Source organism: Solibacillus cecembensis (assembly GCF_050272495.1).
GTDB classification, from domain to species: Bacteria; Bacillota; Bacilli; order Bacillales_A; family Planococcaceae; genus Solibacillus; species Solibacillus cecembensis.
Genome location: NZ_JBNNMF010000021.1, coordinates 1 through 80,751, shown reverse-complemented (window position 1 = coordinate 80,751; position 80,751 = coordinate 1). Strand labels below are relative to the sequence as shown.

At 37.2% G+C, this 80,751-nt stretch carries 65 protein-coding genes, 1 tRNA gene, 1 rRNA gene, 1 pseudogene and 1 riboswitch; of the genes and pseudogenes, 57 read left to right on the top strand and 11 right to left on the bottom strand.

The features are described 5' to 3' along the window. The first annotated feature begins 143 nt into the window (after positions 1-143). The 8 genes from rrf (at position 144) to ACQKIH_RS17215 (ending at position 5,316) form a co-directional block, all read left to right on the top strand. Positions 144-259, top strand: a 5S ribosomal RNA gene (gene rrf, locus ACQKIH_RS17250). 601 nt (positions 260-860) lie between these two features. Next, a tRNA-Asp gene (locus ACQKIH_RS17245) sits at positions 861-936 on the top strand. A gap of 379 nt (positions 937-1,315) precedes the next feature. After that, positions 1,316-1,654: a hypothetical protein gene (locus ACQKIH_RS17240; protein ID WP_057990105.1), complete on the top strand. Its 339-nt coding sequence runs from the start codon at positions 1,316-1,318 to the stop codon at positions 1,652-1,654. Positions 1,655-1,785: 131 nt separating this feature from the next. After that, positions 1,786-2,238: a tRNA (adenosine(37)-N6)-threonylcarbamoyltransferase complex ATPase subunit type 1 TsaE gene (gene tsaE / locus ACQKIH_RS17235; protein WP_057990106.1), complete on the top strand. Its 453-nt coding sequence runs from the start codon at positions 1,786-1,788 to the stop codon at positions 2,236-2,238. Continuing rightward, positions 2,235-2,939 carry a tRNA (adenosine(37)-N6)-threonylcarbamoyltransferase complex dimerization subunit type 1 TsaB gene (gene tsaB, locus ACQKIH_RS17230; RefSeq protein WP_057990107.1) on the top strand — a complete coding sequence of 235 codons (705 nt, stop codon included), beginning with the start codon at positions 2,235-2,237 and terminating at the stop codon, positions 2,937-2,939. Before tsaE ends, tsaB begins: the two co-directional genes overlap by 4 nt. After that, positions 2,939-3,382, top strand: a complete 444-nt coding sequence (gene rimI, locus ACQKIH_RS17225; protein ID WP_427768036.1) for a ribosomal protein S18-alanine N-acetyltransferase — start codon at positions 2,939-2,941, stop codon at positions 3,380-3,382. The genes tsaB and rimI overlap by 1 nt, the downstream gene beginning before the upstream one ends. Next, a complete protein-coding gene (tsaD, locus tag ACQKIH_RS17220) occupies positions 3,382-4,398 on the top strand; it encodes a tRNA (adenosine(37)-N6)-threonylcarbamoyltransferase complex transferase subunit TsaD (protein WP_057990109.1) in 1,017 nt (338 codons plus the stop codon). Before rimI ends, tsaD begins: the two co-directional genes overlap by 1 nt. Before the next feature lie 531 nt (positions 4,399-4,929). Continuing rightward, positions 4,930-5,316 (top strand): hypothetical protein, encoded by a 387-nt coding sequence (locus ACQKIH_RS17215; RefSeq protein ID WP_427768030.1) that lies wholly within the window; start codon positions 4,930-4,932, stop codon positions 5,314-5,316. A 92-nt stretch (positions 5,317-5,408) separates the two neighbouring features. Here ACQKIH_RS17215 and ACQKIH_RS17210 read toward each other — a convergent pair whose 3' ends face one another. Next, a complete protein-coding gene (locus ACQKIH_RS17210) occupies positions 5,409-7,346 on the bottom strand; it encodes an ABC-F family ATP-binding cassette domain-containing protein (RefSeq protein WP_427768029.1) in 1,938 nt (645 codons plus the stop codon). Between the two features lie 129 nt (positions 7,347-7,475). Here ACQKIH_RS17210 and ACQKIH_RS17205 point away from each other — a divergent pair, with 129 nt between their 5' ends. The 3 genes from ACQKIH_RS17205 to tatC all read left to right on the top strand — a co-directional run bounded on the left by ACQKIH_RS17205 (position 7,476) and on the right by tatC (position 9,258). Continuing rightward, complete coding sequence (locus tag ACQKIH_RS17205; RefSeq protein WP_057990112.1) at positions 7,476-8,111, top strand: redox-sensing transcriptional repressor Rex; 636 nt, start codon at positions 7,476-7,478, stop codon at positions 8,109-8,111. 77 nt (positions 8,112-8,188) lie between these two features. Continuing rightward, positions 8,189-8,419, top strand: a complete 231-nt coding sequence (locus tag ACQKIH_RS17200; RefSeq protein WP_057990113.1) for a twin-arginine translocase TatA/TatE family subunit — start codon at positions 8,189-8,191, stop codon at positions 8,417-8,419. A gap of 17 nt (positions 8,420-8,436) precedes the next feature. Next, positions 8,437-9,258 carry a twin-arginine translocase subunit TatC gene (tatC, locus tag ACQKIH_RS17195; protein ID WP_427768028.1) on the top strand — a complete coding sequence of 274 codons (822 nt, stop codon included), beginning with the start codon at positions 8,437-8,439 and terminating at the stop codon, positions 9,256-9,258. Positions 9,259-9,337: 79 nt separating this feature from the next. On the opposite strand, the gene ACQKIH_RS17190 is transcribed toward tatC, so the two are convergent. Further along, positions 9,338-10,087, bottom strand: a complete 750-nt coding sequence (locus ACQKIH_RS17190; protein ID WP_427768027.1) for a CPBP family intramembrane glutamic endopeptidase — start codon at positions 10,085-10,087, stop codon at positions 9,338-9,340. Between the two features lie 243 nt (positions 10,088-10,330). Here ACQKIH_RS17190 and groES point away from each other — a divergent pair, with 243 nt between their 5' ends. The 5 genes from groES to ACQKIH_RS17165 all read left to right on the top strand — a co-directional run bounded on the left by groES (position 10,331) and on the right by ACQKIH_RS17165 (position 15,660). Further along, the gene (gene groES / locus ACQKIH_RS17185) at positions 10,331-10,615 is read left to right on the top strand and encodes a co-chaperone GroES (RefSeq protein ID WP_057990116.1); all 285 of its coding nucleotides are present in this window, start codon (positions 10,331-10,333) and stop codon (positions 10,613-10,615) included. Between the two features lie 112 nt (positions 10,616-10,727). Then, entirely contained in the window at positions 10,728-12,359 is a 1,632-nt protein-coding gene (gene groL, locus ACQKIH_RS17180) for a chaperonin GroEL (protein WP_427768026.1), read from the top strand. 173 nt (positions 12,360-12,532) lie between these two features. After that, a complete protein-coding gene (locus tag ACQKIH_RS17175) occupies positions 12,533-13,444 on the top strand; it encodes a tyrosine-type recombinase/integrase (protein ID WP_427768025.1) in 912 nt (303 codons plus the stop codon). A 413-nt stretch (positions 13,445-13,857) separates the two neighbouring features. Beyond that, complete coding sequence (locus ACQKIH_RS17170; protein WP_427768024.1) at positions 13,858-15,144, top strand: hypothetical protein; 1,287 nt, start codon at positions 13,858-13,860, stop codon at positions 15,142-15,144. 339 nt (positions 15,145-15,483) lie between these two features. Continuing rightward, positions 15,484-15,660 carry a hypothetical protein gene (locus ACQKIH_RS17165; protein ID WP_427768023.1) on the top strand — a complete coding sequence of 59 codons (177 nt, stop codon included), beginning with the start codon at positions 15,484-15,486 and terminating at the stop codon, positions 15,658-15,660. A gap of 135 nt (positions 15,661-15,795) precedes the next feature. On the opposite strand, the gene ACQKIH_RS17160 is transcribed toward ACQKIH_RS17165, so the two are convergent. The 3 genes from ACQKIH_RS17160 to ACQKIH_RS17150 form a co-directional block, all read right to left on the bottom strand. Next, positions 15,796-15,966, bottom strand: coding sequence for a DUF4083 family protein (locus tag ACQKIH_RS17160; protein WP_486387655.1), 171 nt, complete (start codon positions 15,964-15,966; stop codon positions 15,796-15,798). Positions 15,967-16,178: 212 nt separating this feature from the next. Then, positions 16,179-17,360, bottom strand: a complete 1,182-nt coding sequence (locus ACQKIH_RS17155) for an MFS transporter (protein WP_427768022.1) — start codon at positions 17,358-17,360, stop codon at positions 16,179-16,181. A gap of 1,020 nt (positions 17,361-18,380) precedes the next feature. Further along, complete coding sequence (locus tag ACQKIH_RS17150) at positions 18,381-18,806, bottom strand: DUF4181 domain-containing protein (RefSeq protein WP_427768021.1); 426 nt, start codon at positions 18,804-18,806, stop codon at positions 18,381-18,383. 953 nt (positions 18,807-19,759) lie between these two features. On the opposite strand from ACQKIH_RS17150, the gene ACQKIH_RS17145 reads away from it, so the two are divergent. The 7 genes and pseudogenes from ACQKIH_RS17145 to ACQKIH_RS17115 all read left to right on the top strand — a co-directional run bounded on the left by ACQKIH_RS17145 (position 19,760) and on the right by ACQKIH_RS17115 (position 28,154). After that, positions 19,760-20,344, top strand: coding sequence for a tyrosine-type recombinase/integrase (locus tag ACQKIH_RS17145; RefSeq protein ID WP_427768020.1), 585 nt, complete (start codon positions 19,760-19,762; stop codon positions 20,342-20,344). Between the two features lie 446 nt (positions 20,345-20,790). Then, entirely contained in the window at positions 20,791-21,810 is a 1,020-nt protein-coding gene (locus tag ACQKIH_RS17140) for an ATP-binding protein (protein ID WP_427768019.1), read from the top strand. Positions 21,811-22,132: 322 nt separating this feature from the next. Then, positions 22,133-22,627, top strand: coding sequence for a hypothetical protein (locus ACQKIH_RS17135; protein ID WP_427768018.1), 495 nt, complete (start codon positions 22,133-22,135; stop codon positions 22,625-22,627). A gap of 340 nt (positions 22,628-22,967) precedes the next feature. Beyond that, positions 22,968-23,084, top strand: a pseudogene (locus tag ACQKIH_RS17130) (hypothetical protein); the annotation flags it as partial. Positions 23,085-23,778: 694 nt separating this feature from the next. Further along, positions 23,779-24,909 (top strand): type II asparaginase, encoded by a 1,131-nt coding sequence (locus ACQKIH_RS17125; RefSeq protein ID WP_427768017.1) that lies wholly within the window; start codon positions 23,779-23,781, stop codon positions 24,907-24,909. A gap of 410 nt (positions 24,910-25,319) precedes the next feature. Then, a complete protein-coding gene (locus ACQKIH_RS17120; RefSeq protein WP_427768016.1) occupies positions 25,320-27,314 on the top strand; it encodes a methyl-accepting chemotaxis protein in 1,995 nt (664 codons plus the stop codon). A gap of 399 nt (positions 27,315-27,713) precedes the next feature. Continuing rightward, entirely contained in the window at positions 27,714-28,154 is a 441-nt protein-coding gene (locus ACQKIH_RS17115) for a cell wall hydrolase (RefSeq protein WP_427768015.1), read from the top strand. Between the two features lie 434 nt (positions 28,155-28,588). Here the strand turns inward: ACQKIH_RS17115 and ACQKIH_RS17110 are convergent, their stop codons facing one another. After that, positions 28,589-29,272, bottom strand: coding sequence for a response regulator transcription factor (locus tag ACQKIH_RS17110; RefSeq protein WP_427768014.1), 684 nt, complete (start codon positions 29,270-29,272; stop codon positions 28,589-28,591). Between the two features lie 287 nt (positions 29,273-29,559). Here ACQKIH_RS17110 and ACQKIH_RS17105 point away from each other — a divergent pair, with 287 nt between their 5' ends. From ACQKIH_RS17105 to ACQKIH_RS17045, 13 genes are all read left to right on the top strand, one after another. Next, entirely contained in the window at positions 29,560-30,762 is a 1,203-nt protein-coding gene (locus tag ACQKIH_RS17105; RefSeq protein ID WP_427768013.1) for an iron-containing alcohol dehydrogenase, read from the top strand. 36 nt (positions 30,763-30,798) lie between these two features. Then, positions 30,799-31,725: an alpha/beta hydrolase gene (locus tag ACQKIH_RS17100; RefSeq protein ID WP_427768012.1), complete on the top strand. Its 927-nt coding sequence runs from the start codon at positions 30,799-30,801 to the stop codon at positions 31,723-31,725. A gap of 48 nt (positions 31,726-31,773) precedes the next feature. Further along, positions 31,774-33,414 carry a flavin-containing monooxygenase gene (locus ACQKIH_RS17095; RefSeq protein WP_427768011.1) on the top strand — a complete coding sequence of 547 codons (1,641 nt, stop codon included), beginning with the start codon at positions 31,774-31,776 and terminating at the stop codon, positions 33,412-33,414. 103 nt (positions 33,415-33,517) lie between these two features. Then, positions 33,518-34,936 (top strand): NAD-dependent succinate-semialdehyde dehydrogenase, encoded by a 1,419-nt coding sequence (locus ACQKIH_RS17090; protein WP_427768010.1) that lies wholly within the window; start codon positions 33,518-33,520, stop codon positions 34,934-34,936. Between the two features lie 165 nt (positions 34,937-35,101). Then, positions 35,102-36,379 (top strand): MFS transporter, encoded by a 1,278-nt coding sequence (locus ACQKIH_RS17085; RefSeq protein ID WP_427768009.1) that lies wholly within the window; start codon positions 35,102-35,104, stop codon positions 36,377-36,379. A gap of 46 nt (positions 36,380-36,425) precedes the next feature. Then, entirely contained in the window at positions 36,426-37,187 is a 762-nt protein-coding gene (locus ACQKIH_RS17080; protein ID WP_427768008.1) for an SDR family NAD(P)-dependent oxidoreductase, read from the top strand. Positions 37,188-37,649: 462 nt separating this feature from the next. Further along, positions 37,650-38,021, top strand: a complete 372-nt coding sequence (locus tag ACQKIH_RS17075) for a hypothetical protein (RefSeq protein ID WP_057988871.1) — start codon at positions 37,650-37,652, stop codon at positions 38,019-38,021. Between the two features lie 192 nt (positions 38,022-38,213). Then, entirely contained in the window at positions 38,214-38,900 is a 687-nt protein-coding gene (locus ACQKIH_RS17070) for a response regulator transcription factor (RefSeq protein ID WP_427768007.1), read from the top strand. Beyond that, positions 38,897-39,985: a HAMP domain-containing sensor histidine kinase gene (locus tag ACQKIH_RS17065; RefSeq protein WP_486387654.1), complete on the top strand. Its 1,089-nt coding sequence runs from the start codon at positions 38,897-38,899 to the stop codon at positions 39,983-39,985. The genes ACQKIH_RS17070 and ACQKIH_RS17065 overlap by 4 nt, the downstream gene beginning before the upstream one ends. A gap of 71 nt (positions 39,986-40,056) precedes the next feature. After that, complete coding sequence (locus ACQKIH_RS17060; protein ID WP_427768006.1) at positions 40,057-40,713, top strand: TVP38/TMEM64 family protein; 657 nt, start codon at positions 40,057-40,059, stop codon at positions 40,711-40,713. Positions 40,714-41,283: 570 nt separating this feature from the next. Further along, complete coding sequence (locus tag ACQKIH_RS17055) at positions 41,284-43,515, top strand: ABC transporter ATP-binding protein (RefSeq protein ID WP_427768005.1); 2,232 nt, start codon at positions 41,284-41,286, stop codon at positions 43,513-43,515. Further along, positions 43,506-45,407 (top strand): ABC transporter ATP-binding protein, encoded by a 1,902-nt coding sequence (locus ACQKIH_RS17050; protein ID WP_427768033.1) that lies wholly within the window; start codon positions 43,506-43,508, stop codon positions 45,405-45,407. The genes ACQKIH_RS17055 and ACQKIH_RS17050 overlap by 10 nt, the downstream gene beginning before the upstream one ends. A 482-nt stretch (positions 45,408-45,889) precedes the next feature. Next, the gene (locus ACQKIH_RS17045; RefSeq protein ID WP_427768004.1) at positions 45,890-47,287 is read left to right on the top strand and encodes an S-layer homology domain-containing protein; all 1,398 of its coding nucleotides are present in this window, start codon (positions 45,890-45,892) and stop codon (positions 47,285-47,287) included. Between the two features lie 265 nt (positions 47,288-47,552). Here the strand turns inward: ACQKIH_RS17045 and ACQKIH_RS17040 are convergent, their stop codons facing one another. After that, positions 47,553-48,299 carry an alpha/beta hydrolase gene (locus ACQKIH_RS17040; protein ID WP_057988884.1) on the bottom strand — a complete coding sequence of 249 codons (747 nt, stop codon included), beginning with the start codon at positions 48,297-48,299 and terminating at the stop codon, positions 47,553-47,555. 194 nt (positions 48,300-48,493) lie between these two features. On the opposite strand from ACQKIH_RS17040, the gene ACQKIH_RS17035 reads away from it, so the two are divergent. The 11 genes from ACQKIH_RS17035 to ACQKIH_RS16985 all read left to right on the top strand — a co-directional run bounded on the left by ACQKIH_RS17035 (position 48,494) and on the right by ACQKIH_RS16985 (position 63,764). Next, positions 48,494-49,375, top strand: a complete 882-nt coding sequence (locus tag ACQKIH_RS17035; RefSeq protein WP_057988886.1) for a LysR family transcriptional regulator — start codon at positions 48,494-48,496, stop codon at positions 49,373-49,375. 18 nt (positions 49,376-49,393) lie between these two features. After that, positions 49,394-50,227, top strand: a complete 834-nt coding sequence (locus ACQKIH_RS17030) for a tetratricopeptide repeat protein (RefSeq protein WP_427768003.1) — start codon at positions 49,394-49,396, stop codon at positions 50,225-50,227. A gap of 300 nt (positions 50,228-50,527) precedes the next feature. Beyond that, positions 50,528-51,019 carry a chemotaxis protein gene (locus tag ACQKIH_RS17025; RefSeq protein WP_427768002.1) on the top strand — a complete coding sequence of 164 codons (492 nt, stop codon included), beginning with the start codon at positions 50,528-50,530 and terminating at the stop codon, positions 51,017-51,019. Between the two features lie 591 nt (positions 51,020-51,610). Then, positions 51,611-52,903, top strand: coding sequence for a protoglobin domain-containing protein (locus ACQKIH_RS17020; RefSeq protein WP_427768001.1), 1,293 nt, complete (start codon positions 51,611-51,613; stop codon positions 52,901-52,903). A gap of 145 nt (positions 52,904-53,048) precedes the next feature. Further along, complete coding sequence (gene hemG, locus ACQKIH_RS17015) at positions 53,049-54,434, top strand: protoporphyrinogen oxidase (RefSeq protein ID WP_427768000.1); 1,386 nt, start codon at positions 53,049-53,051, stop codon at positions 54,432-54,434. Between the two features lie 95 nt (positions 54,435-54,529). Beyond that, a riboswitch (SAM riboswitch) is annotated at positions 54,530-54,627 on the top strand. A 102-nt stretch (positions 54,628-54,729) separates the two neighbouring features. After that, on the top strand, positions 54,730-56,574 hold the full coding sequence (locus tag ACQKIH_RS17010) for a bifunctional homocysteine S-methyltransferase/methylenetetrahydrofolate reductase (RefSeq protein WP_057988896.1): 1,845 nt from the start codon (positions 54,730-54,732) through the stop codon (positions 56,572-56,574). Next, positions 56,567-59,995 carry a methionine synthase gene (metH, locus tag ACQKIH_RS17005; RefSeq protein ID WP_427767999.1) on the top strand — a complete coding sequence of 1,143 codons (3,429 nt, stop codon included), beginning with the start codon at positions 56,567-56,569 and terminating at the stop codon, positions 59,993-59,995. Before ACQKIH_RS17010 ends, metH begins: the two co-directional genes overlap by 8 nt. An 86-nt stretch (positions 59,996-60,081) precedes the next feature. Next, on the top strand, positions 60,082-60,594 hold the full coding sequence (locus tag ACQKIH_RS17000) for a GNAT family N-acetyltransferase (protein WP_427767998.1): 513 nt from the start codon (positions 60,082-60,084) through the stop codon (positions 60,592-60,594). Positions 60,595-60,902: 308 nt separating this feature from the next. Continuing rightward, the gene (desA, locus tag ACQKIH_RS16995) at positions 60,903-61,937 is read left to right on the top strand and encodes a Delta(5) desaturase DesA (RefSeq protein WP_427767997.1); all 1,035 of its coding nucleotides are present in this window, start codon (positions 60,903-60,905) and stop codon (positions 61,935-61,937) included. 88 nt (positions 61,938-62,025) lie between these two features. Then, positions 62,026-63,162, top strand: coding sequence for a sensor histidine kinase (locus tag ACQKIH_RS16990; protein WP_201785020.1), 1,137 nt, complete (start codon positions 62,026-62,028; stop codon positions 63,160-63,162). Continuing rightward, entirely contained in the window at positions 63,159-63,764 is a 606-nt protein-coding gene (locus ACQKIH_RS16985; RefSeq protein ID WP_057988904.1) for a response regulator, read from the top strand. Before ACQKIH_RS16990 ends, ACQKIH_RS16985 begins: the two co-directional genes overlap by 4 nt. Before the next feature lie 89 nt (positions 63,765-63,853). Here the strand turns inward: ACQKIH_RS16985 and ACQKIH_RS16980 are convergent, their stop codons facing one another. From ACQKIH_RS16980 to ACQKIH_RS16970, 3 genes are all read right to left on the bottom strand, one after another. Next, entirely contained in the window at positions 63,854-64,825 is a 972-nt protein-coding gene (locus ACQKIH_RS16980; protein ID WP_427767996.1) for a proline dehydrogenase family protein, read from the bottom strand. Positions 64,826-64,893: 68 nt separating this feature from the next. Continuing rightward, entirely contained in the window at positions 64,894-65,643 is a 750-nt protein-coding gene (locus ACQKIH_RS16975; RefSeq protein WP_427767995.1) for an ABC transporter permease, read from the bottom strand. Then, positions 65,640-66,365 carry an ABC transporter ATP-binding protein gene (locus tag ACQKIH_RS16970; RefSeq protein ID WP_427767994.1) on the bottom strand — a complete coding sequence of 242 codons (726 nt, stop codon included), beginning with the start codon at positions 66,363-66,365 and terminating at the stop codon, positions 65,640-65,642. Before ACQKIH_RS16970 ends, ACQKIH_RS16975 begins: the two co-directional genes overlap by 4 nt. Before the next feature lie 224 nt (positions 66,366-66,589). Here ACQKIH_RS16970 and ACQKIH_RS16965 point away from each other — a divergent pair, with 224 nt between their 5' ends. The 9 genes from ACQKIH_RS16965 to ACQKIH_RS16925 all read left to right on the top strand — a co-directional run bounded on the left by ACQKIH_RS16965 (position 66,590) and on the right by ACQKIH_RS16925 (position 77,576). After that, positions 66,590-68,050 carry a nicotinate phosphoribosyltransferase gene (locus ACQKIH_RS16965; RefSeq protein WP_427767993.1) on the top strand — a complete coding sequence of 487 codons (1,461 nt, stop codon included), beginning with the start codon at positions 66,590-66,592 and terminating at the stop codon, positions 68,048-68,050. A 22-nt stretch (positions 68,051-68,072) separates the two neighbouring features. Further along, positions 68,073-68,900, top strand: a complete 828-nt coding sequence (nadE, locus tag ACQKIH_RS16960; RefSeq protein ID WP_427767992.1) for an ammonia-dependent NAD(+) synthetase — start codon at positions 68,073-68,075, stop codon at positions 68,898-68,900. Between the two features lie 158 nt (positions 68,901-69,058). Continuing rightward, on the top strand, positions 69,059-69,397 hold the full coding sequence (locus ACQKIH_RS16955) for a hypothetical protein (protein ID WP_427767991.1): 339 nt from the start codon (positions 69,059-69,061) through the stop codon (positions 69,395-69,397). Between the two features lie 156 nt (positions 69,398-69,553). Further along, positions 69,554-70,498, top strand: coding sequence for an AAA family ATPase (locus ACQKIH_RS16950; protein WP_057988917.1), 945 nt, complete (start codon positions 69,554-69,556; stop codon positions 70,496-70,498). Beyond that, the gene (locus tag ACQKIH_RS16945) at positions 70,495-71,679 is read left to right on the top strand and encodes a DUF58 domain-containing protein (protein ID WP_057988919.1); all 1,185 of its coding nucleotides are present in this window, start codon (positions 70,495-70,497) and stop codon (positions 71,677-71,679) included. Before ACQKIH_RS16950 ends, ACQKIH_RS16945 begins: the two co-directional genes overlap by 4 nt. Then, on the top strand, positions 71,676-73,817 hold the full coding sequence (locus ACQKIH_RS16940; RefSeq protein WP_427767990.1) for a transglutaminase TgpA family protein: 2,142 nt from the start codon (positions 71,676-71,678) through the stop codon (positions 73,815-73,817). Before ACQKIH_RS16945 ends, ACQKIH_RS16940 begins: the two co-directional genes overlap by 4 nt. Before the next feature lie 118 nt (positions 73,818-73,935). After that, positions 73,936-75,246: a glutamine-hydrolyzing GMP synthase gene (gene guaA, locus ACQKIH_RS16935; protein ID WP_427768032.1), complete on the top strand. Its 1,311-nt coding sequence runs from the start codon at positions 73,936-73,938 to the stop codon at positions 75,244-75,246. Positions 75,247-75,642: 396 nt separating this feature from the next. Next, on the top strand, positions 75,643-77,193 hold the full coding sequence (guaA, locus tag ACQKIH_RS16930; protein WP_427767989.1) for a glutamine-hydrolyzing GMP synthase: 1,551 nt from the start codon (positions 75,643-75,645) through the stop codon (positions 77,191-77,193). Positions 77,194-77,426: 233 nt separating this feature from the next. After that, entirely contained in the window at positions 77,427-77,576 is a 150-nt protein-coding gene (locus tag ACQKIH_RS16925; RefSeq protein WP_057988955.1) for a hypothetical protein, read from the top strand. A 112-nt stretch (positions 77,577-77,688) separates the two neighbouring features. Here ACQKIH_RS16925 and ACQKIH_RS16920 read toward each other — a convergent pair whose 3' ends face one another. Further along, on the bottom strand, positions 77,689-78,615 hold the full coding sequence (locus ACQKIH_RS16920) for a hypothetical protein (RefSeq protein ID WP_236706885.1): 927 nt from the start codon (positions 78,613-78,615) through the stop codon (positions 77,689-77,691). Between the two features lie 320 nt (positions 78,616-78,935). On the opposite strand from ACQKIH_RS16920, the gene ACQKIH_RS16915 reads away from it, so the two are divergent. Then, the gene (locus tag ACQKIH_RS16915) at positions 78,936-80,636 is read left to right on the top strand and encodes a methyl-accepting chemotaxis protein (RefSeq protein ID WP_427768031.1); all 1,701 of its coding nucleotides are present in this window, start codon (positions 78,936-78,938) and stop codon (positions 80,634-80,636) included. Positions 80,637-80,751: the final 115 nt, after the last annotated feature.

Below are 80,751 nucleotides of genomic sequence, written 5' to 3'. Positions count from 1 at the left end.
AGACGATCAGGTAGATAGGTTCGAGGTGGAAGTGTGGCGACATATGGAGCTGACGAATACTAATCGGTCGAGGACTTAACCACAATTTATTGCACAAATTCAATGAAACGTTTATCCAGTTTTGAGAGAGCAATCTTTCATAGTGAAGTGATGATGGCAAAGAGGTCACACCCGTTCCCATACCGAACACGGAAGTTAAGCTCTTTAGCGCCGATGGTAGTTGGGGGCTTCCCCCTGTGAGAGTAGGACATCGCTTCGCACATTTAATTCCACTGATTTCTCAGTGGAATTTTTTTTGTCTATAAAACAAAAAATCAAAATTACTCTTTTATTTTAATAGCCGCTAGTATGCAGATAGTGGTAACTACATAATTATTAAAAAGCCATCGCAGCTACGGAGTTAATAAAGTAGATTTTAGAACAGTAAACATGGTACTTAGGCTAAGAACGCCATGTTGTGTGGCAACACCAAAATGACCAATAGGATTGTGTTAACTTTTCTGTGTGCCTCATGTGCATAATAACCAGCCAAAACTAGCATATCAATCTCTATTAGAAAACTTACATCAAAGGGATAAAAGATTTTGTTTAACTTGATTCAGCATTCTTCCCTACTTCTATAAGTGGGGGGAAGAATGCCGAAATATGCTAACTTATTCAGTATTGGTTCAAATCTAGGCTAGGGACGCCGCATCGTGCGGCAACGCCTGATTAAACAACATCGCGTTGGCCCAAGCCTCGGCGGATTCTATATAGTACTTTAAGGAGCAATTGATATTATTTTTTAATTTTAGTGAAAAGTATTGCACATTATTAAAGTGTATGGTATATTAATAAATGTCCAAAAGATATATAAAAATGGTCCCGTGGTGTAGCGGTTAACATGCCTGCCTGTCACGCAGGAGATCGCCGGTTCGATCCCGGTCGGGACCGCCATTTTATTTAGTTTTTATGAGAATGATCTCATAAAGGCTTTTTTTTTGCTTTAAATTAATTGTCTTTAGTAGAAAAAGATGAACTTAGGCTAGATGATACAAATTTTAAAAGAGACCTTTTCGAGCTTGTGTAGAAGAAAGCTGTATTAAAATTAGCAACGATGTAATTGATTGTGCCAACGGAATTTCAAATAGCTTCTCGATACCTCATAATTTATAAAACAATTCACGGATGAAGAGCGAACCGAATATGCTAAGAATACACCTTCATGTCTGACCGAATCTTACCAAATTAATTGTGTGAAATCAGGAAAAACAATCATGGTTTTGATTATTCTCTTAAGGGGAAAAGTTTAGTGGCGCACTTAGGAGGGATGGAGATGAATCGTATATGGATAGCTATAATTTTAGGGATTTGTCTCTTTGGATTAATCATAGTGAAAGTTGTAGTATGTGTAGATGAAATTACAGAAATTGAGGAACATAACACGTATAGATGGCAAAGATATATGAATGAGAATGAATACAGTAAGTTAGTAAAAGGTATGAACTATATCGATGTAGTTAAAATCGTAGGGGGACCCGGTGTTAAAATGAACGAAAGTATTTATGAATGGAACGATGAAATCCTTTTAACAAAAGGGTATCAAATTCATTTTGAAAATGGCGAATTAATTAGAACAGAGATTGTTAAAAGAAAAGGAAACTCAAATCGATAAGGTGTTATCTCTTTTAGGAGAGATAGCACCTTTACTTGTGGACAAAAATGGTTTGAAGTGATTCATTTTGAACATTTAGCTCAGTTCAAGTAAACTAGAGGTAATCGAGTTTATGGGAAGGAAGCAATAACATGATATACGAGAAACAAATTAATGTGTTAGAAGAAACGCAGCAGCTTGCGATGAAGTTAGCACAGTTAGTGGAAGCACAATATACAATTACGCTTGAAGGGGATCTAGGGGCGGGTAAAACGACATTTACGCAAAGCTTTGCAAAGGGCTTAGGGATAACGCGCACAGTCAATAGCCCGACGTTTACGATTATGAAACAGTATGAGGGACGCCTCCCATTAAATCATTTAGATGTGTATCGTTTGGAAAATAGCGATGAAGATTTAGGCTGGGATGAAATCTTTTATGGGGATGCTGTGACGGTTGTGGAATGGGCACATCTAATTGAAGAGGATTTACCAAAAGAGCGCTTAGCGATAGAAATTACAAGAATTGATGAAGATGCTCGGAAGTTTACTTTTAAACCGGTGGGCACAAAATATATCCAACTTTGTGAGGAGTTATTGAAATGATTTGGTTAGGAATTGAAACAGCAAATGCGCCATTATCTATCGCTGTAGTGAAGGATGGCAAAGTACTAGCTGAAGTTGTGCAAAATATAAAATTAACGCATTCTGTTGGTGCCATGCCTGCAATTGAAGAAGTGTTAAGTAAGGCAGGTATTACACCAGCTGAAATTGATGCGGTAACGGTATCAGAGGGCCCAGGTTCTTATACAGGTGTGCGTATAGGTGTGACATTAGCAAAAACATTTGCTTGGGCTATACAAAAGCCGTTAGTAGGTGTTTCAAGCTTGAAGGCATTAGCAGCGAATGTAAAAATGTCGGATGCGGTTATTTGTGCGCTATTTGATGCACGTCGCCAAAATGTATATGCAGGTGTATATAACGGGGCACAATTAAATACAGTGATTGAAGACTACCATGATCATATTGATGGGCTGCTAGAAAAATTAAAAGCATTACAAAAACCGGTGCTATTTGTAGGGACTGATGTAGAAGTTTATTTTGATAAAATGCAGGAGGTGCTTGGTGAAAATGCGTTACATGTCCCAAGTACACTTGATTTGCCACGAGCTTCTGAGTTGATTGCAATAGCACAACAGCAAAAATTACCTTCTATTGAAGCAACGCATGCATTTGTTCCACAATATCGCCGAATTGCAGAAGCTGAAGCGAATTGGTTAAAGGAACAGAAGAAGGGACAACTCTAATGGTCAATTATCGAAAAATGACCATTGCAGATGTAGAAGCGGTTCATGCGATTAAACAAGCTACGTTTCCATCACCATGGACATTGGATTCCTTTTACTATGAAATATCGGAAAATCAATTCTCACATTATTTAGTGGCGGAAGATGAGCAACATACGATTGTTGGTTTTTGTGGGATGTGGCTAGTAATTGATGCCGCACAAATTACAAATGTGGCGGTTGTGGATGCTGTACGAGGACAAGGAATGGGTGAAGGTCTCATGCGAGAGGCTATACATATTGCCAAAGCGGCCAATATGGAAGTGATGAGCTTAGAAGTACGTGTTACAAATGTGGTTGCACAAAATTTATATCGCAAGCTTGGTTTTCAAGATGGTGGTATTCGCAAAAACTACTATACGGATAACCAAGAAGATGCTTTAGTAATGTGGGTGAACTTATAATGGATAACTATATATTAGCAATAGAAACAAGCTGTGACGAAACAGCCGCAGCAATTATAAAAAACGGTACGGAAATTATTTCAAATGTTGTATCATCACAAATCGAGAGTCATAAACGATTTGGAGGAGTAGTACCTGAAATTGCATCACGACATCATGTAGAGCAAGTAACACTTGTACTTGAGGAAGCTTTAAAACAAGCTGAAATGACGCCACAGCAATTATCAGCGGTAGCTGTAACGGAAGGTCCTGGCTTAGTAGGGGCATTGCTAATTGGAATTAATGCAGCGAAAGTATTTGCCTTTGTGCATGGCTTGCCGCTTATTGGAACGCATCATATTGCAGGGCATATTTATGCAAATGCTTTAGTGCAACCAATGGAATTTCCTTTATTAGCGCTCGTCGTGTCTGGAGGACATACTGAGCTTGTTTTAATGAAGGAGCATGGGTCATTTGAGGTTATTGGTGAAACGCGTGATGATGCAGCAGGAGAGGCGTATGATAAAGTAGCGCGTGTGTTAAATATGCCATATCCAGGTGGACCGCATATTGACCGTTTAGCCCATGAAGCGACAGAAGCGGTATCATTTCCACGTGCTTGGTTGGAAGAGGGTTCATATGATTTCAGCTTTAGTGGATTAAAATCAGCGGTGATTAACTATAAGCATAATATGGATCAACGTGGGGAAGAAATTATTCCAACACAAGTTGCAAAAGGCTTCCAAGATAGTGTTGTGGAAGTGTTAACAGCGAAGACATTGCGCGCAGCTCGTCAATATGAGGTAAAACAAGTAATTGCTGCGGGAGGCGTTTCTGCGAATAAGGGATTACGTACATCTTTAGAACAAACATTTACTGAAGAAGGTATTCCGTTTTACGTGCCACCATTAAAATTATGTACGGATAATGCGGCTATGATTGGTGCAGCTGCTTATCAAATGTACGGGGCAGGCATTCGTGGGAACTTAGCGATGAACGGTCGACCAGGTATGGAATTAACGAATTGGGTAAAATAGTATAGAAATGGTTAGCATAAGTAATACTGTGAATTTAAATCACAGTTACTTATGCTTTTGTTTTTTTGAAATAGCATAAGAACGCGAAATACGTATTTTTAGTAAAAAAATTGTTGTTTACGTAGCCATTTGTATTAAAGAAGAATTTTTCTGAAAAATTATCCACAAAACAATTCACATACCCACAAAATCAATTGCGAACATGCGTACTTATGCACAATTTGTGGATAACTTGTGCATAACATGTGATTTATCTATATATAGTATTGGTTTTTACACAGGTAACTACATAGAATAAAATCTAAAACTGTGGACAGTGTGGAAAAGTCTGTTGATATGTTGATACGACTGCATTTGTTTTGTGTATAAAATTGTGGAGATTTTTGTTGGAAAATTGTATATTGACCAAGATATATGACGAAACTTAGCGATAGTAGGTTTGAATCTGTTAATGGCATGGAATAGTAAATCAAATGGAATAATAGTTTATAAGAGAAGATCAGCTCACACACAATAAAAGGAGGTTCTTGTATGAATTATTTAAAAGAACGTAATAAGATGCGAATGCTTTTGATTGGTGGTGTGCTATTGGCAATCGTTGTTCTGTTTCTGTTAAACTTGGTGCAATTAGGACTATATGTAGCATCCTTTAATGGGTTATTTTTGTTAGCGGCGATTAGTTGTTATCCACTTGCGATTGTATACGGGCGACGTCAAATCGTCGATATTTTTAATAGTATTCGCAAAGGGGACCGTCAGCCATTTCGTTTACGGAAATTCCGTTCACCGATGAAGCCAATTTATACATTACTAAACTTAATTATTGCTACATTAACAACTGTATTCTTTGGCTGGGCTTACGGAGCGTATACGGCTTATCAAAAGTTACAAATGTTAAAGGGCTTTCATGTAAAATAACCAATTACAGCTTGGTGTAATTGCGTCCAATGAGTGAAGATTAAAAGGAGAACGTTGGCATAATGTATGCAACGTTCTCCTTTTTTAGTAGTTTATAAATTTTCGAGTTCTTCGCTTAGTTCGAGCCATTCCATTTCAAGTGTATCATGCTGTTCTTTTGTGTCATTCAACTCTGTTTGAATGGCCAGTGTTTTTTCATGGTCAGAAAAAATTTCTGGGTCGCATAATTGTTCCTCAAATAGCACAATGGATTCATCGAGGGTCATCATATTTTTTTCGATTTCCTCAATAGAACGACGGATTTGACGTTCGCGTTTTTTCGCGTCCTTATCAATCATAGAAGTCGTTTTCGTAGCTGGAGCAGTGACATTTTTTGCTTCTAGCGCGGCAGCTTTCATTGCAGCTAATTCTTCAAGCTCTTGTTTTTTCTCCAAATAATAATCGTAGTCCCCTAAATATTCGAAGGAACCTGTGCCAGATAGCTCTACTACTTTTGTAGCGATACGATTAATGAAATAACGGTCATGCGAAACGAAAAGTAATGTTCCAGGATAATCAATTAACGCATTTTCTAGAACTTCCTTGCTATCTAAGTCCAAATGGTTGGTAGGCTCGTCCAGTACAAGGAAATTAGCTTTTTGCATCATTAATTTAGCTAAAGCGAGTCGTGCTTTTTCGCCACCTGATAATGAATTGACGTGCTTGGCCACATCATCCCCACTAAATAAAAAGCGCCCTAAAATGTTGCGAATATCCTTTTCATTCATTAAAGGCCACTCATCCCATAGTTCGTTTAGTACAGGCTTATTCGAATGAAGCTTTGCTTGCTCTTGATCATAATAGCTAATTTGCACATTTGTGCCGTAGCGAATGTCACCAGCGAGCGCGGCTAAATCTTTTACAATCGTTTTAAGTAATGTCGACTTTCCAACACCGTTTGGACCGACAAGTGCGATGCGGTCTTCGCGGAATACGCGTAGCTGAATATTTTTAGAAATCTCCTTATCGGTATAACCGACTGCCAACTCGTCAATCGATAATACATCGTTCCCACTTTGGCGCTCAATCGAAAAGCCGAAATTTGCACTTTTCTCATCGCCATCAGGAGAGTCCATCCAGTCTGTTTTTTCAAGCACTTTGCGACGAGATTGCGCCATTTTGGTTGTTGAGGCACGTGCGAGATTTTTTTGAATAAATGTTTCGAGTTTCGCCTTTTCATCAACTTGACGTTCGAACATTTTTAAATCACGTTCATAATTTTTCGCTTTTTCATCTAAATAAGCGCTATAGTTCCCTGTAAATTTTGACGCTTTTGTTCGGGATATTTCGTAAACAATAGATACGACTTGATCTAAGAAGTAACGGTCATGCGAAACGATTAAAATCGCGCCTTCATAGCCTTTTAAAAAGCCTTCTAGCCAAGAAAGTGTCTCGATATCTAAATGGTTCGTAGGCTCGTCCAAAATGAGTAAATCTGGCTTTGAAAGTAATAATTTGGCTAATGCTAAGCGGGTACGCTGACCACCAGAAAGTGACTGAATGGGTTTCGGATAATCTTCAGGGAAAAACTGCATCCCATGTAAAATCGAGCGTGTATCCGCCTCGTATTGATAGCCACCTGCTTCTTTGAAATCGTGCTGTAGCTGATCATAATCGGCCATTACACGTGCATAAAGCTCGGTATTTTCATAAATACTTGGGTCGGCCATTTGCTGTTCTAATTGGCGCAACTTTTGCTCTTGTCCACGTAATACGCTGAAAATGGTCATCATTTCGTCCCAAATTGTCAGCTCGGAATCAATTTTCGCATGCTGCTCTAAATAGCCAACCTGCACGCCTTTTGGAATAATGATTTCACCCGAATCATAGCTCATCTGCCCAGCAATAATTTTTAATAAAGTTGATTTCCCGGCACCGTTACGTCCTACGAGTGCAACGCGGTCACGATGCTGAACTTCTAACTTTACACCGCTTAAAATTTCGTCGGTAATAAAAGATTTATATAATTGATTTACTTGTAATGTAATCATATTTACACCTCTATTTCTTCCCTCTAGTTTATCGGATGAAGAGGGGACACGCAACGGTGGATACTTTACTTGTGGCGATAGGTTTAGTAAGATTATAACGATTTCCAAAAGTATGTAGGAGGAGAATGTGTGAAACCAGAAACAAAAATTCCACAAGCAACTACGAAAAGACTTCCTCTGTATTATCGATTTTTGCAAAATTTTGCAAATGAAGGCAAGAAACGAATTTCATCACAGGAATTAAGTGATGCAATGAAAATAGATTCTGCAACCATTCGACGTGATTTTTCTTATTTTGGTGCTCTTGGAAAAAAGGGTTACGGCTATGAAGTACAGCACTTACTCGAATTTTTCCGTAAAACACTAGACCAAGATGAGGCAATGAATGTTGCACTAATTGGTGTCGGAAACTTAGGACATGGTTTACTTAAATACAACTTCCAAAAGAATCATAATACGCGAATTGTTGTTGCATTTGATACAAAAGCGCCATATGAAGGAACGACGATTAGTGATATTCCTGTATTTCATCCAGATCGTTTAGAGGAAATGTATGAAGAATTTAGTGCAGAACTGGCTATTTTAACGGTATCGTCACGCTCTGCTCAAAATATGGCGGACCGCCTCGTTAAAATGAATGCAAAGGGAATTTTAAATTTCACCCCGGTTCGTTTAGCTGTTCCGGATACAATTAAGTTAATGAATATTGATTTATCCGTGGAATTACAAGCGCTCATTTATTTAGTACGTAATTCAAATCAGTAACAAATTGTTCATGAATACTATTAGCCAAAAAGATATAGATACGGTAAAATGTACATATAATAGAGGAGGTGGCTGTCGTGGTTGTGCATTTAAATGCGATTGGACCAGTAAGCCTAGTTATTATAGGAGTCGTTGCAATTTTAATTTTCGGACCAAAAAAGTTACCAGAGTTAGGTAAAGCAATGGGTTCGACGCTTCGTGAATTCAAAAATGCGACAAAAGGCTTGGGCGAAGACGATGATGATGTTAAGAAGAATAATGCTACCGTTATCGAACATAAAGATAACGAAAATAATCAAGCTAAGTAAATTAAGGATGTCTTAAAATGAATCCAGAAGAAAGAACTGTAATAGAACATTTGAATGAATTAAGAAGTCGCTTGTTTGTTACAGCGATTTTCTTTATTCTTGCTTTGATTGGTGGTTTTTTTGTAACGGAGCCCATTATTCACTTTATTCAGCATAGTGATGAAGCTTCACAATTTGAGTTGCATGGTTTTAACCCGACAGATCCTTTAGCGGTATTTTTAAAAGTAATGTTTGTTGTGTCTTTTGTCTTTACGTCGCCTGTATTACTGTATCAGCTTTGGTCATTTATTACACCAGGCCTACATGAAACCGAGCGTAAAGCGACACTCAAATATATCCCGTATTCATTCCTATTATTTATTGCAGGGATTAGTTTTTCATACTTTGTGTTATTCCCTTATGTGATGAATTTTATGATGAAACTATCGAACGACTTAAGCATTACGCAAACTATTGGGATTAATGAATATTTTAATTTCCTGTTTTCATTAGTTGTGCCGTTTGGAATCGTGTTTCAACTACCTGTCGTCACGTTATTTTTAGCGCGTATTGGCATATTGAATCCAGAACTAATGGTCAAGTTCCGTAAGTACTCGTACTTTGTCTTATTTGTACTAGCTGCATTTTTAGCACCGCCCGATTTTATATCAAACTTAATCGTAGCTGTGCCATTATTTATTCTTTATGAAGTGAGTATTGTGATTTCTCGCGTCGGCTATCGCAAGTTTGTCGAGGCAGAGGAGCGACGAATTCGTGAGGAACAAGAGGCTGCACAAACGATGCAAGTAGAGCAATTACTAGAGGAACAACGTAGGCAAATGGAACAAATGAATAACTAAATATTTCTTAAACCATATAAAAACGCTATTTCCCAATATAAGGAGATAGCGTTTTTTAGTGATGAAAACGGATTGAAAGTCACTTTGGTGCATTATCAATGATTTGTTGGAATGTATCTGCATACATTTGAACGACTGTAACGAAGCCATTTAATAAAACATGTGCGATGATGGATGTTAGTAAGCGTTTCGTTTTGTAGTAAAGGAAGGCGAAAACCATTCCGCTAATCGCATATATAATAATATGCGTGAAATCCATATGAATGGCAGCAAATACGAAAGAACTAATAATGCTTGCTATCCAAAAATTATAATTTTGAACAATTGAACCAAAAATAACACGACGGAAAATAAGCTCTTCTAAAATAGGACCGAGTAATACTGTGGCAATGATCATCACTGGTGCAACTTTTGTGATGGTCATAATGTCTGCCGTATTTTCAGAACCCATTTCAATACCTAATGCAAGCTCGATGTAAGCACCGATGGATTGACCGAAAAATACAAGGAAAAACCCGATAATTCCCCACCCAATGGAAGCACCAATAGAAGCCTTTTCTCCTTTGAAAATATTCCAAAAGTGCTTGTCACGCTGAATTAAGAGAAAGCTAATTAGAGTAGCAACTGCGAAGGAAGCAGTAGACCACCATGCAGAAAGTTTAATTAATTGTTCTTGTTTCGTAGGAGCTGAAATAAACTCTAATAGATACTCTAGAAGTTCTGGGGAAATTCTGAGTACGATTACAGAGAGTAGACAAACGAAATACGTGATCAACACATAAAGCGCGGTCTTTCGTGCTTTGAACTTCGATGATGAACTGGATGTCACGATGAGTAACCTTCTTTCTTTTTTTATAAGTAAGTTATATGACGCAGACAAATAAGAAAGGACACAATGTTTCTTATTTATGAGAAAAACAACGATTAACTATATTGTAGAGGAATTTGGAAATAAAACAAAATTTTTTATAGTTCTGACTTGCAAAAAAAAAGGGAATTCATTAAACTAATAATTGTGTTAGCACTCTTTAATAGAGAGTGCTAAATTTAAAAACGTAGGAGGTTGTTTCACTTGTTAAGACCATTAGGAGATCGCATCATTATTGAACTTGTTGAGGTAGAAGAAAAAACTGCATTCGGTATTGTATTACCTGACTCAGCAAAGGAAAAACCACAAACTGGTAAAGTAGTAGCAGTAGGTACAGGTCGTGTTCTTGACAACGGCACTCTTGCTCCACTTGAAGTAAAAGTAGACGATGAAATTATCTTCTCGAAATTCTCAGGTACAGAAGTGAAATACGACGGCGTAGAATATTTAATTTTACGTGAAAGCGACGTATTAGCAATTATCGGATAATCTCAAATCAAAAATAAACTGCAGCTAGATATATAGTAAAGCATACTAGCTGCATATATGATGTTAATAAATAAACGACAATAGATTATTAAAATCAGGGGGTATATGGATTATGGCAAAAGACATTAAATTTTCAGAAGAAGCACGCTCATTAATGGCGGCTGGTGTTGATAAATTAGCAAACGCTGTAAAAGTAACGCTTGGACCAAAAGGGCGTAACGTTGTATTAGAAAAAAAATTCGGTTCACCACTTATTACAAATGACGGTGTATCTATCGCAAAAGAAATCGAATTAGAAAATGCATTCGAAAACATGGGTGCAAAATTAGTAGCTGAAGTAGCTTCTAAAACAAATGAAATTGCGGGTGATGGTACGACTACAGCAACGGTTCTTGCCCAAGCGATGATCCGCGAAGGGTTAAAAAACGTAACAGCTGGTGCAAACCCTGTAGGTATCCGTAAAGGGATGGATAAAGCGGTTGCTGCTGCATTAACAGAGCTTCAAGCGATTTCACGCCCAGTGGAAAACAAAGAGTCGATTGCACAAGTAGCATCTATCTCTTCAGGTGATGACGAAATTGGTGGATACATTGCTGATGCGATGGAGCGCGTAGGTAATGACGGTGTAATTACGATTGAAGAATCTAAAGGCTTCACAACAGAGCTTGATGTTGTAGAAGGTATGCAATTTGACCGTGGTTACGCTTCACACTACATGGTGACAGATACAGATAAAATGGAAGCGGTACTAGATAACCCATTCATTTTAATTACAGATAAAAAGGTTGCAAGCATTCAAGAAATTTTACCAGTGCTTGAGCAAGTCGTACAACAAGGTCGTCCAATTTTAATTATTGCGGAAGACGTAGAAGGGGAAGCATTAGCAACTCTTGTAGTGAATAAACTACGTGGTACATTCAACGCTGTAGCAGTAAAAGCACCAGGCTTTGGTGACCGTCGTAAAGCAATGTTAGAAGATATTGCGATTCTTACAGGTGGACAAGTTATTACACAAGATCTTGGCTTAGACTTGAAAACAGCAGACTTAACTTCATTAGGTCGCGCGGTAAAAGTAATCGTTTCAAAAGATAATACAACAATCGTTGAAGGCGCTGGTAATACAGATGCAGTAGCAGCACGCGTAAATCAAATTCGTATGCAACTTGCTGAAACGACTTCAGAGTTTGATAAAGAAAAATTACAAGAGCGCTTAGCTAAATTAGCAGGCGGAGTTGCGGTTATTAAAGTAGGCGCAGCAACAGAAACAGAATTAAAAGAGCGTAAATTACGCATCGAGGACGCACTGAACTCTACACGTGCAGCAGTAGAAGAAGGTATCGTATCAGGTGGTGGTACAGCCCTTCTAAACGTATATGGTGCAGTAGTAAATGTACTTGAAGATGTTGAAGGTGACGTAGCAACAGGTGTGAAAATCATTTTACGTGCATTAGAAGAACCAGTACGTCAAATTGCTGAAAACGCAGGTCTTGAAGGTTCAATCATCGTAGACCGTCTAAAACGTGAAGAAATCGGAATTGGTTTCAACGCAGCGACAGGCGAATGGGTAAACATGATTGAAGCGGGCGTAGTAGATCCAGCAAAAGTAACGCGCTCAGCTTTACAAAACGCTGCATCTGTTGCTTCACTATTCCTTACAACGGAAGCAGTAGTAGCAGACATCCCAGAAGCAGGTGGCGGTATGCCAGATATGGGCGGTATGGGTGGCATGGGCGGCATGATGTAATACCTTTATTATCAAGGGTATACAGGATTGCATAGGTTGAATTTATCGCCATTAGAAAGCCATTTAATTTACGTTTCAACACTTCTTTTTGTGAAGTAGTGTTAATCACAATTAATTAGTTAAATAACTACCACTTCTCATGATTTTAAAAATTATGAGAGGTGGTTTTTTGTATGCTTTTAAAATTTGCATATGAGGACTTTATCGCAGACAGAAGATTTAAGAATACTACAGAGGTGAATATTCAAAACTACAAACAGCTTCTTTTGCCATTTATTGAGTTTTGCCACAGCAAAGGCGCTATCAATATTGAGGATGTAAGGCAGTCACATCTAAAGGAATACCTTATAGATTGTCAGGGGAAGGGAAATAAGCCAAATACTATTAACACTAAAATTATGCGTATAAGAGCTTTTTATAACTACCTATTAGAAGAAAATATTGTTACTGAAAGCATAGCTAAGAGAGTCAAACTACAAAAGGCTGATGTGAAGATTGATGTTTTTACAGATGAGCATATTCGTCAAATGCTTGCTTACTACCGAGGGATGCGTAGAAAGGAAAAAAACTATTTCTCTTATAGAGGGTACTTGTTGATATTAACTCTACTTTCAACAGGCATTAGAAGAAAAGAAACAATCATGCTTAAATGGAACGATGTTGATTTAAAGAACCAAACGATGAGTGTGTATGGCAAGAGCAGACAGTATGAAACAGTCTTTCTAACTGAAAAGCTTGGTAAGGAGCTGATGGTGTACCGCTCGTTTTGTCTACAACACTTTGGACATGATAATGAATATGTCTTTCTTAATCGTGATAATGCCCCGATGACAGATTACTCAATTTCTCAGCTTTTTGATAACCTTAGATTGAAGATGAATTTTCAGGATGTGAGAGTAAGCCCCCATACGTTTAGGCATACATTCTGTCATCGTCTAGCAATGAGTGGCATGTCAGCCTTTGCGATACAAAAGCTAATGCGACATACAGATGTTTCTACCACGATGCGCTACGTTGCTATGTGGGGCAATGAACTAAGAGAAGAGAATGAGAAGCATAATCCTTTGAATAATTTTGAGATTTAATCAGTATAGGTGTCTATGTTATTGATTCTATTAATTTGGTTTCTGAGGTAGGCAGTCATTTTTGCACCAAGTCGTTGTCCTCAACTCTGGTTTCTGATGGGGGGGCAAAATCAATTATCAACTCGAAATTGATGCTATTAAAAGTAGTTGTCAAGAAGTTTTTATTCTTGTATAATGTTAAAGATAGGCACTTGAAGCCATATTATGAAACCTTAAATTTTAAATGAAACCTATAAATTAACAGAGCCATTGAAGCTCATACTATATGAAACCTATAACATTCTACTAACATGCAGCGGTAGACAATACTAAATTGGACTTTTCTTAGAAATAAGAAGGTTTGATTAGTGTTGTCTACCTTTTTTGTTGGCTCCGAGTACCTAAAGAATACTTAGGAAAAGGAAGAAATAATAATGTATCACTTTACTCACAATTTTTTTGACACAAACCCACACGTAATATCCGCTATTGATTTGCTTCAAGCTGTACATGGAGATAATGAGCGTTTTGCTCAATTAATTCAACTCAGAGGAGAAGAAAAGCCTAATATCGTAAGTAAAATAGGCAAAGCTATTTGTTATGAAATTCCCCAAAGTGATTGGTTAGGGAAGGACGTATATTTTTCTCTCAATACATTTAAAAGCCACCGCAGAATCTCAGATGACTGTGTTAGGCTTAATGCGCTTTATACAGATTTAGATTTCTATAAAAATGGAATTGATTTGATAGAGGCACGTTACCTAATTGATGAAATGATAGCCAATGAAGAAATATTGTCACCAAATATTATCATTCACAGTGGGCGTGGTCTACAACTTATTTGGTTGATGGAGTTCATGTATTACAAAAACTACTTAAAGCTTTGGAATCGGATGCAAGAAGAAATCTATAAAAGATTTCGCCATCTTAATTCTGACAGACAAGCAAAATCAGTTACACAGATATTTCGTTTAGCAGGTAGTGTTTCTTCAAGGTCAAAAAGCATTGTCCTAGCTGAGCATTTAAGAGATGCACGTTATTCAATTGGAGAAATGAAAGAGTTCCTATTGCCTGAGCTACCTTCTGTGAAGAAGGATGAAAAGGTAGTTGTGTTGCCGTCAGCAGAGGATGACAAGAAGCCAAAGGAGAAGGGTGTCAACCATATACTTACAGAGCGTAGTTTGAATCATGCTCGTTTGAAAGATTTTGAGAAGCTTCTTGAAATTCAACCTGTTGTGAACCGTAAGACTATGTTGTTCAACTATGCAATTTGTGCCAAAGCATTAGGTATGGAAGAAAAGTTAATTGAGCGCAACCTTCAAATATTTAATTCCAAATTCTACAAGCCTTTGCCTGAATCACGTGTTAGGGGGGCAATTTACTCGGTGAACCAAGTCGCATATAAAAAGACTAATGCTACGCTGATAGCTGAGTTGAATATCACGTTAGAGGAGCAAAGACAGCTTACAACGATTATTAGTAAGCAAGTCAAAAAGGAACGGGAGCAAAAGCGTAAGGAAGCTCAAAGGCGAGAAAAGGGTGTGCGTCCTAAAGGGGAGTATCAAGCTGATAGAAAACAACTTGCTAATGACCGTCTAAATGCTTTGTCTAGGTTAATGTTGGAACAACCACAATTGAAGAACAATGAGCTTGCAGAACTGTTAAGTGTGCATCCAAGAACGATTAGTAGAATGAAGTCTCAACTCAAGAATGAGACATGATGATTCCACTTAGATGTATTATTACTACTAGCCTTTAGCGGAGGTAAGGATGGCAGTAGCTGTATGTACTGCTATATTAATTAATATATACAATCTCAAATCGTTGAATCATAGACATGATGATTCCACTTATGTGTATTATTACTTCTAGCTCTTAACAGCAATACAGTGAGAGAGTGGGATAGTATATATGGAGTAGTAATGGTATATGTGTGAACCTATTAATATGAAGTTAAATTGAAATTGATTCGAAGAATTTGTGTAGCACATCATTAAATTGGTGTGCTTTCTTTTTCAAGTTCCGTAGCACAGCCCACAGACAAATCGAAAATCATTCAGATGTATATTTGGTTGCGTGGATTGCGTACAGGTTATTTTATTCACTTCATTTATGACCATTTATTGCCATATGAGAGCGTTGAAAGTCGATATGCTGAACTAGAGTCATCAAACGGGATTGTAGCACCTGTGAATGTAGATATGGAAACAGGAGAAATATTGACACATTCTATTTAATCGTTGATACAAATTCCTCAATAAAGCTACTTTAGAGATTGAGGACATAACAAAAGGACTTGCATAAATGAAATTAAATCATACACGCAAGTCCTGTGTTTATTAAACTAAAGCCCCCGTTAGTTGAAGAAGAGACTATTTTCTCTCTTTTAATAATGAAAGTATCTTTTCATTTTGTTCTATTAGCATATCGAGTTTTTGTTCCAACTTATTAGACTTATTACTTCTCGCTGAAGAATTGATAAGCAACATTCTTATAAAGAGAGTAAAAGAAAAAACAAATAATAAAATTAGCCCAAATACAATAATTATTGGAATAAACTGTAGAATTGCGTCTATGATAATCCCTCCTCATTACACATGCTAACCTGCTGCGTTAGTTCAAGAAGGAAAAGCTACCCTAAAGGTAGCCTTGTTACACTAAAGCACCCCGTTAGTTGAACAAGAAATGCTCCCTAAACGAGGTTTTGTTACCAACCTTGCATTTGGGAACGTTTATTTTATATTTAATGTATGATTTATACAAATCTTTTTTGTACATAACCAAAATAAATAGCGGACAGTAGTAAAATTAGCCCCGAACCAATGAAAAGCCACTGAACAGAAAAGATATTTGCTAATGCCCCTGCAAGCAATGTTGATAAACCAAATAATAAAGATGTTAATACACCTTGGGCACTATAAACTTTCATGAGTTGTTCATCCGTTGCTTTTAATTGTAGCCATGTACCAAATAACATGCCTTTGAACTGGTCAAAAACTCCGAAAAATAGACTTAATATTAGTGCAATCATCGCAACTTGGTTTAATCCAAACGATAATATCACAATAGCAACAGCAATTGATGAAAACAAAACAATATTTTTTAAATTTCTCTCGAAAAATTGGTCAAATTTAGTGAAAATAAAACCACCAATAATCAATCCAATGAAGAAGGTTGTATTAATATAACCCCACCATGCCTCAGATACATGTAGTACATCAGCCACAAAAAGATACATAATGGCTGCAACCCAAACGACATTTGCAATGGATTCGAAGATAATCATTACATGAATCGTGCGGAAGGAATGATTATCCCAAATAAGTTTAAAGCCCTCTGTTAGTTCTTGTTTTTTAGCAACATTTAATTTTCTTTCGAATGGCGTATTGTCTGTAACGAACAAAATAAAAAGTGTAGAGAGAATAAACAGGATTAATGTCATCCAAATCACTATTCCCCCACTAGTTGTTGCCACAAGTATCCCGCCAAGTGCCCAACCACCAAGCCGTGTCGATTCATCAATCATTGATAAAATTCCATTTGCACGTAGAAGCTGTGATTTTTCCACGATTCGAGGAATAAGAGCAGTACTAGCTGGTTGTGCAAACCCATCTAAAAAAGCGACTGCAAAAATGATTATGAACATAAAGGATAATGACAGTGTATAAAGCGAACCTACTGCCAAAATCAATAATAAAATTGTTTTTAATGCTTGCGAAATAACAAGTAATTGTTTTAAACGGTAACGATTAAACAGTAGAGGCGCAAAACTGCTACTAATCATGCGACCAGCCATATTTAAAAATGGTAATAATGCCATATTGAATGGCGACTCACTTGCTTGATATAAAATAGAAATTAACCCAACGATATAAAAAACGTCACCTAAGTTGGCAAATAATTGACTAATCCATAAATAATGAAACGATTTTTTCATCTTCACTACCCTTTCTTGTGTTAAAAATTCAAAAGGTAGTTAAAGTTACACTCGTATCTCCTCCAATTCACTCCGATACACCATTAGCTAACATTGAAATATAAGATTAAAAACAAACTATAATTATACATTTTTAGTAGGAAGATGAAATATTAATTTTAATTATAAAGTAAAAATTATGTATTTAAAACAAGTTACCAAAGCGTCGTTTGGTAAGATTTCCTCTTATAATCACCAAAGAATGATTTGGGTGCTTTTTTGACCTTAACGTTGTAAATCTGATGAGTCCTCTTATAGAAGTAAAGCCCCCGTTAGTTGAATAAGCATATGTTGGCTCATCCGAAATAAGATATTGAGGATGAATTTAATATAGGCACTATTATTATTGCTAAACCTAAACTTATAAAGAATGTCATAAGCCAATCTCTTTTTTGAGTCGTCTTAAGCAGTATATTCAGTCCCGAACCAAAACACATACAAATTAAAAATGCAAACAAAGCAAAAATGAACGATTCCATAAAATACCTCCCAACTTCTGCTATGTAATATTTTACCATAAGTTTTTCTTCAACTAAACTGCTGCGTTAGTTGAATAACCGAATAATCAGTAGTCTAGTATAGTGTAGCATATTTACAAATATAGGTGATGAATGGATGTGTAACAAAAGTAATTGACCGTTACAGCAGACGAAACGAAAAGGTCTAGAAGGTAACTAGGTCAATCTATGTCAAAACCCTAGTGAATCATGGAGTAATTTAGTGTTAGTTGTATCTTTGGACTAACAAAAGAAAAATCAGCGGTACATATAAGAATTTGAGTTATTACTTGAAATGTGTGAATTATGTGTAGATATTTGGTAGGGGGACTAGGGATATAGCGATTGCAGTTGCGATTACATTAAATGACCGTTCTTGTGAAAGCAAAACAAAAGGACTTGCTTGTAATTTTACGAACAAGTCCTATCTTGAAAAGTTATGAGATATTGTTTCGATTCATTGATAGGCGATAGTAGCTCCCGATTAAATATTAAATAAGCCGAAAAAATCAGTCACAATCGTCAAAAATACTATGCTAATCATAAATAGCATTTCTGCGAGAGTAGCAATAAAGTCCTTTTTATTTTCTGCGTATTTCCATTCCATAAATACACGTAATAATTCAGATGTTATTATAAAGCAAATTAAGATAAACCATGTATCCGAATACCAATAAGCCCCAAAAATATCATTGTAATTCGTATAAAAATTACTAATAAATAATAGAATTATGAAAAATATCCGTACTAACCAATCTAGCTTTTTATGTCTTTCGTTAAGGTGATTATAAGAAAACCATTTCTTTCTCTCGACACCTAACAACTTTCTAATTACAAATCCAAAAATATTAATTACTAAAACTACCACAATTAGTAAAATTAATAATGTTCCTAGTTCACTTTTATTCACTTTCATGCACCTCTCAAATCTGCACTCTTCTTAACTTACAGAAATACCCATTCGTACATAGGCAGTATAGCATAATGAAATGTGAGTTGGTAGTAAAATGGTAAATGTGTAACAAGAATGAATGGACGTTACCACAACGACACGATAAGACCTAATCAGTTCCATACTAATTTAATCATTCACTTATCCTAGATGAATCACATCATAAACCTACAATCATTGTATCAATGGATAAGTAACTGAAAGAGCAGTGATACGCAGGTCAAAATGTTCCATTGCTTAAAGTGTGTGGTTATATGCAGGTGATTTCATGTGATAACTAGGGTGCTAACGATAGCGACTATAAAATTTGAACGATAGCGCTACTTGATATTTTTAACTACTTCACGCTATATAGTAAATAAAGAAAAGCATGTCAGTTGTAATCGTCGGGAAACGAAACTGACACGCTTTGCAATCGGAGATAACTTGCTTAGGCGCAGGTTATCTCTTTTTTATTGGTGATTGGAATTGATACTTCTTGAAGAACGTACTGAAGATTGCACCGACTGCTAAAACTATTAATCCGCTTATAACGTTTTCTACGAGTGATTCCATGTGGCTACCTCCTACGAGATTATTCGAGAAAAAACTCTCTCTATTAATTATAGCCGAAAAATTAAGGGATATAAAAATAGGCTTCGGAACAACGTTTGTAGGGATTTTTTATTAAACAAATTGTGCCATTACGTAGTAGTGGATGAATCTATATAGATATTTAATTAAAATGACCACACATTCCAACGATAGGTCTTGATGATATCCGACTACAAGATTAATTCGAATGTATGCTTTTGATTAAAAGGATACATAAGTAATGTCGATGTAGAGCCGTTCTTATATTGAACTCTATTTGAATGTATGGTATTATTTAAATATAGACATAAGGATACATAGCAAAAGGGGTTTTAAACATGGCAAACATGAAATCAAAAGAAGGTACATTAATTGATGTACAACCATTGAAAGAAAAGAAAGATATTAATAACTTGATTGAAGCGCTAGGAATGACAAAAGAATTTGGTTTGCGCAATCAACTTTTATTCAAGTTAGGAATTTCAACAGGTTTACGTTGCGGTGACCTAGTAGCGCTAACAGTGGAACAGGTTAAAGGAAAATCTAATTTTAAGATTAGAGAAGGTAAAACTAAGAAGGAACGCACAGTGTACCTAAATAACTTGATGGCTGACCTAGCAGAATATATTGAAACACTACCACAAGACACAGTGTACCTATTCCCTAGTCGCAAAGGCGAAGGTCATATTTCAACAACGCAGGTATACCGCATTATCACAAATGCAGGAGATATGATTGGTAATGATTCAATTGGTACTCACACTATGCGCAAAACATTCGGCTACACGTACTACCAAGCAACAAAAGATGTAGCGACACTGATGGAAATTTTTAATCACTCATCACAAAAGACAACTTTGCGCTACATCGGAATTACCGAGGAATCAATAGAGAATAGCATTAAGAGCATTTCATTCTTCTAATGCTCTATTGCTCCAAAAGCATTGATACATAAGGGTTTATAATCTATTTAATAACTGTAAATTGACCTGTAAAATCTCTCTTTTACTTAGATATGATATTGCAAGATAAGTGAGTGAATGAGAGTCGCACATGTAGCCACAGCGACGTCACAGAGAGCCGTCACAGAGTGAGTTGATACATTTTATCACAAGAGTGTCAGAACGTCACAGAGAGTCATTTAACAAGTTATTGAAAGTATGGTTATAAAAGTTAGGTATCCCCCTACTTTCCGATATTTCAATCACTAGAAAGTGAAATTGAGTAATACCTGCTACATCCACACCACGAGAGAGAAAGGTATCGAGACGATATGATAAGAAAAGTTATTATTAAATGAAAAGAAGTTTGTATGGTAAAAAATACCATTTTGATATAATATAGTATAAATGTTTTTTTGGGGGTACTTATGGATAATACTATAAATTTGTTTGATTTGAAGGCAAATAATGCTTTAGCGTTTTGCTGTAATGAATATGATTTTAGTAATTTTACCGAAGTCTATGTTAATGCTCATAATATGAATGATGTTCCTCCCTTTGGGATGTTATTAGTAGCTTCTAAGTTAAGAAGTATTCGTCAAGCAAACCAACATGCTAAGTTTTATATCAATGGTATTGAAAATAAAAGCTATGCAGCACATATGGGTTTTTTTAAGAGTTTTAATGTTGGCTTTGGTAAAAGTCCAGGGGAAGCTTGTGGGAATACTAACTACATACCTATAACGAAATTAAATGTCAAAGAACTGCGGATAGAGTCGTATAATTCTGATAATGGAGTAGTTCAAAGTGTTATTGAAAGGAAGTCTAGAGAATTAGCTAAAGTATTAACAAGGGGAAATTTATACGTAGAAGAAATAGTTACATATTCTATTAGGGAAATAATGAGAAATATAGTGGAGCATAGTACCGCAGAGGAAATATGGTTTGCTGCACAATATTGGTCTAGTAAAGACACTGTTGAAATTAGCTTGTTAGATGAAGGTGTAGGTATTAAACAAGCTATATCTATAAATCCAAATTTAGTAATTAAGAAACCTGAGGATGCGTTACTTTTATCTATTGAGCCAGGGATTTCAGGGAAAGCCTTTAAATATAAAGGAAGAGAAAGAATACAAGAAGATAGTGTTTGGCGTAATTCAGGTTATGGTTTATATGTGACGAGTAAGCTCTGTCAGTTAGGTGGAGATTTTTTAATCTGCAGCGGAGAAAAAGCCTTGCATATTAAAGGCGATAAACATCAAGTCGTGGATACTAATTTCAATGGTACTGCAATAAGAATGAGGATGAAAGTTTCCGAAATAGCTAACTTTAAAGGGAATTTGGTTGATGAAATTGTAAGTAAGGGTGAAGCTATTGCGAAGGAAAATGGGGATAGGGCAAATATAACAGCTTCAAAGGTTTCGAGGATATTAACACAAACATTCTAGTGAAATCATTCTTTTACGGACATATAAGAATAGGTTGTGAGAGAGTTGAGGAGCATGTGCTTCTTTCGGAAAGTTCGAAACAGCTTGATAATTGATTCAAGAGAGCAAGAAGTAGGCTCTCTTTTTCTTTTGTTTGGCAAGTAAAATCTCTTTTGCGCATATTATTATGTTACTTTTGCGCTGTTCCTGTTAATATTTTACCATATAACTAGATTTTTTAACATTCTGTTTTTCTTCCTATTATTACTATATTCTGAAGTAGAAGGCTAGCTTAACAAGCTAATATTGTAGCTACTTTATGTGGCATAGGAGGAGAAGAGGAATGGTAAGATTTAAAGATTTGAATTTTGGATTGGGATTATTTTTACACACGATTGAAAGTGAAGAAGAGTTTGCAGATTATAAGTATTTAATAAATTCACTTAAGCCTGATGTTGTAATTGAGCATATCAAAGAGGGCTATTTTAGTAAAGTTCCTGATAAATTGAAGAATGACGGCTTAGTTAAAAAAGCTTATTATGAGAAATTAGAAAAGCTAAATATGATTCACATAAAGAAAAGGGATATTGCTAGTAATAGTATGTTTGATTATCAAGGCAAGAACGTCGATATTGAGTTGAATCGCCTAGAAGTGTGGGGGACTTCTCACTGTATAGGCAAAGTGGAGTCAGTTGAATTTGATGAGCAGAAAAGGGAGTTTAAACTGATATTAGAATTTAAAAAAGGAGTAAGTTGGGAAAGGAGAGGAGGGGGCGGGCTATATAGTAGATATGGTATTTATGAATCATCTATTGATTCGATTGTAGTTGAGGGCTAACTATCGTGATAAAGATGTGATGTAGAAATTTCTTATATTCTGAGAGGTCTCATAAACGGCTGTGAGTCTTCCTTTTAGTATCTATCAGTGGTACATTTTTTGTGGTAGCTGTGAACGCTTCCTAAGCCTTTTTTAAACGAATGGTAGAGGTCTAGTTTCTGATATTGAGGGAAGGTATCTTCCTATTTGTAATGTGACCTGTTGCACCCACACAAGGTTCTTACTTCACAACGAGCAACTACTACTTTATAATAGAAGGTATAGTAAATCATTGGGAATTGGTAGTTGCCTAATGATTGTGAATAGAAACGTAGATATAATAATGGTTGAACACAGTTGTGCTGCATCAGTCGCTTCACTATTCCTTACAACGGAAGCAGTAGTAGCAGACATTCCAGAACCAGCAGGCGCAGGTATGGGTATGCCTGATATGGGTGGAATGGGCGGCATGATGTAATAAGCCACTTAAGCCCTTGATACGACTGGGTTTTATGTAAGAGAAAAGTGTGATGTTAACATTTTGCTTGCATAAAGGATTTTAACGGAGGCTTCTCATTAGTTCACTGAACTTTTGAGAGGCTTCTTTTTTCATTTCTTGCGTTCCGTGGAGATAGACATTTTTGGTTATTGGATCATCGGAATGGCCTAACCGGTCCATGATCTATGAAGGAATTAATGAAAAAAACAAAGTATATGTATAAAAGTCAATGTAGATATTTTTACGAACTATGGTGTTTTATTTGCTTAGAAAGATTGATTTTGATGGTTGTTTTTTGCTCACTCCGTTCTTTACATGAAATTTATTTACTAGCCATGAACCCATTGATACTCGCCAGATTTCAAGCGTTACTAGTCAAAATACATCCTTTATTAGCCAAAATAATGCAGTTTCTAGCCAAATTCCCCGCTTCTAAAAAAAATCCACAGAGAATAAAACTTTACTCATAACTGTTTTTTGTTGATTATTAGGCTTTAAGTCGCGGTACACTTAAATATTTGATAAGTCTGTCGATATAATAAATGATTTATATGGGTGGGTGTAATTATAGGGATGCTTATGCATAAACTTAACATGGAAACGCCCCCAATTAATCTATTTTTGGCTCATTGATTAGATTACTATGAAATTAAATATTTGGAGGGGTAAGTTTATGAAAAAAAAATTCAACTATTTAATTGCCTTGATTGTAGCAGCAACCGTTGCTCTTTCCGGATTTACACTGAACGTTTCAGCACAAAATAATGATGGTACAGAAACAGTCAACACTGCTCAAGCTGAACAAAGTACGAAAGGTCAACTATCAGAGGAACGTCTTCCGAATATCGCTATTCTAGCAACTGGTGGAACTATAGCCGGAACGGGATCTTCATCAACCCAGACGACTGGATATAAATCCGGAGATTTGGCAATTGATACTTTGATTGAAGCAGTTCCTGAAATGAAAGAGATAGCTAATATTTCAGGTGAGCAAATTGTTAGTGTCGATAGTACAGACATTACGGACGAAGTACTTTTAAAATTGGGTAAGAGAATTAATGAATTATTGGCTTCTGATGATGTAGATGGAATTGTAATTACTCATGGCACTGATACTATAGAAGAAACTGCCTATTTTTTGAACTTAGTTGTAAAAAGCGACAAGCCAGTAGTTTTAACTGCAGCTATGCGCCCTGCAACAGCGATGAGTGCGGATGGTCCTTTTAATTTATACAATGCCGTATTATTAGCTAGTCATAAAAATTCTAAAGGAAAAGGTGTCCTTGTTACACTTAACGACAGAATTTTGGCAGCTAGAAATGTAACGAAAACAAATACGACTGTAACAGATGCTTTTAAATCAATCGAAAATGGTTATTTAGGTACAATTGTTGCTGGAAAACCGTATTACTATAATAATGTTACTCATTTACATACAACTGATACTCCTTTCGATATTTCTACCATCGAAAAGTTGCCTCAGGTTGAGATCATTTATGGGTATCAGAACAGCCCTACTTATATGTACAAGGCTGCTGTAAATAACGGAGCGAAAGGAATTGTTGTTGCAGCACCTGGTGATGGTACATTGTCAGCGAATTCTCTCCAAGGCGTCGAATATGCTATGGAAAAAGGAGTGACAGTAGTCCGTTCTTCACGTGTAGGATCAGGAACTGTTTCTCCAAAAGAAGGGTTTATTACTTCAGACTCTCTAAATCCACAAAAAGCTCGTATTCTATTGATGCTTGCAATGACTGTAGCAGACAATCCTGAAGAGATCCAATCATTCTACAATCAATATTGATTTTCAAAAAGCACAGATGAAATAACAATACATGAATATGTTAATTTCAAAAAATCCAAATGAGCCTAAAATGATGTAGGACAAGGGTTAATTCCCTTGTCCTACTTTAATATTCCTTGCTACAATTACAACAAGTCGATCTTTCTTCATTAATAAATAATCATTTATATATTCCTTTTAATCTTGAGGACAGCAAGGATCTTTATCATCCTGAATGTTATATTTTGTTCTAATTAAATAAATAAAACGACAGACATCTCTGCTTAGCAAATTTTCAATTCTCTTTCATTAATTGAAGTTAGCAAGTAGAATTATTACTATAGATTAAGCAAGAGTTCTACTACGGATTAAATTTTAGTAAATGCATTTATTTTTCTTTCAATTATCAGTTAAAGAGAAGGGGTAGTTTAGTGAAAATTGACTCAAAAAAAGTAAACAAGTTTAGCTTGCGTAATTTACATGTAAAATTAGTTTTTTCCTTTATTCTAATCTTAATCATTCCTGCCTTAGCAATTGGATTATTATCCTATAACACGGCTAAAAATGAGATGGAAAAAAGTATATTGAGTAGTGTTAATGATAATGTGGCAATGCTGAATAGGGCAATAGACGACACAATTAATCCTAAATTAAGAGATATTGAAGTTTTAGCGAATAGAATCACTTCAAATCAATTCCAAGAATTAAATAGTCCTGAAATTCAAGCACCTTTGAAATTTTATCAACAAACGCATCCAGAAATCGACATGGTATATACAGGTAACGAAGATGGCGTATATATAATGGAGCCTGCAGAGCTAGGCCTACCGGATGGTTATGATGCGAGAGAGAGAGATTGGTATAAGCAGGCGATGGAACGTAAAGGAGAAATGGTAATTTCAGAACCTTATGTTGCCGCAAGCACGGGTGAAATGGTTATCACTATTTCCAAAGTAAATGTCGACGGTTCAGGAGTAGTAGGTATTGATATTAATCTTAATAAGTTACAGGAAGTAGCGCAAACCACTCAAATTGGTGAAGAGGGCTATGGATTTATTTTAGATCAAAACAAAAAGTATCTTGCTCACCCTACTGCTGAATTAGGAAGTGAAGCAGTAGATACAATCTATGACAATTTATATAAACAAGCAACGGGCCAGTTAAACGATAAGGTGGGTGGAGATTCTGTAACCTTTGACTACATTACAAATGAATTGACTGGATGGAAAATAGTCGGGAACTTCTATACGAAAGAAATTGAACAGGCCTCTGCCCCTATTTTACTTACATCATTGTTGGTGGCAGTAATCTCTGTCGTTTTGGGAATCATTGCTGTCATTTTCATCATTAAATCCGTTACAAAACCGATTATAAAATTGGTGGAATCGGCCGTAAAAGTAAGTCAAGGAGACCTAACTCAATACGTGGAAATACATACGAATGATATTATTGGTAAATTAGGTCAGGCTTTTAATGAGATGATAGATGGTCTGCGTATTCTTACAAAAAAAGTGGACCAGACAGCAGGAAAAGTGGCGGTTGCTTCAGAACAATTATCTACGAGTGCAGAAGAAATAAATATTGCAACTGAACAAGTAGCCTCTTCAATCCAAGAAGTAGCGATAAATGCGGAAACACAAACAAATACCGTTAATAAAGTATCCCAAACTTATAACGAAGTAGCGATTGGTGTTAGTAACATTGCCGAACGTTCATCAAAAGTTACAGACATTTCGCGTCAAGCTGTTCTCGAAGCAGATGAGGGGGGCAAAGCTGTATCTAAAACAGTTACTCAAATGCAGTCTATTCATACTTCTGTTAGCGAATCACATGAAACCATTCAATCTTTGCATGAGAGTTCTAAAGAGGTTAACGAAATTTTGAGCGTTATTTCAAGTATTGCGGATCAAACAAATTTGCTTGCCTTAAATGCAGCTATTGAAGCGGCCCGTGCAGGCGAACATGGAAAGGGCTTTGCGGTTGTAGCAGAAGAAGTAAGGCACCTTGCTGAACAAACGCAAACATCGGCTAAAGAAATTCACGCGATTATCACGAAGATTCAAGATGATACGGAAAATACAGTGGGTATTATGGAACGGATTACGGAGGATGTTAAAGAAGGAGTGGAGATTACAAGAGAAGCTATTGAGAAATTTAATGGGATTCTTCAAACTACCAATGAGATTTCTCCACAGATGGAAGAAGTTTCAGCAGCGGTAGAGCAAATGTCTGCAGCTATTCAGGAAGTAACTGCACAATCAGATAAGATTGTGCAAGTGGCACAAAGTAACGCCGCGACTTCTGAAGAGGTGGCTGCATCAGCAGAAGAACAGTTGGCATCGATGGAGGAAATTTCAGTTTCAGCTCAGTCGCTTTCGTCTCTGGCGGAAGATTTAAAATCTGCTATAGCTACCTTTAAATATTAAAAATATTTGTAGCAACCATTACTTATATACGAGACTAAGATTTTACAACTTAGGGCATCCATCTTCCATCTTAACGTGAAGCGTAGGTGGGAGATGAATGCTTGCCCTTATATCCCTATTATAAATTAGAACGTACGTTTCAATATGCGGGATTCTTGGTATAATAAAATATATTACCGCCTGATTGGAAGGAGCAAAATGATTCGTTCCATGAAGACACTGTTCCGAGCAAGGAAACCCTTGACCGATTTTCAGTGGAAGTTTGGAACCGGTATTTGGATTTGGCAATAGATAGGATCAGCTAATTAGTTTCGGCTGAATGTAGGGTAAATTAGTAAGTATCCGGAATACAGGCATCAATTTCAGCACTTTTTCATACTCTATGTATGAGGTGAAAAGATGGCAAGAGTTAAATATCGACAGGCAGACGTTGATTTAATGGCAAGGATGATGCGAGCAGAAGCCGTGGGTGAAGGAAACCAAGGAATGTTATATGTTGGAAATGTAATTGTGAATCGTGCTGCGGCCGATTGTTCGGACTTTAAAGATGTTCGAACAATTGAAGATGTCATATATCAAGTACAGGGTAATAACTATTCTTTTGAAGCGGTTCAAAAGGGGAATATGTTTTATCAAAAAGCGAGACCAAATGAACAAAGGTTAGCAGAGCAAACGTTGAAATATTGGCGTGAACATCCAGCAAAATACGCACTTTGGTACTTTAATCCATACGGTCCTTGTCCGCCAACATGGTACGGTCAACCGCATACAGGTCAATTTAAAAATCATTGTTTTTATGAGCCAGCTGCTGGAACATGTGAAAGTGTTTATATGGGGTAGGTTGTCTGGGGGGATAGTAATTTGGGGAATGTAACAGTTATCCGTTAAAGTAGAAATGTGAAAAATAACTAAGGTGCTAAGAAATTAGTGTGTTGATCCACATAGGATGAATGCACTTTTTTTATTGGAATTAAGTATATATTACAATTATGGGGCTTTAACTTATTAAGATTATTATGAAACGGTTCCTTTATCATGCAAATGCTTATCTAAATATTAAAACGTTCATCAATCTATGAAATTGATGAACGTTTTTTCTATTAAGGAGTGCTTGATTTTCATTAAAAACACTATGCAAATAGTGTTTATTGTTTTCAAGCTTCCCTTTAAAAAAGAAAAATAATATTCAACCATTATGCTTAGACTAATAATCTAGAATAACAATAATCAGTTGCATGTTACATAATGTTAGTGGACTGTGATGGTAAGTGTTATTAATGGATGATGCCTCTTCGCAAAGCTTCGGCTACACCTTGTACTCGGTTGAATACTTCGAGTTTCCGAATGGCGGATTTTACATAATCCTGTACGGTAAATTCGCTAATGCCAAGGGATACAGCCATTATTTTCGTACTTTCACCCCAGGACATTCTCTGCAATACGTCTATTTCCCGCCTACTAATTTTTTTGTCATTTCCAGGATAGTCATCTTCTCCAAATATTTGTCCTAAATGTTGCCCGTACATACCTAAAGAGTGAAGAAGATTATCATCAACCGTAAAGGAATCTGTACTCCCCATGCAAGCGTAGCCAACTACGTGAGAGCTATAACTAATGGGAACTACTATAAGTTCAGTAGTGACACCATTAGTAAATTTTAATGGTAGTTGGTGAATGGATTGTGAATCTATATGCTTAGGCTGTCTTTCCTTGATAGCTGAATAAATGGGCGGCATGTTCCGAACATCTTCCCTCCAATCCTGCAAAGAAGATATGCCTTTATCATCGATACATAATATGCCTTCACCAATTTTACTTAGTGTTGAATAGAAGTAGAGACTTACACGGGAAAAATTAAAAAGATCCATAAATCCACGGACGGCAAGGGTTTGCTTGTCGTAATGAGAAGGAACTGATGAAATAGATTTGATTTGTTTCATTATAGCTGCTTCAATCATGAAAATCCCCCTTTATGTATGTGTAGAATATTCACATTATAACAAAAAAAGATGTTATTACAAAATATTATAGATAATTTATTGTAACCTTTACAATAACGATTTTATTAGTTATCCGAGAATAAATATGACCTTTCATAGAAAATACCCCTTAATTTTAGGGGATATATTAAAAGGCGGATAAAAATTATTATTATATTTGTAAACGGTTACAGTTGAAAAATAAAAGTAATGGCAAAAGTCATTTTATAAAATGACTCTTAATAATTAGAGAGCAGGTGACGGAATTGAGTAATTATCTTTCTGAATTTCATTTAAGAACAGCTATATCAAGCGGTGCTGGAGCGAGAAGTTTGCTACCAGAAATGATTATGGGGTTAGGTGGAAAGCGAGCCCTCTTAATTACTGATAAAGGGATTGTTCAGGCGGGCGTTGCTGCGAGGATTACTGAATTATTTGAAAGTTTACAAGGGAATGTAGAACTTGTAGGCGTCTTTGATGAAATTGAGCAGGATGCTAAAGCAGAAAATATTACTAAAGCCGTTCAAGTTGCTAAAGAACTTAAAGCGGATGCATTGATTGCTCTAGGAGGAGGCAGTGTGCTAGACGCTGTAAAAGGTATCAAGTGGATGCTGCATAAAGGATATGAAAATACGGAGGAAGTACTTCATACGAGTATTCGAGAATTCCCTCCAGAAGCCCAACCGATGGACATTCCACATGTGGCAATTCCTACGACTGCCGGAACAGGTGCGGAAGTGTCGCCAATGGCTGTTATTTATAATGAAAAACTAGGTGTAAAAGTAGTGGTAAGGACACCTTATCTCAATGCTGACATGGCGATTTTGGATCCTGAATTGACAGTAGGGCTGCCTCCGAAGATTACAGCATTTACAGGAATGGATGCCTTGACGCATGCAATAGAAGGGTATTTTTCAACAACAGCTACGCCATTTACGGATTCGTATGCGTTGTATTCGGCCAAGTTAATTGCAGAGAATTTACCAATTGTAGTTAAGGATGGGTCGAACGTAGAAGCTAGAGGGAATATGTTAATGGCAAGTGCAATGGCAATAACGGCTTTTGGATTTGGAAACAATGGAGTGCCTGTGCATAATATGGCGCATGTATTTGGTGCTAAGTTTAGAATTCCACATGGTCTGGCCAATGCGGTACTTCTACCAAATGTAATGACTGCTTTGCCAGATTTATATTTACTGAAAATTAAGCAGTTTGCTGAGACGTTGGGAATCGAGACATCGTCATCGGATCCTCAAGATTGCTTGACAAAAGTTATTGAATTCATCCGAAATTTGCGTCAGCAAGTCGGTTTACCAGATACATTTGCTGAATTTAATCTAGATTCTAAAATTCTTGATTACATTGTGGAGGAAGTACAAAGTGATTCAGCATCGGGCAAGTTCCTAATTCCAGCAGATATTATTACGAAAGTAACAGAAGAAGTTGCTGGATTTATCCAAGTAAAGTGAACCGATAGCCTATTCAAAGGAGGTATAAATTCAATCATGTTAGATACTCAAGCAAAGAATTTCTTAGAGATGTTGGAGGGAAAAAAACCAACATCAGCTATGACACCTGAAGAAAATCGTGCTAATGGGGCAGCACTTCAAAAATTAGCAGGACCAGTAGAGCCAGTAGCTAAAGTAGAAGAATACTCGGTGGCTGTAAAAGATGGGGAAATTAAGGTGAGGATTTATACCCCTGAAGGAGAAGGGAATTTCCCGATATTTATTTATCTTCATGGAGGCGGATGGGTTTTAGGGGATCTTGATACAGTCGATGCACCATGTCGTAGCATTGCAAATCAAGCAGAGTGCATTGTCGTATCGGTTGATTATCGCAGAGCTCCTGAATATAAGTTCCCTGTTCCTCTTGAAGATTGTTATGAAGCTGCATTATGGGTAGCGAATCATGCAAGTGAATGGAAGGGAGATGCAACAAGAATTTCTATAGGTGGAGACAGTGCAGGTGGAAATTTAGCTACATGTGTTGCATTGAAAGCAAGAGATGAGCAAGGACCAACTTTCGTGTCCCAAATTTTAATCTACCCGGTAACAGATGTCTCTTTTAGTACAAATTCGTACAAGGAAAATGGAGAGGGATATTTCCTTACGCAGGATAGCATGGAATGGTTTGCGCAACATTATATCAACACTGAAGAAGACAAGTTGAACCCTTATGTGGCACCGCTACTAACGGGAAATCTTAGTAATCTCCCACCAGCATTAGTCATTACAGCTGGGTATGACCCACTTTGTGATGAAGGATTGGCTTATGCGAATCGGTTACAGGAAGCGGGAATTCAAGTGGATTACACTTGCTACGAAGGAATGATTCACGGATTTTTCTGGATGGCAGGAATTATGGATAAAGGTAAGCAAGCGATTGAGCAAGTATCTTTCCATTTGAGTGCATCCTTTACAAATAAATAAAATTACGAATAACGATAAATGAGCGTTTAAATATAGGGAGGAATTAAAATGACAAAAAAAGATCAAATCATTAATTTAGATGCAGTTATTATCGGAGCAGGTTTCTCAGGAATGTATATGTTATATCGCTTACGTGAAGCTGGATTTTCTGTTCGTACTTTCGAAGCAGCAGCAGGTGTTGGGGGCGTATGGTATGCAAACCGTTACCCGGGAGCACGTTGCGACTCAGAAAGTATCATTTATAACTATACGTTTTCTGATGAGCTACTTCAAGAATGGACATGGACTACTCGATTCCCAGCTCAAGAAGAAATATTAAAATATCTTAATTTCGCTGCAGATAAGCTAGATTTACGTCGTGATATTCAGTTCAATACACGTGTTACATCTGCTCATTATAACGAAATTAGTAAAAAGTGGGACATTCAACTTGATGATGGTACGAAAATAAATGCCACATATTTCATCACTGGGGTAGGCTGCCTATCTGCATCGAATATTCCAAACTTTAAAGGATTGGATAGTTTTGAAGGAGAGGCATATCACACGGGTCGTTGGCCGCATGAAAAGGTAGATTTCAGTAATAAACGTGTCGGTTTAATTGGTACTGGTTCAAGTGGTATTCAATCAATTCCGGTTATTGCGGAACAAGCAGGTCATCTGAATGTATTCCAAAGAACACCGGCATATAGTACACCTGCGAGAAACTATGTATATGACGAAGAGTTTATTCGTAAAACAAAAGAAAATTATGAAGAGATTAAACAACAAATTCGTTGGTCTTCAATGGGGTATCTTCATACGACAGTTAATAATCGATCAGCACTGGATGATACACCAGAAGAACGTGAGCAGCAATACCAAAAGATTTGGGACAGAGGCGGTTTAGGGTTTAGTCAAACATATAAAGATTTAATGGTAAATGAGGAATCTAATAAAACGGCGAGCGAATTTATTCATGCGAAGATCGACAAAGTTGTCGAAAACCCTGAGGTAGCGAAAAAATTAAAACCAAGCTACTTCTACTCTGCAAAACGACCTGTTATTGACACGAATTATTATGAAACGTTTAACCGTGATAACGTTACTTTAGTAGATGTAAAGGCGACGCCAATTGTTGAAATTACGCCTAAAGGAATTAAAACTTCAGAAGGTGAATTTGAATTGGATATTATTGTTTTTGCAACAGGGTATGACGCAATGACAGGACCATTATTTAAAATTGATATTCGCGGTAAAGAAGGCGTGTCACTGAAAGATAAATGGGCTGATGGAACACAAACGAGAACTTACCTAGGTATTGCCAATGCTGGTTTCCCGAACATGTTTATGATTACGGGTCCTGAAAGTCCTTCCGTGTTATCAAACGTACCTGTATCAATTGAGCAGCATGTTGAATGGATCGGTGATTGTATCGAATATTTACGCGAAAATGAACTAGAAACGATTGAGGCGAATGTAGAAGCGGAAAATGCATGGAGCAAAAATTGTTTAGAAATCGCTCAATCTACACTTCTTACAAAGGTCGAGTCTTGGTATACGGGTGCAAATATTGAAGATAAACCACGTGGATTCCCTATTTATACTGGTGGCGTTGGGAATTACCGCAAAATTTGCGATGAAGTAACAGCTAAAGGTTATGAAGGATTTACGTTAACACCTGCACGTTCTAAAGAGCCAATTTCTTAAAAGGCTGTACGGGGGCTTAATAATTTTTAGTATTTCGGAAAATCCAACGATGTTTCGTTTGGATTTTCTGCTAGATATCAAATCGCAAAAGGAGTGTTGAATAATGTTTATCAATGGAGAATGGTTAGAAACAGATAAAGTATTTGAAGTAAATAATCCGGCTACAGGCGAAACAGTGGATACGGTTTATTTTGTCGGCGAAGAAGAAACGAATGAAGCGATTCAAGCAGCGAAGAATGCATTTCCGGGGTGGTCAGCGCTACCAGCAGAACAGCGCGGTTCATATTTATCGAAAATTGCAGTGAAATTAGGCGAGAAGAAGGAAGAAATAGCCCAAATTATTACAATGGAAATGGGGAAAACAATACATCATGCTCGACAAGAAGTAGGTTCAACGATTGCCTTCTTCCAATGGTTTGCCGAAGAAGCACGCAGAGTTTATGGAGATGTTATTCCGCCATCACTTCCTAACAAGCGTATTCAAGCGATTCGCCAGCCTATTGGTGTTGTAGCAGCTATTACCCCTTGGAATTTCCCGTTATCTATGGCGGCTAGAAAGTTAGGACCAGCTTTAGCGACAGGATGTACAGTAATTTTAAGACCTTCAAGGGAAGCTCCATTATCTTCTGTTGCGTTATTTAAAATTATTGATGAGGTCGGTTTGCCTAAAGGCGTAGCAAATCTCGTTATTGGACAATCAGGTCCTATTGTTAACACGATTATGAACAGTAGCATTGTAAAAAAGGTTTCCTTTACGGGTTCAACAGAAGTTGGAAAAATCCTTATTGAACAATCTGCAAAAACTGTCAAACGCGTGTCAATGGAATTAGGTGGACATGCACCATTTATCGTTTTCGATGATGCTGATCTCGATTTGGCTGTGGACGGTTTACTAGTAAGTAAATTTGGTTCTAACGGACAACAATGTATATGTCCAAACCGAATTTATGTGCAAGAAAATGTATATGAAGAATTTGCCGAGAAGCTGAAAGAAAAAGTTCAAAAGATTAAAGTAGGGAATGGGCTGGATGAACAAAATGGAATGGGTCCATTAATCTATGCAGAAGCAATCAACAAAGTACAAGAGCAAGTGGATGATGCTATTCTTTTAGGGGCTTGTGTGCTTAATGGTGGGAAGAAATTGACAGGGGATGAGTACGCAAATGGCCATTTCTATCCACCAACGGTTTTAGCAGATGTTACGGATGACATGCTAATTACGAGGGAAGAAACATTTGGACCTGTTATTCCACTAATCAAGTTCAAGAGTGAAGAAGAAGTAATTGAAAGAGCAAATGCTATTGAATATGGACTTGCTTCTTACTTCTTTACAAAAGATCTTTCTCGTAAGTACCGTGTTTCTGAACAATTGGAATACGGTATGGTCGGAGTGAATGATGCCGTTCCTTTTGCAGTTCAAATCCCATTTGGTGGCGTAAAAGAGAGCGGTATGGGCCGTGAAGGTGGAAAGTATGGAATGGATGACTATTTAGACATAAAAATGATTTCGGTACAGATTTAATAGATGATTGAAACAAGTTAAATGGAGCTATTTGCCTTCATCTCACCTCAATAAATAGGTGAGATGAAGGCAATGTACTTTACTGTTTTGTGGGTATCACGTCTAGTTGGGTATTAATATTTAATAAAAGAAATTTCAATAACCATAATTAAGGGGGGAATATTTATGCGTTGGATAGTTTTAGCTATTCTATTTTTGGGTTTTTTAATTAACTTTGCAGATAAAAGTGTTGTAGGGCTTGCTGTAGGTCCATTAATGGAAGAATTGAATTTGAGTTATGCACAATGGGGACTTATTGGTAGTAGCTTTTTCTGGATATTTCCTGTAGCGGCAGTTCTCATAGGATTTATTACTGACAAAGTTTCTCCTAAAATAATTATAGGCTTTATGCTTTTAGCGTGGTCACTTTTACAGTTTGGGGGCTATTTAATCGGTGGTTTTGCAACGCTCCTTTTGTACCGTATTTTCCTTGGATTTGCTGAAGGGGGTTATGCCCCAGCGTCACTTAGACAATTATTTGCGTATTTCCCCCTATCAATGCGGGCCCGAGTAACGACTATATTTACACTAGGTTCAACGGTTGGAGCGTATGCAGTTGCGCCACTAGTTGTACTTTTACTTCAATTAGTAGGTTGGAGACATTCGTTTGCGATTATGGGGTTATTCAGTTTGGTTCTGTTAGTTGTATGGGTTGTCGTAATACCTAAAAAAACGCCAGAGCTTGAAGAACTGAAAGTGGAGGATAGCTCTACTCCGAAAAGGAAAGTACCTTGGTCGGAATTATACCTAGTTTTATTATCACCTACGAGCATATTTACATTATTTATGACGTTTGGGTTCTTTTGTTTATCAAGTTGGATGCAAATTTGGATGCCTTTATATTTTTTAGAGGTAACTCAAATTTCGCAAATGCAAATGGCATATGCCACATTAACAGTCGGTTTAACGTCGATGATTGTGTCGTTATCAATGGCGACTATATCTGACCGCGTATTCAAAAAGACAAAAAGCTTACGTGAGGGACGTGTAAAGGTAACTGGAGTAGGTATGCTTATTGCTGGTTTAGTTTTTGGCTCCCTTTACTTTACGAACTCAGTTGTGTGGGCTATTTTAGGAATTACATTGGCATATGGATTTAGTTTCCTAATACTTTCAACATCTCATATTATTATTGGTAGCCAACTTCCTGAACGTACATCAACGCTTTCTGGAATAATTGTCGCTTTTTCTAATGTTGCAGCAGCTTTGTGCGCAATGGCCGTTGGATTCATTATACAAAGTGTCGGTATCGAAAATTCAAGTATAGGGTTTAAATATTCGTTTCTAATGATTTCTGCCATTATGGTAATCGTTGCAGTTCTGTTTATGGTCTTTGTTCATCCAGAAGGAAAGAAGAAAAAGGCCGAAGCAGTTGATGTAGAAAAGGTAGTCTCAAGTTCTTAAGGATTATGGATTTGATGAATGCAAAAATCAGTAAGGGGGAAGAACAATGGATTTTGAAGAAAAAGTTGTATTAATCACTGGGGCAGCTGGAGGGATTGGTAAAGAAACAGCTCGTTTATTTGCCAAACAAGGTGCGAAACTGTCGTTAGTTGATATGGATGCCCAAGCATTAGAGTTGCTTGTAATGGAACTGGAGTTAGAGGATTATTTGTTACAAACCGCAGATGTGACAAATGAAGAGCAAGTAAAGGATTTTGTTCAACAAACAAAGGTGAAGTATGGAAAAATTGACGTCTTCTTTAATAATGCAGGAATAGAAGGAAAAGTTGCTTCTATTATAGAAACAACTGCGGAAGATTTAGATAAAGTTTTGAATGTCAATATTAAGGGTGTCTTCTATGGTTTAAAACATGTGATGGCTACTATGATGGAGCAAAAGTTTGGAAGCATCATTAACACCTCATCGATTACAGGATTGAAAGGTTCTCCTGGTTTAGCTCCTTACTCAGCTTCTAAACATGCTGTGCTTGGTTTGACTAAAACAGCAGCGATAGAATCAGCAGGAATGGGGATCCGTGTAAATGCGATTTGCCCTGGATATGTTGAAACTAGAATGATGCAGGCCATTGAACAAGGTAGAGGACCAGAACATGTGAATGCAATGAGAGAAAGGGCATTATCGAAAGTACCAATGAATCGATATGCGCAATCGCATGAAATTGCGGAACTTGTTTTGTTTTTAGCCTCAGATAAAGCTTCTTATATTACAGGAAGTCATTATGTTATTGATGGAGGAAATCTATCGTAATATTGAGTGGACAAAGCTGATATAACAGTTAAAGGGTTTTCTTCAAAAGAAGAGAACCCTTTTTATTTATGTAAAGAAACCCGGGAAATCTCCCGGGTTCGATTAGCACTTACAGTTATTCCTCCATGACACACTGCCTCGCTTCCGCTTGGATCTTAAGATTTACCTAAGACAACCGTACTTTAGCTTTATTCAGTATTGATGGTCCTTCCGAGCAAATCAATCAGCCTTACTCATCGGGTTAACCCTCCTAGTCACATTGGATTGGAAGTGAAATCTTTAATAGTATAGGCAGATTCTTTATTTTTATACACATTAATTTTAAAAATTTAACTAATTGATTTTCACTACTATAAATGGAATCAACTGAATTTCATAATTGTTTAAAAATGTAAATTATTATGACGATACAAAAATAGATGGGATTTAAATGTTTTCGAGAAATGGATGAGGTGGGATGTAATGTATATTCAATTAGGAAGTAATAAGTATGTTAGTTCATTAAAAAAGGATGGGTTTAATCGCTTGTCTGATGATTTGTTTTTGGGCATAAATAAAAAGAAAGCCACATATGAAATAAAAAAAGAAAATGGTTATGTACGCCACATAGTCACAAAAGAAGATGGGAAAAAGGTAATTATTAGAGAAGTGAAATTACCAAAAAGTGAAGGGAATAAAGAATCTTCAGGTGATGTAAAAGAGATGATTACACAAAAATTAGCCACTCAACTATTCCAGTCATTAGATGACAGACAGAATCAGCGGAAGTTTTCCAAAACTGGATTAGCAGGTCAAAAAGAAAATCAAATTTCAAAATATACAATGAGTATGTAGTATCAATCAAAAATTTAGCTAATTATTAAAAGGAAGGGCTCAAATAAGAGTGTCTTCCTTTTTCAATCTTTAAGGAAAATAAAAATTCTTAAGAATTCTTAAGGATTTTGACAATGCCATCTTAAGGTTTGAACTATAAATTAGGAGTAACAATTCAAACCAATGCGGAAAATATACATACGGAGGAATTGAATGATGTCGAAAATATTAATTGTTGATGATGATAAAGAAATTAGAAATTTGATTGCGGTATATTTGGAAAATGAAGGTATGGAAACCGAAAAGGCTGAAGATGCGATGGAAGCTTTAAAAATGTTAGAAAAAAGTGCATTTGACCTCATTATTTTAGATATTATGATGCCGAAAATGGATGGAATCCAAGCTTGTATGAAAATTAGAGAAGAACGTAGCATGCCAATCATTATGCTTTCTGCAAAATCAGAGGATATGGACAAAATTCAAGGCCTCGCTGCGGGTGCGGATGATTATTTATCGAAACCATTTAACCCATTAGAATTAATCGCTAGGGTGAAGTCTCAATTAAGAAGATATAAAAAATACAATTCCGAGCCAGTTGTCGACAAAAGTATTTTGGAAATAGGGGATTTAACGGTAAATACAAATACGCGGCAAATCTGGTTGCAAAAGAGAGAAGTTAGATTAACGCCGAAAGAATTTGATATTTTGGAACTGCTTGCTCGAAATAAAGGCATTGTCTTAAGTGTTGCGAAAATTTATGAAGCGGTTTGGAAGGAAGACTTCTTTAAATCGGATAATACAGTGATGGTACACATTACTAAGATTCGAGACAAAATAGAGGAAGAGCCAAAACGTCCCATTTACATTAAAACAATTTGGGGAGTGGGCTATAAAATATGAAGACAATTAAGTTTCGAAATACATTAACCGTAAATCTTCTTTTAATGATTGTCATTAGTTTTTTGGGAACGTATGCTATGATGATCGTTATTTCTAAAATGGATACGTTCATTAACCCAAGTGGCAGTATGTTGAAATTAAGTTTGTTACTAACGTTTTGGTTTTTTATTATAACTTTAACATTCGTTTTAATATTTACATTGCTTGTAAGGAAAAAAATATTGTATTTGAAATACATTTCTGAAACTGTTGAACATATTGCGAATGGAAAACTCGGTCTAACAATTGATATTAAAGGGAAGGACGAACTATCACAGCTAGCTGGAAACATTAATTACATGTCAAAGGAATTAGAAAATAAGTTTATCCATGAAAGACAGCTAGAAAAGGTCAAAAATGAACTGATTACCAATATATCGCATGACTTACGGACGCCATTAACATCCATTATTGGCTATTTGAATTTAATAAAAAGTGGACAATATAATAATGAAAATCAGTTGCAGGAATATTTTGAAACGATTTATTCAAAATCACAAAGACTAAATTACCTAATGGATGAGCTGTTTGAATTTACCCGTCTTTCAAGTCCAGATGCTGTGTTAAATCTCAATAAGGTGGATTTGGCGAGTATAGTACAGCAAATTGTAGGGGAGTATATTCCAATCTTTGAGAAAGAACAATTATCTGTTCAACGATCCATTACAGAGGAAGATATACCTGTTTTAATTGATGTGGAAAAAATGGTGCGTGTGTATGAAAACCTTTTTATGAATGCTATTAAATACAGCTTGAAGCCTTCTGAAATACAAATTACTTTTGACTCAATAGAAAATACCACCCTTTTACAAGTATCAAACAGAGTAGAAAATCCTCCAGAAGCAGATGTGAATAAAATGTTTGAACGTTTTTTTAGGGGAGATGAGGCAAGGGTGGATGCACAAGGGACAGGTCTTGGATTGTCGATTTCTAAAAGAATCATGGAACTCCATAATGGGGATATACGCGCTGAGTATAAGGATGGTTGGATCAGCTTTATTGTAGAGTTACCAATGGATAATGAACAACTTCAGAATTCTTCATGATTTTTAGGTGTAATTCTTAATGTTCTTTTCTTACTATTAATAGGGTGAAAGTATGGAGGAGAATGAAGAAATTGAAAAAGAAAATTATTATAATTGCGATTTGGCTTTTAATTATTTATGTATTAAAAGAGTTGAATTTATTTTCATTTGATATGGATACTTTGAAGGATTTTATCGATGAAAATGAACATTTTGCGTACTACTTGTTTATCGGTTTATGGTTATTGAGACTATTATTTTTTATCCCCGGTACAATGCTTATGATTTTGGGGGGAATTAGCTTCAGTCCAATGGAAGCTTTTATATTATCGACAATAGGCATGGCGTTGAGTACTACCTTAATTTATATTATTTCGATAAGTTTTGCTAGTCAAAGGATGAACAATTATTTGGAGAAGCGACACCCGGAAATGAAAGATTTGTTGGAAACGTACAACTACAAATTTTTAGCACTAGGCATCATTTTTCCGATAGCTCCAGCAGATGTCATTAGTTTTTTATCCGCTTCCGTGGGCATTAAATATGTAACGTATATTTTTACAATATCAATTGCGAGTACACCATTAAGATTGTTATATAGTTTTATTGGGACAAGCTTGGGTGAATCGAAAGTTGGTTTAGTTTTTGGTATCGTATCACTAGTACTTGTATTTATTGCATCCATAAAAATTTGGAACACAGTTAAGAAAAAGCAAAATAAAGGCTACCGAAAATCAGAGGATTCCTGACTTTCGGGCAGCCTTTTCGAATTTTATAGATTATATTCAAAATCAAACATCATTTGAGGGGGTTACAATGATTCTCGCTTCTTCACTGTCTTTTCCAATGCCTAATTTTTAAATCAAGGAAACGACCGTATAATGAACTTCCGATAGCAGAAGCTAGGAATATCATTAATGTAAATAAGCCCAGCTCATTTTATGTTTATGACCGAGTAGTCAAATGAAATTTTAATATTAAATAACTGTAATGTAATAAGAAATTTTCGCTTGTTCATTTGTATAACTATGCATATTTTATGTAATTAATATCGGTGTACATTTATATTTGGATGACTGTAAAAAAATATTGATTTTGACTAATTGGTCATTTATAGTATGAAACATCAGTGCTAGCCAATCAAATAATCACGGTTATTATTGCGGTCCTAAATTAGGGATTAAAGGGTAGAAAAAAACCTTTGTTTAGGTAAAGTAAATAAAAGGAAGCTCATTGAATTCTTTACTCCTAGGTGAACGATTTTTGAGGAGTAAAAATTTTGAACTCTTAAGTGAGTTGTAGAAATGGAGAGGATGTACTTGATAAAGCTAGCAAAATATTTAAAGCCGTTTTTGTTTGGATTAGTAATGGCTATCGTATTATTGTTTGGGCAGGCTTTAAGTGATTTAAGCTTGCCGAACTATATGTCGGATATTGTAAATGTGGGGATACAGCAAAACGGTATTGAACAACCGGCTCCGGACGCTATTAGCGAAGACGGAATGAAATTAATGACGACCTTAATGACAGATAGCGAGAAACAATTTGTAGAAGAAAATTATGAATTGGTATCCAGTACAGACAAAAATGCAAATGGAAAACTAAATAATCGTCTTTATCCTAAGGCAGACACACAGCTTTTTGTGAAAAAGGATGTGGATAAAACGGTTAATGCGGATCTTGGTCGTGCTTTCGGAGCGGCTACGGGGACATTAATAAATATATTGCGGGATAAAGAGGAACAATCTGGTCAAACACATGAAGGGGCCATACCAACGAATGCGCTCAGTATAGACCTTGCACAATTTTATCAATTTCAACGGATGCTTGAGTCACTACCTGAATCGACTGTTGCCGCTGCACATGAAAAAGCGCTCAACAATGAGGCGATGTTGAGTCAAGGTGGCATTATGTTTACTAAGGCTTTTTATGAAGAACTAGGTATAGATATAGGCAGTATGCAAACGTCTTATATTATTAAAATTGGATTGCTAATGCTTGCAATAGCTTTACTCGGTGGGGTGGCCACTGTTTTAGTTAGTTTGTTATCTTCAAGAATTGCAGCCGGTGTTGCTCGTAATTTGCGGAAAGATGTGTTCGAAAAGATTGAGAGTTTTTCAAATAACGAATTCGATAAGTTCTCGACGGCATCTCTTATTACGCGAAGCACGAATGATATTAACCAAATACAACAGCTGCTTATGATGGGAATTCGAATGTTTTGTTATGCACCCATCATGGGAATTGGTGGAGTTATTATGGCGATCAATAAATCGGCTTCTATGAGTTGGATTATCGCGACAGCCTGCATAGCTCTAGTAGGTATGATTGCAGTAATTATGGCTATCGCTATGCCGAAATTTAAAATTATGCAAAAGCTTGTTGATAAACTAAATCTTGTTTCTAGAGAAAATTTAAGCGGTATGATGGTTATCCGCGCGTTTGGTACACAGGAGCATGAGAAAAATCGATTTGGAGAAGCGAATGAAGATTTAACACAAACGAATTTATTTGTAAACCGAATCATGGTGTTTATGATGCCTTCTATGATGCTCATTATGAATGGTGTAACGCTACTTATTGTTTGGGTAGGTGCTCATCAAATTGCAGCCTCAACTATGCAGGTCGGAGATATGATGGCCTTTATGCAATATGCGATGCAAATTATCATGTCCTTCCTGATGCTTTCTATGATGTTTATTCTTGTCCCGCGGGCAGCAGTTTCAGCTGGAAGAATCGTTGAGGTATTGGAAACGGAAGTGTCCATCATTGACCCGGAAAATCCGAAAGCCTTTCATTCGGATACAAAAGGGTTCGTTGAATTTAAACATGTTCATTTTCGCTATAATGGCGCGGAAGAAGATGCGCTAAGAGGTATTACGTTTACAGCGAAACCAGGGCAAACAACTGCAATTATCGGTTCCACTGGCTCAGGAAAAACGACAATTGCTAGCTTAGCACTGCGTTTTTACGATGTAAGTAAAGGGCAAATTTTGATTGATGGTGTAGATGTACGAGAGGTTAAAATTAAGAATTTACGTTCTAAATTTGGCTATGTACCTCAAAAAGGGGTGCTTTTCTCTGGGACGATTGCAACAAATCTTAAATATGGTAAGAAAGATGCATCAACGGCTGAAATTGAAACGGCAGCAAAAGTAGCGCAAGCATTGGAATTTATATCAGAAAAACCTGAAGGCCTTGATTCGGTTATCTCTCAAGGTGGCGCGAATGTTTCTGGTGGGCAAAAACAAAGATTAGCGATTGCAAGGGCATTAGCCAAAAAGCCAGAAATCTTTATTTTCGATGATAGTTTTTCAGCTTTAGACCTAAAAACAGATGCCGCACTGCGCAAAGCTTTAAAAGAACATACGGGTGACAGTACGGTTATCGTAGTAGCACAACGAGTAAGTACGATTAAAAATGCCGAACAAATTATCGTGCTCGATCACGGTGAAATCGTCGGCTGTGGAACGCATAAGGAACTTTTGAAAAATTGCACGCAATATTATGAGATTGCCTCATCGCAATTATCAGAGGAGGAATTAGCGTGAGTGAGGATAACAATAGAACAAATAACAGTCCTAAAAGAGGTCCTATGGGCGGTGGTATGGGACCAGGTGGCATGATGGAAGGGGCAAAGGCTAAAAACTTTAAAGGTTCGCTCGTTAAGCTAATTGGCTATTTGGGAAAGCACTCTCGTATGATTATTCTCGTATGTATACTGGCTATTTTTTCGACAGTGTTTACGATTCTAGGTCCGAAAATTTTAGGAGATGCCATTGATGTTCTTTTCACAGGTGTAATGGACCAAATTGCCGGTACGGGTGGCATAGACTTCAATAAAATAGGGAACATTCTCTTATTGCTTGTCGGGTTATATGGTGTAAGTTCGTTGTTCACTTACCTACAAGGTTATGTCATGTCAGGTGTAACAGCAAAGGTAACGTATAAGCTGCGAAAAGATATAAGCGATAAATTGCACAAATTACCTTTAGGCTATTATGATAAAACATCCCAAGGAGATGTGCTGAGCAGAATTACGAATGACGTGGATACGATTAGTCAAACGTTGAATCAAAGTTTGACGCAAATCATTACTTCAGTCGCTTCAATCATCGGGATATCGATCATGATGCTTTCGATTAGTTGGCAACTTACTTTAGTTGCAATATGCGTTCTTCCTATCTCTATGATTGCGATTATTTTAGTTATGAAAAAATCACAAATACACTTTAAGAACCAGCAGAAGTTTTTAGGAAGTGTCAACGGGCATGTCGAGGAAATGCTCGGTAGTCATATTGTAGTAAAGGCCTTTAGTGGGGAAGAGGATTCTTTAAAAGATTTTGGAGAACATAATGACGCTCTTTACAAATCAGCATGGAAAGCGAACTTTTTATCTGGACTTATGATGCCGATAACGACCTTTATTGGTAACTTGTCTTATGTAGCGATTTGTATTTTAGGCGGTTACTTTGCTGTTAACGGAACGATGACAATCGGTGGAATACAAGCTTTCATTCAGTATGTTCGTTCATTCACACAACCGATTGCCCAAATGGCGAGTATTTCTAATGTGCTTCAGCAAACAGCTGCGGCCGCTGAACGTGTATTTGAGCTTTTGGAAGAACAAGAAGAAGTACAGGAAGAAACGAATGCGCTAGTCGTGAATCCGAAAGGTGCATCTAGTACTGATTCGTCTGTGCATATAGAAGGTTACGTTAACTTTGATCAAGTTTCATTTAGTTATGGTTCTGATAAACCCGTGATTAATCATTTCAGTGCTAAAGTGAAACCGGGTCAGAAAATTGCTATTGTCGGTCCAACCGGTGCAGGAAAGACGACAATTATGAAGCTTTTAATGCGCTTTTATGATGTGAATAGTGGTGCTATTCTAATTGACGGGCATGATATCCGAAAGTTCAAACGTGAAGAACTTCAATCAATGTTTGGAATCGTTCTGCAGGATACATGGTTGTTTAACGGTACGATTGCCGACAATATTCGTTACGGTAAGCTAGATGCCTCGGATGAGGAGGTTATCAATGCTGCGAAGGCCGCGCAGGTGGACCATTTTGTGAGAACATTGCCAGAAGGATACAAGATGGAACTCAATGAAGAAGCAGATAATATATCCCGCGGTCAAAAACAGCTATTGACGATTGCACGAGCGATTTTGGCAGATCCGAAAATATTAATTTTGGATGAAGCAACGAGCAGTGTAGATACCCGCACGGAGACGTTGATTCAAAAAGCAATGGATAATTTGATGAAGGGGCGCACAAGCTTTGTCATCGCCCATCGACTATCGACCGTCCGTAACGCAGATTTGATTTTAGTCATGAGTGACGGTGATATTATTGAGCAGGGGTCACATGAGGAACTTCTAGCTAACGATGGCTTCTATGCGGAGCTTTACAGCAGTCAATTCGAAACATCGATTTAATTATGAATAGGCAGAAGTAACAAGTTTGAAATTATAAACCGAATTTCTAGAGAATACTATAAAAATCCGTTTTCCTGTACGCATGGGAATCGGATTTTTTTGTTTTTCTGTTCAATCTAGTCTCTATTTCCACAAAATTTATAGATAAATATCTGTAAGTTTAATATAGAGTAAAGAGGTATATAAAGGATTAAATTTTAATAAAAAAGTAATTTTTTTTAGAAAATGGGATGTGAGGAATTGACGGGATGGTGATTTTATCAAGTGGAATAGTATTTCAAGAAAATGTTAAAAGTGATTTATTCTTTTTAGATAGTTGTAAACATTGTGATAAAGATGAAATGTTCCACGTGAAAAACTTTATCAGTATAACTTTATCTTACTATTCTGTAAAATATACTTATTAATCTTATAATCTTTTGCTTTTTTACATGCTAATATTTTATAATTAAAGATGTTATTTACAATAAAGGGGGATTTAGATGAAAAAGTTAACAGTTTTTGCAGCACTTATTTTAATGGTTCAATTATTTTTACCATTTTCATTAAATGTTAAGGCAGAAGAAACAGAGGAGTTATTTAATTATTTAGCATTAGGTGATTCACTAGCAGCAGGTATGGATGAAAACGGTGGAATTGGCTATGGCTATGCTGATTATTTAGCACTGTTATTAGCAGGTGATGATGAGGAAGCCGTTGAATTTAATAAAGGCTTCGCATATCCAGGCTATACAACAGAGGATGTTTTAAAGGACATTCAAGCAGATGTAACAAAGCCAATTACTGATTTAACAGGTGTTACGAAAAATACAACAACTATTAAACAAGCGATTAAAGACGCTGACTTTATCACGTTAAGCGTTGGAGCAAACGATGTATTAAAAAATGTAAAGCAAAGCGAAACGGGTCAATTTACATTTGATTTAGCAGGGGTTACAAAAAGTATTCAAGATGTAGCATTGAATTATGAAAAAATATTTGCAGCAATTTATGAACTAAATCCTGAAGTTGATGTTGTTGTTATGGGTCTTTACAATCCATTCCCTTATATTCAAGATGCATCGGTTCAAACGCAATTAAATACATTAGTTTCGACAATGAATAAAGCATTACTAACAGTTGTAGAAAAAAATGACGGTATTTATTCAAATGTTGCGGAGTTAATTGCAGGGAATTTCACAACATATTTACCAAATCCACAAAATATTCATTTAGCTGCAGCAGGTTATAGTGCAGTGGCGGAAATGATGTTGAATGATTTTATTATTGCTGTTTTAGGTGATTACGAAGGTGAATATGATGATTTAATTGAAACACCGGCTATTGAAGCTGGTGACTATTTCACAGATATCGCAGGGCATTGGGGCAATGAATATATCAATTTAGCATATATGGGCGGTTTCATGAATGGCTTTGAAAATGGCACATTCAAACCAAATGCCAATGTGACAAGAGTAGAAGTGTTATCTGTTATTGCACGTGCTTTTGAATTAACGGCGACAAAACCAGCACCATTTAAAGATATTAAAGACTATCCGTTACAAACTCAAAATGAAATTGCAGCTGCGTATGAAGCAGGTCTTGTAAAAGAAAATGGTGGTTCTTTCAATCCAAAAGATAATATTACAAGAGCGCAATTTGCACTGATTTTAACACGTCTTTCAAATAGTCTTGAAGGCGAAGTGTATGTACCAACCGCAAAAGCACCATTCACAGATATTGCAAAATATGATGAAGAAACGCAAAATGCGATTACACTTTTATATGATTTACAGCTTGTACAAGGACAAACAGCAGATAAGTTTAATCCAGCTGGAAGTATGACGAGAGCACAGTTAGCGAAAATTTTAGTTTTGGCATTTTTAAACGGTGAAGAATAAGCATAAATCAATTACGCCTTGGCGAAATTGCGTCCAGATTTTGAATTGTGCGAGTACAATTCAAAATCTGTGACATCCGCCAGGGGTATTATCTTCATTCAGTGGACATTTTGGATGAAGACTAAAACCGCATTCATCTCCTCACATATAGAAGTAGGAGTTTTCTGATGAATGAAGATAAAAGCGAGCGTTCAATGGATGGGGATCCATTGAATGCTCGCTTTCTTAAATTGCAAAAAGGGGATTTTTGCAAGGGGCTATAATGTTAATCTTGCCACTTTAAGCTCTCAAAGAAATGGTAAATCTCTTCAAAAACTAATTCGCGTTCTTTGCCTAATGTTAAAATATGACCCGAATTAACAAATGTTTTGACTGATTTGATGCGAGAGTTAACCGAAGAATAAATTAAATCAGCGCTTTCGCAATAGTAGTCATCATCTTCAAATCCACGTAAAATATGGATAGGTGATTGAATGACATTTAACTTGTCACTTGTTTCGTTAATAAGGCTTTGTAGATTAATTAATGAAGGCATCTCCATAAGCTCAGCAATCTTTGTACGAGTATCAACGGCTTCATCATACGTACCAGATAATTTTTTATAATTAATAGCATAATCAACAATGCGGCTTTGTAAGCTATCCGCTGTTTTGGCTAAAGCTGGTGCAGACATTGAAACAATCGCTTTTGTTGGACGTTCTTCTCCAAGTTTTAATGAGAAAATTCCTCCGAGCGATACACCGGCGACTGCGATTTCTTCATAACCGCGGCTGCGTAATTCATCATAGCCTTCAATTGCACTATTCCACCATTCCATTGGATTGGACTGGATAAGTTGATCTGGCCCACTACCATGCCCTTTGTATAAAGGCGCGTGTACAGTATAATTACGATCTGATAAATATTTTCCTAAACGTTTTACATCATTTGTGTTACCTGTAAATCCGTGAAGTAAAAGAACAGCACGATTCCCTGTTTCAGTTAAAAAAGGTTTCGGCGCGATGAGTTTCATAGTCGATTGGACTCCTTCGTGAAGTTAATTAATTTGTCTTTTTTTTTTGTAGAAAATCTATTGAAATTCAAAAGTAAATTTGTTATGAATTATTGTTGTCAACGACTATTATAGAACTATAAATATATAAGTACAATTTATTATTTTTATCATTTTGATTCCTTTTAGTTATCAATGATGTGAGGTGTAATTTTATGGAGATAGAACAGCTTCGATACTTTAAAACGGTTGCTACGATGCAACATATGACGCGTGCAGCAGAAGTTCTATCGATTTCTCAACCGGCGCTAAGTAAGTCCATTGCAAATATTGAACAACATCTCGGTGTCCCGTTATTTAATCGAGAAGGACGTTCGATTTATTTAAATCGTTTTGGCGAAACTTTTTTGCAAAGTGTGAATGTGATTTTAGATGAATATGAGCGTGTAAAAGAGGAATTTGAAGATATTGTCCGTCCAGGTTCTGGTGAAGTATCGTTCGGTTTTATTCATACATTAGGAACAGAAGTTGTGCCAGAACTCATTGCGGCAACGAGAAAACGCTTCCCTAATATGCTTTTTTCATTAACACAAGCAACGTCATTAAGTTTAATGAAACGTTTGGAAGAGGGAGCAATTGATTTATGTTTATCACAAAAAATTGCTTCGAAAGTGATTGAGATTGAAACAGAGGAATTATTTGCCGAAGAGCTGTTTGTTGTTGTCCCAAATACGCATCCTTTAGCGCATTTAGAAAGCATTACATTAGAAGCGATTAAAGGTGAGCCGTTCATTGCGATTAAAAAAGGAAATTCATTGCGTCAATTAGTAGATGAATTTTTCTTGAAGGAAGGGATTAAACTGAATACAACGTTTGCTGCCGAGGAAATGCATACAGTAGCGGGATTTGTAAGTGCGGGTATGGGCGTTTCACTCATTCCAAACATTAAAGGGTTAGATAATTATAATGTAAAACGTTTAAAGGTAGATCCACCTTGCTATCGTTCAATTGGGGTTTCATGGGCAAAAAATCGATATTTACCGCCCGCAGCGACTGAATTTAAGCAGTATTTAATCGAATATCTTCAAGATAGATAATAATGGAGGTTTGGCATTATGTGGCAGCACAAAGAGCGATTCGAGCGGTTACTACAGGAACATGTAGAGCCACAAACAGCTGAAAGGCTGAAGCAACAATTTCAGCAAGCGCTTAATGGCGATAGTAGCGCAATGGTAGTAGTGGCACGATTTTATAAGGAAGTTGAGTATTTGGAGGGCATGCATGATTGGTTAAAGCATGCGATTGATCAAAATGATGCTGATGGATTTTTTGAATTGGCCAATTGCTATTATTTAGGTATCGGCGTTGAGGAAAGTATACAGCATGCTTTTGACTATTATGAACAGGCAGCACAGCAAAAACATCCAGATGCGATGAATAATTTGGCGGATATGTATTTGAACGGAGAAGGTACGGAAATCGACGAAGAAGCGGCATTCCTATGGTTTTCAAAAGCTGCAAAATGCGATGTAGTAGAAGCGATGTACACACTGGGCATGATGTATGAGCAAGGAATCGGGACGGCAATCGATGATGACAAGGCATTTGCGTATTATGAAATGGCAGCAAAAGGCGGAGATAGCGAAGGGCTTTACCGCGTTGGGATGATTTACTTCAATGGGGAACTAAAGCGGAGTCAAAGTTATGAGCAGGCAATGAAATGGTTTTACCGTGCAGCAGAAGTTTTCCAAGTAGATGCGCTTTATAATATTGCTTATTGCTATGAACAGGCATTGGGTGTGGAGAAGAGTCAACAACAGGCTATTCGTTATTACAAACAAGCGGCTTTATTAGAAGATGTTGCATCCATGTTGAAACTAGCCGAGCTATATGAAAGTGTAAATCCGCAAGAAGCGAAAAAGTGGCGACAAGCAGCGCAACAGGATTAACTATCAAATCAATTACGCTTCGGCGTAATTGTGTCCATATTTTTTGCGAGCTTACTAGGGATGTTAGCCTAAGGTCGTCGCGTCCATGCGACAACGGCTAACTGACCTGCATCACGCAGGCCTCCTAAAAAATCTGCGACATCCGCCGGGGCTTGACTTGCTTCAGCATTCATCCCCCACTTATAGAAGTAGGGGATGAATGCTGAAGCAAGTTAAAAGAAACTTCCTTGATGTGTTTAGATTTTCTAAAGAATAGGAATAATAATTATATAAAAGAATTCGATAAGGAGGGAATCAGCCATGCTATTATTTGCGATTCCACATTTATCTTCTAAGCAAAACGAGAGTCCTATACAAAAAATGAGTAAATATTCGCGAATGCAACAGGAAAATCTAACAATGCTCTGTACGATTGTGGAGTACTTAAAAGGAAATTTACAAGTAGGATTAGACCATCAAGATAAGAAGAAATATGTTGGGCAAATTTCAATGATAAATACGCATCAATCAAAACGGTTTGAAGCAATTGATGCATTGATTAACGAGAATATATTTTTGATGAAAAAAGGGAAAACACAGGATAATACGGTATTACTTTATGGGAAAGAGGTTCGAAAACTTGAAGCCGGTTTGCGCACATTAAAATTATTCGTTCGTGATACGATTGAGATGTTAAGTGAGGACAAGGTAGAGGGAAATCGAAGTGAAGACAGAATACGTTATTTCGAAATAAGGTCGCCATCTTTGGAAAGTGAAATTTCTATATTAAGGAATCGATTATCACAGATTTAAAGCGATGCATTCGTTGAGGAAAATATCTTTTTTTGAATATAACTTGGCTATATGAAGCGAGCTTTATTTAAGTAATGGGAATCCAAATAAAAATAAGTACCCTCCATTGGAAACTTATTTAATATAGGTAGGAATAATAGGTTAATAATTAGCATATATATATATGACGGTATGCGCATTTTCTATAAATAGCCTACCATCAACATTTACAAATTTTACATTGAATTCTATAGTTTGTATAATTTCATTTTCCGGGAAATGAAATAAATACATTCTATTCAAAAATCATTAGGTACAATGAAAGCGAAATCTCTCTGTTTACAAACTTGTTTTTGGTGATATGTAATACTAAATTACTAAAAATAGCGCTAGGGAAATAGCGGGCATATTTTTTTAGTCGTTATTGTTTATATGAATCACTGCTTTGCTTCTTTATAATGTTGTTAACTAGTATAATTATTATAGATAAGTAAATAGTTTGTATTGAATATGTAAATTGATATATCGAAAACTTTAGGGGTACTTAAATAAACTATAGACGTCATTTATATCATTCCGAAATACAATATTAGAATAGGCGAGGGTAAGTTAATGTTTTTTAAAAAAAAGGATGCTATTCCAAATGCGATGATAAATGATGTAGCTGTTAAGTTAGAGTATATAGGCAATTTAAAGGTAAGCAAACAGATTCAAATGCTTAATTTAACAGAGGAAGATTTGAAGTATTTGAAAGTCTTTAAACCACAAGTGGATAATAATATTGAGTTGGTCGTTGATGCATTCTATCAAAACTTAGGAATGGAATCTAGTTTGACGAAAATTATTAGCGATCATAGCTCCGTAGAACGCTTAAAATTAACATTGAAAAAGCATATTAGCGAAATGTTTGAAGGAATTATTGATGATGAATATTTTGCGAAACGCATTAAAATTGCGCAAGTACATGTTCATATTGGCTTAAAAACAAAATGGTATATTGGTGCTTTCCAAAGTTTATTTATTGTTTTTATTCAATTAGTGAAGGAAAACATTGTGAATGATGAGCAGCGCTTTAAAACAATCGAAGCAATTTCGAAAATATTAAACTTTGAGCAACAAATTGTTTTAGAAGAATTTGAGGCAGTACTGGACCGAATGAAAGGCCAATTAGCAGAAGAAAAACGCCACATTGGTAATTCTATTATTAAATCATCGTCGAATTTAGCAGCGATTTCTGAGGAAACAAATGCAGCATTCCAACAGCTGACAGCGCAATCACAGGTGATGACTTCCTATGCGAAAAAAGCCATTGATATTTCGAATATGGCGAATAAACAAGCAAGAAATGGAAAGAGCCAATTACATCGCCAAGTTGATTGTATGAATGATATTCATCATTCAGTTGGTTCGATTTCTGAAGAGATTGATAAGCTAGTCGAAATTTCAAAAGAAATGGAAGCTACAATGGGCATTGTAACAAATATTGCGAACCAAACAAATTTATTGGCGCTAAATGCTGCAATTGAAGCGGCACGAGCTGGAGAAGCGGGTAAAGGCTTTGGTGTTGTAGCGGGTGAAGTGCGAAAGCTATCTGAACAAACGAAAGAGTCGGCTGTCAATGTAGGCGAATTATTAAAAAATACGAATGATCGCACGATGAAATTGCTTGAATCATTGGAGCAAATTCAGAAAGCCGTTCAAACAGGCGAAGAAAATATGGGCGGAACCGAAGAACAATTCTCTCTTATCGTGGAGGCTATGGATGAAACGAAAGCACAAAATAACCTAGTCGAACATGAGGTAGAACAGATTTGTGATATCATATCGGAACTTGGTCGAGCATTTGATGAGGTAACAGATTCAGCTGATGCGTTAGCGATAATTTCAAATGGACTAGAAAAATAATGTACTTAATAAACCCAGGTCATTTTGATTCCCTTTAAAATGGCCTTTTTCGTGCGAATTTTGTAATACACAGTTTGCCTATTTTGAAAGAAAACCGTTTATACTGAATGAGAGTATAGCTTGTACGGGAATGGGAGCGAATATGATGAAAACAGTGATAGTTGTAGGTGGCGGAATTACAGGACTTTGCACGATGCATTATTTGAAAAGACAAATGGCTGAGAAAAAAGTGGAAGCGCGACTTATTTTAATAGAAAAGAATGCGTATTTAGGTGGGAAAATTCATTCGGAATATGAAGCAGATTTTATTATGGAAACGGGCGCGGACTCCATTGTTGCGCGTCATCCTGGCGTGTTAGAACTTGTGCGTGAATTGGATTTTGAATCGGAACTCATATATAACGAGACGGGCATTTCCTATATTCATACAAATAATGAGCTGCATGCGATTCCAGCGGGCTCAACATTCGGTATTCCGATGAGTGTTGATTCACTGATGGCGAGTACGCTCATTTCTGATGAGGGAAAGAAACGTGCTTTGCAAGATTTCGAAATACCGAATACGAATTTTACGAAGGACAGCTCTATAGGGGAATTTTTAGAGTTTTTCTTAGGGAAAGAAATTGTACATAATCAGATTGCCCCCGTATTATCAGGCGTTTATTCAGGGGATCTGTACCAATTAAGTTTAGCAGCGACCCTCCCTTATTTAGTTGATTATAAAAATGACTTTGGTTCAATTATTAAAGGATTTGAAGAAAATCGGGAGCAGTTTGAGAAGGCGGCCAATAAAAAGTTTATATCTTTTAAAAACGGCTTGTCTGCGGTAATTAATAGACTGGAAGAAATGATGCCTGATGTGGAATTTATAAAAAATGCCACGACAGAAAGTGTTCGAAAAGTAGGGACGCACTATGAGGTAGTTGTGAACGGAGAAAGGATAGAAGCAAACGTTGTTGTGCTTGCCGTTCCAAATGACACCGTGCGTAAAGTGTTAGCGGATGCATCATTAGATAAAAACTTAGCGCTGTTTTCAACGGCATCTGTCCTTACATTATATGTAGGTTTTGATGTACCAGATGATGTATTACCGGCTGATGGCACGGGTTTTATCGTTTCACATCACAGTGATTTAATATGTAATGCATCTACTTGGACGAGCCGGAAATGGAAGCATACGTCGGGACAAGGGAATCTACTCGTACGCTTATTTTATAAAAATAGTAACCCACGCTATGAAGAGTTAGCCGCAATGTCTGATGAGGAGCTAACAGCGGTCGCACGGGAGGATATTCGTTTAAGTCTTGGCATTGAAGCTCAGCCAAAAATAGTGAATGTGACAAAGTGGATTGATCAAATGCCGCGCTATGATTTAGCACATAAAGATGCGCTTCATGTTATTGTAGAGGATTTAAAGATTCATTATCCAAACGTAATACTTGCCGGATGTTCGTATTTTGGAGTGGGCATTGGTGCATGTATTCAAAACGGAAAGACGACTGCACAGCAAATAATCAATGCAATTGTGTAAAGTTATGCTTGAATATGCTAACAGGTATTGACGTTTTTTTCATATAACGTTATGATTCTGTTATTATTGTTATTGTTCAAAAAATTCATAATTATATCTTATCGAGAGAAGTTGAGGGACTGGCCCTATGAAACTTCAGCAACCAACGAATGTCAGGTGCTAAATCCAGCAGGCAAATGCCAGAAGATGAGAGGGACCTAAAATTACAATGTGTAATGCCTTCTTTTGTTTTTGAAAGAAGGCTTTTTTATATCAATAAATGACTGAAAATACTGTGAATATTGGAGTGAATACAATGGGTTTATTAGAGGATTTAAAAACAAATGTATTAACAGCTGACGGCGCAATTGGCACATTATTATATTCTTACGGTTTAGATTATTGTCATGAAGAAATGAATATTGTACGACCAGAAATTATTGAAAAAATACATGGTGAGTATATTGCAGCGGGCGCGGACATTATTCAAACGAATACATATGGGGCAAACGCAATTAAGCTTGCTCGCTACGGTTATGAAAAGCGCGTGCAAGAATTCAATGAAGCGGCAATTCAAATTGCTAAGCGAGCAGCTGCTCCAGGTGGGCAATATGTGTTAGCAACAATCGGAGGCATTCGCGGCGTTCGAAAAAATGATGTGACATTAGCAGAAATATTAAATGCGTTTGAGGAACAGGCAGAAGTACTTCTTGCAGGGCAACCAGATGGCTTTTTACTCGAAACCTATTATGATTTTGAGGAATTAACACATTGTGTTCATTTATTGCGCACATTAACGGATTTACCGATTATTGCGCAAGTGACGATGCAGGAGCCAGGTATTTTGCAAAATGGATTGTCATTAAATGCGGCTTTAACGGAGCTTGTTTCTTTAGGTGCGGATATTGTCGGCAGTAACTGTCGCTTAGGACCATTCCATACAATTCAAGCATTTGAAGGTGTAGCACTTCCGGAAAATGCGTTTTTATCTGCATCTCCTAACGCTTCATTATTAGATGTGGAAGACGGGCGTGTTGTTTATGAGTCAGAGGCAGATTATTTTGCACGTGCTGCTGTTGAATTAGTTGGCCAAGGTGTTCGTTTAATTGGTGGCTGCTGTGGGACGACACCAAAGCATATTGCGGCAGTAAAAAGCCGTTTAGCGCATATAAAACCAATTACTGAAAAACAAGTGAAGCAAGGCCGTACAGAGTTTGTGCGTGTCCCGGAACCACGTCAGCAAGAGCCACTACATGTAAAGGCAAAGCGCGAACGTTCAGTTATTGTAGAGCTAGATACACCACGCCATTTAGAAATTGATGGCTTTGTGGAAGGGGCAAAAAAATTATACAACGCAGGTGCGGATGTCATTATGATGGCGGATAATTCCCTTGCCTCTCCGCGTATAAGTAATATTGCAATGGCGGCTATTTTGAAACAGCACGGTATTCGTACATTGCCACATTTAACTTGCCGTGACCGTAATTTAATCGGTTTGCAGTCACATTTAATGGGTTTAGATGCATTAGAGCTGCATGATCTGTTAGTGGTGACGGGTGACCCGACAAAAGTGGGCGACTTCCCTGGGGCAACGAGTGTCTATGATGTGTCATCTATGGAGTTAATTTCATTAGTGAAACAATTAAATGAAGGTGTTTCTTTCACAGGGAAAACATTGCGTAAGCAGGCGAATTTCTCGGTAGCAGGGGCGTTCAATCCGAATGTGCGTGTAGTAGAACGTGCGGTTGCTCGTTTAGAAAAGAAAATTGAACATGGTGCGGATTATTTCATATCGCAGCCAGTGTATACAAAAGAGAAGATTAAAGAAATTTATGAGGCGACAAAGCATTTAGAGACGCCGATATACATTGGGATTATGCCTTTAACATCATTTAGAAGTGCGGAATTCCTACACCATGAAGTACCAGGGATTAAGTTGTCAGAGGAAGTACTTGCGCGTATGGAAGCTTGCGGTGAGGACAAAGAAGCGGCAACGAAAGAGGGCATTGCAATTGCGAAAGAGCTTTTAGAAACAGCTTGTCAGTATTTTAATGGAATTTATTTAATTACACCATTCTTACGCTACGATATGACGTTAGAATTAATCGATTATATCAAAGCTTTCGACGTGAAATATAAAGGAGCTCATACAAATGCTTAATCATCCAATCCAAGAACAACTACGAAAACGAATATTAATAATAGATGGTGCGATGGGGACAATGCTTCAAAATGAAAATTTGACCTATGAAGATTTCGGCGGTGAGGATTTAGATGGCTGCAATGAAAATCTGATTTTAACGCGACCAGATGTACTAGGGAAAATTCACCGTGCGTATTTAGAAGCCGGTTCAGATATCATTTGTACAAATACATTTGGTGCGACACCACTTGTATTAAATGAATACGACCTTGGGCATAAGGCGGTAGAAATTAATAAACGCGCGGTGGAAATTGCACTAGAGGCGTCACGTGAATTTTCGACACCAGAATGGCCACGTTTTGTTGCAGGGGCGATCGGGCCTACGACAAAAACATTGTCTGTAACAGGTGGGATTACATTTGAAGAGTTAGAAGAAAATTTCTATGTACAAGCCAAAGCATTGATTGAAGCTGGCTCAGATTTACTATTACTTGAAACCTCTCAAGATATGCTCAATGTAAAGGCGGGTACAATTGCCGTGCGTCGTGCATTTGATGAATTAGGAATCGAGCTGCCTGTGATGATTTCAGGAACAATCGAGCCAATGGGAACAACACTTGCAGGGCAATCGATTGAGGCTTTTTATATTTCAATTGAGCATATTCAACCACTATCTGTAGGCTTAAACTGTGCGACAGGACCGGAATTCATGACGGATCATATTCGTTCATTAGCGGAGTTATCAAAGGGCTATATTAGCTGTTACCCGAATGCTGGCTTACCAGATGAAGAAGGGTGCTATCACGAAACACCTGAATCGTTATCGAAAAAACTACAAGGATTCGCAGAAAAAGGTTGGCTTAATATTGTCGGTGGTTGTTGTGGTACGACACCTGCACATATCGCAGCAATCCGTGAAGCGGTGGCAGGCTTTGAACCGCGCAAACCTGGGGAGAAAACACATACGCATTCCATTTCAGGAATTGAACCGTTGCAATATGATGAATCGATGCGTCCATTATTTATGGGAGAACGTACGAACGTAATCGGCTCACGTAAATTTAAAAATTTAATTGTTGAAGGTAAATTTGAGGAAGCGGCAGAAGTTGCACGTGCCCAAGTAAAAAATGGTGCGCATGTCATTGATATTTGTCTTGCCAATCCGGACCGTGATGAAGTAGAGGATATGAAAAACTTCATGCAGGAAGTTGTCAAAAAGGTAAAAGTGCCTATAGTCATTGACTCGACGGATGAAAAGGTAATGGAAGTTGCATTAAAGTTTTCACAAGGGAAAGCGATCATTAACTCGATTAACTTAGAAGATGGCGAGGAACGTTTTGATGCGGTAATGCCACTTGTGAAAAAATACGGGGCAGCGCTAGTAGTTGGGACAATCGACGAAACAGGAATGGCCATTACGCGTGAGCAAAAACTAGCGGTGGCAGAGCGTTCATATAAATTACTGACGGAAAAGTGGGGAATGGCACCAGAAGATATTATTTTTGACCCATTAATGTTCCCAGTTGGTACAGGGGACGAGCAATATATTGGCGCGGCAGAAGAAACAATTGAAGGCATTCGTTTAATTAAAGAAAAGCTTCCACATTGCTTAACTGTTCTTGGTGTTAGTAATGTATCATTCGGTCTACCCCCAGTAGGTCGCGAAGTGTTAAATGCAGTGTATTTATACCACTGTACGCAAGCAGGACTTGACTATGCGATTGTGAATACTGAAAAATTAGAGCGCTATGCTTCGATTCCAGAAGAGGAAATTAAACTTGCGAATGATTTAATTTTTAATACAAATGATGAAACATTAGCGGTATTTACAGATTTCTATCGTGGTAAAAAGAAAGAAACTGCTGTGAAAGTACTTCCTGCAACAGTGGAAGAGCGCCTTGCGTATTATATTTTAGAAGGTACGAAGGAAGGCTTAATTGATGATTTAAATTTAGCGCGTGAAAAGTTTGAGACACCGTTAGATATTATTAATGGTCCACTGATGGAAGGAATGGCTGAAGTAGGTCGTCTATTTAATGCGAATCAGCTCATTGTTGCGGAAGTGTTGCAAAGTGCGGGTGTCATGAAAGCAGCCGTTGCCCATTTAGAGCAGTTCATGGAAAAAGGCGATTCGAGCGCAAGTAAAGGTACACTCGTACTGGCGACAGTAAAAGGTGACGTACATGATATCGGTAAAAACTTGGTCGATATTATTTTAAGTAATAATGGTTTCCGTGTTATTGATTTAGGAATTAAAGTAACACCAGCACAGTTAATTGAAGCAATCCGTAAAGAAAAACCAGACTTTGTAGGACTTTCAGGATTGCTTGTAAAATCAGCACAGCAAATGGTCATTACCGCGCAAGATTTCAAGGAAGCGGGCATTGATATTCCGATTTTAGTTGGGGGCGCTGCTTTATCACGTCGTTTTACAGAGACAAAAATTTCTGAGCAGTATGATGGACCTGTCATTTATTCGAAAGATGCGATGCAAGGTTTAGATCAGGCGAATCGTTTAATGAATGCAGAACAACGTGAGGAGCTTGTTGCAGAGCTTAAAGATGCGCGTGAAAAACGAATCGAATCAGATGCAAAGCGTGCAGCTCGACCAGTTGCGGTACTAGAAAAACCAGTTCGTACGGTTGGAGATGCCGATGTTTTCCTACCAGGTGATTTAGTACGTCGTGTGAAGCGTAATTACTCGGTAGCGCATTTACAACCTTATGTGAATATGCGTACATTAATTGGCCATCATTTAGGGCTAAAAGGCAATTTAGAACAAATGTTAGCGGAACAGGACGAACGTGCGGTGCTATTAACTACACTCGTTAATGAATATTTAAGTAGCGATTTATTAACACCTTCTGGCATGTATCAATTTTTCCCTGCACAATCAGATGGTGATGATGTCGTTGTATATAGTCCAGAAGATCAAAAGACGGAAATTAAGCGATTTACATTCCCTCGTCAGCAAGTGAAGCCGTTTTTATGCTTGGCAGATTTCTTGAAGCCAGTAGATAGCGGGGAAATGGATTATATCGCGTTAATGGTTGTAACAGCAGGTCATGGAGTAAGTGACTTAGCAAGAACGCTCAAAGAGGAAGGTAAGTTTTTAGAGAGCCATGCACTACAGGCGACGGCACTGGAGCTTGCGGAAGGGTTTGCGGAGCGTATTCACCAGGAAATTCGCGATCAGTGGGGCTTCCCAGATGCAACGGACTTCACAATGCGCGACCGTTTTGCGGCGAAATACCAAGGACAAAGGTTCAGCTTCGGCTATCCAGCTTGTCCAAATTTAGAAGATCAAGAAAAATTATTTGCATTATTGAAGCCCGAAGATATTGGCGTACAGCTGACAGAAGGCTTTATGATGGAACCAGAAGCAAGTGTATCTGCAATCGTATTTGCACATCCAGATGCACGTTATTTCAATGTTTAAAAAGATGCCCTAAACAACATCGTATTAATCCAATACCGTCCTGCGAAAATTGCGGGGCGGTTTTGACTTTAAAGGAGGATGAATGGATGATTAGACCAGCGACGGTAGCGGATATACCAACGATTTTAGAAATTATGAATGACAATATTTTAAATTCAACTGCGATTTATATGTATGAGGAGCAAACATTAGTACAACGTATGACGTGGTTTGAGCAAAAAATGCAAAATGGCGAGCCATTATTTGTTTATGAAGACAATGGCGAAGTAGCGGGATATGCGGCATACGGTCCATTTCGCGCGTACCCAGCCTATCAATATACAGTCGAGCATTCCGTTTATGTGCATAAAAACCATTATAAAAAAGGAATTGCAATGAAGTTAATGGATGCACTTATTGAGCACGCACGTAAAAACGAAGTGAAGACAATGGTCGCGTGTATTGACAGTGAAAATAAAGCGAGCATTTATATCCATGAAAAGCTCCATTTTATGTATAGCGGAACGATTCAAAATGCAGGCTATAAATTTGGACGTTGGCTTGATTTAGTATTTTATCAGTTGAACTTAGAAGGACCAAGTGAACCAAAGGAAAAATAAAATTCATCAATTACGCCTTGGCGTAATTGCGTCTAGATTTTTTTCGAGCTCGCTCGAAAAACTTCCCTAAAAAAATCTATGACATCCGCCGGGGCTTGGGCCAACACGATGTTGGTTACTCAGGCATTGCCGCACGATGCGGCGTTCTTAGCCTGAGTACCTCTGATTCAGCCGGGGGTGAATCAAGTTAAATTGGTACCTAGTCATATGACAACTGTCATATAAAAAATATGATGTTTGCTCGTACACGTTTTTTCTGAAATTGTATACGATATGATTAACAACTTGAACGAAAGAGGGAGATAACTTTGGCGTTAACAGATGCAGAAAAAACAAAACAGTTAAGAAAAGATATAGCACCTTTTGCAAAATCAGAACTGCGTATGAGTATTCAACAATTAATCAATACGGTTTTACCGATATTTTTGATCTGGGGAGCAGGGTACTTTTTATTACAATATTCACCGTGGTTTACGGCATTATGTAGTGTGGTAGCTTCAGGATTTGTCATTCGTTCGTTTATTATTTTTCATGATTGTACGCACGGTTCATTTTTCAAAAACAAAACAGCGAATGCGGTTGTTGGGAATCTTACAGGGTTATTATCATCGTTCCCATATGAAAAATGGAAACGTGAGCATACGATTCACCACGCAACAAGTGCGAACTTAGACAAGCGTGGCATTGGCGATATCGATATGTTAACAATTGATGAATACTTAGAAAAATCGAAGCTAAGTCGTTTAGGCTACCGTTTATATCGTAATCCAATCGTAATGTTTGGTTTAGGTCCACTATTTATGGTGCTCGTATTAAATCGTCTTAACCGTAAAGATGCAAAACGTAAAGAGCGTTTAAATACGTACTTCATGAACATTGCATTAGTAGCAATTTGTACAACTCTAATCATGATATTTGGCTGGTCTACATTCTTATTAGTGCACGGCTTAACATTATTTATTGCAGGTGCGTTAGGCATTTGGTTATTCTATATTCAACATACGTACGAAGATGCATATTTTGAGTATGACAAAGATTGGGATTATGTAAAAGCTGCAGTAGAAGGTAGTTCATATTATAAATTACCAAAAGTTTTACAATGGCTTACAGGGAATATCGGCTTCCACCATGTGCATCATTTATCACCACGTGTACCAAATTACAAATTAGAAGATGCGCATGAATCAATCAAACCATTACAACAAGCGACTACGATTACATTAAAAACAAGCTTAGAATCGCTTCGTTATAAATTATATGATCCTGAGAACTATCGTTTTGTAACATTTAAAGAAGCAACTTCATTAGAAAATGTAAGAAATAAAACGTCTTTAGTAAAATAAGTTCTCTGTATAAGAAAGAAGGTACCTCACGATGCAACATGAGGTACCTCTTTTGTTATAATGAATGAAAAAGAGAATTGAGGCTGTTATGCAAACTTGGTATAGTATCATCCCGAAAAGCCCGATGTTAAGTATTTATATATGGATAATTTTTTGTATTATGCCGTTTTTCTTTATTATCCAGTCGTTTCCGCTGTGGCAAATTATTACGGGCATTGCGTTTATTCTATTTTATTTCCTATGTCATTATTTTTCGTTCCGTGCAAGAACGGGCTTAAAATATATGTGGATTAGCTTCCAAATGGTGCTCAATATTGTGATGACCTTACTATTTGGCTATGTTTATTTATCGCTGTTTACAGCATTTTTTATCGGTAATATTAAACAATCTGTTGGGTTTTATATTATGTATGGCTTACATATAGGCTTTACTGTGTTATCTATTGTAGGTGGTTACTTTATTTTCCTTGATTTATTTTTGACGCAAACACCGTTTATTATCATCAATGTATTAGGTGTTGTCCTCCTACCATTTACGCTATATTCGAAAACGCGTCGTGAAAATTTAGAAGGGGAACTCGAAACCGCTCGTGAGCGAATTTCTGAATTAACGGTTCATGAAGAGCGTCAACGAATTGCACGTGATTTACATGATACACTTGGACAAAAACTATCAATGATTGGTTTGAAAAGTGATTTAGCTGCTCGATTAGTGGAAAAAGATCCACAGCAGGCGATATTAGAAATAAAGGATATCCGACAAGCCGCAAGTGTGGCATTGAAGGAAGTTCGTGAGCTTGTTGCGGATATGCGCGCAGTACGTATTGAAGAAGAGTTACACCGTGTAGAGCAAATTTTAAAGGCTGCACAAATTAAATTTCGTTTAAATGGCGATAAAAACGACATTAAAATGCCTGTGCTTGCTGAAAGTGTTATTAGTATGTGTTTAAAAGAAGCTGTGACGAACATTATTAAGCATAGTGAAGCCACGATTTGTCGCATTAGCTTTTATCAAAGTGAAGATGAGTTTAAAATGACGATTCAAGATAATGGTGTTGGTGTAGACATTTCGAAACGCTTAAATGGCGGAAATGGTTTAAAAGGCATGCAGGAACGCATTGAATTTTTAAATGGCGTGATTGATATTGAATGTGATCAAGGAACGGCCATTATTATTAAAGTGCCATTAGCCATTACGCATCAAAAGGGAGAGATGGAAAAATGATTCGTATAGTTATAGCAGAAGATCAAGGCATGCTACTCGGTGCGATGAAGTCTTTACTAAGTATGGAAGAGGATATAGAAGTTGTTGGGCTCGCGAAAAATGGGGAAGAGGCCATTGAATTAGTCGAGGAATTACAACCAGATGTTTGTATAATGGATATTGAAATGCCTGTGAAAACAGGTTTAGATGCTGCCGAAGCGTTACGCGGTAGTGATTGTAAAATTATTATACTGACAACTTTTGCGCGTCCTGGTTATTTTGAACGTGCACGAAAAGCAGGTGTCCGTGGTTATTTATTAAAGGATAGCCCGATTGAAGAGCTTGTTAACTCCATTCGTATCATTGTAGATGGTCGTCGAATTTACGCGCCAGAGCTTGTGGATTTTGTATATGAAGATGATAGTGAAAATCCACTGACAGAGCGCGAAAGCCAAGTGCTGGAGCTTATAGCAGAGGGGAAAACGACGAAGGAAATTGCAGCAGAGTTATTTTTAGCTGCTGGAACAGTGCGCAACTATATTTCTACAATTTTAGAGAAGCTCGGCGTTGGTAATCGAATCGAAGCCATAGCTCGTTATAAAGAAAAGGGCTGGAATAAATAAAGTACGAAGGGTGTTACTTGCCCGCAAAAAAGCTCCATCTGCGTGAATTTGCGCTGATGGAGCTTTTTTGGTGGGGAGAGTAGTCAAGATTATTTACGTTTCGTTAAGCGACCTAATAAGAATGCCCCTGCTGCAACAGCAAGAACAGTATTCGTTTTTTTATTGAATACTTGTTTCGTTACATAATTTAAGTTTTGTGGACGCTCTGCTAATTGGCGCATAAAATAGCCGTACCAATCTTTGCCGTAAGGGACATACACACAAACTTTGTAGCCTGCGCGGACAAGTTCTAGCTGTAAGTCTTTGCGGAAGCCGTAAAACATTTGGAATTCGAATTTGTCCTTTGGAATATTATTTTCGAGGGCAAAGTATTTTACATGGTTAATCATATTGTGATCATGTGTAGCAATCGATGTAAACTGCCCGTGCGCTAAATGAGACTCAATTAACTCGATGAAGTTAATATCGATATCTAATTGGTCTTGATAAGCAATCTCCTCGGACTCCTTATAAGCACCCTTTACAATGCGTAAACGAGAATCATGGAATTGCTCCATATCCTCCTTCGCGCGGTGGAAATAAGCTTGAATAACTGTACCGACATTAGTAAATGACTTTGTAAGCTCTTCAACCATATCGAATGTCTTTTGTAGATGCTGGTGATCAGCCATATTAATGTTGACGAAAATACCGTAAGTTTCAGCGTGTGCTACTATTTCTCGTAAATTGTCATAGCAAAAGTCGATATCAATATCGAGCCCAAGTTGAGCAGGTTGAACTGAAATATGGGCATCCACTTCTTTTGCATGAATGGCATCAATCATTACAAGTATATCGTTTTTCGCTTTCGTTGCTTGTACTTCATCCGTTACAAAATTTGTTAAGTGATCGACTGTGCAAGAAATACCATTTGCGTTCAGTTCTTGAATGTTTTTTAGCACTTCGGGAATCGTTACTCCTGCTACCAAGTTTTGGGCGCCAAGCTTTAAACCGTATTGTTGTGCTGTGTTGCTAAGTGTTTCGTTTTCAGATAATGAAATGAAAAAATCGCGTAATGCCATGAAAACATCTCCTTGTATCATTGTAAAAAAAGTATACCACATAAGTTTTTAGTAAATCATTCCGTGTATTAGTCTACTATTTTCTGCATTCTTTCGTTAAATAATGTTGGATACACTAAAAACCCCAAAATAATGGAGGATAATGTAGCGCAAGTTAATAAGGCAAAAATAATTAAAATTTGAAATTGTACGGCTTCAATAGGGTTTGCCCCACCGATAATTTGTCCACTCATAATGCCTGGTAACTGGACGAGCCCAATTGTTTTTTGCGATTCAATTGTTGGAATCATACTGGCTTTGATGGAATCCATTAATTGCTGATGGATCGCCTGCTTTGGTGTACCGCCGAGCGATAAAATGAGCTCGATTGTATGCTCATTTGCCGCAATTTCTGATTGAAAGCGATTTAAAAATAAAATGCATAACACCATCGAGTTTCCAATCATCATACCACTTATCGGAATGATGAAGTTTGCCGTTGCAGGCATGATTTGAAGCCCCAGTAACACACTCATAATGACAGCTTCTACCGACAGTAATGTCACGACAAGTTTCCACGTAATGCCTGGTATGTTTTTTCCTTTCTTGCGTACGTTTAACGTTGCTGCCACAATCATTAATGAAATCATTAATAGCATATAAAGTACGCTTTCTGATGCGAAAACAAAATTCAGTATGTACCCAACAGCGAGTAGCTGAACGACAGAGCGCACGGTAGCAATCATTGTATCCCGTTCTAAACCTAGTTTTAAGGTTTTCGATAAGGCTAGTGGAATCAACACAAATAGCAAAGTAAGGGATAGGGAAGCATAGGTCATAATGCAACCTCCCGCTGGATAAAGGATTGAACAACTGGATTTTTCGATTGGAATAATGCCTCGGTTGCAGCGGCTTCAATTAATTGTCCCTCTTTTAACATCCATGTAAAATGCCCAAGTTTTTTTGCCTGCTCGATATTATGGGTGATCCAAATAATTGTTACGCCGTATTTTTCGTTTAACTGAACGACTAAATCTTCAATTTCCCTCACGGATTTTGGATCCAGTGCAGACGTAATTTCATCGAGCAATAGAACTTCGGATTGATTGACTAATGTTCGAGCAATTGAAAGTTTTTGCTTTTGCCCACCAGATAAATCCGCTGCCTCGCGCATTAAAAAATCCGCTCCTAACCCCACTGCTTGTAAAAAGGATAATGCCTCTTCTTTTGACAATTTTTGCTCTTGTAACTTGCGTGGAAGTGCTAAGTTTTCGTAGACAGAAGTTTTAAGTAGAGGTGCAGACTGCAAGGCAATCCCAACTCTGCGGCGTAATACGGTAGGTTCAATCCGTTCAATCTGTTCTTGTTCAATCATAATTTGTCCTTGTGACGCAGAAATTAAACCGTTGCACATTTTGAGTAGCGTCGTTTTTCCTGCACCAGAAGGACCGATAAGTGTTGTAATGTGGCCTTTATAAAACGTACCAGAAATATTTTTTAATAGATTCATCTGATTAATTTCGAATGAAATATGATTGAATGTAATGGCATGTTGTAACATATCGTACTCCTTTGTAAATGGCTCTTTTAGTAAGCATAATGGGTAAAATGGAAGAATGCAAAATAAGAGAAGGGGGTACTGTGATTCTATGTATTTCACCTATTAATAGTATTTCTTGGGAAATAATTGCGAGGTATGTATAAACAATAAAGCCCTTACATATTTCGAAAAAAAAGAAATAGTGTATACTATGACTAATTATGTTTTGGAAGAAGGGAACAATAATGAGTGAAAAGTATGTAGATGATAGTTTAGCGTTGCATACCGATTTATATCAAATTAATATGGCGGAAAGCTACTGGGCCGATGGTATTCATAATCGTAAAGCGGTTTTTGAGCTGTATTTTAGAAAGCTACCATTTGGCAATGGCTATGCAGTGTTCGCCGGTTTAGAACGTATGCTAAATTATTTAAAAAACTTTCAATTTAGTGAAACAGATATCGCCTATTTACGCGACGAACTTCAATATAAAGCTGATTTTATCGAGTATTTAAAAAATGTGCGCTTTACAGGTACGATGCATTCGATGGTTGAAGGCGAGCTAGTTTTTGCAAATGAACCAATTGTTCGCATCGAGGCACCATTAGTCGAGGCACAATTGATTGAAACAGCACTACTAAACATTGTTAATTACCAAACGCTTATTGCCACAAAGGCGAGCCGTATTAAGCAAATTATTAAAAATGAAGTGGGAATGGAGTTTGGAACGCGTCGTGCACAAGAAATGGATGCGGCAATTTGGGGTGCTCGTGCTGCGATTATCGGTGGATTTGAGTCGACGTCGAATGTTCGTGCAGGCAAAATTTTCGATATTCCTGTCGCAGGTACGCATGCACATGCATTGGTACAAGCATATAAAAATGATTATGATGCATTCCATTCCTATGCGAAGCGCCATAAAGATTGCGTGTTTTTAGTAGATACGTACAATACGTTAAAATCGGGTGTACCAACAGCGATTAAAGTAGCAAAAGAGCTTGGCGATAAAATTAACTTTATCGGAATTCGCTTAGATAGCGGTGATATTGCATTCCTATCGAAAGAAGCGCGACGCATGCTGGATGAAGCAGGATTCCCGAATGCAAAAGTCATTGTATCGAATGATTTAGATGAATACACGATTTTAAATTTAAAAGCGCAAGGGGCACGTGTTGATATGTGGGGCATTGGCACAAAGCTAATTACAGCTTACGATCAACCGGCATTAGGCGCGGTATATAAAATGGTTTCAATTGAAAACAAATGTGGTGAAATGCAAGATACGATTAAAATTTCAGCCAATGCAGAAAAAGTAACGACACCTGGCTTAAAAAAGGTTTTCCGCATTATTAATAAGAAAAATGGGAAATCTGAAGGTGACTATATTACGATGGCGGATGAAAATCCAGCAAATGAAGAAAAGCTGAAAATGTTCCACCCGGTGCATACATTCGTATCGAAGTTTGTCACGAATTTTGAGGCAAAAGAATTGCATGTAAAAGTAATTGACCAAGGTGAAATTATTTATGAAACGCCAACGTTACGAGACATTCGTCAATATGCAATTGGCAATTTAGAGCTGCTTTGGGATGAATATAAGCGTGCACTTAACCCGGAAGAATATCCAGTAGATTTAAGCCAAAAATGCTGGGATAACAAAATGCGTAATATTCAAGAAGTACACAATATGGTTGCGGAAATTTAAGCAGCGATAAGGAGTGTTGATTGTGAATGAATTACAACGACAAATTATTGAAGAATTGCATGTTCTACCTACCATTCATGTAGAGGAAGAAATTCGTAAATCAATTGACTTCTTAAAAGAATATGCAAAAAAATATTCCTTTGTAAAAGGTTTTGTATTAGGGATTAGCGGGGGGCAGGATTCCACGTTAGTTGGAAAACTTGCGCAGCTCGCCGTTGATGAATTGAATGAAGAACAAGAGGCCACGAGCTATTCTTTTTGGGCAGTGAGATTACCGTATGGAATGCAATTTGACGAACAAGATTGCCAAGATGCACTCGATTATATTCAGCCGACGAAAATTTACACGGTGAATGTAAAGAATGCAGTTGATGCGAGCTTTGAAGCATTAGCAATGGCGGGTATTGAGTTAAGTGACTTTGCAAAAGGCAATGAAAAAGCGCGTGAACGTATGAAGGTACAGTTTTCAATTGCTGCGATGAATCAAGCGGTTGTGCTCGGGACGGACCATGCAGCAGAAGCTATTACCGGCTTTTATACGAAGTTTGGAGATGGCGGTGCCGATTTAATGCCGATATTCCGATTGAATAAGCGGCAAGGTCGTCAAATATTAGCGCATTTAAATTGCCCAGAGCATCTGTATTTAAAAGTGCCAACAGCAGACTTAGAAGAAGATCGTCCTTCATTGCCAGACGAAGTAGCGCTCGGTGTGACATATGATCAAATTGATGACTACTTAGAAGGAAAAACGATTCCACAACAAGCGCGTCAAACATTAGAGGGGTATTATATCCGTTCTATGCACAAACGCCATTTACCAATAACAATATTTGATATATTTTGGAAATAAATAGATTAACAAGGCGTCCGAAAAATAAGGACGCTTTTTTTATTGGTGATAGTTGTGCGTAATTAATGGAAATAGTTAATAAGAACGTTAGATAACTGTATCTTTCTAAAAAAAATGATAAGATTGTCGATATAAATACCTAATGGGAGGGATGAAAAATGAGAACGTCTAGAGTTAACGGCGTAACAAGTAGTATTTATCGTAACAATGCGAAAGCTATGCATTCTGATATCCTATTTGCAGAAGCAATGGATGGAGGAAGACAAAATCTTTTTCGTGATCCCCGAGAGCAACTACAGCAACAACATGGAAAGAAAAATAAATCAGCACCCAAAACCAAAAAGCTCGTACAAAATAAAGCCCGATTAATCGTAAAAGGAATGCAGTTCAACGCTAATTCAGCAACAACGCTGAATCAATTGTTCCAACGCACGACAAGGGTAAATGCCATCAATAAATTACAAAAGCGGAATACTACTTATCAAACTTCAATTTGAAATCGCCTAACTCGAATCTACTGTTAGGCGATTTTTGTATTTCGTTGATTAATATTGATTTTGAATATTCGCACGTTTACAGTTGTACTAAAATTTTCTTTTCGCTATGCTTAAAGCAATGAATTTATATATAAGCTTTTAACTAGGGGGCAAATTATGAACGAACAAATTGAAAAAATTATTAATAACATTGAAAAAGTGATGATAGGGAAAAGAGAGATTGCGGAGTTAAGCATTGTCTCATTGCTTGCTGGCGGGCATGTGTTATTAGAAGATGTTCCTGGTGTAGGGAAAACGATGATGGTACGCGCACTTTCAAAATCTTTAGGCACAACATTTAAGAGAATTCAGTTTACGCCGGATTTGTTGCCATCGGACGTTATTGGTGTGTCTGTTTATAATCCAAAAACATTGCAATTTGAATTCCGTCCAGGACCGATTGTTGGAAATATCGTGCTCGCAGATGAAATTAATCGAACATCTCCAAAAACGCAAGCGGCTTTACTAGAAAGTATGGAAGAAGCTTCGGTTACAGTAGACGGGGAGACAATTCAATTACCAAAGCCATTTTTCGTTATGGCAACGCAAAATCCGATTGAGTATGAGGGGACATACCCACTACCAGAAGCACAGTTGGACCGATTTTTACTGAAAATTAAAATGGGCTATCCTTCAAAAGAAGAAGAAATTGAAGTGCTACGTCGAGCAGAAAAAGCATCGTCAATCGATCAAATTGAAGCAGTCATTTCGCTGGAGCAGTTAATTGAATTACAACAACAAGTAAAGCAAGTTCATGTGGAGGATAATATTAAGGAATATATCGTATCACTCGCTCAAACAACGAGACATAATGAACAAGTGTATTTAGGCGTTAGTCCGCGTGCCTCAATCGCACTTATGAAAGCAGCGCAAGCGTATGCATTTATGAAAGGGCGCGCATTTGTCATTCCGGATGATGTGCAATATTTAACGAAATTTGTATTTGGCCATCGCTTAATTTTAAGACCAGAGGCACGCTATGAAGGCGCGACAGAAGAGAAAGTAATTGAGAGTGTGTTGCGCTATGTACCTGTTCCTGTAAAAAGGTTCGTACAGCAATGAATCGGCTAAATGAATTTTTTAAACATGGGGGAAGACTTGTAACCGTCGTATCGCTGTTAGTCATTACGTACTGTTTCGCCATGTTCCAAGGTGGCTTTGTTAGTTGGTATCTGTTTTTTACGCTACTCCCATTTGTTATTTATTCAATTTTACTAGCGACTATGCCAATAAAAATAACAGAGATTTCTCGTACGTTTTCAAAAGAGCGAGTTGAGCGCGGAGATAATATCGTCGTAACGGTCAAATTCCGTAATGCAAGCTGGTTTCCTGTCATCTTCTTAACGGTTGAGGAACTACCGATGGATAGCCGTTATTATGAACCATCTACCGAGAATGCAAGCAAGCTCTTTTTAGTTGGTTGGAAGCGAGAGTTTGAGTGGTCTTATGAGCTGAAACAATTAAAACGTGGTGAACATCATTTTCAAGGAATCATCGTCACATGTACTGACTTTTTTGGCTGGACAATTCGTAAGGTAAAAGTCGAAAAGCCTCAAATGTTCTTTGTCTATCCAAAGGTATATCCTGTAAACACAGTGCCCTTAAAAATGCAGTATGATCAGGGGACGATGGCTTCATTACATTCATTAATAAAAGATACAACGATGGTAACGGGTGTTCGAGAATATGTACCTGGAGACCGTTTTTCATGGATACACTGGAAATCCTTCGCAAAAAATGGCGAGCTACGAACGAAGGAATTTGAGGATAAACAGTCTCAAAATATATTCTTTCTAATTGATCGTTCAGTACAACAAAATTTTGAACAAGTGGTTGATTTAACGGCTTCCTCTATTCGGATGATTGTCAAAGAGCGCGGGGATGTTTCGCTGTTAAGTGTAGGCATGGATCGCTATTTTGCACCCGTCATTAAAACGGAGAGCCAATTCGAGAAAATGATGCAGCATCTTGTCTCCATTCAGTCTGACGCACAATTTGGTGTAGACAAGCTGCTGCTTGAAGATCAAAAATTGATGATGCGCTCGGTCGTTGTCATTGTGACAGGTGAGCTGACACCAAATTTGAAAGAACTATTAAGCTCAAGTTCAAACTATGCTAAAAAAATCATTTGTTTTGTTATTGGAAATGAAACGGACTCAGCGCCATTCCATCATAACAATCAAGTAATTTTTATGAAGCCAGCATCGGAGAAACAAGTGGTTGCGGAGGTGAATGTTTCATGAAACGCAGCGGCATAGAGCTTGCAGAACAATTTCTATTTTATCTCATCGTCTTTTTGATAGTAAGAGAATGGTTAGTACCGATTATGCAGCTGACAGATACGGGCTATTTTAGTTTATTTAGTTTATTTATAGCGCTATGTTTAATCCTTAGCTATTTAGGTTGGCCATTGCTTATATCCTGTTTTTTGAAAATGGGCTTTATTTTGTGGGCGTTAGTGTATGTTTACAATGACAGTGAGTTATCCGATTGGGCGTTTTTATCTTACGAATTAAAATATAATGTCACAGTGTTAGTGAATGGAGATTGGACTTTAGTAAGTGATCCTATCCGCACAAGTTTATTATTCGTGCTCATTTGGATGCTCATTTATTTAATCCAATATTGGATAACCGTTCGTTTTACCATTTTTTACTTCTTTGTGCTTACCGTATTTTTTATTGCGACGCTCGATACATTTACGGATTATGATGGCACAACAGCGATTATAAAAGTCGTTGTTTTAGGGCTAATTATGACATCTTTATTGTTTGTAAAACGTTTAATACAGACGACAAATGCGCAGTTGAAATGGTCCAATTATTTAATCTATGTCGCGCCAATTGTAGTATTTATTGGTGTTTCAGGTGTTGTTGCCGCTGTTTTACCGAAATCAGAACCACAGTGGGCGGATCCTGTTCCTTATTTTAAAGATTGGGCAGGAATTGGGCATACTGGTGGATCAATTTCGCAAGTCGGCTATGGGGACAATGATGAAAGCCTTGGAGGTCCGTTCGTAGGGGATAATACGCTTGTTTATGAAGTGGAAACCCCAATTAGACAATACTGGCGTGTTGAAACGAAGGATACGTATACATCGAAGGGCTGGGAGAGCACAGCAAACATGGATTCAGAAATGATTCTTGAGCAATCTGATCCTATCCCATTTTCAATTTTACCAGGTGATAAAGAAGCGGAAAAAGTGACGGTTTATCCTCTAACGAATCAGCCGTTTTTAGTACAAGCGTATGGAACGACGAATTACAATTTGAATAATGTAGATGATAGTTTGAAGTTTAATCAAGCAAATGAAAAGATGGTCATTCAGACATCTAATGTTGAAATGCATCTAACTGGTTATGAGCTTGTATATCAAGAGCCGTCTTATAGTTTTTCCCAATTAAAAGATGTGGAGACGTCCAGCAAAGGCAATGAACGATATTTACAGCTACCAGAAACATTGCCAACTCGTGTGAAGGATTTAGCGCACGAAATTACAGCTGATTATGACAGTGTGTATGACAAGGCCCGCGCAATAGAGTCCCATTTTAAACGTGGTGATTTTAAGTACGAAACGACGAATGTTGCAATACCAAGCGCGGATGAGGATTATGTCGATCAATTTTTATTCGAAACGAAGCTAGGCTATTGTGATAATTTCTCCACGTCGATGGTCGTATTACTCCGTTCTGTTGGTATTCAAGCACGTTGGGTAAAAGGTTTTGCTAGTGGGGAACGTATTTCAAGTAGCAATGGTATGCATTGGTATCAAGTGACGAATAATGACGCACACTCATGGGTAGAAGCGTATATCGATGGCGTTGGCTGGGTCCCATTTGAGCCGACTATTGGTTTTAATAATCCAGTTAGCATTAATTATGATGTTGAAACGCCGAAAGATGATGTAGCACAGCAACTTGAGAAGAAAGAAGATGTGGTGCCTGAGCCTGAAGAGGAGGACAAAAAGGAGCAAGTAGCAGCTGCCAAAAGTAAAACGATTGATTTTTCGAAATGGCAATGGCTTCTTTATGTTTTAGCGGCAATCCTACTCATAGCTGGTATTGTTTTGTGGAAAAGGCGCGGTAGTTGGCAGCCGAAATTGGCTGTTCAGATACACCAGTCAAAATTAAAGGATGCGACAACTTTCGAGGATGGCTATTTTGTATTAATAAAACAACTGGAACGCATTCATTTAAAACGAAATGACAATGAAACGCTTCAACAGTTCGCCAAACGAGTTGATGCACAGTTAGAAACGACAAAAATGGCAGAACTAACGGCGGTGTATGAGCAAATTATTTATGCAGGCAAAGCGCGGCAATTCGATACGTCAAAAGTAAAAGAAAGTTGGGAGTATTTAATCAATCGTACGAGCAGTTGATTGAATACTTATATGCTAAAATAATAGTGCCTAGTTCGTTGTTAAACGACAAAGTTCAAAAAACATTTGGTAAAACATAAGAAACAAGGTAGAATTAATAGAATTAAGAGGAGGCTGTATTAACTTGAAACAGGATAATATTTTAGTATTAGATTTAGGTAGTAGTGAAAATACAACGATTGCTCGTTGGATTCGTGAATTAGGTGTATATAGTGAAATTCATGCGCATGATATTACGGCGCAAAATATACAAGATTTAAAAACAGTAAAAGGTATTATTTTAAATGGTGGTGTCAATAATATCGTTGATGGTGAAGCAATCGACGTATTAGATGAAATTTACAATTTAAACATTCCTGTTATTAGTGTAGAGCACCCATCTACTCAGGCGGCTCAAACTTTAGATAAATGGCCAAACGAAGAAGAAACGAAATCATTCTTAAAAGAGTTTGTCTTTGATACTTGTAAAGCAGAAGCAAACTGGAATATGAAAAATTTCGTTGAAGATCAAATTGCATTAATTCGCCAACAAGTTGGTGACAAAAAGGTGCTTTTAGCGCTTTCAGGCGGCGTAGATTCTTCAGTTGTAGCAGCATTACTAATTAAAGCAATTGGTAAACAGTTAGTTTGTGTGCACGTGAACCACGGTTTAATGCGCAAAAACGAATCTGAAGGCGTTATCGCTATGTTCGAAAAAGACCTTGAAGAAAATCTTGTATACGTAAATGCAAGTGAGCGCTTCTTAGGTAAGTTAAAAGGTGTAAGTGAGCCAGAAGAAAAACGTAAAATTATCGGGAACGAATTTATCCGCGTGTTTGAAGAAGAGGCCCGCAAGCAAGACGGTATCGACTTCTTAGCACAAGGAACAATTTATCCAGATATCGTAGAATCAGGTACGAAAACGCATAGTGTTGTTAAATCACATCATAATGTAGGTGGCTTACCAGATGATTTACAATTTGAGTTAGTGGAACCATTATTCCAATTATTCAAAGACGAAGTACGTGCTTGTGGTGTTGAGTTAGGATTACCACATGACATGGTATATCGTCAACCATTCCCAGGTCCAGGATTAGGCGTACGTGTGTTAGGTGAAATTGAGCCTGAGCGTCTTGAAGCTGTACGTGAATCTGATGCGATTTTACGTGAAGAGTTTGCGTTAGCAGGATTAGATCAAAAAGTATGGCAATACTTTACGGTTGTGCCAAACTTCAAATCAGTTGGTGTTCGCAACAATGAACGTACGTACGAATATCCAGTAATTATTCGTGCAGTGAATACAATTGACGCAATGACGGCATCAATCGAACAAATCGAATGGCCAATTTTAATAAAAATTACAGACCGTATTATTAACGAAGTAAAGCATGTTAACCGTGTGTGCTATGATTTATCTCCAAAACCAGGCGGCACGATTGAGTGGGAATAAACACCGGCCAAATTTCGAGGAGCTACTGCACCGGAGGAATTTTTCGCGCTAGCGAAGCTGGTGTTTGCGTCGAAAGCGAAGTGGCAGACGCACAATAGAAAATAAGAAAAGCTTGGTGAGCCTTATGTAAGGTTTATCAAGCTTTTTTGTTTAGTAAAACTAAAATTGATACTAAAAAAATTAATTGCTAAGCTGCTTATTAAAAAAAATACTCAGTTAATCGCATTGATAGTTGATTTTCCGTTTTTTAATGTTTAAAATAATAAAATAAAATGTAACGAACAACTCGATTTAATGGGTGATACTATTCCCTAGAGGTGAACGCATAGAGCACGTTTCTATGCGTTTTTCATGATTGTAGACTGCATTTGAATACATTAGAAGAGGTGTGAAATTATGTCAACTCCCTTATTAAAAGAACAAGAAAAGATAGTTGTTTTAGACTTTGGAAGTCAATTTAATCAATTAATTACACGTCGTATTCGTGAGTTTGGTGTGTTTTCAGAATTACACCCTCATACAACGACTGCAGAAGAAATTAAGGAAATGAACGTTGCAGGTATCGTATTCTCAGGCGGTCCGAATTCTGTATACGGTGAAGAAGCATTCAAAGTAGACCCGGCCATTTTCGAATTAGGTTTACCGATTTTAGGTATTTGCTACGGTATGCAATTAATCGCACATACGCAAGGTGGTAAAGTGGAAGGCGCGGAAACACGTGAGTACGGTAAAGCAGAAATCAACGTAACAGCGGATAACAAATTATTCGGTGAGCTACCAAAAGAACAAATCGTTTGGATGAGCCACGGTGATCATGTAACAGAAGTGCCAGCTGGTTTTGAAGTAATCGCAACAAGCCCTGCATGTCCAATCGCTGCAATGGCAAATGTTGAGCGTAAACTTTATGCTGTACAATTCCACCCAGAAGTACGTCACTCTGTTTACGGAAACGACTTATTACGCAACTTCGTATTTGATGTTTGTGGTGCTAAAGGCGACTGGTCTATGGCAAACTTCATCGACATCGAAATCGCGAAAATTCGTGAGCAAGTAGGCGACAAAAAAGTACTTTGTGCTTTATCAGGCGGCGTAGACTCTTCAGTAGTAGCTGTATTAATTCACAAAGCAATTGGCGATCAATTAACTTGTATGTTTGTAGACCACAACTTAAACCGTAAAGGCGAAGTTGAGCAAGTTATGAAAACTTTCACGGAAGATTTCGATATGAACTTAATCAAAATCGATGCACGTGAGCGTTTCATGAGCAAATTAGCAGGCGTTTCGGATCCAGAACAAAAACGTAAAATCATCGGTAACGAATTCATTTACGTATTTGACGAAGAAGCTTCTAAATTAGAAGGTATGGATTACTTAGCACAAGGTACGCTTTACACAGATATTATCGAGTCTGGTACAGCAACTGCGCAAACAATTAAATCTCACCATAATGTTGGTGGATTACCAGAAGATATGCAGTTTGAGTTAATTGAACCGCTTAAAACATTATTTAAAGACGAAGTACGTGCTTTAGGTCTAGAGCTTGGCTTAGATGAGAAAATCGTATGGCGTCAACCATTCCCAGGTCCAGGATTAGGTATCCGTGTACTTGGTGCGATCACAGAAGAAAAATTAGAAATCGTGCGCGAATCGGATTTCATTTTACGTGAAGAAATCGCAAAAGCAGGTCTTGACCGCGAAATTTGGCAATACTTCACTGTCCTACCTGATATTAAGTCAGTAGGTGTAATGGGTGACGGTCGTACGTACGACTACTCTATCGGTATCCGCGGCGTAACATCAATCGACGGCATGACTTCTGACTGGGCACGTATCCCTTACGACGTCCTAGAAAAAATCTCTGTACGTATCGTTAACGAAGTACAAGGCGTTAACCGCGTACTGTATGATATTACGAGTAAGCCACCAGCTACGATTGAGTGGGAGTAGAAAAGTTATAAACTAAACAGCTTATAAACTTAGCCATATCACTATTTATATTTCCGAAATTAAACGCTCTTTTAGTTATTTATAAAGAATAACTAAAAGAGTTTTTTTACTTTAGTTAAAATATGCAATTTTTTTGATGATGATAAAAGTAAAAAAATTTGCATCAGTAAAATAAGGTATATTATATTTGTTGAATAGATTCTCTTTGAAGACAAGAAAAGTAGGTGAACAAAGTGGGGAAATATCAATTGGATACTAAAGGTCAAGTGGCCGTGTCAAAGTATCATGAAAAAAACAAGCCTGCCAAATTTGATAAAAAGCAGCAACTTGAAAAAATACGTGCGGAGTATTTGAAAAAAAAGCAAGAACAAACAGATAAATAATACGAATGAAAACATAGGAAGGTGTAAATCTCCCTATGTTTTTCTTATTCGAAGTTCCCCCAATAGATGTTAAAGGGTTAATCATTATAATGACGCCTATCATTACCACGCGTTAATTCACTTGCTTATCATCCTTATCACGGATAATAATTTCGTATGGTATTTCTTCAATAGCAAGTTCAGCTCTTTTTAGTGTGATTATTTTTTCTATATAATTTTCTATTTGATTAATGGCCCTATCAGAATTCCCGAACCATTTCCGATTATCTAAGTTCGTTTTAATGATTATTTGCAATGGTTTAGGGTGAAATGAGTAGGCAAATCCTCGATATTCCTTGAATTCTTTTCTCGTTTCGTCAATTATGGCACTAAATATAGGCTGCCATTGTTGATCGAGAATTTGGTTTTTATTTTCCTCTTTTATTGTGACCGTAAAACGCCTACTTGTTTTTGAGAAAATGGCATTCTCAATAAGTTCTTCAATTTCCTCTCTATTAATCAAATTACCATCGACTATTTCAATCAGTATTTCCTTGTCTGTCATGGAGTAGTGAGTGCGGTTATATCCATTTTCCTCTAATAATTTTGATGTCAAATGCGCTATTTCACTCATCGATTCACGACTTTTAACGTCTTCCTCACTTAATTCATCATGATCCAATGATAGGAAGTTTACTTTATAATTTTTAAAATCGTTCTTTTTTGCAGTATGTACAATGAAATTTTCGATAGACTTTTTACTTTTTTCTATAGAATGCTCATCTTTTACTTGGACGGTAAATTCACGCTTTTCAGGAGAATAACTTAAACCTAATTGACTAAACCCCTTATCTCCTAGCCCCTTTGAAATTTCCGTTAATAGCTCAAATACCTTTTTATTTTCTTTTTTAGTGTCATCCATACGTTTAGCTAATTCTGTTTTTAATTTGTCTTCGGAATTAGCAGACTTTGCTTTACTCCAATTGACGCTGATAATCACGATACCAATAATTAGGGCAATCAAAAGAATACTAATGATAATTCTTTTCGAAATTGTCACCTCTCTAATAAAAGTGTATGTGCGTTATTGCCTGTTATGACTGTAACTTGCTGCAACAAAGGCCACTTGCAACAAGGCTTGTTCAAAAAAACGAATTTCTGTTCCAACTATTTATAAGGAGATAAAGGGAAATTCCTTACAGAATTTTAGTATTAATTTGATTTGAAATGAAGTGAAGGTACTAAGTGTTACAATTTTTTGACTTATAGTACTTTATATTTTTATTTATGGTCAAAACGTATCGTTCGATGTTGGTGGATTGTGTATAATATGCGTGAGAAAAGTTGTTTTAATATTAATTAGAAAATGGATAATATGTAATTGGTTGGACGATTGGAAGGAAGTTAGGTATATCTTTTTCTGCAATTATGTTAATTATTTTAACGATTAGTGCAGTTTCGTTTATTGGTGTTATTTCATTAAATGGCAATACAAAAGAAGTCGTTGATGTCGTAATGCCTAAAATGAAAATGGTAAATCAAGTGAATGACCAAACAGACAGTATACTTATTTCGACACAAAAATTACTGTTATCTAAGGATAAGGAATTCATAAATAATTATTTACGTGAAATTGAAACATTGAAAAAAGAAATTGAAGAAACTGTGGAAATGTATGAAGGTGTGCTAACAACAAATCAAGGAAAAGAAGCTTTAGAAAAACTTAAATCTAGCTGGGCTATTTATCATGAGAATTTAAATGAGGTTGTCCAGTTGACTAAATCTGGACAAAATGAGCAAGCAATTGAGAAATCGTATGAAGGTAATGAACTATTTACCATAGTGAAGAGCGATATCGATTATTTAATTGTTTTACATGAACAACAAGCGGATGCTGCTAATGATGCGGGAATGGAAAATTTCCAAAGAGTTGTTATTTCGTTAATTGTTATGTGCGTGTTGTCGGTTATTGTAATAACTAGGCTTATTTACTTCTTTATTCGCGTTATTAAAGTTCCGGTGGATTTACTATCAGTACAAGAGAAGGAATTAGCTGATGGAAATTTAAACCTTGATCCAGTGAAAATCAAAAATAATGATGAAATTGGACAATTAGCAACTGATTTTAATCAAATGACGATTAATTTTAAAACATTAGTGGAACAATTACAAAGTCATATACGAACAGTAGCAGCAACATCTGAGGAACTATCTGCAAGTGCAGAAGAAACGAGTAAAGCTACTGAACAAATTACAAAAGCGATGATAGAAGTTTCAGAAGGAGCGGATTCGCAAGTACAAGGAGCTCAAACCAGCAATGAAGCGATATCGGAAATGGTGACAGGAATGGAGCAAGCAAGCGCTTCTGTCCAATCTGTAGCTGACTTAGCAATATCAACTAAAGAATATACAACTTTAGGTTCTTCTATGATGGATAAAACGATGCAGCAAATGGCGAATATTCAAAGTTCTACTGAAACAACATCAGAAGTAGTTCATTCATTAAGCGGTAAATCAACGGAAATTAGCCAAATTGTTGAACTGATTACAACGATTGCGAATCAAACGAATTTATTGGCATTAAATGCAGCGATTGAGGCAGCAAAAGCTGGAGAATCGGGTAAAGGATTTGCGGTAGTAGCTGATGAAGTGCGAAAATTAGCTGAAGATTCATCGATTGCCGCGAACCAAATTCGTGAAGTAATTGTAGCGATCCAACAGGAAGTCGCAGAAGCAATTAATGCAATGGAAGTATCGTCCATTACCGTAAATGATGGAATGGAGCTTGTAAAGAAATCAGAGGATAACTTCCGAAATATTTCATTAATGGTGCAAGACGTATCAAGCCAAACGGAAAATATCTCTGCGGTCATTGAACAATTAAGTGCGAATACACTTAGCATAAAAAATAATATTGATGAAGTCGCGACACTTTCGGTGAATTCATCGGAAAAAACGCAAACTGTTGCTTCTGCTGCAGAAGAACAAAATGCAACAATGGATGAGATTTCAGCATCCGCACGAACATTAGGTAAATTATCTGCCGAGTTACAAGAGATAGCGCAGCAATTTAAGCTGTAATAAAAACACTCCATGCAAAGAAGGGACTGACCCCCGTATATAAGACAGAGGTCAAAAAAGCATTTATCCAACCAGTTGTCGGTATTGAACCGGCGACTGGTTGTTTAATTTCGCT

What these genes read in the sequence shown, in the direction of transcription:
- ACQKIH_RS17240 (WP_057990105.1), top strand. Translation starts at nt 1,316, where the DNA reads ATGAATCGTATATGGATAGCTATAATTTTAGGGATTTGTCTCTTTGGA.
- tsaE (WP_057990106.1), top strand. Translation starts at nt 1,786, where the DNA reads ATGATATACGAGAAACAAATTAATGTGTTAGAAGAAACGCAGCAGCTT.
- tsaB (WP_057990107.1), top strand. Translation starts at nt 2,235, where the DNA reads ATGATTTGGTTAGGAATTGAAACAGCAAATGCGCCATTATCTATCGCT.
- rimI (WP_427768036.1), top strand. Translation starts at nt 2,939, where the DNA reads ATGGTCAATTATCGAAAAATGACCATTGCAGATGTAGAAGCGGTTCAT.
- tsaD (WP_057990109.1), top strand. Translation starts at nt 3,382, where the DNA reads ATGGATAACTATATATTAGCAATAGAAACAAGCTGTGACGAAACAGCC.
- ACQKIH_RS17215 (WP_427768030.1), top strand. Translation starts at nt 4,930, where the DNA reads ATGAATTATTTAAAAGAACGTAATAAGATGCGAATGCTTTTGATTGGT.
- ACQKIH_RS17210 (WP_427768029.1), bottom strand. Translation starts at nt 7,346, where the DNA reads ATGATTACATTACAAGTAAATCAATTATATAAATCTTTTATTACCGAC.
- tatC (WP_427768028.1), top strand. Translation starts at nt 8,437, where the DNA reads ATGAATCCAGAAGAAAGAACTGTAATAGAACATTTGAATGAATTAAGA.
- groL (WP_427768026.1), top strand. Translation starts at nt 10,728, where the DNA reads ATGGCAAAAGACATTAAATTTTCAGAAGAAGCACGCTCATTAATGGCG.
- ACQKIH_RS17175 (WP_427768025.1), top strand. Translation starts at nt 12,533, where the DNA reads ATGCTTTTAAAATTTGCATATGAGGACTTTATCGCAGACAGAAGATTT.
- ACQKIH_RS17170 (WP_427768024.1), top strand. Translation starts at nt 13,858, where the DNA reads ATGTATCACTTTACTCACAATTTTTTTGACACAAACCCACACGTAATA.
- ACQKIH_RS17165 (WP_427768023.1), top strand. Translation starts at nt 15,484, where the DNA reads ATGTATATTTGGTTGCGTGGATTGCGTACAGGTTATTTTATTCACTTC.
- ACQKIH_RS17155 (WP_427768022.1), bottom strand. Translation starts at nt 17,360, where the DNA reads ATGAAAAAATCGTTTCATTATTTATGGATTAGTCAATTATTTGCCAAC.
- ACQKIH_RS17145 (WP_427768020.1), top strand. Translation starts at nt 19,760, where the DNA reads ATGGCAAACATGAAATCAAAAGAAGGTACATTAATTGATGTACAACCA.
- ACQKIH_RS17140 (WP_427768019.1), top strand. Translation starts at nt 20,791, where the DNA reads ATGGATAATACTATAAATTTGTTTGATTTGAAGGCAAATAATGCTTTA.
- ACQKIH_RS17135 (WP_427768018.1), top strand. Translation starts at nt 22,133, where the DNA reads ATGGTAAGATTTAAAGATTTGAATTTTGGATTGGGATTATTTTTACAC.
- ACQKIH_RS17125 (WP_427768017.1), top strand. Translation starts at nt 23,779, where the DNA reads ATGAAAAAAAAATTCAACTATTTAATTGCCTTGATTGTAGCAGCAACC.
- ACQKIH_RS17115 (WP_427768015.1), top strand. Translation starts at nt 27,714, where the DNA reads ATGGCAAGAGTTAAATATCGACAGGCAGACGTTGATTTAATGGCAAGG.
- ACQKIH_RS17110 (WP_427768014.1), bottom strand. Translation starts at nt 29,272, where the DNA reads ATGATTGAAGCAGCTATAATGAAACAAATCAAATCTATTTCATCAGTT.
- ACQKIH_RS17100 (WP_427768012.1), top strand. Translation starts at nt 30,799, where the DNA reads ATGTTAGATACTCAAGCAAAGAATTTCTTAGAGATGTTGGAGGGAAAA.
- ACQKIH_RS17095 (WP_427768011.1), top strand. Translation starts at nt 31,774, where the DNA reads ATGACAAAAAAAGATCAAATCATTAATTTAGATGCAGTTATTATCGGA.
- ACQKIH_RS17090 (WP_427768010.1), top strand. Translation starts at nt 33,518, where the DNA reads ATGTTTATCAATGGAGAATGGTTAGAAACAGATAAAGTATTTGAAGTA.
- ACQKIH_RS17085 (WP_427768009.1), top strand. Translation starts at nt 35,102, where the DNA reads ATGCGTTGGATAGTTTTAGCTATTCTATTTTTGGGTTTTTTAATTAAC.
- ACQKIH_RS17080 (WP_427768008.1), top strand. Translation starts at nt 36,426, where the DNA reads ATGGATTTTGAAGAAAAAGTTGTATTAATCACTGGGGCAGCTGGAGGG.
- ACQKIH_RS17075 (WP_057988871.1), top strand. Translation starts at nt 37,650, where the DNA reads ATGTATATTCAATTAGGAAGTAATAAGTATGTTAGTTCATTAAAAAAG.
- ACQKIH_RS17070 (WP_427768007.1), top strand. Translation starts at nt 38,214, where the DNA reads ATGATGTCGAAAATATTAATTGTTGATGATGATAAAGAAATTAGAAAT.
- ACQKIH_RS17065 (WP_486387654.1), top strand. Translation starts at nt 38,897, where the DNA reads ATGAAGACAATTAAGTTTCGAAATACATTAACCGTAAATCTTCTTTTA.
- ACQKIH_RS17045 (WP_427768004.1), top strand. Translation starts at nt 45,890, where the DNA reads ATGAAAAAGTTAACAGTTTTTGCAGCACTTATTTTAATGGTTCAATTA.
- ACQKIH_RS17040 (WP_057988884.1), bottom strand. Translation starts at nt 48,299, where the DNA reads ATGAAACTCATCGCGCCGAAACCTTTTTTAACTGAAACAGGGAATCGT.
- ACQKIH_RS17035 (WP_057988886.1), top strand. Translation starts at nt 48,494, where the DNA reads ATGGAGATAGAACAGCTTCGATACTTTAAAACGGTTGCTACGATGCAA.
- ACQKIH_RS17030 (WP_427768003.1), top strand. Translation starts at nt 49,394, where the DNA reads ATGTGGCAGCACAAAGAGCGATTCGAGCGGTTACTACAGGAACATGTA.
- ACQKIH_RS17025 (WP_427768002.1), top strand. Translation starts at nt 50,528, where the DNA reads ATGCTATTATTTGCGATTCCACATTTATCTTCTAAGCAAAACGAGAGT.
- ACQKIH_RS17020 (WP_427768001.1), top strand. Translation starts at nt 51,611, where the DNA reads ATGTTTTTTAAAAAAAAGGATGCTATTCCAAATGCGATGATAAATGAT.
- hemG (WP_427768000.1), top strand. Translation starts at nt 53,049, where the DNA reads ATGAAAACAGTGATAGTTGTAGGTGGCGGAATTACAGGACTTTGCACG.
- ACQKIH_RS17010 (WP_057988896.1), top strand. Translation starts at nt 54,730, where the DNA reads ATGGGTTTATTAGAGGATTTAAAAACAAATGTATTAACAGCTGACGGC.
- metH (WP_427767999.1), top strand. Translation starts at nt 56,567, where the DNA reads ATGCTTAATCATCCAATCCAAGAACAACTACGAAAACGAATATTAATA.
- ACQKIH_RS17000 (WP_427767998.1), top strand. Translation starts at nt 60,082, where the DNA reads ATGATTAGACCAGCGACGGTAGCGGATATACCAACGATTTTAGAAATT.
- ACQKIH_RS16990 (WP_201785020.1), top strand. Translation starts at nt 62,026, where the DNA reads ATGCAAACTTGGTATAGTATCATCCCGAAAAGCCCGATGTTAAGTATT.
- ACQKIH_RS16985 (WP_057988904.1), top strand. Translation starts at nt 63,159, where the DNA reads ATGATTCGTATAGTTATAGCAGAAGATCAAGGCATGCTACTCGGTGCG.
- ACQKIH_RS16980 (WP_427767996.1), bottom strand. Translation starts at nt 64,825, where the DNA reads ATGGCATTACGCGATTTTTTCATTTCATTATCTGAAAACGAAACACTT.
- ACQKIH_RS16975 (WP_427767995.1), bottom strand. Translation starts at nt 65,643, where the DNA reads ATGACCTATGCTTCCCTATCCCTTACTTTGCTATTTGTGTTGATTCCA.
- ACQKIH_RS16970 (WP_427767994.1), bottom strand. Translation starts at nt 66,365, where the DNA reads ATGTTACAACATGCCATTACATTCAATCATATTTCATTCGAAATTAAT.
- ACQKIH_RS16965 (WP_427767993.1), top strand. Translation starts at nt 66,590, where the DNA reads ATGAGTGAAAAGTATGTAGATGATAGTTTAGCGTTGCATACCGATTTA.
- ACQKIH_RS16955 (WP_427767991.1), top strand. Translation starts at nt 69,059, where the DNA reads ATGAGAACGTCTAGAGTTAACGGCGTAACAAGTAGTATTTATCGTAAC.
- ACQKIH_RS16950 (WP_057988917.1), top strand. Translation starts at nt 69,554, where the DNA reads ATGAACGAACAAATTGAAAAAATTATTAATAACATTGAAAAAGTGATG.
- ACQKIH_RS16945 (WP_057988919.1), top strand. Translation starts at nt 70,495, where the DNA reads ATGAATCGGCTAAATGAATTTTTTAAACATGGGGGAAGACTTGTAACC.
- ACQKIH_RS16940 (WP_427767990.1), top strand. Translation starts at nt 71,676, where the DNA reads ATGAAACGCAGCGGCATAGAGCTTGCAGAACAATTTCTATTTTATCTC.
- guaA (WP_427767989.1), top strand. Translation starts at nt 75,643, where the DNA reads ATGTCAACTCCCTTATTAAAAGAACAAGAAAAGATAGTTGTTTTAGAC.